This window comes from Acidobacteriota bacterium (assembly GCA_016196035.1).
Taxonomy (GTDB): domain Bacteria; phylum Acidobacteriota; class Blastocatellia; order RBC074; family RBC074; genus JACPYM01.
The window spans coordinates 57,672-173,014 of record JACPYM010000034.1; the positions used below are offsets into that span (position 1 = coordinate 57,672).

102 protein-coding genes and 1 pseudogene (2 of these 103 cut by a window edge) are annotated in these 115,343 nt (G+C 58.1%); 60 read left to right on the top strand and 43 right to left on the bottom strand.

The window, feature by feature from the left end; genetic code table 11:
• Positions 1-75: the 3' portion of a hypothetical protein gene (locus HY011_11935; protein ID MBI3423639.1), read on the top strand. 93 nt of this gene lie to the left of the window's left edge; only the last 75 of its 168 coding nucleotides appear in the window; its start codon lies off the left edge, out of view; the stop codon is at positions 73-75.
• Between the two features lie 2 nt (positions 76-77).
• Here the strand turns inward: HY011_11935 and HY011_11940 are convergent, their stop codons facing one another.
• A complete protein-coding gene (locus tag HY011_11940) occupies positions 78-317 on the bottom strand; it encodes a hypothetical protein (GenBank protein MBI3423640.1) in 240 nt (79 codons plus the stop codon).
• A gap of 1,233 nt (positions 318-1,550) precedes the next feature.
• On the opposite strand from HY011_11940, the gene HY011_11945 reads away from it, so the two are divergent.
• Positions 1,551-2,375, top strand: a complete 825-nt coding sequence (locus tag HY011_11945; protein MBI3423641.1) for a hypothetical protein — start codon at positions 1,551-1,553, stop codon at positions 2,373-2,375.
• A complete protein-coding gene (locus HY011_11950; GenBank protein MBI3423642.1) occupies positions 2,359-3,489 on the top strand; it encodes a type III PLP-dependent enzyme in 1,131 nt (376 codons plus the stop codon). The genes HY011_11945 and HY011_11950 overlap by 17 nt, the downstream gene beginning before the upstream one ends.
• Here the strand turns inward: HY011_11950 and HY011_11955 are convergent, their stop codons facing one another.
• Positions 3,490-3,780, bottom strand: a complete 291-nt coding sequence (locus HY011_11955; GenBank protein ID MBI3423643.1) for a hypothetical protein — start codon at positions 3,778-3,780, stop codon at positions 3,490-3,492.
• Between the two features lie 34 nt (positions 3,781-3,814).
• Here HY011_11955 and HY011_11960 point away from each other — a divergent pair, with 34 nt between their 5' ends.
• From HY011_11960 to HY011_11985, 6 genes are read left to right on the top strand one after another with little or no spacing between them, the layout of a single operon-like run.
• Complete coding sequence (locus HY011_11960) at positions 3,815-4,609, top strand: GNAT family N-acetyltransferase (protein MBI3423644.1); 795 nt, start codon at positions 3,815-3,817, stop codon at positions 4,607-4,609.
• Complete coding sequence (locus HY011_11965) at positions 4,606-5,670, top strand: inosamine-phosphate amidinotransferase 1 (GenBank protein MBI3423645.1); 1,065 nt, start codon at positions 4,606-4,608, stop codon at positions 5,668-5,670. The genes HY011_11960 and HY011_11965 overlap by 4 nt, the downstream gene beginning before the upstream one ends.
• A 59-nt stretch (positions 5,671-5,729) precedes the next feature.
• Entirely contained in the window at positions 5,730-6,092 is a 363-nt protein-coding gene (locus HY011_11970; GenBank protein MBI3423646.1) for a hypothetical protein, read from the top strand.
• Positions 6,070-6,669 carry a hypothetical protein gene (locus HY011_11975; GenBank protein ID MBI3423647.1) on the top strand — a complete coding sequence of 200 codons (600 nt, stop codon included), beginning with the start codon at positions 6,070-6,072 and terminating at the stop codon, positions 6,667-6,669. The genes HY011_11970 and HY011_11975 overlap by 23 nt, the downstream gene beginning before the upstream one ends.
• 12 nt (positions 6,670-6,681) lie before the next feature.
• Positions 6,682-9,420 (top strand): glucosidase, encoded by a 2,739-nt coding sequence (locus HY011_11980; GenBank protein MBI3423648.1) that lies wholly within the window; start codon positions 6,682-6,684, stop codon positions 9,418-9,420.
• A 5-nt stretch (positions 9,421-9,425) separates the two neighbouring features.
• On the top strand, positions 9,426-9,887 hold the full coding sequence (locus HY011_11985) for a hypothetical protein (protein MBI3423649.1): 462 nt from the start codon (positions 9,426-9,428) through the stop codon (positions 9,885-9,887).
• Between the two features lie 16 nt (positions 9,888-9,903).
• On the opposite strand, the gene ytxJ is transcribed toward HY011_11985, so the two are convergent.
• Positions 9,904-10,257, bottom strand: coding sequence for a bacillithiol system redox-active protein YtxJ (ytxJ, locus tag HY011_11990; GenBank protein MBI3423650.1), 354 nt, complete (start codon positions 10,255-10,257; stop codon positions 9,904-9,906).
• Between the two features lie 118 nt (positions 10,258-10,375).
• Between ytxJ and HY011_11995 the strand changes: the two genes are divergently transcribed.
• The 10 genes from HY011_11995 to HY011_12040 all read left to right on the top strand — a co-directional run bounded on the left by HY011_11995 (position 10,376) and on the right by HY011_12040 (position 18,797).
• The gene (locus tag HY011_11995; protein MBI3423651.1) at positions 10,376-10,555 is read left to right on the top strand and encodes a hypothetical protein; all 180 of its coding nucleotides are present in this window, start codon (positions 10,376-10,378) and stop codon (positions 10,553-10,555) included.
• A 109-nt stretch (positions 10,556-10,664) separates the two neighbouring features.
• The gene (locus HY011_12000) at positions 10,665-11,090 is read left to right on the top strand and encodes a hypothetical protein (protein MBI3423652.1); all 426 of its coding nucleotides are present in this window, start codon (positions 10,665-10,667) and stop codon (positions 11,088-11,090) included.
• 152 nt (positions 11,091-11,242) lie between these two features.
• Entirely contained in the window at positions 11,243-11,815 is a 573-nt protein-coding gene (locus HY011_12005) for a sigma-70 family RNA polymerase sigma factor (protein MBI3423653.1), read from the top strand.
• Positions 11,812-12,237 carry a hypothetical protein gene (locus tag HY011_12010; GenBank protein MBI3423654.1) on the top strand — a complete coding sequence of 142 codons (426 nt, stop codon included), beginning with the start codon at positions 11,812-11,814 and terminating at the stop codon, positions 12,235-12,237. The genes HY011_12005 and HY011_12010 overlap by 4 nt, the downstream gene beginning before the upstream one ends.
• 97 nt (positions 12,238-12,334) lie before the next feature.
• Positions 12,335-13,996 (top strand): thiol-disulfide isomerase, encoded by a 1,662-nt coding sequence (locus HY011_12015; GenBank protein MBI3423655.1) that lies wholly within the window; start codon positions 12,335-12,337, stop codon positions 13,994-13,996.
• 123 nt (positions 13,997-14,119) lie between these two features.
• Positions 14,120-14,701 (top strand): DUF4252 domain-containing protein, encoded by a 582-nt coding sequence (locus tag HY011_12020; protein MBI3423656.1) that lies wholly within the window; start codon positions 14,120-14,122, stop codon positions 14,699-14,701.
• A 68-nt stretch (positions 14,702-14,769) separates the two neighbouring features.
• The gene (locus HY011_12025) at positions 14,770-16,485 is read left to right on the top strand and encodes a VWA domain-containing protein (protein ID MBI3423657.1); all 1,716 of its coding nucleotides are present in this window, start codon (positions 14,770-14,772) and stop codon (positions 16,483-16,485) included.
• Positions 16,475-17,047, top strand: a complete 573-nt coding sequence (locus HY011_12030; GenBank protein MBI3423658.1) for a DUF4252 domain-containing protein — start codon at positions 16,475-16,477, stop codon at positions 17,045-17,047. The genes HY011_12025 and HY011_12030 overlap by 11 nt, the downstream gene beginning before the upstream one ends.
• A 28-nt stretch (positions 17,048-17,075) precedes the next feature.
• Positions 17,076-17,639 (top strand): DUF4252 domain-containing protein, encoded by a 564-nt coding sequence (locus tag HY011_12035; protein MBI3423659.1) that lies wholly within the window; start codon positions 17,076-17,078, stop codon positions 17,637-17,639.
• A gap of 345 nt (positions 17,640-17,984) precedes the next feature.
• Entirely contained in the window at positions 17,985-18,797 is an 813-nt protein-coding gene (locus HY011_12040; protein ID MBI3423660.1) for an RDD family protein, read from the top strand.
• A gap of 18 nt (positions 18,798-18,815) precedes the next feature.
• Here HY011_12040 and HY011_12045 read toward each other — a convergent pair whose 3' ends face one another.
• Positions 18,816-19,151, bottom strand: coding sequence for a DUF971 domain-containing protein (locus HY011_12045; protein ID MBI3423661.1), 336 nt, complete (start codon positions 19,149-19,151; stop codon positions 18,816-18,818).
• A 107-nt stretch (positions 19,152-19,258) separates the two neighbouring features.
• Here HY011_12045 and HY011_12050 point away from each other — a divergent pair, with 107 nt between their 5' ends.
• A complete protein-coding gene (locus HY011_12050; protein MBI3423662.1) occupies positions 19,259-19,765 on the top strand; it encodes a DUF1232 domain-containing protein in 507 nt (168 codons plus the stop codon).
• 81 nt (positions 19,766-19,846) lie between these two features.
• On the opposite strand, the gene HY011_12055 is transcribed toward HY011_12050, so the two are convergent.
• Positions 19,847-20,263, bottom strand: coding sequence for an SET domain-containing protein-lysine N-methyltransferase (locus HY011_12055; GenBank protein MBI3423663.1), 417 nt, complete (start codon positions 20,261-20,263; stop codon positions 19,847-19,849).
• A 212-nt stretch (positions 20,264-20,475) separates the two neighbouring features.
• Between HY011_12055 and HY011_12060 the strand changes: the two genes are divergently transcribed.
• Positions 20,476-21,390: a proline dehydrogenase family protein gene (locus tag HY011_12060; protein ID MBI3423664.1), complete on the top strand. Its 915-nt coding sequence runs from the start codon at positions 20,476-20,478 to the stop codon at positions 21,388-21,390.
• Here HY011_12060 and HY011_12065 read toward each other — a convergent pair.
• Complete coding sequence (locus tag HY011_12065) at positions 21,380-21,556, bottom strand: hypothetical protein (protein ID MBI3423665.1); 177 nt, start codon at positions 21,554-21,556, stop codon at positions 21,380-21,382. The genes HY011_12060 and HY011_12065 overlap by 11 nt on opposite strands.
• Positions 21,557-21,748: 192 nt before the next feature.
• Here HY011_12065 and HY011_12070 point away from each other — a divergent pair, with 192 nt between their 5' ends.
• Genes HY011_12070 through HY011_12080 form a run of 3 tightly spaced genes read left to right on the top strand, consistent with a single transcriptional unit; the run spans position 21,749 to position 24,631 of the window.
• Entirely contained in the window at positions 21,749-22,429 is a 681-nt protein-coding gene (locus HY011_12070) for a DUF4197 domain-containing protein (GenBank protein ID MBI3423666.1), read from the top strand.
• Between the two features lie 27 nt (positions 22,430-22,456).
• Complete coding sequence (locus HY011_12075; protein ID MBI3423667.1) at positions 22,457-24,214, top strand: neutral/alkaline non-lysosomal ceramidase N-terminal domain-containing protein; 1,758 nt, start codon at positions 22,457-22,459, stop codon at positions 24,212-24,214.
• A 36-nt stretch (positions 24,215-24,250) separates the two neighbouring features.
• On the top strand, positions 24,251-24,631 hold the full coding sequence (locus HY011_12080; protein MBI3423668.1) for a hypothetical protein: 381 nt from the start codon (positions 24,251-24,253) through the stop codon (positions 24,629-24,631).
• Between the two features lie 212 nt (positions 24,632-24,843).
• Here the strand turns inward: HY011_12080 and HY011_12085 are convergent, their stop codons facing one another.
• From HY011_12085 to HY011_12095, 3 genes are all read right to left on the bottom strand, one after another.
• Positions 24,844-25,497: a type II secretion system protein GspG gene (locus tag HY011_12085; protein ID MBI3423669.1), complete on the bottom strand. Its 654-nt coding sequence runs from the start codon at positions 25,495-25,497 to the stop codon at positions 24,844-24,846.
• A gap of 13 nt (positions 25,498-25,510) precedes the next feature.
• Positions 25,511-25,648: a hypothetical protein gene (locus HY011_12090; protein MBI3423670.1), complete on the bottom strand. Its 138-nt coding sequence runs from the start codon at positions 25,646-25,648 to the stop codon at positions 25,511-25,513.
• A gap of 245 nt (positions 25,649-25,893) precedes the next feature.
• Positions 25,894-26,418: a hypothetical protein gene (locus HY011_12095; protein ID MBI3423671.1), complete on the bottom strand. Its 525-nt coding sequence runs from the start codon at positions 26,416-26,418 to the stop codon at positions 25,894-25,896.
• A 146-nt stretch (positions 26,419-26,564) separates the two neighbouring features.
• Here HY011_12095 and HY011_12100 point away from each other — a divergent pair, with 146 nt between their 5' ends.
• The 19 genes from HY011_12100 to HY011_12190 all read left to right on the top strand — a co-directional run bounded on the left by HY011_12100 (position 26,565) and on the right by HY011_12190 (position 46,475).
• Positions 26,565-29,120 carry an AMP-binding protein gene (locus HY011_12100; GenBank protein ID MBI3423672.1) on the top strand — a complete coding sequence of 852 codons (2,556 nt, stop codon included), beginning with the start codon at positions 26,565-26,567 and terminating at the stop codon, positions 29,118-29,120.
• A 1,037-nt stretch (positions 29,121-30,157) separates the two neighbouring features.
• A complete protein-coding gene (locus tag HY011_12105; protein MBI3423673.1) occupies positions 30,158-30,340 on the top strand; it encodes a hypothetical protein in 183 nt (60 codons plus the stop codon).
• A gap of 61 nt (positions 30,341-30,401) precedes the next feature.
• Positions 30,402-30,569, top strand: a complete 168-nt coding sequence (locus tag HY011_12110; protein ID MBI3423674.1) for a Flp family type IVb pilin — start codon at positions 30,402-30,404, stop codon at positions 30,567-30,569.
• 57 nt (positions 30,570-30,626) lie between these two features.
• Positions 30,627-30,794 carry a Flp family type IVb pilin gene (locus tag HY011_12115; GenBank protein MBI3423675.1) on the top strand — a complete coding sequence of 56 codons (168 nt, stop codon included), beginning with the start codon at positions 30,627-30,629 and terminating at the stop codon, positions 30,792-30,794.
• Between the two features lie 165 nt (positions 30,795-30,959).
• Positions 30,960-31,136 carry a Flp family type IVb pilin gene (locus HY011_12120; protein ID MBI3423676.1) on the top strand — a complete coding sequence of 59 codons (177 nt, stop codon included), beginning with the start codon at positions 30,960-30,962 and terminating at the stop codon, positions 31,134-31,136.
• 68 nt (positions 31,137-31,204) lie between these two features.
• The gene (locus HY011_12125) at positions 31,205-31,372 is read left to right on the top strand and encodes a Flp family type IVb pilin (GenBank protein MBI3423677.1); all 168 of its coding nucleotides are present in this window, start codon (positions 31,205-31,207) and stop codon (positions 31,370-31,372) included.
• Positions 31,373-31,465: 93 nt separating this feature from the next.
• Entirely contained in the window at positions 31,466-31,633 is a 168-nt protein-coding gene (locus tag HY011_12130; GenBank protein ID MBI3423678.1) for a hypothetical protein, read from the top strand.
• 336 nt (positions 31,634-31,969) lie between these two features.
• Positions 31,970-32,449 (top strand): prepilin peptidase, encoded by a 480-nt coding sequence (locus HY011_12135; protein ID MBI3423679.1) that lies wholly within the window; start codon positions 31,970-31,972, stop codon positions 32,447-32,449.
• Between the two features lie 79 nt (positions 32,450-32,528).
• Complete coding sequence (cpaB, locus tag HY011_12140) at positions 32,529-33,467, top strand: Flp pilus assembly protein CpaB (GenBank protein MBI3423680.1); 939 nt, start codon at positions 32,529-32,531, stop codon at positions 33,465-33,467.
• Between the two features lie 292 nt (positions 33,468-33,759).
• Positions 33,760-35,649: a pilus assembly protein N-terminal domain-containing protein gene (locus tag HY011_12145; protein MBI3423681.1), complete on the top strand. Its 1,890-nt coding sequence runs from the start codon at positions 33,760-33,762 to the stop codon at positions 35,647-35,649.
• A 175-nt stretch (positions 35,650-35,824) separates the two neighbouring features.
• Positions 35,825-37,045, top strand: a complete 1,221-nt coding sequence (locus HY011_12150; protein MBI3423682.1) for a hypothetical protein — start codon at positions 35,825-35,827, stop codon at positions 37,043-37,045.
• Between the two features lie 173 nt (positions 37,046-37,218).
• Positions 37,219-38,397, top strand: a complete 1,179-nt coding sequence (locus HY011_12155; GenBank protein ID MBI3423683.1) for a hypothetical protein — start codon at positions 37,219-37,221, stop codon at positions 38,395-38,397.
• A gap of 305 nt (positions 38,398-38,702) precedes the next feature.
• Complete coding sequence (locus tag HY011_12160; protein MBI3423684.1) at positions 38,703-39,998, top strand: hypothetical protein; 1,296 nt, start codon at positions 38,703-38,705, stop codon at positions 39,996-39,998.
• 8 nt (positions 39,999-40,006) lie between these two features.
• Positions 40,007-40,498 (top strand): pilus assembly protein, encoded by a 492-nt coding sequence (locus tag HY011_12165; GenBank protein MBI3423685.1) that lies wholly within the window; start codon positions 40,007-40,009, stop codon positions 40,496-40,498.
• Positions 40,499-40,508: 10 nt separating this feature from the next.
• Positions 40,509-40,973, top strand: a complete 465-nt coding sequence (locus tag HY011_12170) for a pilus assembly protein (GenBank protein MBI3423686.1) — start codon at positions 40,509-40,511, stop codon at positions 40,971-40,973.
• A 283-nt stretch (positions 40,974-41,256) separates the two neighbouring features.
• Entirely contained in the window at positions 41,257-42,573 is a 1,317-nt protein-coding gene (locus HY011_12175) for an AAA family ATPase (protein MBI3423687.1), read from the top strand.
• Between the two features lie 340 nt (positions 42,574-42,913).
• Positions 42,914-44,284, top strand: a complete 1,371-nt coding sequence (locus tag HY011_12180; GenBank protein MBI3423688.1) for a CpaF family protein — start codon at positions 42,914-42,916, stop codon at positions 44,282-44,284.
• A 94-nt stretch (positions 44,285-44,378) separates the two neighbouring features.
• Complete coding sequence (locus tag HY011_12185) at positions 44,379-45,368, top strand: type II secretion system F family protein (GenBank protein ID MBI3423689.1); 990 nt, start codon at positions 44,379-44,381, stop codon at positions 45,366-45,368.
• A gap of 174 nt (positions 45,369-45,542) precedes the next feature.
• Positions 45,543-46,475 carry a type II secretion system F family protein gene (locus tag HY011_12190; GenBank protein MBI3423690.1) on the top strand — a complete coding sequence of 311 codons (933 nt, stop codon included), beginning with the start codon at positions 45,543-45,545 and terminating at the stop codon, positions 46,473-46,475.
• Between the two features lie 106 nt (positions 46,476-46,581).
• Here the strand turns inward: HY011_12190 and HY011_12195 are convergent, their stop codons facing one another.
• The 9 genes from HY011_12195 to HY011_12235 form a co-directional block, all read right to left on the bottom strand.
• Positions 46,582-47,364, bottom strand: coding sequence for a 1-acyl-sn-glycerol-3-phosphate acyltransferase (locus HY011_12195; protein ID MBI3423691.1), 783 nt, complete (start codon positions 47,362-47,364; stop codon positions 46,582-46,584).
• A 198-nt stretch (positions 47,365-47,562) separates the two neighbouring features.
• Positions 47,563-49,377 (bottom strand): hypothetical protein, encoded by a 1,815-nt coding sequence (locus HY011_12200; GenBank protein ID MBI3423692.1) that lies wholly within the window; start codon positions 49,375-49,377, stop codon positions 47,563-47,565.
• A gap of 98 nt (positions 49,378-49,475) precedes the next feature.
• A complete protein-coding gene (locus tag HY011_12205; GenBank protein MBI3423693.1) occupies positions 49,476-50,018 on the bottom strand; it encodes a DinB family protein in 543 nt (180 codons plus the stop codon).
• Between the two features lie 81 nt (positions 50,019-50,099).
• Positions 50,100-50,804: a tetratricopeptide repeat protein gene (locus tag HY011_12210; protein MBI3423694.1), complete on the bottom strand. Its 705-nt coding sequence runs from the start codon at positions 50,802-50,804 to the stop codon at positions 50,100-50,102.
• Positions 50,805-51,302: 498 nt separating this feature from the next.
• The gene (locus HY011_12215; GenBank protein MBI3423695.1) at positions 51,303-52,199 is read right to left on the bottom strand and encodes a helix-turn-helix transcriptional regulator; all 897 of its coding nucleotides are present in this window, start codon (positions 52,197-52,199) and stop codon (positions 51,303-51,305) included.
• A gap of 47 nt (positions 52,200-52,246) precedes the next feature.
• Complete coding sequence (locus tag HY011_12220; GenBank protein MBI3423696.1) at positions 52,247-53,125, bottom strand: ThuA domain-containing protein; 879 nt, start codon at positions 53,123-53,125, stop codon at positions 52,247-52,249.
• Positions 53,126-53,225: 100 nt separating this feature from the next.
• A complete protein-coding gene (locus HY011_12225) occupies positions 53,226-53,693 on the bottom strand; it encodes a hypothetical protein (protein ID MBI3423697.1) in 468 nt (155 codons plus the stop codon).
• Between the two features lie 56 nt (positions 53,694-53,749).
• Positions 53,750-55,192: a PQQ-binding-like beta-propeller repeat protein gene (locus tag HY011_12230; GenBank protein MBI3423698.1), complete on the bottom strand. Its 1,443-nt coding sequence runs from the start codon at positions 55,190-55,192 to the stop codon at positions 53,750-53,752.
• Positions 55,193-55,375: 183 nt separating this feature from the next.
• On the bottom strand, positions 55,376-56,854 hold the full coding sequence (locus tag HY011_12235) for a PQQ-binding-like beta-propeller repeat protein (GenBank protein ID MBI3423699.1): 1,479 nt from the start codon (positions 56,852-56,854) through the stop codon (positions 55,376-55,378).
• 82 nt (positions 56,855-56,936) lie between these two features.
• Here HY011_12235 and HY011_12240 point away from each other — a divergent pair, with 82 nt between their 5' ends.
• Positions 56,937-57,698: an aldolase gene (locus HY011_12240; protein ID MBI3423700.1), complete on the top strand. Its 762-nt coding sequence runs from the start codon at positions 56,937-56,939 to the stop codon at positions 57,696-57,698.
• A gap of 220 nt (positions 57,699-57,918) precedes the next feature.
• On the opposite strand, the gene HY011_12245 is transcribed toward HY011_12240, so the two are convergent.
• The 12 genes from HY011_12245 to HY011_12300 form a co-directional block, all read right to left on the bottom strand.
• Positions 57,919-59,388, bottom strand: coding sequence for an amidohydrolase family protein (locus HY011_12245; GenBank protein MBI3423701.1), 1,470 nt, complete (start codon positions 59,386-59,388; stop codon positions 57,919-57,921).
• 323 nt (positions 59,389-59,711) lie between these two features.
• Positions 59,712-61,355: a gamma-glutamyltransferase gene (ggt, locus tag HY011_12250; protein ID MBI3423702.1), complete on the bottom strand. Its 1,644-nt coding sequence runs from the start codon at positions 61,353-61,355 to the stop codon at positions 59,712-59,714.
• Positions 61,356-61,644: 289 nt separating this feature from the next.
• Positions 61,645-61,890 (bottom strand): hypothetical protein, encoded by a 246-nt coding sequence (locus HY011_12255; protein MBI3423703.1) that lies wholly within the window; start codon positions 61,888-61,890, stop codon positions 61,645-61,647.
• A gap of 15 nt (positions 61,891-61,905) precedes the next feature.
• Positions 61,906-63,321 carry a PQQ-binding-like beta-propeller repeat protein gene (locus HY011_12260; GenBank protein MBI3423704.1) on the bottom strand — a complete coding sequence of 472 codons (1,416 nt, stop codon included), beginning with the start codon at positions 63,319-63,321 and terminating at the stop codon, positions 61,906-61,908.
• Positions 63,322-63,375: 54 nt separating this feature from the next.
• Positions 63,376-63,618: a hypothetical protein gene (locus tag HY011_12265; GenBank protein MBI3423705.1), complete on the bottom strand. Its 243-nt coding sequence runs from the start codon at positions 63,616-63,618 to the stop codon at positions 63,376-63,378.
• An 18-nt stretch (positions 63,619-63,636) separates the two neighbouring features.
• Positions 63,637-64,476 carry a subclass B3 metallo-beta-lactamase gene (gene bla, locus HY011_12270; protein MBI3423706.1) on the bottom strand — a complete coding sequence of 280 codons (840 nt, stop codon included), beginning with the start codon at positions 64,474-64,476 and terminating at the stop codon, positions 63,637-63,639.
• A gap of 207 nt (positions 64,477-64,683) precedes the next feature.
• Positions 64,684-67,821, bottom strand: a complete 3,138-nt coding sequence (locus HY011_12275) for a TonB-dependent receptor (protein MBI3423707.1) — start codon at positions 67,819-67,821, stop codon at positions 64,684-64,686.
• Between the two features lie 238 nt (positions 67,822-68,059).
• Positions 68,060-69,298 (bottom strand): cation:proton antiporter, encoded by a 1,239-nt coding sequence (locus HY011_12280; protein MBI3423708.1) that lies wholly within the window; start codon positions 69,296-69,298, stop codon positions 68,060-68,062.
• A gap of 118 nt (positions 69,299-69,416) precedes the next feature.
• Positions 69,417-70,778, bottom strand: a complete 1,362-nt coding sequence (locus HY011_12285; protein ID MBI3423709.1) for a tryptophan 7-halogenase — start codon at positions 70,776-70,778, stop codon at positions 69,417-69,419.
• A gap of 38 nt (positions 70,779-70,816) precedes the next feature.
• On the bottom strand, positions 70,817-71,203 hold the full coding sequence (locus HY011_12290) for a nuclear transport factor 2 family protein (GenBank protein MBI3423710.1): 387 nt from the start codon (positions 71,201-71,203) through the stop codon (positions 70,817-70,819).
• Between the two features lie 137 nt (positions 71,204-71,340).
• Entirely contained in the window at positions 71,341-72,663 is a 1,323-nt protein-coding gene (locus HY011_12295; protein MBI3423711.1) for a coproporphyrinogen III oxidase family protein, read from the bottom strand.
• Positions 72,664-72,800: 137 nt separating this feature from the next.
• Positions 72,801-74,102: a phenylacetate--CoA ligase family protein gene (locus HY011_12300; protein MBI3423712.1), complete on the bottom strand. Its 1,302-nt coding sequence runs from the start codon at positions 74,100-74,102 to the stop codon at positions 72,801-72,803.
• Between the two features lie 209 nt (positions 74,103-74,311).
• On the opposite strand from HY011_12300, the gene HY011_12305 reads away from it, so the two are divergent.
• From HY011_12305 to HY011_12330, 6 genes are all read left to right on the top strand, one after another.
• Positions 74,312-74,521, top strand: a complete 210-nt coding sequence (locus HY011_12305) for a hypothetical protein (GenBank protein MBI3423713.1) — start codon at positions 74,312-74,314, stop codon at positions 74,519-74,521.
• Between the two features lie 75 nt (positions 74,522-74,596).
• Positions 74,597-76,201 (top strand): sodium:solute symporter family protein, encoded by a 1,605-nt coding sequence (locus HY011_12310; GenBank protein ID MBI3423714.1) that lies wholly within the window; start codon positions 74,597-74,599, stop codon positions 76,199-76,201.
• 399 nt (positions 76,202-76,600) lie between these two features.
• Complete coding sequence (locus HY011_12315; GenBank protein ID MBI3423715.1) at positions 76,601-77,179, top strand: sigma-70 family RNA polymerase sigma factor; 579 nt, start codon at positions 76,601-76,603, stop codon at positions 77,177-77,179.
• Positions 77,169-79,928, top strand: coding sequence for a protein kinase (locus HY011_12320; protein ID MBI3423716.1), 2,760 nt, complete (start codon positions 77,169-77,171; stop codon positions 79,926-79,928). The genes HY011_12315 and HY011_12320 overlap by 11 nt, the downstream gene beginning before the upstream one ends.
• 162 nt (positions 79,929-80,090) lie before the next feature.
• Positions 80,091-82,850, top strand: coding sequence for a protein kinase (locus tag HY011_12325; GenBank protein MBI3423717.1), 2,760 nt, complete (start codon positions 80,091-80,093; stop codon positions 82,848-82,850).
• Positions 82,851-83,035: 185 nt separating this feature from the next.
• Positions 83,036-85,651 carry a protein kinase gene (locus tag HY011_12330; protein ID MBI3423718.1) on the top strand — a complete coding sequence of 872 codons (2,616 nt, stop codon included), beginning with the start codon at positions 83,036-83,038 and terminating at the stop codon, positions 85,649-85,651.
• Between the two features lie 19 nt (positions 85,652-85,670).
• On the opposite strand, the gene HY011_12335 is transcribed toward HY011_12330, so the two are convergent.
• Both HY011_12335 and HY011_12340 read right to left on the bottom strand, forming a co-directional pair.
• Positions 85,671-86,159 (bottom strand): shikimate kinase, encoded by a 489-nt coding sequence (locus HY011_12335; GenBank protein MBI3423719.1) that lies wholly within the window; start codon positions 86,157-86,159, stop codon positions 85,671-85,673.
• 153 nt (positions 86,160-86,312) lie between these two features.
• Positions 86,313-88,001, bottom strand: coding sequence for a hypothetical protein (locus HY011_12340; GenBank protein MBI3423720.1), 1,689 nt, complete (start codon positions 87,999-88,001; stop codon positions 86,313-86,315).
• A 542-nt stretch (positions 88,002-88,543) separates the two neighbouring features.
• Here HY011_12340 and HY011_12345 point away from each other — a divergent pair.
• Positions 88,544-89,905 (top strand): MFS transporter, encoded by a 1,362-nt coding sequence (locus HY011_12345; GenBank protein MBI3423721.1) that lies wholly within the window; start codon positions 88,544-88,546, stop codon positions 89,903-89,905.
• Positions 89,906-90,174: 269 nt separating this feature from the next.
• Positions 90,175-90,537, top strand: coding sequence for a c-type cytochrome (locus HY011_12350; protein ID MBI3423722.1), 363 nt, complete (start codon positions 90,175-90,177; stop codon positions 90,535-90,537).
• Between the two features lie 90 nt (positions 90,538-90,627).
• Here HY011_12350 and HY011_12355 read toward each other — a convergent pair whose 3' ends face one another.
• Together HY011_12355 and HY011_12360 are read right to left on the bottom strand one after the other, a co-directional pair.
• Entirely contained in the window at positions 90,628-91,119 is a 492-nt protein-coding gene (locus HY011_12355; GenBank protein MBI3423723.1) for a hypothetical protein, read from the bottom strand.
• A 196-nt stretch (positions 91,120-91,315) separates the two neighbouring features.
• Entirely contained in the window at positions 91,316-92,740 is a 1,425-nt protein-coding gene (locus HY011_12360; GenBank protein ID MBI3423724.1) for an MFS transporter, read from the bottom strand.
• 448 nt (positions 92,741-93,188) lie between these two features.
• Between HY011_12360 and HY011_12365 the strand changes: the two genes are divergently transcribed.
• From HY011_12365 to HY011_12400, 8 genes and pseudogenes are all read left to right on the top strand, one after another.
• Positions 93,189-94,976, top strand: a complete 1,788-nt coding sequence (locus HY011_12365) for a pre-peptidase C-terminal domain-containing protein (GenBank protein ID MBI3423725.1) — start codon at positions 93,189-93,191, stop codon at positions 94,974-94,976.
• 226 nt (positions 94,977-95,202) lie between these two features.
• Complete coding sequence (locus HY011_12370) at positions 95,203-96,729, top strand: HAMP domain-containing protein (GenBank protein MBI3423726.1); 1,527 nt, start codon at positions 95,203-95,205, stop codon at positions 96,727-96,729.
• Entirely contained in the window at positions 96,720-98,099 is a 1,380-nt protein-coding gene (locus HY011_12375; protein MBI3423727.1) for a sigma-54-dependent Fis family transcriptional regulator, read from the top strand. Before HY011_12370 ends, HY011_12375 begins: the two co-directional genes overlap by 10 nt.
• 353 nt (positions 98,100-98,452) lie before the next feature.
• A complete protein-coding gene (locus tag HY011_12380; protein ID MBI3423728.1) occupies positions 98,453-99,145 on the top strand; it encodes a carbonic anhydrase in 693 nt (230 codons plus the stop codon).
• 32 nt (positions 99,146-99,177) lie between these two features.
• Positions 99,178-100,747, top strand: a pseudogene (locus tag HY011_12385) (SulP family inorganic anion transporter).
• A gap of 62 nt (positions 100,748-100,809) precedes the next feature.
• A complete protein-coding gene (locus tag HY011_12390; GenBank protein ID MBI3423729.1) occupies positions 100,810-101,280 on the top strand; it encodes a universal stress protein in 471 nt (156 codons plus the stop codon).
• 28 nt (positions 101,281-101,308) lie between these two features.
• On the top strand, positions 101,309-102,316 hold the full coding sequence (locus tag HY011_12395; protein ID MBI3423730.1) for a VWA domain-containing protein: 1,008 nt from the start codon (positions 101,309-101,311) through the stop codon (positions 102,314-102,316).
• 179 nt (positions 102,317-102,495) lie between these two features.
• The gene (locus HY011_12400; GenBank protein MBI3423731.1) at positions 102,496-103,530 is read left to right on the top strand and encodes a TerC family protein; all 1,035 of its coding nucleotides are present in this window, start codon (positions 102,496-102,498) and stop codon (positions 103,528-103,530) included.
• Positions 103,531-103,719: 189 nt separating this feature from the next.
• On the opposite strand, the gene HY011_12405 is transcribed toward HY011_12400, so the two are convergent.
• From HY011_12405 to HY011_12445, 9 genes are all read right to left on the bottom strand, one after another.
• Positions 103,720-104,508 carry a ThuA domain-containing protein gene (locus tag HY011_12405; protein MBI3423732.1) on the bottom strand — a complete coding sequence of 263 codons (789 nt, stop codon included), beginning with the start codon at positions 104,506-104,508 and terminating at the stop codon, positions 103,720-103,722.
• Between the two features lie 269 nt (positions 104,509-104,777).
• Positions 104,778-105,938, bottom strand: a complete 1,161-nt coding sequence (locus HY011_12410; protein ID MBI3423733.1) for an ABC transporter permease — start codon at positions 105,936-105,938, stop codon at positions 104,778-104,780.
• Between the two features lie 134 nt (positions 105,939-106,072).
• A complete protein-coding gene (locus HY011_12415) occupies positions 106,073-107,176 on the bottom strand; it encodes an ABC transporter permease (GenBank protein MBI3423734.1) in 1,104 nt (367 codons plus the stop codon).
• A gap of 219 nt (positions 107,177-107,395) precedes the next feature.
• The gene (locus HY011_12420) at positions 107,396-109,384 is read right to left on the bottom strand and encodes an ABC transporter ATP-binding protein (protein ID MBI3423735.1); all 1,989 of its coding nucleotides are present in this window, start codon (positions 109,382-109,384) and stop codon (positions 107,396-107,398) included.
• A gap of 238 nt (positions 109,385-109,622) precedes the next feature.
• Positions 109,623-110,831, bottom strand: coding sequence for an HlyD family secretion protein (locus HY011_12425; GenBank protein MBI3423736.1), 1,209 nt, complete (start codon positions 110,829-110,831; stop codon positions 109,623-109,625).
• A 135-nt stretch (positions 110,832-110,966) separates the two neighbouring features.
• On the bottom strand, positions 110,967-112,688 hold the full coding sequence (locus HY011_12430; protein ID MBI3423737.1) for a TolC family protein: 1,722 nt from the start codon (positions 112,686-112,688) through the stop codon (positions 110,967-110,969).
• Positions 112,689-112,814: 126 nt separating this feature from the next.
• Entirely contained in the window at positions 112,815-113,123 is a 309-nt protein-coding gene (locus HY011_12435) for a hypothetical protein (protein ID MBI3423738.1), read from the bottom strand.
• 72 nt (positions 113,124-113,195) lie between these two features.
• Entirely contained in the window at positions 113,196-113,579 is a 384-nt protein-coding gene (locus HY011_12440) for a hypothetical protein (protein MBI3423739.1), read from the bottom strand.
• Between the two features lie 347 nt (positions 113,580-113,926).
• On the bottom strand, positions 113,927-115,343 hold the final stretch of the coding sequence (locus HY011_12445; GenBank protein MBI3423740.1) for a GAF domain-containing protein. Its footprint extends 3,326 nt past the window's final position; 1,417 of the gene's 4,743 nt are visible here — the last part of the coding sequence; its start codon lies off the right edge, out of view; its stop codon occupies positions 113,927-113,929.

Sequence of the window (115,343 nt, forward strand, 5' to 3'; positions counted from 1 at the left end):
CAGCAGCACCACACGCGCCCCGATCTCACGCCGCTGCGGCAACTCATCCAACAATTCAACACGCCGAATCCATAATGCTAATGCTGCCCAGCCCTGGGTTGCAGATATTCCAACAGCCAACTCTTCGCAAACGCCCAGTCCCGCCGCACCGTGCGCGCCGTGACGCCCAGCGCCTGCGCCGTCTCGGCTTCATCCAGCCCGACAAAATACCGCTTCCTGTAAAAAATCCGGTGATGACAATGTAGGGGCAGACCTGGGTGTTTGCCCCGGTCGCTTTTGCGGCCTTCGATGCCGTCTGTTGCCACCGGGGCAAACACCCAGGTCTGCCCCTATATTGTCACCGAAAAATTTACAGGAAGAAATACCGTAGCTCGACGACGTTCACACTTCAGCGCGTCTACGGATCGCCACGTACACGCCGCAGCGTGAACTCTGAACGGCCAGCACCGAAAACTTTACAGAAGGAATAATTTCTCGCAACTGCTCAGCCCCAAGGGGGCGAAGTAAAGAAGCCCAGGGCAACGCCCTGGGAGCAGGACATCAGATCAGGTGAGCCCCAACGGGGGCGAAATAGTTATTGCGCCCCGTCGGGGCTTGGAAACCATCCATCTGCTGACCCGGTGCGTTGCACCGGGCTATCATATTGCGCCCCCTTGGGGCTGAGTAGCTACAATTTCTCAAAAAAGTCAGTCGTTGCTGTCCGTTTCCGCCCGCCAAACCCGTTTCCTTTCATGCCCGGCGATTTTTTGCGCACAAGGCAGCGGTGACTTGATCTACATCAAGAAGTGACTTGCGCTAGATCAATGACAGCCTTTGCCGCGCCGTTGAAAATGCCGTTGCGCAAATTGTATGGCAAGCGAATACGCGCGCCGCGCAGCTTCACCCCCACGCTGCTGGGCGTTGGCCTGAGTGATTACCAGGGGAGTGTCCGCAAGCAGTCAAGGGAAAAAACGCAGGCTTTAGATCAGTTTGCAATTGAATGTACGGGCGGCGCGGTGGGGCCAGTACCGCGCGCGTGAGCAAGCGCTGCGTCAACGCTGGCGGCTTATGGCATACCCAGAGTCTCCGCTTGCTGACGCGCGCGGTACCGACCGGGAGCGCGCCTTTTCCCGTACACCGCTCTGCCATCCGATCTAGAGGGTTGGCGCCAGCCGGGTAACCGCAGTTTTGGGCGCCGCAAAATTTTCTTGCAACACTCGCGGCGAGTTCCGCACTTCGAAATGTACCGGGGACTTCCACACAGGCCTGCCTGCAACTCCGACCAAGTCTTGGAGGCGGTGTCTTGCTACCTGGAGCGACCAGGGCTGGATTGAACTCAATTTTTCTGATCACTGCGGATTTTGTGGTGACAGCCCCAGCGGGGCGAAATGTTTATAGTTGGAATGCGAAAGAGCACGCGAGCCCCAGCGGGGCGGTATCTGCCGGCTCAGATGTCGCTCCTAACGGAGCTAAGCGCATAGATTTGACTGGTTGCTATAAACATTGCGCGCCGCTGGCGCTGGAAAACACTCAAACCACAAAATCCGGTAGGACTAGCAATTTTTAGCACGATGAATAAACAACCCAACATTTACGACCAACACTGGGACGCGCGCGCTTACCTGCGCCATTACTACAGCCAGGCGTTCATCCCGGATGACGAAGAGGCGATCTATCAGCGCCTCATTCCTTACTTTCAACAACGTGGGCAGCAGCGCGCGCAACACGGCGGGCGGCGCTTTGCCCGCGCGTTGGATTTCGGCTGTGGGCCAACGCTTCATCACCTGAATTTGTTAGCGCCGTGGGCAGATGAATTGCACGCCGCCGATTACCTGCCCGGCAATTTGCAGGAAATACAACGCTGGTTGCGCGCGGAACCGGAAGCGCACGATTGGGACCTGAAAATCCGGCGCGTGATTGAAGTGGAAACGCAGGCCGCAGTCACCGACGCCATGCTGGCGGCGCGCAAGGCCTTGTTGCGGCAGCGGCTGACAACGCTTAAACCTTGCGACGTGCGGCAGGCCGATCCGTTGGGCGACGGCAGTCAGTACGATCTTTTATTCTCGGCTTATTGCGTAGATGCGGCTTCGGACTCGGCGGCGGAATGGCGGCTGTGGATGCAAAACCTCTTAACGCTGTGCCGCGACGATGGCGTCGTCTTGCTGGTGTCATCCAGCAAAGCGCGGCAATACCGCATCGGCAACCAGCTTTTCCCCGAAGCCAACATTGACGCGAACGACATGTCAGCGGCGTTGCTGGCAGCAGGCTTTTCGCCGCAACGCATCCGGCTTGAAACCGTAGCGATCAAGGATTGGGCGGAAGACGCTTTCAACGCCATCACCATCGCCATTGCCGAAAAGGGCGCGGCCAGGGAGGGGGATGCCACAGCCGTCTGACCTTTTTCACCTCACCCGCCATTTGCCAACGCCCTTGCTGGTCATTGACCAAGCGCAGGTGTGCGCGAACATCGGGCAGTTGCGGCAGGCTTTGCCAGCAGTCGAATTGTTTTACGCCGTGAAATGCAACGCTCACCCGCACGTACTGGCAGCCGTGCAACAGATGGAAGCCGGTTTCGAGATCGCGTCCCTCAGCGAAGCCGCGACCGTGCGGCGTATGGGCGTAGCGCCGGAACGCATCATCTGCTTGCATCCGATCAAAGCGCCGGAATTTTTGCGCTACTTGCATCGTCATCAGATTGGCGTGCTGGCGGCGGATAGCCGCGCCGAACTCGACAAGCTGGCCGCACACGCACCGCACAGCCGCATCGTCTTACGCCTCAACGTCGCCAACACCGGCAGCGTTTTCCCTCTGAGCAACAAGTTCGGCAGCGCGCCGGAGGAAGCGTTGGGTCTGTTGAGTTATGCCCGCGAACGTGGGCTGCAACCGCATGGGTTGACGATTCACGTCGGCTCGCAATGTGAACGCGCGGCGACGTGGACAGAAGCGTTGCACGTTTGCCGCCAAGTCTGGCGCGACGCGCATCGAGCTGGATTTGCGCTGAAATTATTAAGCCTGGGTGGTGGCTTGCCTGCGCCCTACGCGCCGGAGGGGCTGACGGCGGCACAAGTGGCGTTGACGATACGCACCGCGCTGGAAAACTTCGCTTTGCCCACCGGCTGCGCCCTCAGTATCGAACCGGGCCGCGCCCTGGTCGCCAATGCCGGGACGCTCATCGCCTCGGTCGTAGGCTTAGCCGAACGTCAGAACGGCAGTTGGGCCTATCTCGATGCCGGTGTTTATCACGGCCTGTTTGAAGCTTGCGCGGCGGGCGGCGGCTTGCCTTTTCAACTGAGCACGAATCAACCCGGTCGTCCGCCCATGCTTTACAACCTCGGCGGCCCGACCTGCGACGGCTTCGATATGCCGTTCGAACGCCGCGCCTTGCCGGAACTGCGCCTCGGCGACCGGGTCGCGATTCACACTGCCGGTGCGTATTCGACAGAGCTTTCTTCTACGTTTAACGGCTTTCCGGCGCCGACGGTGTATGGGTTGGAGGAGTTACAGCAGTAACTATTGCCCCATGCGCATCAGGCGGTTTTGAAATGAGTCAGGCTGGATGTCTTGTTTGATCTGACGGAGTTCATTTTCCAGAAGAGCGAACCTGCCGCGCAAATCAACATACATGTCCCGCTGCATCTTGAGCATCTCACGTTGCAATTGGGTAAGCACATCTAATTTAGCATTGATTTCGTTGACCGTTGTCTGCAACACGGCTTGTCCCGTTTCGAGTGAGGCCAGGCGCGCTTCAAGCGAAGGTGGTGGATGTTGTTGGGTTGTTTCGTTCTCAAGTGGATCGGTCATAGCGATTACCTCATCGGCATCATACGGAGAATTTATGAGCCTCGTCAATGTTCACAAACAGACACGCTCCAATTTGGTAAGCGTGACGGTTGCCGAAGACCCAAGCTTGGCTGACAAGATCGAAGAACTGGATCGCCAATCCTGGCCGCCATATTTACTGCAAGCGCACAAACCGTTTGAGTCAGCTTTTAATGTTACTTGGCTTGCCATTTACGACTATTGGCCTGAGTGCCAGTTTGGATTATTTGATAAGACGACCGGCGAGTTAGTAGCTTGGGGTAACTCAGCGCCGCTTGCCTGGACACAACGCACAGATGACCTGCCTAACACCGGATGGGATTGGGCGATGCACCAGGCTTTTCTCGGTAACATAAACAAGGTAACACCTAATGCCTTGGCCGCTCTTGGAATTTCAGTCAGACAAGCCGCTCGCAATCAAGGCATAAGCGCAGCGGCAATAGCGACGATGAAACAAATAGCCAGAAGGCTGGGTTGTGATTCCTTGATTGCGCCTGTACGCCCGAGCCTAAAGAGTCTTTACCCTTTAACTCCGATAACTGAATACCTAACTTGGCAAGACGACACAGGTCTTCCGTTTGATCCGTGGTTGCGCACACATCTGCGATTGGGCGCAACGATCATCAAAGCTTGCCCGCAATCTATGAGACTTACAGGCAAGGTTGCAGATTGGGAAAAATGGACTGGCCTGAAGTTTCCGGCCAGCCAGCATTACGTCGTTCCACAAATGCTAAGTACCTTAAAAATAGATCGTGAGAAGGACGAAGGAATTTATGTTGAGCCAAACGTTTGGATGGAGCACAAGTTATGAGCCTAGTTAATGTTCACAACGAATGGGATCCGCTCGAAGAAGTCATCGTCGGGCGCGCCGCCAACGCCCGTATCGCACGGCCCGACAAAGGCCTTTTCGCGGTCGAATACCGCGAGTATGGGCAAGCCGAAAACATCCCGTCCGGCCCCTACCCGCAGCGCGTCATCGAAGAAACCGAAGAAGACCTCGCCGTCTTGATCGAGACGTTTCAAAGGCTCGGCGTAACGGTGCGCCGCCCCGAAATCCGGGAGCACGCGCAACCATTCAGCACGCCCGATTGGGCGAGCGATGGGCAATACAACTATTGCCCGCGCGATCTGTTTGTGGCGGTTGGGCAAACGCTGATCGAAGCGCCGATGACCTTGCGCGCGCGGCAATTGGAAACACTCTCGTTCAAACCCATCCTGCTCGATTACCTGCGTTCGGGCAGCCGCTGGATCAGCGCGCCCAAGCCGCGTTTGGCGGATGAAATGTACAACGCGACCGGTCAGGGCTTGGCAATTCGTGAACACGAGCCGGTGTTTGACGCGGCGAATGTGCTGCGCGTGGGGCGCGACTTGCTCTATCTGGTTTCCGACAGCGGCAATCGTTGCGGCGCGCATTGGTTGCAAACCTGCGTTGGCACGGATTATCGCGTGCGCGCTTATGACAACGTATACACCGGCACGCACGTAGACACGACCATCACACTGGTGCGGCCCGGCTTGGTCGTGGTCAATGCCGCGCGCGTCGGGCCACGCAATTTGCCAGAGCTGTTCCGCGACTGGGAAGTGATTTACCTGGAGGCGGTGACGGACATCGGCTACACGGGGACGGCGTATGCGTCGGTCTGGATCGGCCTGAATTTCATGATGGTCAACCCGGAGACGGCCATTGTTGACGCGCGGCAAACGGCGTTGCGGCGGGAACTGGAAAAACGCGGCGTGGCGATCATCCCCTTGCAATTGCGGCACGCGCGCACGCTGGGTGGCGGCTTTCATTGCGTGACATTGGATGTGCGCAGGCGCGGCGGATTGGAAACGTATTGTCAGCAGCGCGGAAACGAACCCCTTCTTGTTTAGTGGACAAGCAAATCAGCGCGGTCTTTCCCTCTGCGCGTCAAGCCTATATCATGCGCGCGATGACAAGCACCTCCGCACAACTGGCCCCAATCGGCTCGCAACGTTTTATTGATTTGGTGGCGTTGGACTATCACCGTCTCGTGGCGGAACGTTTGCGAACCGACCCCGACAAAGTCTTGCGTGAGGCCCGCGAGAACTTGTGGCGTTGGCTGCCGGTTCACGCAGGCAGTGGTTCAGAATTGGCGCTGTTGGAATGGCAGCAACTGCTTGACACCAAAACCGTACCGGAACTCATTGCCATCATTCTGGAAGATTCTGATGAAGGGCAGCGGTTACGCTCTTCGACGCCTTTTGCCGGCTTGCTTTCGTTGGAAGAAAGTCGCGCACTCTGGAAACGCCATGCGGAAGCCAGCCTTTATTGAACTGATTCAGCAAGTCAGAGCTATCACCGGCACAGTTGAGTTGGTCATTGTCGGCTCGCATTGTTTGTATGCCGTAACAGAACAAGTGCCGGAGGTGGTAGCACGATCAGTCGAAGCGGATTTTTTGCTCGGTCCGTACAGCTTGGAATTGATGATACAGGTCAATGCCGACCTTGGTGTTGCCAGTCCTTATTTCAAGGAATACGGCAATTATGCCGATGCTTTAGGTCTGGCAAGTGTGACCTTGCTGCCGGGCTGGGAAACACGATTGCAACCGTTGGCGGATGGCGACGGCCAAATCATCGCCCGTTGCCTTGAGCTTTACGATGTCGCCGTCAGCAAGCTGATGGCAGGACGTGATAAAGACTGGGCTTTCCTGTCGTACTTGCTCGATGCGCAATTGATCGCTTTGCCTGATTTGGTTGGCCGTGCCGCCTTGATTCAACAAACCGCTGCTGAGGGAGCTTTGCTGCCACGGCTGGAAAAGTTGCTTGCCAATTTGCAAAAGCACCACACCCGTTATGACCTTGCGACGTTGCGCCAACTCATTCACCAACTCAAATTCCCCAATCCTTAACCCCACCACGTTATGCCTGACACCACTACCATCATCGAAGAAGAAATTCGCCTGAAAGAAGCACGCGCCCGGCGCGGCCATTGGAAACGCTGGGGCCCTTATTTGAGCGAACGCGCCTGGGGTACGGTGCGCGAGGATTATTCGCCCGATGGCGCGGCGTGGGATTACCTGCCGCACGATCAGGCACGGTCAAAGGCGTATCGCTGGGGCGAGGATGGGTTGGGCGGCATCTGTGATCGGCGGCAGCAGATTTGTTTTGCCTTGGCGCTGTGGAATGGGCACGACCCGTTTTTGAAGGAACGGCTGTTTGGCCTGACCGGCCAGCAGGGAAATCACGGCGAAGACGTGAAGGAGTATTACTACTACCTGGATTCGACGCCGACGCATTCGTACATGAAGTTTTTGTACAAGTATCCGCAACGCACGTTTCCCTACGAACAACTGGTTGAAATGAACCGGCGGTGGAGCAAGCACGACCCTGAATTTGAATTGCTCGATACGGGCGTTTTTGCAGAGGATCGCTACTTCGATGTGTTTGTCGAATACGCCAAGGCCACGGTCGAAGACATGTTGATCCGCGTGACAGTGGTGAATCGCGGGCCTGAAGTCGCTGAGTTGCACGTGTTGCCGACCGTGTGGTTTCGCAACACCTGGTCGTGGGGCGGCAACGCGCCGCAGCCGCGCATGGAAGAGGTCGAGAGTTTGCCGGACACCCAGGCGATTCACCTGGAGCATCCCGCGCGCAGCAAACGCTGGCTGGTATGCGAAGGCGCACCGGAATTGTTGTTCACCGAAAACGAAACCAACGCGCAACGGCTTTACGGCGTGCCGAATCACACGCCCTTCGTCAAAGACGGCATCAATGATTGCGTGGTCAACGGGCGGCGCGAAGCCGTCAATCCGAATCAATTCGGCACCAAGGCGGCGGCGCGTTATCACTTGAATATTGGCGCGGGCGAGAGCGTGACGCTCAAGTTGCGTCTGTCGAATGACGAGCCGGCGGAGGCGGGCTTCGGTCATTTGTTCGACGAGATGTTTGCCAAACGTTTGGCCGAGGCAGATGAGTTCTATGAATTGCGTGCGCCCGAAGGTGTGCCGCCCGGCCCCTTGCTGGACGATTTGAAAAACGTGCAGCGCCAGGCTTTCGCCGGGTTGTTGTGGTCGAAACAGTTTTATTACTACCACGTGCGGGACTGGCTGCGCGGCGATCCGGGCCAGCCTGTGCCACCGGCGGCGCGGTTGGACGGGCGCAACTGCAATTGGCAACACCTCTATTGCGAGAACATCATCTCGATGCCGGATAAGTGGGAGTACCCCTGGTTCGCCGCGTGGGACTTGGCCTTTCACTGCATCCCGCTCGCGCTGATTGACGCCGACTTTGCCAAAGAGCAACTGTTGTTGATGCTGCGCGAATGGTACATGCATCCGAACGGGCAGATACCGGCCTATGAATGGGCCTTTGGCGACGTCAATCCGCCGGTGCACGCCTGGGCGGCCTGGCGCGTTTATCGCATCGAACAAAAAAACACGGGCATTGCCGATCACACCTTTCTCGAAAAAGTCTTCCACAAGTTGCTCATCAACTTCACCTGGTGGGTCAATCGCAAAGACCGCGAAGGCAACAACGTTTTTGAAGGCGGTTTTCTGGGCTTGGATAACATCGGCGTGTTTGACCGCAGCGCCGCGCTACCCACGGGCGGACACATCGAACAGTCCGATGCGACGAGTTGGATGGGCATGTATTGCCTGAACATGATGGTCATCGCGCTGGAACTCGCCAAAACCAATCCGGCTTATGAGGACGTAGCGTCGAAATTCCTCGAACACTTTGTCTACATTTCCGCCGCGATGAACAACGTGGGCGGCGAAGAGTTGTGGGATGAGACGGACGGCTTTTATTACGACGTGCTGCAATTGCCCAACGGCCAGCGCTTCCCGATGCGCGTGCGTTCGATGGTCAGTTTGATTCCGCTCTTTGCGGTCGAAAGCCTGGAACCGGAACTGCTGGATCAACACGAAGGCTTCCACGAGCGCATGCAATGGTTCATTGACACCGTGCCCGAACTCGGCCAGTTCATCGCCTCGCAGCGCAAACGCACGGGCTTGCGCCGCTTCTTTTCACTGGTCAGCGCCGAGCGGCTGAAACGCGTCTTGCAAGTGATGCTGGACGAGACGGAATTTCTCTCACCCTACGGCATTCGCTCGCTGTCGAAATACCACGAACAGCGGCCCTATTTGCTGACGGTAGACGGGCAGCAGCATCGGGTGGACTACGAGCCGGCGGAATCGCGGTCGGGGCTGTTCGGCGGCAACTCGAACTGGCGCGGGCCGGTGTGGTTCCCGGTCAACTTCCTGATCATCGAATCGTTGCAGAAATTCCACTTCTATCTCGGCAACGATTTCCTGGTTGAATACCCGACCGGGTCTGGGCACATGCTGAACCTGTGGGACGTGAGCATCGAATTGTCGCGGCGGCTGACACATCTGTTTTTGCGCGATGGAGAAGGGCAACGCCCCACCTTTGGCCCCAACCCGAAGTTTCAAAACGATCCGCATTGGCGCGATCATTTGTTGTTTTATGAATACTTCCACGGCGATACCGGCGCGGGGCTGGGCGCGAGTCATCAGACGGGCTGGACGGGGCTGGTGGCGAAGCTCATTCAGCAGGTCTATTCGCAGAAACGCACGAAGGCGACAGGATTGCTTGATCCGAAGTTTATGGCGGGCGTGAAGGGTGATGAGAAGGGATAGGGATTATGAGGGTTGAGAAGCTCCGTTACTACTTTGCAAAAGCAGATGATTCGCCTTTTCTCTCACGACTTGTAGTTGTTTTGTTATTGCCGGTGGTGGCGTTGCTGCTTTGTGGAGTCGTTGAAATTTTCGAGTATCTTCACTATCCCACTGCCGATAATGTCGAAGCGGCAATCCGCCAGCAACTACCAAGCGGTACGGATAAAGCAGTGGTTGTCCAGTTTCTCCACCAATACAAATTCAGCTTCAGTGATGGCTCAGCCGATGAATGGGCAAAGTCGTTTTCAGATTTTCATAAACCCAGGATTGAAGCGAAAATCGGCCTCATTAAGAGTTACATTAAAGGCAACACAACTGTAGCAGAGCCGTTCAGCCTAGGTGGCTGCTGGTCTGAGGTGACCTTCTTCTTTGACGTTGATGGAAAGCTGATTGATTCAGTGGTAAGCGAACACTGCGATTCACTTTGACGATGGTGGCAAGAACTCACCACCAATCTTTGCTCACAGCCTTGAGTAACCTATCACTTTTGATGGCGAGGTGCGATTCGTCCCAAACTGCCCGGCCATTCCTTACTAAAATCGCTTGCGGTGATTCGTGTTGAATACCTGTGACACGCTCTAGTTGGTCGCTCACCTCGCGCGCCGTTTGCACGACGATCAAGGCGTGCTGAACAGAGGCGCTAGCCTCAGATGCCAGATACTTTTCAAATTCGCCAAGGGCGCGCGAACTGATGGGACAGGCGTTGCTGTGTTTGAAAAAGAGCACCGGTTGTTGATGCGAGGCCTGCAACAGATCGGTAAGCCCCGCGAGCGAAGTAAGTTCTTGATATTCAGGCATGGAAATTAATTCAGATTACCTCCACGACATGGATAGCATCCACGCGCGGGGCGCGGCAAGCGCCCAGTTTGGTTGGCCTGCCGGGGAGTTCGGTTTATCATCCGCGTGGAGGTCAAAGATGCATTCACAAGTTGTTATCGAAGAGCACGAAATGCCGCCGGAATTGGGACGGCTGTTCGAGCAGGCGCGGCGCAACCTGCTTTGGTTCAGCGAGAATGCCGAGCGGCTGGAGGTGTTTAATCGCTATCTCGGACGCTGTGTGGCGGCGACGGGCGGGGGAGCTGTTTGTCGGCGATAGCCGCGAAGAAGTCGAACGCCTGGCGCGCTCGAAATACCCTGACGACACGCCACATATCCGCCGCATTCCTTCAGCAAAGCGAGCTTGGATTTATGCAAATCAAGGGTGAATGGCTGCGCCTTGTGACGATGGTGTGGTCAGACCGCTCGTGCAGGGCGCGGTGTTGCTGGCAAACGGCCAATGGTATGAAGTCACGTTTCTACTGGACGGCGGCGCTGACCGCACAGTTTTCAGCGATGACTTTTTAGCTGTGTTGCGCCCGCTGGTGGTGGCTGAGGCCGAGCCGCTAGGTCTGACCGGCATTGGCGGCGCGGCGGATTCGCTGACGATTGAAACCTCGCTGCAATTCACCCGCGACGATGGCAGCGTGGTTACGGTACGCGGCGCATATTCTGTCTTTGCCGTAAACAGCGGAACCGACTTGGCTGTACTGGGCCGTGATGTAACCAATAATTTCGGTGTCATATACGACTATCCCAACTGGACAGTCGCGCTGCTCGCGCCGCCGCATTACTACGAAATCAAGCGACACTGAGCCCGGCCAATTTCCCCCGCAAACCGCCCGCCCGATTTTTTTCAGCCAGCTTGCATCTTTTTGCATTCTCCCGTCACTCACGCCTCGTAATGACCAGTGCAAGACAAAGCGAACGCAACGACCAAAACGAGTTGGCCCAATTGGGATCAGGCATGCAGCGAGAAGGTTCATCCGCGCCCACTGTCACCAGTGACACGTTGACGCGAGCCAGGCAGGGAGATCAAGCGGCCTTTGCCGCCCTGGTGCGCGAACATCAGGCGATGGTGTTTAGTGTGGCGCGGAACTTTCTGCGCGACCGCCACATTGCCGAAGAAGTCGCGCAGGATGTCTTCCTGCACCTGTACCGCCATCTGGCCGTGATCGAATCGCCGGAGCATTTGAAATACTGGTTGCGCAAGGTGGCGGGGCATCGCTGTATTGATTATGCCCGGCGCAACAAGTTGCAAACCGTCGAATGGGAGGGAGTCAGCGAACCCGCCGCGCCCGTCAAAAGCGCCGACCTGCTGTTGCAACAGACGCTGCGCCGGTTCGTCGCGACGCTGCCCGAAATGCCCCGGCTGATCGTGACGTTGCGTTACCAGGAAGATATGGACCCGACCGAAATCGCACAGGCGCTGGCAATGCCGCTCAATACAGTCAAGAGCCACCTGCGCCGCTCACTGGCCCTCTTGCGAGAGAAGCTGCGGGAAAAGGTCGGGCGCAGTTTAGGAGAGAAAGCACTATGAGTTTCGAGTTGGAAAAGGCTTTGCGCGCGGCGTTAGAGCGCGAAGAGCCGAGTCCTGATTTCACTGCGCGTGTGATGGCGCGGCTCGCTGAACAGCCGGAACCCGAGCCCGTTGTGCAGCCCAGTGAACGTGTGCATTGGTGGCAGCGGCTGACTGGCCCATTTGCGAATTGGTTCCAGTTGCCACAACTGCATTGGGTGACGGCGGGCGCGCTGGCTTGCGTATTGCTGGCTTGTGTAGTGGGCGCGTTCAGTGTGCGCCAGTACCGCCTTCGGCAACGCGAAATTGCCGAAGGCGAACACGCCAAAGAGCAAGTGATGCTGGCCCTGCAAATCGCCAGCACCAAGCTCAACGCCGCGCAACGCAAAGTGCGGCAGGCGGGCGAAGGCAGCACTGCTGCGAATACAGCGGAGCGACCATAAACGTTCGTAGTCCCGCCTTCAGGCGGAAATGGCTGAAAGGGTAACCATTCTGCCTGAAGGCGGGACTATGAACGTTACTCAAGAGCTAGGAGCAACGATGAATCAGACACGAATTGCCACACTTTTATGTTTAGGACTACTGGTCGGCGCAGCCTCTTTGTTGTCCGTCAGTGCGGCGAGCGGCAGCAAGGTCGCCAAACCCGTCACGTTTAACAAAGACATCGCCCCGATCTTTCACGCCAAATGCGCCGAGTGCCATCACCCCGGCGAGGCTGCACCATTCTCTACGCTGACATACAAGGACGTGCGTCCGTGGGCCAAATCCATCAAGGAGAAAGTCGCCAGCCGCACGATGCCGCCCTGGCACGCTGATCCGCATTTTGGCGAATGGGCTAATGACCGGCGGCTGACGCAGGCACAGATTGATGCGATCACGGCTTGGGTAGACGCCGGTGCGCCCGAAGGCAATGCGAAAGATTTGCCGCCCGCGCCACAATTCGCCGAGGGTTGGACAATCAGCAAACCGGATGTCGTGATTCAAATGCCGGATGAATTCACGCTCGACGCCAGCGGGCCGGATGAGTATCAGTATTTCGACATCCCAACCAATTTCACCGAAGACAAGTATGTGACGATGGCCGAAGCGCGGCCCGGCAATCGCAAGATCGTGCATCACATCATCGCCTTCGTCGTGCCGCCCGGCGAGCCGAATATATCGAAGCTGCCGAAAGAAATGCGCGACAAGGCGTTGGAGGCTTCGCTCAAGAATTCGCCAATGTACCGCGATGGCTTTCTGATTCGGCTGAAACCGGATCAACCCGTGCACGATGATCTGTGCAGCGCGCCCGACAACTTTCGCGGGCGCGGCTTTGACGCCGATTCCTTCCTGGTCGGTTATGCGCCGGGCCGCAACGTAGACCGTTGGGAGCCGGGCACGGCGAAAAAGATTCCCGCCGGTTCGATCATCCGGTTTCAGATGCACTACTCAAAAGTGGCGGGCAGCGTGCAGAAAGACCGTTCGATGGTCGGGCTGGTCTTTGCCAAAGAGCCGCCCAAGCGGTTGATTCAAACCGGTTCGGTGCAAAACATTTACTTCAAGATTCCGCCCGGCGCTGAACGGCACAGGGTCGCCGCCTGCTGGATGCCGAAGGACGATGTGACGATCTATTCGTTCGGCCCGCACATGCACTATCGCGGCGCGGCGATGGAATATAAGGTCACTTATCCCGACGGACGCGAACAGGTGCTGCTGAACGTGCCGAATTACAATTTTGGCTGGCAGACAAATTACGCGCTCAAACAACCGCTGACCTTGCCGCGCAACAGCAAGCTGATGGTGACGGCCTATTTCGACAACTCGGCGAAGAACAAGTACAACCCCGACCCAGCGAAGCCAGTGCGCCACGGCGAACCGACTTACGACGAAATGATGATGGGCTTTCTGGATTTCACAGTGCTGAAACCAGCGGTGGCGAAGATTGATCCGAAACAGTTTGATGGGTTGCTGGGCCGCTATGACATCGGCGACAAACGCATCATGACCATCACGCGCGAAGGCGACCGGCTCTTTACCCACGTCACCGCCAAGCGCGAGTTATTACCGGAAAGCGAGAACAGTTTTTTCTGGAACGAATTTCCGGGACGGCTGAGCTTCGTCAAAAACGAACAGGGCGAAGTGCTTGAAGCCGTCTTCGATCAAGGCTGGAAGCCCTTTCATGCGAAACGAATCAAGGATGCTCCGGCAGGTAGCGGGCAGTAAGGTTGTACAGCAGGCTGCCAGCCTGCTGTGGGCTGAAGCTGTGCGGCATTCGTTGTTCAAGGTAGGAGTCGTGTATGCGGCAGCAGGCTGGCAGCCTGCTGTACATTTCCCCAAGGAGAAAATATGAAACCCTTCGTTCTCAGGTTGATGGTATTCGCGCTGCTCGTTTGTGTGAACGTGGCAGTCAAGGCGCAAGACCCGGCGCGCGTGCAGATGGATCACCTCGACCGGCTCTTTCCCAAAGCCGTCGAAACGATTGACGTGACGGTGGACAGCGGCTTGCTGCGGCTGGCCTCCAAATTCCTGCAAGGCAGTCAAGCCGATCAGGCGGCGGTCAAAGAGATTCTGAACATGATCAAAGGCGTTTATGTCAAAGGCGTCGAATTCGAGCACGAGAATGAATTCACCACACAGGATGTCGAAACCTTGCGCCAGCAATTGCAAGCGCCCGGCTGGTCGCGCATCGTCGGCGTGCGCAGCAAACGCGCTGGCGAAAACGTCGAAGTTTTCATGATGCACAACGGCGACATCATTCAGGGCATCGGCGTGTTGCTCAACGACCCCAAGAAACTGATGATCGTCAACGTCGTCGGCCCGCTCGATCCCGAAAAGATCAGCCAGTTGGTGGGCCGCTTCGGCATTCCCAACATTGATTTCGATTGGAGCGGCGTGGCTGTCAAAACCAAGCGCCGCGATGCGAATTAAGTGGTCAGTGGTTGGCGGTCAGTGGTCAGTCAGATTGCCAACTGCCAACTTTACCGAGGAGGAGTGCAATGTTTACTCGTCGTCTTGCTAGTTTCGCACTGACCAGCGCCTTATTGCTGGCGTTGACGCCTGCGACTTGGGCCAATGGCAAAGGTTTCAAGGATGTCGTCAATCATCTGCAAACCAATTACCGCGCCAAGAAAACCAAGATTCCGCTGTTGGGCCTGGCGAACTTTGCGGTGAAAGTCGTTCGCCCGGCAGGCGTGAAAGGCTTCAAGGTGGCGGTGTTTGAAGGGCAGGACTTCTCGCCGCGCGCGGGCGAACTGCCGTTCATGAGTGTGATGCGTCAGGCTTACTTGCCGGAAAAAGGTTGGAAGCCGTTGGTGCAAACCAACTCCAAACGCGATGGAGCGTTGCAACGCGCCTTCATCTTTTTCAAAGAAAACAAAAAAGATGTCGAAGTCGCGGTGACCACGCTCAGTGAAAACGAAGCGGCGGTGATCGAAGTCAAATTCAGCCCGGACAAGATGGTGCAGTTTCTCGACAACCCGCGTTTGATGGGTATCTCGCTGGGCGGGTCGTTGCGCGGGCAGACAAACAACACCATCGCGGGCACCCTCAGCGGCAATCTCAATACAGCGCGTCCAGCTGCCGCGCCGCGCACGCCCTCTGAGCCAACCGGCAACTCGATCACGGTGGTGGATCGCACGGGCGCACCCGTCATGGGCAACACTGTTGCTCCAACGGTGACTGTGAACACGAATCAACGACTGGCGTTGAAAGCGGCAGCGGAACCCCGCGCCAATGACCAGAACAATCCGCCCAGCGCGGCGACCGACGCGGCGATGACTGACGCGGCCAGCGCCAAAATCGCGCCTGCTGTCGTCGAGCCGAAAGACCCGAACGCGATTCGCATCGAAACGCGGCTGGTCAATCTGAACGTGCGTGCCCTGAACAAAACCGGCTTGCCGATCACCGATCTGAAGCCGGAAGACTTTCAGGTTTTTGAGGACGAAGCGAAGCAAGAGGTCGCCCATTTCAAGCCGGTCAACGCGCCCGTCAATTTGCTTGTCCTGCTGGATATGAGCGGCAGCACGCAAGGGAAGCACAAGACGATGATTGAATCAGTGCGCAAATTCATTGATCTGCTGCCCGCTAACGACCGCATGTCCATCGTCGCGTTCACGCGCCGCTATTACCGCTTGAGCACCTTCACCAGCGACAAAGCGGTGCTCAAAACAGCAGTCGAAAAGATCAGCAAGATTTCGGGCGGCACGGCCTATTACGACGCGATGGTCGAGGCGCTGAATGATCTGAATCACCTGGGCGACGCGCGCAAAGCCATCGTCGTGCTCACCGATGGCGAAGACGAATCCATGTTCGGCAATGAGCCGACCGGCTTCAACTTCCAGCAAATGCTGGATCGCGCGGCGGAAGCGGATGTCACGGTCTATCCGATTTACTTTTCCGGCGCGGATACGGGGCGCGCGTTGAATCTGGTGTTTAGCGGCCCGTCACTCGACCGGCAAAATGACCGCCGCACACAGGCGCGCAAACAAATGCAAGCCGTCGCCGATCAAACCGGCGGCGAAGTCATCAACGCACAAGCCGAAGGCGATCTGGCTGCGGCGTATGCGCGCGTGGCGACCGAATTGCACACGCTTTACAGCCTGGCTTATTCGCCCGACAAGCCGAAACACGATGGCGCGTTCCGCAAGATCAGCGTCAACGTCAGCCGCGAAGGCGCGCTGGCGAAGACGCGGAAGGGTTACTATGACAAATAAAGCTTCACTCGCGGTGTTGTGCGCGTTGTGTTGTGCGCTGGCCGTTTCGGTCAAGGCGCAGGAAGCGCGCTTGCAGATAGATCAACTCAACCATCTGGCGAACCGCGCGAAAGAATCGGTGGATGTCACGATGGATCGCCCGGCGGTGCAGTTGGTGGCGAAGCTGACCACGCTGGACGCCAAAGACCAGAGCCGCTTTCGTGAACTGGCCCAGCGGATTCAAGGCATTTACGTGCGCGCCTTTGAGTTTGAGAACGAAGGCGAATACAACCAGAGTGATGTCGAATCGGTACGCGCGCAACTGCGTTCGCCCGCCTGGCAACGGCTGGTGCAAGTGCGCGACCGCAATGGCGAAAGCAACGAGGTCTATTACGTCACGCGCGTCCAAAATTCGGAATGGCAGATGGAAGGGATGGCGGTGATCACGGCGGAGCCACGCCGCTTGTGCGTCGCCAACATTGTCGGCCAGATGAACCTGGATGATCTCGGCTTGCTGGATCGGGAATTCGGCGTGAGCAGTTGCGGGAAGGGTAAGAATCGGCGTGAGCGGGTGCGCCGCTAAATTTGAAATTGGAGATTTGAGATTCGGAATGAAGAAGTTTCTTTTACAGACAAGCGCGGCGGTGTTGGTGTTGTGCCTTAGCGCCCTCGCAACGTGCGCGCAGGACGCGAAGATTCCGCTCGAACGGTTCGATCATCTGGCGGACAAGGCTGCTGAGACCGTCGAGGTGACGTTGGATGAGCGGCTGTTGCGGCTGGCGTCGAAATTTCTGAGCAGCAGCGACCCCATGCAGGCGAAGGTCAAGGAGATGATCGCCAGCCTCAAAGGCATTTACGTGCGTGTGTTCAGCTTCGATAAGGTGGGCGAATACGACGCGAAGGAATTGGATGGGCTGCGCACACAATTGCGCGGCCCCAACTGGCAAAAGATCGTCGGCGTGCGCAGCAAGCGCGGCGGCGACAACGTGGATGTGCATCTGCTCACGCAAAACGACGTGATCGGCGGCTTGGCGATCATCGCCGCCGAGCCGCGCCAACTCACGCTGGTCAATATCATCGGCCCCATTGATCTGGAAAAGCTCAGCCAATTGCAGGGCCAACTCGGCATCCCCAAACTCGACATTGATTTCGGCAGCAGCAAGAACAAGAAATAGACTTCAGACTTCAGACTTCAGACCTCAGACCTCAGGGCTTTTGCAAAGTCGCCAGCGCGAGCGCTCGAACGGTTTGACTGACTCCTGATTCCCGGTTCCTGATTCCTGACAAACTGAGAATACTGGCTGATTTTCAATTTGCCAGGAGTCAGGAGTCAGGAATCAGGAGTCAGTCAAAGGTCTTTGGCGGATGTTTTGAGGACTTTGCAAAAGCCCTGCCTCAGACCTCGAACCTGTAGTTGCAGGTGTTGATTTCAGACTTCAAAGTTCCAACACCTGATTGCATTCCGGCCTGATGCGTGAAAGGTCTGAAGTCTGAGGCCTGAAGTCTGTTAAAATGCCCGCATGACCGAAGAGACGCTCATCATCGAAACACCTGAACACGTCGAGTTGCAATTCGCGCTCGCCTCGGTGGGCAACCGCTTTCTCGCCTGTGTGGTTGACCATACGTTGCAGTTGCTCGCCATTGCGATTGTTTCTACGCTCACCTACAACCTGAGTGCGGGCGCGCGCCGGTTGGGCAGCCGCATGGCGAGTGGCGTTGAAGAAGGGAATTTGTGGATGATGGCGGCGCTGGTCTTGGTTATGTTCGTCATCTTCTTTGGTTATTTCACGTTTTTCGAGACGGTCTGGAATGGGCAAACACCGGGGAAGCGCTGGTTGAAGCTGCGTGTGATTCAGGAAGACGGCAGACCGATTGGGTTTTTCGCGGCCTTCACGCGCAATATGCTGCGACTGGCGGATATGACGCCGCCGCCGTTTTATTCGTTGGGCGTGCTTTCGATCTTTGCCAGCAGTCGTTCAAAGCGCTTGGGCGATTTCGTGGCCAACACCGTCGTCATCAAAGAGCGTTCCGCCGAAGCGCCCAAATTTGAGGAAGTCTTTACCAGCGAGATCATTGATACAGCCATGCGCCGCGTCGCCGAACCCGTCGCTTTTCGCGGCGAAATACGCGCTGTCACTGAGAGCGAGATGCAAGTCGTCGAGAGTTTTTTGCGCCGCCGTTACGACATTCCCGAACAACCGCGCGCTTGGCTGGCATGGCGCGTCGCTGCTCCTATTTTGAATAAGCTTCGGCCTGAATACGATCCAGAAGGATTCAGCTATGAGGGGTTTTTGGAAGAATTGATCGCGCGGTATCGCGTGCAAAAGCGCTAGCACCTGCCAGTCACAGCCTCACGCGCTGTTGGGAATCTCATACAACATCTTCAACGTGTAAATGCCCGTATCGTGGTGATCGCTGAAAACCAGATGGTAGGCATAACGACCCACGGCGGCCATGTCCGTCAGCTTGACGCCGGGGAATTGCGCAGACTCCAGCTTCAAACTTTGCTCAGGCGCATGGCCCTTGCAATGGGCGCAGGGGCAGGCGGCGCGCAATACGTCCAAACGGTGGCGGCTGACGTGTCCGTCATCCCAGTTGATTTGCAGAACAGTGTCGCTGTCGGTTAGTTCCAGCCCGGCGGGAAAAACGGAAATGCGGCTGTGTTCGGGCGCGGTAGGTTGGGTCATTGGTCGGTTCCTGTGCTATAAATTTTTTGCGCGGGAGCCGGGATTTAAGCATCCAAAGCGCCGTGCAAGCAAACCCCTTGTATCACCACAACCAAGAGGAGGAGCCGTTGACCGAGAACCTGAACCAAGCACCGAGACACGAACGCCACAAAGCGCGGGGCTTTTTACACGATGCCCTGATGCTTATTCCGAACTTTCTGAAGCTGCTTTACCGCCTATTCAAAGATTCACGGGTGCCGACAACAGAGAAAGCCTTCCTGGTCGGCGCGATTATCTATGTCATCTCGCCGCTCGATTTGATTCCCGATGTGATCCCGTTCATCGGCGAAGTTGATGATTTATATCTGGTCGCTTTGACGGTGCTGCGCCTGCTCAACCGGGCGCCGGACTTGGCCATCCGCGAACATTGGGAGGGCCGTGGCGACGTCGTAGGCGTGGTGGACAAGATCGTGCGGGCCGCGCAATACGTGCTGCCCAAACGTGTGCAACGCATCTTGCTGGGCCAGGTCGAGATTGCCCCGAAAGTGTTAAAAGGTGGGATGCTGGCCTCGCCCGCCGCGCCGGAACAAATCGAGCCGCACATACAGGAACGTGAACGGCGCGCCGAGCGCTAAGCCAAGCAACAACGAACTGCGTCTGGTGAAGAGGGAACGCCGCAACTCTTCACCAGGCGCGGTTCGTCGTTGGTGAGCGGGTTATTTGTTCATCTTGCCGCGGCAGGTCGGCGCGCCGCACGAACAGCCATAATCATCGGGATGCCAAGACCATTCGTAATCCAGCAAAATCTCTTCACCCGGTTCGATGTCGCGCAAGGCAAAGAAAAGGATGTGGTCTTTGATGATGCGGACGGTGCAGTTCGGCGCGCAGGAATGATTGATGAACTGTGTGCCGTTGCCGCCGACGCTGCCGTCAATGGCCCAATAATAGTTAATAGCGCAAATCTGAATCCGTTGCAGGTCTTTCAGACGCCGCTTGATTTCGCGCCGCGAAATCTTTTCGCCCGCATACTCGGCGATCTTCTTGCCCTTGGGAAAGCGTGCGGTCGCAAAGCAGCCTTGGCCGTCAATTTTCGATTTTTTTACGGTGATACCGTGTGCGTAGGTAGTTTTCATAACGCGCGCGATCATAGCATTACGAGAGTGGGCCCGTCATTGATTCCCCTGGGCTGATGTTCTATTCTCGCCGCCGCTTTGACACCTATTCATACCTAGATCGGTTTTCACTTCGGTGTATGGCAAAAAGCCGCGCCGCGGGACTGTCCCGGCGCAGCGCGCCTACCGTACACGCAAATGAAAACCGATCTAAGGCCCGCGAGGAACTGCTTATGCTCACGCGCACCGCGCTGCTTTACTTATCCCGTCAACACAGTTTCAAAAATTACTTTTCGTATTTGCCCGGCTTCAAACAGGTCACGCGCCGCTTCATCGCGGGCGAAAACATTGATGACGCCATCGTGGCGATCAGGGAACTGAACGCACTGGGCATTTCGGCCACCTTCGATCACTTGGGCGAGAGCACGACTTCGGCGGCAGAGGCCGAAGCCGACGTGCGCGAATATTTCAAAGTCTTGCGCCGCATTGACGAAACCGGCGTGAATTCCAACGTCTCGGTCAAACCCACGCAACTCGGTTTGGACATCAGCGAAGACCTTTGCCACAACAACATCCGCCGCATCGTCGAAGAGGCGCGCCGTTACGGCAACTTCGTGCGGATGGATATGGAAGGCTCCGACAAGACCGATGCGGCCTTGCGCATCTTCTATGCTTTGCGCGCCGAATTCGACAACGTCGGCATCGTGTTGCAGGCCTATCTCTACCGCACGGAAAAGGATTTGGACAAAGTCATGGCGATGAATGCGCGTGTGCGCTTGTGCAAGGGCGCGTATGACGAACCGGCGGAAGTCGCCTTTCCTGAAAAGAAGGATGTGGATGACAATTACGTCAAGCTGATGCGGAAGCTGCTCAAGAGCGGCGTCTATCACGGCATGGCGACGCACCACGAACGCATGATTCAAGAGACGAATGACTTTGCCACGCGCGAGGGCATCGGCAAGGATCAGTATGAGTTCCAAATGCTGTATGGCGTGCGTCGCGATTTGCAACTCAAGCTGGCGGCAGAAGGTTACCGCGTGCGCACCTATGTGCCGTATGGTGAATACTGGTATCCATACTTTATGCGGCGGTTGGCTGAACGCCCCGCCAACGTGTGGTTTCTTTTGAAGAACTCGTTTAAGGGCTGACGTTTTCCTGTGCTTGCCGATACTCAGCCAGCAACTCTTGCATGATGTCCGAGAACGTCCAGTTTGGATCGAGCGTCGGATCCGCCGCCAAGCGCCGCTCAAATTCCGCATAAGCCCGCGCGCGCGCCCAGGCGAAAAACTTGGCTAAATCAACGTCTGTTTGCATTCGTGCTGCCTTTGTTTGAAGAGGTTTGAAGTACGCGCCGGATTCTCAGTTTCCGGCTGCGGGCCTGTCAAGCTTGGCCTGTCAAGCTTGGTAGGCTGCTGTCGACTGTGATAGCTTGCGCGCACCCCACTTACATCAAAACGCTGATCCAAAATAAGGAGTGGATGCTTTATGCAAAGGCGCAGCTTCATCTTGAATTTGTGCAGTTCTGCCGTGGTTCCGGTTTGCTTGCCGTGCGCCGCCAACGCCACACAGTTTGGCGGCTTGAGCGACAGCAAGATCATCGCCGGCTTGAAAGAAGCCTTGGAAATCGGCACCGGCAATGCCGTCAATTTGACCGGGCGTGTGGATGGATTTTTCAAAAACGCTGCGATCAAAATCTTGATGCCGAAACAGTTGAACACAGTCGAAAAGACCCTGCGCACTGTGGGGCAGAGCGCACTGGTGGATGAATTCGTGATGAGCATGAACCGCGCCGCCGAAAAGGCCGCGCCCGAAGCCCGCAAGCTGTTCGTCGGTGCGCTCAAAGAGATGAGCTTTGACGATGCGCGCAAGATTTTGACTGGCAACGACACCGCCGCGACCGAGTATTTCAAAGGCAAGACCACGCTCAAACTCACCACCGCCTTCCGCCCGATTGTCAGCAAGGCGATGGACGAGGTCGGCGCGACGCGGCAGTACAAAGATTTGATCGGGCGCTTGCAGCAGATTCCTTTCGTCAAAACGCAAGCGTTGGACATTGACGAATACGTCGTCGTCAAGGCGCTCGATGGCCTGTTCTATATGGTGGGCGAGGAAGAGAAGAAGATTCGCAAAGACCCGGTGGCGCGGGTGACCAGCATTTTGAAAGACGTGTTTGGCAAGAAACGTTGAGTTTGTTTTTCATTCGGAGGTTCAGCTATGGCGCGTTGGATGATCGCTATTGTGTGTTTGTTCGTATTGCTCTGTTTAGTTTTGAACGCTGAAAGGACAGCGGCAAAGGATGAACTCAAAGTTGGCGTTGCCGCTGTTGCCGTAACTCCCTTCGGCCAAAATCAGGCCTGGGATGGCACGGTCACGGCATCCGGCGTCTGGGGCGAGACCTTCACCGACCAGAACGGCAACGGCGTCTGGGACAGCGGCGAGCCGTTTGTGGACGACCCCGGCAACACTGAACTCGACGCCAGTTCCAAGAACAAATACGACGGCATCTATCTGGCGGGCTTCGGGAATAAACGCTTGGCGACCGGCAAGCACGACGATCTGTGGGCGCGCACGATTGTGCTGGAATACGGCACGACCAAACTCGCCATCGTAGCGGTGGATTTCATCGGCTACTATTCCGAAGCGAAGTATTACGGCCTGAATCACGTGCGCAAATACCTCGACCCCAAGCTCGGCATCCACACTATTGGGGACATCCTGATCGCCAGCACGCACAGCCACGAAGGCCCTGACACCATCGGCGCGTGGGGTCACGGTGCGCTTAACGATGGCAAGTATCCAAAATATCTGCGGTTCGTGGATCAACAGATTGCGCGCAGCATTCAACTGGCCGCCGCTAAACTGGAACCGGCGCGCGTGAAGCTGGGCCAGACCGATGCGCAAAAATCGCCGGGTGTGGCTGGGATGCAAACGCGCACGGGTGGCCGCCCACCGCATTTCTTTGACGAAGAGTTGCGTGTGTTGCAATTCGTCGGGACGCGCGGCGCGCGCAAAGACAAGGCCATCGCCACGTTGGTCAATTGGAATACGCACCCCGAATCTATGGAAGACAAGAACACGGTGCTGACATCCGACTTTTGCCATTCGATTCGCGAAGAGGTTGAAAAGCGCTTCGGCGGCACGGCGCTCTATGTCAACGGCGCGATTGGCGCGGCGGAGATCATCGGCGACACCAATCGCAAGACGAATGACCGCAGCACCTTTGACGGTAAGCAGTACGATTTGCCCGCGATCTTCGGCAAAACCGATTTGATGTTCGAGCGCACGATGGCGATTGGGCGCGAGGTCGCCAAAGCCACCATTGCCGCGTTGGAAAACGGCGAATGGAGCAAGACGAATGCGCTCGAAGTAAGACAGGCCGACCTGCAAGTGCCGATGGATAACCCGGCCTACTTGATGGCTTCGAAAATCGGCGTGCTTGATACGATGGAGATTCCGTCGGATGAGCAACTCAAGGCGGGCGCCTTGCCGCAAGCCAAAACGACGCTCTATGCGATTCGGCTGGGCGATGCGCAACTGGTGACCACGCCCGGCGAACTCTTTCCCGAAGTGTTTTACGGCGTTGCCAAATACCGCCGCAGCGATTGCCCGGCAGCCGATAACGGCGCGCCGCCTGAACCGTCCATCCGCGAGGCGATGACGGCCAAGTATCGTTTCATGCTGGGTCTGTGCCCGGATGAGTTCGGCTACATCGTGCCGCGTTACGATTGGCAGCGCGAACCGCTGGATATGCAGAAGCTCGATTTCAAACGAGCCATTGACCCGTGCAAAGCCAAAGGTGTGCCGAATCACTACCACGAGACCAATTCGGCGAGTTCGGTACTCGCGCCTGCTTCGGCGTGCGTGACGGTGGCGTTGCTGACGGGCAAAGTGCCCAACGTTGCCGCTTGTCAGGGCGTTGCGCAGTATTCGGCCTATGTGCGCGAGTTGGGAGACACTTCGTCGAAGCGCTGATCTGAAGGGCGCTGCGTTTGAAGAGAGGTCGCGCTTATGGAAATGACAAATGAACGGCCGACATCAACCGCCAAACCGATGGCCGTCACGTGGGCGGTGCGGCTTATGCTCATCAGTCTTGGGCTGAGTTGGATCAAAGCTGCATTTATGGTCACCAGGTTTCCGACTGGTTCAAAGACGGTTTTAGTTCTCGTTTTGATTGGCGGTGTTGCGGTGACGCTCTTCTTGCTTGCGCAATTGGCGAAGGGGCAGAGCTTTGTACGGTGGTTATTTCTAGTTGCGTTCTTGATTGGGCTTCCAGCGATGTTGCCTCTCTATCGGTCGGAGTTGCAACAGGCTCCCTGGCTGTTTTGTTTAGAGCGGTTTGCAATTGCGTTTACGGGAGCGCGTTGTGCCGCGACAGTACCGCGCGCGTAAGCAAGCGGTGCCTAGGCGACTCAGCCAATGGCGTAAGCTTGACGCGCCGCTTGCTCACGCGCGCGGTACTGTCCCGCTGCGCGACTTTTCCCATACACCGATGTGAAAACCGCTCTAAGCTCGCTGGCCTTTAGCGCTCAATTGATCGCCTTGTGCTTGTTGTTCACGACAAAGGCGAATGCCTGGTTTAAGGCGATGAAAGGGCAGGGAACTTAAGGTTTCGCTCCGTCGTTGGTGCGCACGCCACCGGAATTGACTTGCAGAAACGGCTTGCCCGCCGCCTCGCCTTCCGGCCCATTCGTGAAAAGCTCGTAAGCCGCCCCGTCGTTGTAAACGCGATAGACATATTCGTTGCCCCAGGGATCGAGCGAATAATCGCCTTCGATATAGGGCCCGCGCCAGTTGGCGATAGTGGAGGGTTGTTTGAGCAGTGCGTTCAAGCCTTCCAGTTTGCTGGGGTAACGGTTGGCGTCGGCGCGGAAGGTTTCGAGCGCCTTGGCATAGCGGTCGAGTTCGTTGCGCGCCAGCGTCTCGCGCCGTTGCAGCCGAACCTGCACTTGCTTGCGTTGCTGGGCGCGCCAATAAACAAAGGACAGCAGTACCAGCACAACACAGCTCAGCGCCGCCGCGATCAAGACACGCCGATTGCGTTTCTCACGTTGCAGCCGCGCCTCTTTTAACTCCGGCACAAACACGATGGTCTTGTCGGGCCGCTGCGTCGAGGCGATCTGGCTGACGAATTCCAGGCGTTTCTCTGCTTGGCGCGTGGCGCCCGCGACCGGCGCTTGGCAGGCCAGGCAGTAGCGCCGATTGGGTGCCAGCGGCGCGCCGCATTCCACACATTGTTGTTTGATACTTTCCGCCATCAGCCGTTTGCGATCAGAGCTTGAACAGATACGAGAACTTCACGAACAATTGCTTGCCATCGTTGATAAACTGATTTGGGAAGCGCGTCAACTCTGCGCCCGTGTTGGCGGGGATCAAAGCGCGATTTTGCAGGTTGCTGTGGTGGCTCACATACAGCGCCCTCCAGGCAATGACCCGATAGGCTGCCAGCAGATCAGTGTTGAAATTCTTGCGCGTTTCCAGCGAGGGGTGGGGTTGATTGGGCGGTGCTGCGACTGTTGCGGCTACGGATTGCAGGCGAAACCTGAGTACGCACCGCTGCCAGTGTGCAGTCTCGGCGACAGACGAATTCCTACCGGAAGGGAAATGTTTACTGCCACGACTGCACGCTGGGAAGCGTGCGTACCCAGGTTTGCTCAATTCGTCAGCACGGCATCGCATTTCGCGCGGGTGAAAGGGAAGTCAACGCCGCGCTCCTGGCCGTTCATCTTGCCTTCGATGCGTGCTTGCATTGCATCTCCGGTGCGGCGGTAAATGATGCGTTGCGGAAAATCGTGCGCCGGGTTTTCAAAGATGGCTTCGCTCTCTTTCCACGAAACCAGCTTGAACGAAGCCTCGGGCTGACCCGAGGGCTTGGAGGTGTAATAGATGTTGCCTTGGTCTGCGCCCTGGCCTTCGTGAATGCGCAGAAACTCGAACTCGCGGATGTTGCCATCATTGAGCGTGCGGCTCATGCCCAGCATCGTGTTGCCCGCCGCTTTCATCCAGTGCTCTTCGTTGTAGCGTTTGCCACGGGTGTTTTCCCAGCAGCCACTGATCCAGCCAAGCGCCTGCACAGTTGGTTTGGCGGATTGCCGGGCTTGTGGAGGGGCGGCCACAGGCAAGAGGCAAAGCAATAAATAAAGACTGCCCAGGCAAGTTTGCAAGCGTGTCGTTTTCATAGGTGATGTTCCTTTCTGTGTTGCGTTAAAGGTCTTGGAACGAGCCGGCGTTAGCTTAGCCGAATCCGGACTCGATGCAACCGGGATTGACGGCGTGAGGCCGTGGCCTGCACAGTATTTTTGTCAGACTCAGGCCGGAGGGATTTATGCGTGGAAATCTTGTCAGCTTCTTGGAGGATGCGTTGACGCGCGCCAGCGAGACCGCGCTGGTGCATTGCCGTGGTTTGCGCACCGAACGTTGGACGTATGGCCAGTTGGCGCAGACGGCCTTTCAATTCGCGCGTGAACTGGAAGCGCGCGGCGTTGGCAAAGGCGAGCGCGTGTTGTTCTGGTCGGAGAGTTGCGCCGAATGGGTGGCGGCGTTTTTCGGCTGCCTGCTGCGCGGCGTGATCGTCGTGCCGTTGGATGAGCAGAGCGCGCCTGATTTTGCGGCGCGCGTGCAGCAGCAGGTTTCAGCACGGTTGCTGTTGTGTGGCGAAGCGCAGCGGCAATTTTTCAAAGTGGATGTACCTGCACTGCTTTTCGCTGATTTGAGCGAGTTACTCAGCCGCCATTCAACCGCCAAATATGAGGCGGTCACGCTGAGCGCGGATGATCTGGCCGAGATCATTTTTACTTCGGGCACGACGGCAGAACCCAAAGGCGTCTGCCTGTCGCAGCGCAACCTGCTGGCCAACCTGGCGCCGCTCGAAACCGAAATCGCCAAATACCGGCGCTGGGAGCGGCTGTTTCGTCCTTTGGGGTTTTTGAACCTGCTGCCATTGAGCCATGTCTTCGGCCAATTCCTGGGCATCTTTGTCCCGCAAATTCTGGGCGGCGAAGTCTTTCTGCCCAGCACGCTCAACCCGGCTGAAATCATCTCGACGGTCAAGCGCGAGCGCATCTCGGTGATCGCCGCCGTGCCACGCCAGCTTGAAACCCTGCGCGACAAACTCGAACGCGATTACGCGGCGCAGGGGAAGCTGGCTGAGTTTCAGGCGCGTTTTGCCGCCGCCGCCGGAGAGCATTATTTCAAACGCTGGTGGCGCTTTCGCGCTGTGCACAATCGTTTCGGTTGGAAGTTCTGGGCCTTCGTGGCAGGTGGCGCGACGTTGGAAGAAGAGACCGAAGGTTTTTGGCAGCGGCTGGGCTTTGCCGTGGTACAAGGTTATGGGATGACCGAAACGGCTTCGCTCGTGAGCGTCAATCATCCGTTCAAACTCCGCCACGGTTCGATTGGCAAAACGTTGCCGGGCCAGGAAATCAAACTAGGCGAGAACGGCGAAATTCTGGTGCGTGGCGCGAATGTGGCAGCGGGGTATTGGCCCACTGCTTCTTATGAGGACGGGGTGCAAGCGATGTCTGGCGACGAAGGCTGGTTACACACGGGCGATGTGGGCGAACTGGATGCGGCAGGCAATCTCTATTTCAAGGGCCGCCAGAAAGACGTGATCGTGACGGCGGCGGGGTTGAACATCTATCCCGAAGATTTGGAAGCGGCGCTGAACAAGCAGCCAGCCGTGCGCGCCAGTTGCGTGCTCGGCGTCGCAGGCGCACGCGGCCCGGAGGCCGTAGCCGTCCTGATCTTGCGCGATCAAAACGCTGACCCCGCCGCCATCGTCGAACAGGCGAACAAAGCATTGAGCACGGCCCAGCAATTGCGCCACTGGTTCGTCTGGCCCGAACCGGATTTCCCGCGCACGCCGACGCAGAAGGTACGCAAGAATCTGGTTAAACAAGTTGTCGCTGCGGATGGGCAGTCAACGGTGAATGTGCCAAGCCAGGCGCAACCCTTGCACGCGCTCATTGCCAGTTTGAGCGGGCAAGCGGCGGAACCGCACACCAGTCTGAAGCTGGATTCGCTGGGCCGCGTCGAATTGGCGAGCGCGCTGGAAGATCGCTTCCAGATCGAAGTGGACGAGGCCGCCATCACTGCCGACACCACGCTGGCCGACTTGGAAAAGCTGCTTCAATCCGGCGCGGCAGATGTCGCTGGCACCACGACTACACCGCAGCCTTATCCTTATCCGGGTTGGGCGTTGCGCGAACCGGTACGTTTATGGCGCTTGCTCTGGTATTACGTTTTGCTGTTGCCGCTCACGCGGTTGTTGTGTTGGGTGCAAGTGCGCCAACGCGAACGGCTGGCTGATTTGCACGAGCCGGTCTTGTTTATCGCCAATCACATTTCGATGGTGGATCACGGATTGATTCTATCAGCGCTGCCGTGGCGCTTTCGGCACCGGCTGGCGATTGCGATGGGCGGCGAGCGTTTGCGCGGCTTGCGGCATCCGGCGGCGAGTGTGAATTGGTGGGGTCGTGCTTGGTTGCGGTTGCAGTACCTGCTGGTGGTGACGTTGTTCAACGTCTTTCCGCTGCCGCAAAAAAGCGGCTTCCGGCGCAGCTTTGCGCACGCCGGCGCGGCGGTGGATCGCGGCTACAGCGTGCTGGTCTTTCCCGAAGGCCGCACCACCCAAGACGGCGCAATGCTACCGTTTCTGCCCGGCATTGGTTTGCTGGCAGCGCAATTAAACGTGGCCGTCGTGCCCATCAAGATCGAAGGGCTATTTGAATTGAAGCAGCGCCAGCGCCCTTGGGCTTGGCCGGGCGCGGTGAAACTCACGTTCGGCAAGCCGCTGCGGTTTGCGCGGGACGCGGAACCCGCAGCCATTACGCACGCGTTGGCGGAGCAGGTGAAGGCCTTGGGCACGGTTGAAGAGCACTGAGATTTTGCAGTTAGTCATGGCGAGCTGGCTCAATCAGTCTGGCCCCTAAAGATCAGGACGCCTTGCCGCAACGTCGAAGCTGGGACTCGCATTGAACAAATAGCGGAGCGCTACGCGAAAGAGCAGATGGCCAGGTTGACCTATTGTCGTATGCCTTAGCACCTCCCTGGCGTACAGCGACCGGCCAAACAGCTTGCTGAAGGACAAAACGGCTTGGAAAAATCCGTCTTGGCCTGCAACGCGTCATTGATCAGTCCCAGATGTTGCGGCTAGTACAGCCCGCCCCCGCGCTTAGGGTGTAGGCCCTAGGGAAATAGGCCGATGCCTCTGCGCTAGGCACTCTTTTTTTGGGCTATGAGTGTAATACATCAGAATGCTCCCCACTAAGAGGTGACAGCGAGAATCAGAAACAAGCTGGAAGAAAGATGTCGGTGCCGAGTTGAGATTGAAACAGGCGCTCGCGCGAAAAAAGTGCGAGCACCTTCGCTCCTCCCCCATTTATTCAACCGAACCTGCACAGCCTGCTTGCGACAGATTGTTTGTTGAAGTGCCAACCAAAAATACCCACTTTGAATGCGCAATGCTCTGCGCGCGCCGAAAGACAGTGCCGCCATCGGCGTTTGACAAATCGTAAGTCTGCCACGCGTGAAACTGCTTTACCTCCCACTTAGGTTACCGCCGACACCGCGCTGGCAACGAAATCTAAAACAGTTCAAGTTAAGACGATAAACCGTGTGACGCCGTAGTTGGTTTCTCGTTACCCAAAGACTAAAGAGTCCTCAGATCAGCTCGGTACCGGGCGCATGCACGCGCGGTATGCAGTAGCTAAGACAACTGGTAACACACGGCTTAGACAAGACCTTGAGAAACGCCAGACCATGGTTCGCGAGAATCGTGGTGGGGCGAAGTGTTGTTCAAAGCCTGTCTGTGGTTGTCTCCTGCGCGCGGCCAATTCGTGGCCAATTACTGATTGAAGCGGCGGAAGACGTATAGACAGATACGCTCATCCCCCAATCGGTAATAAAGGAGACACCCCCATGTTTGAAATGCTGCGCCAAGCCAAACTGTTCTTACAGGATGAGACCGGGTTGGAATTGGCTGAATACGCCTTGGGCGCGGGCTTTATGGCCATTGCCATTGCCACTGCGTTCGGAGAATTAGGCGTGGAAGTTTCGAAGGCGCTTGCCGGCTTGATTGGCAAGATGGATGACGGCAACTAAACGCCAATCGCAATTGGCTATTTAACAACCCCCCCCCAATGTTCAAAAGGAGCATTACCACATGAACGCACTGAAGAATTTTTGGAATGACGAGACCGGTTTGGAATTGTCCGAATACGCCGTGGGCGCGGGCCTGATCGCCATCGCGGTGGCGGCGGCATTCACCAACCTCGGTTCGCAAATCACCGCAGGCATTGATGGCCTGACCGGCAAAATTCAATCGAGCTAAGCGCCCCCCAGCGTTTAGTCATCATCACAACACAACCATTACAAAGGAGCATTGCACATGAATACGATCAAGAATTTCTGGAACGACGAAACCGGTTTGGAATTGTCCGAGTACGCCGTGGGCGCGGGCCTGATTGCTATCGCGGTGGCGACGGCGTTCACGAACCTCGGTTCGCAAATCACCTCGGGCATCAACGGCCTGACGGGCAAGATCAAATCCAGCTAAGGCTGACCGGCTAAGGCTGAGAGGTCTGGGGAGGTCTGGTGGTCAAGGGCCGCCAGACTCCTTCAGACTTCTCAACAACCGCTGGGTTGTTGACAGTCTACTTTCCGGCTAAGGCAAGCGCTTTTTTCCCGGATTCCCCCAACATCAACCTTTGCATTAAGGAGCATGGCAACCATGAACGCAGTGAAAAATTTCTGGAACGACGAAACTGGTTTGGAATTGTCCGAATACGCCGTGGGCGCGGGCCTGATCGCTATCGCGGTGGCGACGGCGTTCACGAACCTCGGTTCGCAAATCACCTCGGGCATCAACGGCCTGACGGGCAAGATCAAATCCAGCTAGTGTTGGGTGCGCACAATGCGTGACCAGCAAACCTAATTATCAACTTCAACTTTTAGGAGCATTGCACAATGAACACGATCAAGAATTTCTGGAACGATGAAACCGGTTTGGAATTGTCCGAGTACGCCGTGGGCGCGGGCCTGATTGCTATCGCGGTGGCGACGGCGTTCACGAACCTCGGTTCGCAAATCACCTCGGGCATCAACGGCCTGACCGGCAAGATCAAATCCAGCTAATCGGAAATGGCGCTTGCGAGTCGCGCGCTGTGCGCATGGCACGGCGCGCGGCTTAAGCCAAGCTGAGCCCACTCGGCGAGAAGGGAGTCACTTATGAATCGTCTAAAACTTCTCTTGCAGGAAGATGCTGGACTCGAGCTTTCCGAGTACGCGATTGCCGCGGGTTTGGTGGTGATACCGCTGACTGTTGCGATCACCGATTTGGGCAGCCAGATAGCCGCCGCAGTTGACGGCCTGACTGGCTGGATCCAGTCCAGTTAGCTGCAAGCCAGTTAGCTGCAAGCCAGTTAGCTGCAAGCCAGTTAGCTGCAAGCCAGTTAGCTGCAAGCCAGTTAGCTGCAAGTTGGTTGGCAAAGGCTGCCACGTCAAAAGATTCCCATCGGTCTTTGAGGTTTGTTGCCACAGGTTTGGCGCGTTTTTGGGGCACAACTTCAAAGACGCGCCAATTCGTTACCGGTGCCGCACTCTCCCGCCCAGCACTCAGGTAGTCAACGCTTCTGCATCCCACCTAACGTTACGTTCGCTTGCGGAGCCTTCATCATGTCGCTACCGATTCTTTCCAGCATTGTGCTGATCTTTATCTTGAGCATTTTTATTATGTATTACGACGTGCGCTACCGTCGGATTCCCAATGTGTTTGTGCTGCTGGGATTGGTTGGCGGCTTGTGTCTGAACATTTGGCAAGCGGGCTGGTTGGGCCTGCGCGAGAGCCTCTTGGGCTGCACCCTGGCATTTTTTCTGATGTTCGTCGTGCGCATGTATTCGGGCGCCCTGGGGCCAGGCGACATCAAATGGTTTGCCGCCATTGGGGCCATCATCGGTTGGCAAGTGGTGCTCCCCGCGTTTTTGATCGTGCTGATGACGGGCATGGTGCTGGCCTTTATCAATGTGATGCGGCTGGGCACGTTCCGCCTCACGATGGAACGCGTGTGGATGATTTTGTACGGCATGCTGCCGGGCCAACAGATTCCCCGGTTCCCCATTCCGGAGGACCGCCAAAAAGCTTTGCCTTACGGGGTTGCCATATGCATGGGCAGCCTAATTGCTTTGGTACGACAGCTTCCCCAATTCAGTTGACCCAATTCAGTTGACCCAATTCAGTTGACCCAATTCAGTTGACCCAATTCGGGTGACCCAATTCAGGTGAGAGGTATTTATGAAGAATAAAGCGTTAGTGCTAGTGCTGGCCGGTGCAGTGGTGTTCGGCCTGCTGGCTGCGATGTCCGTCAGCAAATACACCTCCAGCAACGCGCAGGTAGGTGATATGACCAATATGGTAGTGGCGCGCGTCGAAGTCCCGCTGGGCACGCAACTCAACCAAGATCAACTGACGGTGGTGCAGGTGCCAAAAACGGCGGCGCCCGAACAGTCTTTTACCAAGACCGAAGACCTGATCGGCCGCGTGGCCATTAACGCCATCGGCCCGAAAGAGCCGCTGACCGAATTTCGCTTGGCGCCGAAAGGCTCGCTCTCCGGTTTGGCGGCGCTGGTGCCCGAAGGTTACCGCGCCATCACCGTGCGCGTAGACGATGAAGCGGGCGTGGCCGGTCTCTTGGCGCCGGGCATGTTGGTGGATTTGATTTCGGTGGTGACGCCGCCCGACGGCGCGCAAATGGGGCCGATCTCGAAGATCGTGCTGCAAAACGTCAAGGTCCTGGCGACGGGACAGAACATGGCCTTGCCCAAAGAGCAGGTCGAAGCCACGCGCGTCAATTCGGTGACGCTGCTCGTCACGCCGCAAGAAGCCGAGAAAGTGATGTTGGCTTCGTATGACGCCCGCCTGCGCATGATCGTGCGCAACTACATTGACAATAAGAGCGTTGACACGACCGGCATTACCAAGCGCAGCGTGCTCAGCGGCGATTTTGTCCAACCGATTCCGAGCGCAGCGGCCGCCGACACGCAAGCCGCGCGTCCGCAGGCTGACTATGCGCCGCGCCGCCCGCGTGCTTATACGGGTGGGGCGAACTGGTATGAGAGTTTGCCGAAGGAGAAACCGGCGGTTCCGGCCGCGACGCCGAAGCCGGTCAATCAGATCGAGGTGTTTGACGGGAAGAAAAAGAGCACCGTCGAATTTCCGCAAGATCAGCAATAGAGCCATCCCCAGTGCGTGATGCAAGCGGGGGTTCGGAGCCGGGGACAACCGGCGCGGCCTAACCGGTGCCAGATAGGATGTGCATCCTGGCAACGTGGGTTGAATCCGCTTCCGAACCTCTGCCACGCCTTATGCGCTGGCAGCTCGACAGTCATCAGAGTAGCCGTCGGTCCGCATCCCGCGGATGGCTGGGGAATGGCTGGAAGATTAACCCACGCTTCCGCTCACCCAATTGACGCATTTTGGTTCACGGGGTTTGTCGCGCGTCACGAGCGGTTCAGTAGGAGAACAAATGATGACTACCTTTCCCTCCAATACGCGAAAATTTTGCCGCAGTGCGCTGTCTGTGTCGCTGCTGTTCTTGGTGCTGCTGGCGTCAAGTGTGCCCACTCGGGCACAAGCCTTTGCTCAGGAAAACAGCCTGAATGTTTCTTTCAGCGCGCCGCCCAAAGAAGCTGTGCCGGTCTATGTGCTGGCCGGGCAATCGGTGTTGATCGTGTTCGATCAGTCCATTGGCCGTCTGGCCGTTTCCAACAGCGATGTGGCGGAAGCCGTGCTGGTCGCGCCGAATCAAATGATGATCAACGGCAAGGTCAGCGGGCGCGCCACCTTTACCGCCTGGTCGAAAGATACTTCGACCTTCGTGTTTTTCAGTGTGGATGTGCGCGTGAACCTGGCGCAGCTCGATTCGCAGGTGCGGGTGCTCTTTCCGAATATGGACATTCGCCTGAGCCAGGCTAACGGTGCGGTCGTGATTTCCGGCTCGATTCCGCCGGCGATGATGAAACAGGTCGAGACGGTGGTGAATGCCGCCGGTTACAAGACGGTCAATCTGATCGGCCAGTCGGTCGAACACATTGCGCAGGTGCAATTGAGCGTTAAAGTCGCCGAGGTCACGCGCAACAAACTCAGCGAGTTTTCTTATGCGCCCGTGTACCAGCCGAACGTGGGCCAAGGTGGTTATACGAACACCGGCGCCGCGCCCTGGTCGCTCTCGAATGTGACCAACGGCAATATGTTCGGCACGGTGGCCAGTTCGCTCAATGTCTTTTTCATGAGCAACAACGTGTTCAACTTCATCCGCGCGTTGCAAAACAATGGCGCGTTGCGGGCATTGGCCGAGCCGAATCTGGTGGCGATGGACGGGCAGGAAGCGAGCTTCCTGGCGGGTGGCGAAATTCCGGTACCGGTGGTGCTGGGCACGGGTGGCGCGACGGTGCTGTGGAAAGAGTATGGCATCCGGTTGCGGTTTAAGCCGACGATTCTCGATGAGCAGCACATTCGGTTGGACATTGAACCGGAAGTGTCTTCGCTCGACTTTGCCAATGCGGTGCGCTTCGAGGGCTTTTTGATTCCGGCCTTGCGCACACGCAAAGCCAAGACCGGCATCGAACTGCAAAACGGCCAGACTTTCGGGATCGCCGGTTTGATGGATAACAATGAAACGAAATCGCTGGGCAAAATTCCGGTGCTGGCCGATGTGCCCATTCTGGGACAGCTTTTCAAATCGCGCTCTTTCCAGCGCAATGAATCGGAGTTGGTCTTCATCGTGACCACGAAGATCGTCAAGCCCTGGAATCCTGATGAAGTCCCGCAATTGAAAGGCGTGGATAATTTGCAGAACGGTTCTCCGCTCGGCATCACGCTGCCCAGCGGCTCCATGCCGAAAGACGACAAGACCGGCGCGAATAGCGAAGCCAGCAAAGAAGCTGGAAAAGATTCCCCCGCAGAGCAGCCGAAGGACAAAGAAAAACCTGGTGAGGTCAAAGAAGAGGGCGCCGCCCCGGCGGCAACGCCAGTGGCGCCGGTGGAAGGCGTGAAACCGACGGTCATTGAAGCCGTGCCCGCGCCTGCCCCGGCAGCGAATCCGGCTGCCACAACTCCCGAAGGTGAGAAGCCAGGCGAGAAACCCGCGCCGCCGGGAACACCCGCGGCAACGCCCGAAGCGAGCGGTGGCACCACGGTGCCAGCCGATTCGAGTGCGCCGAGTAATACTTCGCCCCAAACCCCCACTTCCAAGGAGACTCCCACGAATCCTGACAAAGAGAAACCGCCCGCGCCAGTTACCAAGCCCGGTGCCGAACGCGTGGCCAAGACTGGACAGGCATTGCAGGCCATGCAGTGGAAATTGATGGTCCCGGCAACGCCTGCGGCAGCCGTGACGGCCCAAACCAGGCCGTAATTGAAAACCGGACGCTGTTGCATCTGCGCGGTTGCGGTTGCAACAGCGTCCTTAGCCGGACTTGAGAAAATGGTTCTTCATCAAGCCGGGCTTGGTGCTCACACTCGAATGTTCAATTCAGGCGAGCTACTGAAATTTACTAAACACACCCTTAGGACCCATTCGGAGGTAGGCAATGAATTTGGCACAATGGATTCGACAGAGACGAGAGCAAGGTAAAAAAGAACGTGGCACCGTGGCCGTGACCGCGATCTTAGGTTTCACCTCGTTTATTTTGGCCGCTGGGTTGGCCATTGATGTAAGCCACATGTATCTGACCGGCAGCGAATTGCAAAACGCAGCGGATGCGTCGGCAGTTGCAGGGGCATCGGTTTTGAACGGCGACGAATCAGGGGTTACGTTAGCGGTCAACACCGCCCTCGCCACGCAGAACAAATTTGAGTTCGCGAAAGACCTGGCAACATTTACGCGCGCCGACGTGACGTTTGCGAAAAATGTCGGCGGCACCTATTACAGCGAAGCCTCGGCGCGTTCCATCGCCGACCAGATTCGCTTCGTTAAGGTCTCGATTCCGAATAAGTCTATCGGCGTGCCCTTTGCGCAGGTCGCGCTGGGAGAAAATACGGTGGCCATCTCGCGCTCTTCGGTCGCTGGGTTTTCGTCGGGCTTACAGGTGTTGTGTGATTCGATTGTGCCGCTATCGGCAGTGCAGGACGACATCACCAAAGCCCCGCTCGACGTGGACTCGCAATGCCCGAACAAATGGGCCTTTACGCCGGGTTGCAAATACGTCATTCGGCGCGGTTCCAATGGCAATAATACCGGCTGGGTTTCGCCGGGCAATTATTTGATCCTTGCGCTCGGCGCCAGCCGGGGCGGCAACGATGCGCGCGCCGGTGTCGCGGGCAGCGCGGCTGGTTGTTTCAAAGCCGGTGATTGTGTCGGCACACAAACCGGTATCGAGACCGGCCCGATCAAACAGGGACTGGATACCCGGTTTGGCAATTACGGATCAGGGCTGACTTCTGACATCTTTCCGCCCGATGTCAATATCAAGGAAAGCATCAGTTACCAGGATTACCTGGATGAATTGGACAAGGTTCAAACGGGCGGGAATCACACCGGGGCACGCTGGCAAGCGCCCGGCAATGGCCTAACGGGCCGCGTGGGCCGCCGCGTCATCGTGATTCCGATCATCAATGTGCGCCAATTCAATAATGGCAACGACACGGTTTGCATTGATCATTTCGCGGCGTTCTTCCTGAACAAGTCCATTCAAGGCAATGGCGATATTTATGCCGAATACATCACGACCAAGGTGCAGGTCTCGGATGGTTATTTTTCCGGAGGCACCGACCAGAATAATCAGTTTTCGATCCCCGTGCTTTACAAATAGCTTTGTGAGGCTCGAGGCGATTGGCTTCTTTAGGGATAAAGGTAGGCAATTGGCTTATAACCTTGAGGTCGGTCCAAGCGAGTCTTGAGCGACCATGCAAAGACCTATAAAACGCCATGAAAATAGGACTATCAAAACGATTGGTTTGGCAGCGAAACTGCAGAGAACGTGGGATGGCGGCGGTGTCGGGTGCGCTGGGCATGGTTTCGTTTGTCCTGGCTGCGGGCTTGGCCATTGATATTAGCCATCTGTATCTGGCCGGCAGCGAATTGCAAAACGCCGCCGATGCTTCGGCTATCGCGGGTGCCTCGGTAATTAACGGCGCGGCATCCGGGATCACTTCGGCTGTCAATGTTGCCTTGGCCACGCAAAATAAGTTTGAGTTTGCCAAGGACACGGCGACGTTTAGCCGGGCCGATGTGCAGTTCTCCAAAAATGTGGGCGGCCCTTTTTATAGTGAGGAAACGGCGCGGGGCATGGCCGACCAGATTCGCTTTATCAAGGTGACGATTCCCAACAAAGCGATCCCGGTGTCCTTTGCGCAAGTCGCCCTAGGGGCCAATTCGGTCAACGTATCGCGCTCTTCGGTAGCCGGTTTTTCCAAAGGCTTGCAGGTGCTCTGTGACTCCATCGTACCGCTCTCGGTGGTGCAAGACCCCGTTACCCAAGCGCCGTTGGATATTGTCGGCAGTTGTCCGAACACTTATGAATTTACGCCTGGTTGCCGTTATGTCGTGCGACGCGGTGCGGGCGGCAATGGGAACGGGAATAATGGATCGGGTTTTATTTCGCCGGGTAACTACCTGATTCTCGCCTTGGGTGCGAGCCGCGGCGGCGCTGATGCCCGCGCGGGTGTCGCGGGGAGCGCCGCCGGTTGCTTCAAGGTCGGCGATGAGGTCGGCACCGAACCCGGCGTCACGGCCGGGCCGATCAAACAGGGGTTGGGCACGCGCTTTGGCGATTACCAGGCCGGGTTGAGTTCAACCACTTTTCCGCCTGACCTCAACGTGAAAGAAGGGATCACCTATGCGCAGTACCTGTCGGCGCTGGACGATTACTATCGCGGCCTGACACCGAGCGCGAGCATTTGGACTGCGCCGGACGATCCCGGCCGTGTCGGGCGGCGTATCATCGTCATTCCGGTGATCAACAAGAACGAGTACGACAACGGGCGCGGAACTGTCAGGATCGCCAAATTCGCGGCGATGTTCCTGCAAACGCGCGTCGCCAACGGCAACGGCGGTGATATTTCCGCCGAATTCATCACGCATAAAGTGCAAATCACGGATGGTTATTTTTCGGGCGGTACCGATGCGGATAACCAGTTTTCGATTCCGGTTCTGTATAAATAAAAAACCGGAGACCAACCAGCGCTTCAATTGCGCAGCTTGGTCTTCAACAAATGAGCGGCCACACGAGCCGCACGATGAAGGCGCCGGGACAGGCGCCAAAGTTCACCCTAATGAGCGGCAAACGCTTCAACGTTTGACCGCCGAATGGCCGACCGTGCAACAGACGAGCGACTCACAAAGGCACGGACTGCCGGAGCGGAGAAAACCCGACCAAGTATGCTTGGGCAGGGGGTAAGGAAGACGCAGGCGGGAATTCCCGTTTGCAGGTGAGGGTGCTAATCGGGCAAGTATTAGGAGTAGGTTTTATGAGGAAGCAAAGTTTCAAAATCTTCGGAGCGCGAGTTTTAGAAAAACAAACTGGGGCACCCGGCACACGCCAGCAACGCGAGCGCGGGATCACGGTCGCCATTGCGGCCTTCAGTTTTGTGACGTTTTTGCTGGCGGCGGGCCTGGCGATGGACGTCAGTCATTTCTATCTGGCAGGCTCAGAGTTGCAGAACGCGGCGGACGCCGCCGCTCTGGCAGCCGCCCAGTCGCTGGATAGCACGACGCCAGGCATCACCAAGGCGACCGACAATGCCGTCGCCGCGATGAACAAATACGACTTCAACAACGTGTCGGTGTCTATCGCGCGCAGCAACGTGCTCTTCGCCACGAACATCGGTCAATTCGACAATAACACCGCCGAAGACGAGGCGACGGCGAAAGCCAGTCCGGGCAATATCCGCTTCGTCAAGGTGACGGTGCCGCCCAAAGATGTGGGCGTTTACCTGGCTAAAATCGCCCTCAACGTGGACACGGTGGCGCTGACGCGGACGGCCGTGGCGGGCCAATCGGAAAGCGGCGCGACCGGCGATATTACGCCGAACGAGTTGTGCAACGTCTATCGCGTGACGCTGGTCGAAGGCGATTCCGCCGGCGATGGCAGCCTGGATCGCACTGATCCGAATTGCGGCAGCAGTTTTCAATACACCCAGGGCTGTACTTACAACGTGCATTTGACGCCGCCTTGCGATGCGCAGTTGAGCTATTACGAGATTCTGCAGGATGACGGCGGTGTAACTTACACCGACTGGGACGACCGCCTTGCTTCGCGCACGCTGCAACAATGTTTTTGGAACGGCAAAGTCGTTTCGGCTTACACCCACCCGGTGGCGGCGAACATCAAGAATGGTCTGAACACGGCGTTTAATGCCTACGGCGGCGGCCTGACCAATGCCCAGTTCCCCTCCGACTCAAATATCAAGACGGGGATCACGTTTGCCCAATACAAGACCGCCATTCCTGGCAGCACCTATCATTCAGCGCCGGGCAATGCGCTCAATAACACCGGTGAGCGGATTCTGGTGCTGCCGATCATCAAGAAGAGTTCTTTTGTGGTGCTGGATGCGGCGGGCGAGCAGGCCAATATGACGATTGATCGCTTCGGCGCGTTTTTCATGGTGAACAAAGTTTCGGTCAATACCAAGAACAACACTGCCGATTTCAAACTGGAATACATTGGCGACCGCGTCGTGCTGGGCGATGCCAGAGTCAATCCGACGCGTACAACGAACAGTACAGTTGCGAAAGGCGTGGCCGTGCCCGTCCTTTATCGCTGAGGTGCAAGATGTTGAAAAGAATTTTCAGACGTAAGCGCCGTGGCGAACACGGCATGCAATTAATCGAGATGGCCTTCGTCATGCCCGTCCTGATGTTAGTGATGGGTGGGCTGGTCGAACTGTCTTATTACTTTTACACCTACTCCACCCTGGCCCGGGCGACCCGCGCCGGGGCGGGCTACATCTCTAGCAAGTCCATGGTTTCCACCGAGACTGACAAAGCCAAAAACCTGGTGGTTTGCGGCGAACTCAATTCCTGTAGTGGCTTTTCTCCGTTGGTGCCAGGGCTGACAGCGGCGAATGTGAGTGTCACCGTCGCCACGGTGGGGACGGATAAACAGGTGACCGTGAAGATCATCAATTACAGCTATACGCCGCTCTTTAAGCTGAATGAGATGAGTTCACTGTTCACCAGTGATACTTCAAAGCAAATTGCCTGGAATACCAGCGTCACACAAGTGAACGCCGGGACCACGATGCGCTATGTCGGTGACAGATAGGAGGAACTTCATGTTTAGGCGAAAAAATCGGAGTGGCTCAAGCAATACCGAACGCGGGGCGTCTTTCCCTGAATTTGCCATCGGCGGCATGGTCTTTCTCACCGCCGTGTTCGGAATCATTGAATTTAGCCGTTTGCTCTGGACGCACAATGCCTTGACCGATGCCGTGCGCAAAGGGGCGCGCTATGCCGCGACCACTTCTTCTGCCAATAGCACGGCGGTGAAGAATATGGTTGTCTATGGCACCACTGCGGCGGGGGCGGCTGGTAGCGAAGTGGTATTTGGCATCACGACGGCGAACGTCAACGTCGCCTATTCGGCTGGTTACGACACCAAAAACGGCAGCGTCACGGTGAAAGTGACCGGCTTTGCGTTCAGCTTTAATATCCCTTTGGTCGGCGCCACGATCACCCTGCCTGATTATAAGGCGACCGTGACCGCCGAAAGCGCTGGCCGTGTGCCAGCCGATATATAAGGAAGTGAGGAGTGAGACAGCCCCGTCTGTCCTACGTACCGCTCAAGATCGTTGCGAGCCTGTTTGAGCACGGGGGGCCCGCAGACGGAATAAAAAAGTCCCTTGGGACGCGCGCGATGAAGTTGCACTATTAGTTGCACTATTAATTGTCGGCAGAAAACCCGCGCTTGGGCCTTCATCGGCCCGGGCGCTGCGCAAAGGTTTTCTTGACAATCGCGTGATAATAGCCGACAAAACGAACTGATTGACCCATAACTGCCCGTTCTGATTGATTGAGAGACCCATGAACCACTCACTCACCTTTGTCATTTTTGCCACCGGGCAAGAGACCGCGCAAAATTTGCGGGTCGCTTTGGCGGCAGACCGCCGCGCCCGCGTGCTGGCAGTCAGCGATGACCCGGAACAGGTCTATGCCGACGTAGTGCGTTGGCGTCCTTCCTCTGTCATCGTGACGCTGGGCGCGACGCCGGGCCAAGCCTGGTCGTTGTGCGAACGTATCACCGCCGTTTGTCCTGAAACCATCATCGTTTGCGCCTCGCGTAACCCTTCGCCCGAACTGATCCTGGCATCCTTACGCGCCGGTGCGCGCGAATTTCTGCGTCTGCCGATTATTGCCGAGGAATTCAAAACCGTCCTTGACCGGACGGCGGAATTCAGCGCCGGGCGCGCCCAAGGCGCCAAGAAACGGGGGCGGGTGATCAGCATCTTTGCCAGCAAAGGCGGTTGCGGCACCTCTTTCGTCGCGGCGAATCTGGCGATTGCTCTGCAGGCGCCGACCGTCGTCGTGGATTTGAATCTGCAAGCGGGCGACCTCGACATCTTTTTTGGGATCAAACCCAAATTCTCGATTGCCGACCTGGTGGTCAATCGCGCGCGTTTGGACGAAGGTCTGTTGGCCAGTTATCTGGCGCCGCACTCCGCCGAATTGGCGGTCTTACCCGCGCCGCGCAATGCCGATGCGGCGGAAGACATCCGGCCTGAACCATTGATGGAAGTGTTGCAGGTGTTGCGCGAACATCACGATTACGTGGTGCTCGACCTGCCGCACACCTTCGACGCCAATACGCTGGCCGCGCTGGACAATGCCGACGATATTTTGCTGCTGCTGACCTTGGATATTTTGGCCGTGCGCAGCGCCCAGCGTGCCCTGACGATTTTTGACCGGCTGGGTTACCAGCGCTCAAAAGTGAAGCTGGTCATCAACAAGTGGAGTAAGCAGAGCAATCTGGAGTTGCGCCACGTTGAACGCTATCTCGGCGAAAAGATCGCGGGTTTCATCACCAACGATTACGCGGCGGCGATTAACTCGATCAATCTGGGGCAGCCGCTGGCGGGCGGCAGTTACGCTTCGCCCATTGTGGCTGAGGTCAAACGGCTGGCCACGGTTTATGGCGCGGCGGCGCCGGAACCTGAGGTCGAGAAGAGCAAAGGCTTCCTGGGTACAATTCTGGGCAAACTCAGATTGCCTGGGGCGACCGCTGACAAACCGGCCACGCCACAACCAGCGCGCGGCGGTGTTACGGTGTTACGACCCGCCAACCGTGCTCTGCCTGGGGCGCCGCCTGAGGTCGCGCAAGAGATGCAGTATCACGTGAAATGATGGGAGGCCGGGTGGCTTGACCGCTGGTCAAGAACTCGGCTGGATGGCTCTTTTTGTAGGTGTGGATTTAGGTGTGAGGTGTCGTCGGAAAAGAGCAGGAGTAGGCAAAATTCAACACTCCCGGTAAGCGGTGACGCCCGTTCTGGGCGGCGTCGCTACCAGCCTTCCGCCACGACCCCATAACAAATAAACACGCGGCATTGCTTGGTTGCCCCTTACGTTCGGTAAGGTGGCTGGCCAGGGCTGGCTGTAGTGTTGTCAAACAACGGCCAAAAGCTCGCTCTCCCAAATGGAGCTTGATGGTCGGGGTTCAATCACGGGAATTGAGAGTAGGTGCGTTATGTCGTTACGCGATAGACTCAACAACAATACCAGTGCTGCCGTGCCCGGCGCGCAAAATCAGAATGGCGGGCCACACGCCACGCAGTTGAACAGCTCCTTTGCCGATCTGAAATCCAAACTGCACCGTGAGCTGATCAATCGCATGGATCTGACCAAGATCAATCTCTTGACACCGCAGCAGGTGCATTCGGAAGTTTCACGGCTGGCCAAAGATTTACTGGATAACCGCGACATCGCCATTTCGGGTTCCGAGCGCGAGAAATTAATCGAAGAAATTCGCTATGAACTCTTCGGCCTGGGGCCGCTGGAATTGCTGCTCAGCGATAACACGATTTCTGACATCCTGGTCAATTCGCCGTACAAGATTTATGTCGAACGCGGCGGCAAGCTCGAACGCACAGGCATTACCTTCAACGACAATTCCCATGTGATGCGCGTGATCGAACGCATTGTTTCTTCGATTGGCCGCCGCATTGACGAATCGTCGCCGATGGTGGATGCGCGTCTGGCCGACGGCTCGCGCGTCAATGCCGTGATCCCGCCGATTGCGCTGGACGGCCCTTGCCTCTCGATTCGACGCTTCAGCAAGAACCCGCTCAAGATGGATGCACTGGTCGAAAAAGGCGCGCTCAGTTTCGAGATGGCCGAAGTCTTGAAGATGTGCGTCAAGGCCAAGATGAACATCATCATCTCCGGCGGTACTGGCGCTGGTAAAACGACCCTGCTCAACGCGCTCTCTTCTTACATCCCCGATGATGAGCGCGTTGTCACCATCGAGGACGCCGCCGAATTGGTGCTGCAACAGCCGCACGTCGTGCGCCTGGAAACACGCCCGAAAAATATCGAAGGCAAAGGCGAAGTCACCTCGCGCGATTGCGTGAAAAACGCCTTGCGTATGCGGCCTGACCGCGTAGTCATCGGCGAAACGCGCGGCGAAGAGGCGATTGATATGTTGCAGGCCATGAACACCGGCCACGATGGCAGCTTGACCACGATTCACGCAAACAACCCGCGCGATGCCATGTTGCGTATCGAAACCATGATTCAAATGGCCGGGATGAAACTCACCGAACGCGCCATGCGCCAACAGATCGCCTCGGCGATCAACATCGTGGTGCAGGCTTCACGGTTAAGCGATGGTTCGCGCCGTGTGACTTATGTTTCTGAAATCAATGGCTTGAATGAGAATGAAGTCATCGTCAATGACATCTTTCGGTACGAACGCTCCGGCGTGGACGACAAAGGCAAGGTCATCGGCAAACATATCGCCGCAGGTACAAATCCAATCTTGCTGGAAAAGCTGCGCATCGCCGGTTGCAAGTACAACGAAGAGTGGTTTGTGCGACCGGACGATGATAAAGAGAAATAAGCGGGGGCTGGTAAGGGTTAAAGCAAAGTCTGGTGCGAGCCAGTCTCATTGAACTTCGCTTTGAGCGGATGACATTAACCAGAAGGGAACCATAATGCTGCCATTTTTTGTGTTTATCTTTTGCCTGTGCGCCACCTATGGCACGTATCTGCTGGTGACGCGGAAGACTGCCGAAGACCAAGAGCGCATGGAAAAACGCATGCGCGAAGTTTTACTGGGCTTGGATTCCAGCAGTGGCGGCCCTGGCGGCGCGGGGCTGGACGTCAATCAAATCCGCCTGGCGCGCGATGAAATCCTGAGCGAAATCCCCAAATTTGACGAAATCTTGCGCAAGATCGAATTCGTCAAGTGGGTCAAGCAGATGATTGATCAGTCCGATTTGCAACTGACGGTCATGCGTTTGTTTATGTTCTGCGGCCTGGCCGGGCTGTTGGGCATGATGGCGGTTTCCATGCTGGCGAATTCGTTCCTAGCGGCCATTCTGGCGGGTGTGGTGGCCGCTTGTTTGCCGATGGTGCACGTCTTGTGGAAGCGTAAAAAACGCCTCGATAAATTCCTGACCGATTTGCCCGACACGCTGGAATTGATGAGCCGCGCGCTCGCCAGCGGTCATGCCTTTACCGAAGCGTTGCACATGATCTCGAAAGAGATGCCCGACCCCATTGCCACCGAATTTCGCCGCACGTATGAGGAACAAAACCTCGGTCTGTCGGTCAAGATCGCGCTGGAAAATCTGGTTGAACGCGTGCCCGTGCTCGACCTGAAAATTTGCGTGACGGCCATCATGATTCAGCGTGAAACCGGCGGTAATCTGGCCGAAGTGTTGGAGAAAGTGGCCAGCACCATCCGCGACCGCTTCAAGATTCTCGAAGACCTCAACACCCTGACGACTTCGTCGCGCATGTCGGCGAATGTGTTGTGCGCCATGCCGGCGTTCATTGCGTTGATGGTTTCTTACATCAACCCGACCTATATGCGCGTGCTTTGGACTGAGCCGCTGGGACACAAATTATTGATGGCCGCGGCGGCTTTGCAGCTAACAGGTATGATCGTCATTCGCCGCATCATGCAGATCAAGATTTGAGGCGGGCGGCTTCTGTCTGGCGCCTGGCCCCGCCTGGCCGTGCCCGCTTGGCAGTTGCAGCTTGGTTAGGGTAGAGGGCTGTGTCAGCGCAGCCGGCGCTACGTCCACGTGTAGTAACCGATTGTTTCGCGCGGTCTTTGTTGCGACCTGCCGGAAACAAGCCAAGGAGAAGTTATGTTGTTACCGATCTCAATCTTTGGGTTCGTCATCTTGGGCGCGATGGCTGCCTATTTGGTGTTGCATAAACCGGAACAGTCCGTGGTTGACCGCTTACAGGATTTAGGCGACCTGGGCGGACGGCTGGTAGACGGCGAAGAGGTGGAGCGGCGCGAAAAAGAATCGCAAGCCGCCGAAGTCGCCAAGAAATTTGCGCGCGACCTCAATAAAGTCGCGCCGATTTCCGCCGTCGAAGCCAAGAAACTTCAGGTCAAGCTGATGCACGCCGGTTACCGCACGGCCAGTGCCACGACGACGTTTCGCGCGCTGCAAATGCTCAGCCTGGTTTTGTTTCCCGCGCTCACCGCCGTGGGGATAATGATCGCTGGCAAGACGATGAGCGATTCGTTGATGTACCTCGGCGGTGGTTTATTGATCGGTTTTATGCTGCCGGACAAAATTCTCAGTATGAAGGTCAATGGGCGGCAAGACCGGTTGCGCTGTGGTGTGGCGGACGCGCTCGACTTGTTGGTCGTCTCCGTCGAAGCCGGTTTAGGCTTGAACGCCGCGCTCACCCGCGTGGCCGAAGAAATGAAGTCGGTGCATCCCGACATCGCCGAGGAATTCGGCTTGGTGAATACTGAAATCCGCATGGGACGTAATCGTGAGGAAGCCTTGCGCAACTTGGCCGAGCGTTCCGGTGTGGAAGATTTGCGTAGCCTCTGTGCCATGTTGATTCAAACCGACCGCTTCGGGACTTCGATTGCGCGCGCCATCCGCGTGTATTCGGACGCCCTGCGCACAAAGCGGCGGCAACGCGCAGAACAGGCCGCTCAGAAGGCTGCGGTGAAGATGCTCTTCCCGCTGGCCGTATTCTTGTTTCCGACGCTCTTCATCATCCTGCTTGGCCCTTCGGCCATTCAATTGATGCGGACGTTTGGGAACAAGTGACGACAGGTCAACTCAATCAGTTGATCAATCAGTTCAACCCCGTGGAACCGCTCGCTGAGGCCTCCAATTTCAGCGGGCGGTATTTTTTTGCTCAGCCTGGGGTTGTTCAGCCAATCCTCGACTCAGCCACCGGCGCGCTGGCCGGTGGCGCCTCCGCTTTGAAGCCATAGTGTTCATTCACCGGCGCACTGACAATCGCCTGCACCTGTTGCCGCAACGCTTCGACATCATTCTTGCCCAACCCTTTCGTCTCAATCGTGTCGTGCATGTAGACGGTGATTTTTGAAGGATAGAGGCGCCAATCGCCCTTCTTGCTGAATTCGTAAGCGCCCACGATGCTCATCGGCGCGATGGGATAGCCGAACTGAATCGCCATCCGAAAAACGCCGGGATTGAAGGGCAAGACGCTGCCGTCGCGGGTGCGCGAGCCTTCCGCGAACACGATCAAACTCACGCCGCTCTCCAGCGACTCACGGGTCAGCTTCATCATCTGTTTGTACTTGCCCAAATCGCCTTCGGGCGGCACAGGCACGTTGCCGAAGCGGCGCATCATCCAGCCATAGGCCGGCACCTTGAAATGCGATTCGTGCTCCAGCCCGCGCACAAATTGCGGGATGGCCGAATAGATGATGAAGGCGTCCCAAATATCCACGTGATTGCTGACAAAAAAGCTCGTGCGCGTGCGGTCAAAGCCGGGCGCGTATTTGACCTCGAAATCTATCCCGGCCAAGCGCAGCACATTGCGAAAGAGCCAGCGTTGCGGCCCATCGTTTTTGCGTGGGTCAATGAAATAGCCCAGCAGCACCAAGGCGCTGCAAACCGGGAAGAAGTGCAGAATGCTGATCGTCCAGATGAAGATGCTGCGGACGGCGATCCAAAGTTGTTTCATGCGTTGCCGCTCACTTGCGCAGGGAAGTTGTACCGGGAAGCTTTGATTTAATGCTTGGAAGAGGTCAGGTCAAGCGGGCGCGTGAGTTGCAGGGCTTTTGCAAAGTCGTCAGCGCGGCGTCCTTTTCGTGGGTTCGAGGGCTTTGCAAAAAAATCTGGCGCTGGTTGAACGCGAGCAGGCCGGACGTGGCACGGCAGTTCAATGAATCCGAATGGCTCGGATAGAGCGTCTGAGCGTGATTTCGTTGCCGCTGTTTTCTGCCAGCATTTGCACCGCCAGCGTGAGTTTGAGTTGCAGCCGTACTTCCGGCGCTTCGCACTGATTCAGCAGGTTGCGGACGCGGTCGAAATGCTGGCTCGCCAGCAGCGCGAGCACCGCTCCGAGATTGTGCGGCAAGCCCTGGCCGATACCGTTTACCAGCAATGATTCGCCGTCTCTGTACAAGCCGTTCTGATCGTAGGGGCCCAGCGTGGCATAAGCGGCGAGGACTTGATTGCCGCGCGCCATGACTGGTTCCAGCAGTTCAAAGGCGCGCTCGGCCTCGAGGCGCGCGTAGACTTGGGCGATGGCCGCTTGTGCTTCCATCTGAGCGCGCGTTTCCAGACGGTCGCCCAACAAGGCGCGCGCTTCAGCCAATAATTTTTGCGCAGCGGGCTGGGCATTTTTCTCGACGGCCTGCGCGGCCCATTGCGTCAGATAAGAAATGCGTTCGCTGATGGGTAGCCGTTGCAGCAAGGTTTGGGCTTCGGCGAATTTCTCTTGCGTGGTCAGTTGTGCAATGAGTTGCCGGTTCAGGTTCGTCAACGCTTCGTGGCGTTGCTGCGGATCGCTGATATTGTCGTTGATGATTTGGCGGGCCCGCTCAAGCTCGCCTTTCGCCAGCGACTTATTCGCCGCCTCGGTGTAAAGCCAGGTGCGCTCTTGCGGCGGCGCTTTGGCGGCCAGCGCCGTCAGTTCCGCAGCGGTTTGCTTTTCGGGCTGATAGGTTTGGTAAGGATCGCGATAGCGCGGCACAGCCTGTTCGAATTGCGCGAGCTTGGCGCGGGCGGCGGCCAGACGGGCGGGCAAATGCTTTTCAAAGAGCGGCAACATCTGCCGCAGTTGTCCCAATAGATAGCGCGCCGAACCATTCTGTTGTTCGTCGTAGAGGTTGCCGTTGTTCAGCTTGAGCGCCTGTGTCAGCAGCAGTTCCAGCAACTGCCGGAGTTGCTGGCGGGCAGTTTCGACGCCGGCTTGGTTGGCGCTGGGCGCGGAGTTTGGCTGTGCCGCAGCATTTTGTACCTCGCTGTTCAGCGTGTTGAGCAGGTTGTTGAGCAGATTGATGGCGTTGCTGTTGGTCAGCCAGTTGGCGCGCTGAAGTTCTTCGAGCAATTTGTTCAGGAATTGCTCGGCCAGTTGTGGGTCTTTGCTGCGCAGCGCGTGCCAGACGGCCAGAAGCTGGTGGGAAAAGTTGCCATCCTTGAGGCCTTCCAGCGCGGTTTGCAGGGCCAGTTGCGGGTCTTGCGGGGCGAGGTGGGCCGCCAGTTGCAATTCATAGTCACGCCCTTGCGGATTATCCGGCGCGAGTGGTTGCGTCGCGCGCAGTGCGCGCAACAACTCTAACGCCAGCTTGACGTCGTGTTCCGCCAGAACTTGAAAAAGTTGCCCGCTCAGTTGATTGACCAGGTTGGCATGTTGCCAGCGCATGGGGTCATCCGGCGCGGGGGATTGCTGGGCGAATTCAAGCAACTGTGCGACCGCCTGACTGGCTAGGGCCTGTGCGCGTGTCGCAGCGCGCGGCCACAGCGCCTCCGTCAGGTTAATCTGCAACGCAATGCGGTTTTCGGTCAGCCGCAGCGCCGACAGTTCAGCCAGGCATTCTTCCAGCAGCACCAGCGCATGTTCAGTTTGTAGCTGGCGCGGTGGCTCTTTTTTGGGGTTTTCTGCGGGCGGTGTTTGCCCCAACAACGCGTGCGGCACAAGCCAAAGCCAGCCAGCGAAAAACAACCAGCGTGTGGGCCGGGCTAAAATCATTTTTGACCTCCGGGAAATAGGCGCGCGAGGAATGCGCGCCGTGCGGTTGAGGAACGCGCACAGTGTAGCGGGCTTGCACGCCGAGGCCGGACGCCAAATTAAAATGGGAAGTCAGCGGCGGCTTTGATGCGCTCGATCTGGCCGCGATGGCGCTCCATGTGCTCGCCGTAAACGAGCAGCCATTGATAGGGATTCAATTGTCCCACGGCTGGATGCGGGAAAGTTTGCTGCGAGCAATCGCTGGCCGCGAAGCGTGCGCGCGCGCCTTGAATGTCGGCGTGCGCCTGTTCGATTTTGGCGCCGGAGTCAGCGAGGCTTTGGCCGCCTTTAGGTGTAACACTGTCGGGCGCTTTGAACCTGGGCAGCGGTTGCCCATCGTCAGTGAGCAAGACGTGTTTCAAATCCAACCCGGCCAGCGGCGGCGCGCCCGCGGCTTCGGCTTGGTTGATGAGTTTGTAGCCGATGCGCACAAAACCGCTGTTGGTGATGGCGATGTGCTCGACGATTTCGGCAATCGTCCAGGCGTCCGCTGCCGGGCGAAACTGCGTTTGGGCCTCGTTGAGACCGGCGGTCGCGGCGGCGAAAGCCGTGTGCTCCCGCGCCAACAGGGCATAGATGTCATCCAGACTGTGATAGATCATTGCGAAGGCTCCTGATGCTTGATGGTGATAAAACGGATTGCCAACGCAGTTTCGCACAGACGGTTGAGCGACGCCAAACGCTCATTGCGCCAGTTGCACGGGGCGCTCGCGCGGTTCGAGCCGAGCCAGTTGCAGCCGCGTCGCCCTGTCGCGCCGGGTGCGGCAACGGTTCAGATTGTATTTGGCTTCGGGCAACTTGCCGCGCGACGTTTGCACCGCCAGCGCAAATTCCAGTTCGGCTTCGGCGTATTGCCCGGCGCTGGCAAAGAGCACGCCCAGGTTGTTGTGACAGACGGGCAGCCGGTCGCGCGACTGCCGCAGCGCTTGCCGGTAATGTTCGGCGGCTTGGGCGGCCTCGCCTTGTTGTTGCAGCGCGAGACCCAATTCGAAATGCGCCGCTGCGTGCTGGCCGTTCGTCGCCCTCAGCGCTTGTTCGAAAGCGGCTGGCGCGGCGTCGCCTTGCCCGCTGTCTTGCAACGCCACGCCGAGCGCATACGCAGCGTCGGCATCGCGTCCGTCACGTAAGTCGAGCGCTTTGCGGTATGCGCGCGCGGCTTCCGCCGGCCTGCCTAGCCGGTGCAAACAAACGCCCAGGTTGAAATGCGCGCGTGCGGCATGCGCCCCCGGCCAACTCAAGGCCGCGCGATATTCAAACGCGGCCAGTTGATAGCGTCCGAGTTGGAATGCCTCATAGCCACGCTCCAAGGCCGCCTCAACGTCGCTGGTTTGCGCGCGCGCGCTGAAGCTCAGCCCCAACAGCAAACAAATCGTCAGTAGTTTTTGCATAATCCCTCCTTCTGTGTGCCGAAGGGTAAAAGAAAAGCGGCAAGGCGTCTTTTCGCTGCTTGCCGCGTTTTTGCTGTGCTTGCTGAAATGTTGTCCGGCAAGCTGCCAGCTTGTCGAAACCTTGGTTGTCAGTCCATTGGCTTAACAGCCACGCTTCGACAAGCTGGCAGCCTTGTCATTACCCACATTTTTCCAGTTTCCTGGTCTTTGATTTCAGGGGCGGCTTCTGCTCTTCGCCCCAGCGGGGCGGGATGTTTATAGCATTCAGGCCAAGATCACCCCCAAGCTCCAGAGGAGCGACATCTGTCAGATGTCGCTCCTCTGGAGCTTGGGAAACAATGAACCGCCCAAGCTATAAATATCCGGCTCCTACGGAGCCAAGAGAGGCACCACTTTTCTCAAAGAAACCTCGAAAATTCTGGCTTCGAGCCAAATCAAAAAATGTGGGTAATGACAAGGCTGGCAGCTTGCCGGACAACCCAGCCGCTACGAACCAATCTATTGCTGCAACCCGTTGCGATACGCGCGCGGCGTCAATGACGTGAGCTTGCGGAAGAGCGTCGTGAAATGGCTTTGGTTTTTGAAGCCGGTGCGCAGCCCGATTTCGACGATGGGCAGTGCGCTGGCCGTGAGCAATTGTTTGGCGGCCTCGATGCGCCGTTGCATCAGGTATTGAATCGGCGTCTGGCCGGTTGTTTGTTTGAAGGCGCGGGCGAAGTGGTATTGGCTCAATTCGACGGCCTCGGCGATTTCGGTCAGCGATAAATCGCGGTCGAGATTGGCTTCGATGAATTCGAGCGCGCGGCGCTGTTTGAGCGGCGGCAAGCCGCCAAATTGCAGATCGGGCACGAGGCTGTTGGTCGAATAGTGGCGCAGCAAATGCACGGCCAGCGTGTTGACCAGCGATTCGGCATACAGCCGTCCGGTCGGCATGCCGCTATCCAATTCGGCGACCAGCACGTGCGCAATGGAGCGGATCAATTCATCGCGTTGGCTGCACGCCAGCACGATTTCAGAACGCTGTGCCACAGAAAAATCCGCCGCCGCTTGCCGTATGAAATCGGGAGCCAGGAAGATTGCCGCGTATTCCAACTCATCGTTCCAATCGGCTGAAAAGTCTAAGCCGTGCGGCGTGATGCTAACTTGCCCAACGGCGGGCGAGCGGCGTTGCACCACGCCATTTTCGTTGCGTCCTTCGATGGTGATCGAGCCTGCGAGCGGCACGAAGACTTCGCAAGCGTGCCGCAGTTGATAATCCAGATGGCCCGGACGCACGCGATAGTGGCCGATCTTCACGCCCGTCCATTCGGTGCTGTGTTTGAATAGCAGCAGGGAATCGGTCGCCGGGCGTTGTTTGGGTTGTGGATTGACGAGCAGTCGTTGCGGGGTAGCCATCGTTTTGCCTTCTCCCTCTGCCTGAGAGAGCTTGCCCTCAGGTCTGATTATTTGGTTGACCGTATGCCGTGATAGGCGACGTTGATGTCCAGCTTGCCCGCCCATTTTTTGGGCACGGGCGTATTTAACGCCCAGTGAATACCATTGATGACCAGTCTTTGAAAAGCCTCAACCTGAAAATCTCCCGGATGCCCCAGCGTCGTGACAAACACCCGCGCGCGTGATTTGTTGTGCCACGTCCAGGCGACCGGGTTGTCAACGGCAGGGCGCGTGTCCGCCCGCTCCGGATTAACCGTCCTCCCCATCAACAACACCGTCGCATCCTTGGGCGGATAATTCGGCAATATCTGATAGAGCCACGACGGCACGTGGAATTGCTGCTCAACGCCGGTCAGGATGGGATGTTGCGCTTGCGCTGTCACCACGCTGACGTCGGTGCTGGACGTGTGGCCGTAGTGGAAATGCTGGCCGCCCCAACCCGGCGGGCCGCCCAGATAATCGGGGGCAAACGTATTCCAAATTTCCGCCGGATGACCCTTGGGATAGTTGAAGGCATGCGTCGTCGTGCGGAACGCCACCAGCGGTTTGCCGGAGTTGAGATACTTTTGGATGTGCGCCAACTGCTCGGGCGGCAAGCGGCGCCAGCGCAAAAAGAAGACGGCGAGGTCGGCGTCTTGCAACGCTTCCAAGCCGGGAATGTTCTCTTCGGCGTTTTCATCCGGCGCGGATTTCAGCACCGTCGCGCGCATACCGTAGCGTTGTTCGAGCGCTTTGGCGAGCAGCGGAAACGTGTCTTCCGAACCGTATTCGTGATCGCCGCTGACAAAGACGACGAGTGGCGGCTTGCGCCATTTCGTCTGCGCGAGGTCGCTTGTTGTGAGCAACATTGCGGCGAACAAAAGGAGGAGGAGGAATTGGCGAGTCATAGCTGTTCGTGAGTGAGTGGGAGTTGGTTCGGATAGCAGACGCCTTACCTTGTGGTGGCGAATTGATTCGCAACTACAAGGTAAGGCGCGCTCTGCGCCGTTATGATTGCGGGCGGAAATAAAGCACTAAGCTGGCACCCGCCACGACGAGCAGGAAGCCCACATAAAGCAGCGGATTGATCGCGCTTTTCGGCGGATGCAGCGCCATCGAGACAAATACATTGATGACCGGCGCACCGCCAAACACCAGCGGCATCACATAGGTCGGCAGGCCGCCATTTTTGAACGCCCAGATAATGGCTGCCGCGCCAAGCGCGCCCAGTGCGCCTGCGGCTGTCGCCATAATCATGCCATTCGTGGTAAAGCCCTGCATCTTCAACTGCCCTTGCGACGCCAGCGCGATGACTGGGACGATCACGCCGATTAGAAAGTAAGCCAAGCCGACGCATAACAACGCGCGCAGCCCGCGAAACTGAGCGTCGCCTAGAGCCATCTGTCCTTGATGCAACATGGCGCCGTAAATGCCCCACGAGAGTGCGGCGGCGAGGGCGAAGACAATCCAAAGCATAGATTTACTTTTCTCCTTACTGGTCATTGATGATCCTGTCTGCTAGCTGACTTGGGTTATTTGTTTGGTGCTGCATTACTGCTTGCAGTGTGTTTCGAATTGGCAAAACAAAAGAGAGTCGCGTGCGTGCGCACATAAAGCTTATCATCGGCAAACGCGGGTGTCGCGTGACAGGGCTCGCCTAGATCATTGACGGCTAAAATCTCCCACGCGCTGCCCGCTTTCACAACGGTCAGCTTGCCTTCTTCGCTCAACGCGAACAGCTTGCCGTCTGCCGCAACGGGCGACGCATAATAATCACCCAGCGCGCCCGTCAGCCTTCCTTGCTTGAGTAATTTGCCCGTTGCTGGATCGAGTGCTGACAAAATGCCGCCTTCTTTCATCAGGTAAAACACGTCCTGATAGAGCAGCGGCGACGGCGCATTCGGTAGCGCCTTTTCATAACGCCAGAGCAAATTGCCGGTCAGGTCGCCGCGCAGGTCGGCTTGCGGATCGAGTTTGAACGCGAGCGCGCCGTTGACCACAGTTTTGCGCTCTTGATAAGCGCGCCAGTCACGTTCGCCCAATGCGCCATCGCGGTCAAGATCGTAATCCGCCCAGGCCCGCGCGATGCGTTGATCGGTCATTTCGGCGCGCGCAATCTTGCCGTCCTGATTGGCGTCGAATTTTTTCAGCGCTTCGGCAAACGGCGGAATCACTTCCTGTTCGCCGGGATCAGCGCCGCCCGCCCAGCCCAGCACGTATAGCCGATCTTTGCCCAGCACCGGCGTAGGTTTGAGTTGCCAAGTCAACCCGCGCACCCACCAAACCTCTTTACCGCTGGCTACGTCATAGGCCGTCAGTTTCAACGAACCGGCGACCAGCACTTGCAACGGCGCTTTGGCGGGCTTGAACAGAATGGGCGTCGCAAAACCGCGCGTCGCTTCGGGCCGTTCGACGCGCCATTTGAGTTTGCCGGTCAGTTTGTCCACGGCAATAAAAAACGAATCCGATTCGGAATCGCAATTCAGCAGCAAGGTGTCATCAGCCAGAATCGGCGACGCGCCCATGCCGAATGGATTGTTGAATGGCCCCAACGGCAAGCGCCATTTCTCTTCGCCATTGGTAGTGAACGCAATCAGGCCGAAGTCGGTGAAGAAGGCGTAAACATTGCGCCCATCGGTCACGACGCTGGGCGAAGCCGGCGAGTTGGATTTGTGCAGCGCCTGCTTGCGCGGTTTCGGCACTTCGCGTTGCCAGAGGATTTTGCCATCCGCACGGTTGAGCGCAATGACATAGAGTTTGCTGGCGTCATACGCCGTGACAAAGATGTGCTCTTTGGTCAACACGGGCGAAGAGTGCCCGGCGGGCAGCGGCGTTTTCCAAACGACGTTTTTTGTCGGGCTGAATTCAACCGGCAGGTCTTTGGCCTCGCCAACGCCTGCACCATTGGGGCCGCGGAATTGCGGCCAGTTTTGTGCTTGGAGCGGGGGCGCAAACAGGCAGACAACGAGTGCCATCTGGCAGATAATGATTGAAAGTGATTTCATCATTGGAGGATTGTCGAACTCTTTGGAGTGCTGCGGCCCGGCGCAGCTTTTCTTTCCCGATTGCAAGGGTTGGAAGGCAGCGCGCGGCCTCGACGAGAGACGCAAGCGTTCGTTAGCGAAAGAAAAGCTGCGCCGGGCCGCAGCACTCCAAACTTATTTGGCAAAACAATAAAGCGTGTCCTGCGTGCGGATGTACAGCTTGTTATCGTCAATCGCGGGCGTCGCAAACACCTCGCTGCCTAAGGCATTGACTGCCACCGTATCCCATTCGCCTTTCGCTGAAACAACCGAAACGGTGCCGTCCTGACTGACCAGCCAGACCTTGCCGTCCGCGCCGACGGGCGAGGCGAAGTATTTGTCAATCGCGCCTTTCAAGCGGCCTTGCTTGATGACATTACCCGTCGCCGGGTCGAACGAAATTAGGATGCCGCTGTCATTCACCATAAACAGCACGCCTTGATAGAGCAGCGTCGAAGGTACTTGCGGCACCGGGCGTTGATATTTCCAGCGAATCGCCGTGCTGGTCATATCGCCCTGGCCGCCCAGTTTGATGGCGAGCAAGCCGTTTTCTGCTGCCATCATCGCGCGGAAGACCTCCCAGTCTTTGGCGTCCAGTTTGGCGTCACGATTGAGATCGAACGCGTCGAAGCCGTAATTCGGGCTAAGCACTTTGCTTATTGGGTCGTCTCCGGCAGTCTCATCGCGTCCGACAAAGCCATCGCCATTCTTGTCGTACTTCTTCAGGCCTTCTTCAAACGAGATAGTCGCGATTTGTTTGCCCGGTTGATTGAGCGGGAAGCCCCAACCGTTGATGTAGGCGTATTCGTTGTCAAAACTCATCACCGATTTCATCTCGCAAGCCAGGCCGCGCACCCACCAGATGCGCTTGCCATCGGCGACCGAATAGGCCGAAAGCTGGAATGATTCGGGAATCAGCAATTGCTTCGGGCCGGTCTTGGGCTGCCACACGGTCGGCGTCGAATAGCCCGAAATGACTTCGGGGCGATCAATCTTCCATTTGGTCTTGCCCGTAGCTTTGTCCACGGCGAGCAAATACGAACCGCCATCCTGATCTACCGGCAAAATCACTTTGTCATCCACCAGCATCGGCGAGGCGCCGTAGCCGTAAAACATGTTGAACGGCCCCAACGGCACGCGCCATTTCTCTTTGCCATTGGCGTCGTAGGCAAGCAGCCCGAAGTCCTGAAAGAAGACATAAACATTTGTGCCGTCAGTGACGGGACTCGCCGAAGCCGGGCCGTTGACGTTTTCGAGCCGCGCTTTGTTGACGCGCGGCACCTCGTGTTGCCAGACGATCTTGCCGGTCGCGCGGTCGAGGGCGATGACCGAAAGCTGGTAATTCGCCTTGGCTTTTTCTTTGTCGCCAATCGGCGTGTGAGCCGTCACAAAGATGCGCGTCGCTGTCAGCACGGGCGACGAATGGCCCGGCGGCAGCGCCGTTTTCCACACGACGTTTTTCTCTTTGCCAAATTCGTTCGGCAGATTGGTCGAAGCCGACAGCCCCGAACCGTTAGGGCCGCGAAAGCGCGACCAGTCATCACTGGCGAACAGGCTGCTTACTGCGCAAGCCAACACAATTGCTGCCGCACAGCTTGTGATGCGATTGTTCATGAAGTTCCTCCGAAAAAAGGCCGGTCAGTTTGCCGCCGCAGACTTTACCTGAGCCGCTATGCGCTGGCAAACTCCGCGCACCATGACGAACTATCAACTTCCCCCGCTGACCAATGGACAATACTCGTTGGCGCAAGCGCGCGTTGATTTATCCGCCGCGCTGCGCTGGGCCGCGCGCTTGGGCTTGAACGAAGGCATCTGCAATCACTTCAGTCTGGTCGCGCCCGGCTGGCCCGATTGCTTTCTGGTCAATCCGCAAGGGCTGCACTGGTCAGAGATCACGCCGAACGATCTGGTGCTGGTGGATGTCGAAGGCGCGATCATCCAGGGCCGCTATAACGTCGAAGCCACCGCCTTTCACATTCACGGGCGCATTCATGCGGGCAAACTCGGGGCGGCCTGTGTGCTGCATACACACATGCCTTACGCGACGGCTTTGGCGATTGCGGATGGCGGGTGCCTGGAATGGGCCAGCCAAAACGCGCTGCGGTTTTATGGCCGCGTGGCGTATGACGAGTGTTACAACGGCTTGGTGCTCGATGGTGAAGAGGGCGACCGCATTTGCGCGCAGCTGGAAAAGGCCGACGTGCTGTTCATGGCGAATCACGGCGTCATCGTGGCGGGCGCCTCGGTCGCGCAGGCCTTCGATGATCTTTACTACCTCGAACGCGCCTGCCGGGTGCAAGTGCTGGCGCAAAGCACGGGCAAGCAACTGCGCCTTGTGCCGGACGACATAGCCGCGTTGACCGGCCAGCAGATCGTCAATGATAAAGTGCAGCCGCACCTGCACCTGGAAGCGTTGAAACGCTTGTTGGATCGGGATGAGCCGGGCTGGCGTGGATAGCTGAGATCGCCGAGTGTTTTGGTTGTTATACCTGTGGCGGTTGACGCAATGGCTTCACTGCATGCCAGCGCCTGCCTCATTCTCCATTCCACATTCTCAATTCTCGTGCAGAGGCGTTCTTTCAAAGGAAATCCGCTGTCAAAGAATTGAGAATGTGGAATGGAGAATGAAGTATTTTGATGTTCAACTTGGCTTGATCAACCGGGCTGGCTCAGGCATCTCAATGCTCCGCTGCAAACGCTTTGATCCTCTCCAACAACGCCTGCCGCGCTTGCGCCGATAACAATTTGCCACCTTGAATCACCGCGTAGATCTGCCGCGTATTCGTGATGTTTTGTAGCGGATCGGCCTCCAGCAAAACCAAATCCGCCTGGTTGCCAACTTCAATGGTGCCGCGTGTGGCGGCTTCGCCAAAGTATTGCGCGGCATTGCGCGTCGCCGTTTGCAAGGCTTCCATTGGCGTCAAACCCGACTGCGTCAGCAACTCCAATTCCTGATGCAAACTGAAACCGGGCAGCACCGCGCCGTCATACGCATCCGTCCCCGCCAGCAACGGCACACCCGCCAAACGCATTGCGCCGATTATCTTGCGCGTCTTGGCGGCAATCTGTTGCCGCAAGGCGAAGCTTTCTGGCGCAGTGATCTTGATGCCTTCGCTGCGACGCTGTTCAAAGCGTGTGCGCGTCTTGAGCGGCAGATAGATTTTGGCGATGGGATCAATGATGTCTTCGGCATTGAGCGGCAACAGACGTTGCGCCCAGATTTGCGTGGGCACGACCCAAACATTGTTTTGCCTCAGCAACGTGAACAGCCCGGCGCATTTGCGCGCGTCGTAAGTTTCCAGCAGTTCGGTTTGCAGCTTGCGTTGCCGCAGTCGCAGTTGCTGGCGGTCGGCGTTGGGCGCTTCGGACTCTTTCTTGATGGCGAGCAATTCGGCGCGCAAGGCGTCTTCCTTGCTTGAACAACTCAGCATAATGCCCGCATCGCCGGGTAAGATTGGTGAACTGTGTTCGATGCTGCGCTGGCCCGAACGCGCGACTTCAAAGGCGCTGACGGCTTCGGGCACGTGGCCCGCGACGGTCAGGCCCAGCGCTTTCGCCTCGGCCAGCACGGCGCGATAACACTCTGGCGAAAGATTGGCCTGCACCTTGATGAAATCCACGCCGAGCGTTTTCAACTCGCGCACTTGCTGGCGCGCTTTCTCAGGCGTGCGCACGGGTTTGTCCACGAAGCCTGGGCCGTCTACGAAAGGGCCGGGCGCGATGATGCGCGGGCCGATGCTCTGGCTGGCGCTGATGGCTTGGCGCAAGTTATGAATGTGCTGCCAATCGCCGCCCATCTCACGGATGCCGGTGACGCCGAAAGCCGTGAGCAAGGGCAGCATCCACTCGCGGCTCAGCGTTTGATCGGGCTGATTGGTCAAATGGATGTGCATGTCCCACAAGCCCGGAATTAGGAACTTGCCGCTGGCGTCAATGATTTCGGCGTTGGGCGGTAGCTTCGTCTTGCCGGTTTTGAAAAGCTTGCTGATGCGCTCGCCTTCGATCAGCACGGTCATGCCGCGTTGGGCGGGCTTGCCGGTAGCGTCAATGACGGTGACGTTGCTGAGCGCCAGCGGGCGCGGGGATTGCGCGGCACACAAAGAGGCAAGCAGGGCTAGGAACAAAACAACAAGGCATTTCTGTTTCATAATTTCAGCGCGAATTGGATAAAGGTGAGTGATGCTTGCAGTAGATCAATTGCATCTTGCCGGTTTGGGCGGGAGTTTGGCAATGAGACAACTGTCAGAAAAGATGAAATTCAGGGCAGTGAGTTTGTATGCGAACAGGCGCTATCCAAAACGCTGTAGCCAATGGCTGATCCTGTGAGGAAGCGTGTGCCGATAGGGCGCAATCAAGGAACAAAAGCATGGAGTTCAAGCTTTAGCTTGTTTGGCGCGTCTTGCGCGCCCAGACAGCCTAAAGGCTGAACTCCATACTTTTGCCATTCAGCGTTTGTCTGAGTTCGCTGGAATTACCAGCCAATCGCACAACCATCCTTGCGCGGATCAGAACCGCCTGCCAACGCGCCCGTCACCGGATCAATCATAATCGCTTGATACCCGCCAAATGCGCCGAAGGCGGTGGTCAGCTTGTGTCCGCGTTTTTCCAGTTCTTTGCGCACATCCGCGCCGATGGCCGATTCCAGCGCGAGGCCGTTCTCGAAGTGGCGGAAGCGCGGCTGTTCGCCCGCCTGCTGCACGTCCATGCCGAACTCGATCATGTTCAGCAGGACTTGCACGTGGCCTTGCGCCTGCATATCGCCGCCCATCACGCCGAAGGTCAGCCAGGGCGCGCTATTCTTAAACACCATACCGGGAATCAGCGTGTGGAAGGGGCGTTTGCCGCCTTCGAGGCGATTGTTCGATTGCGGATTGAACGAGAAGCCCGCGCCACGATTGTGCAACACGATGCCGGTGTCGCCCGCGACCAGGCCGGAACCGAAAGCCGAAAAGATGCTTTGGATGAAGGAGACAGCATTGCGGTCATTGTCCACCACGGTCAGGTAGACGGTGTCTTCACCACCACGCGGGCCGCCGTCGCTGTCGCTGGCGACGTGCGTCAGGTCAATGCGTTTGCGCAAATCGGCGGCGTAATCTTTCGAAAGCAACTGCGCGAGCGGCGCTTGGTAAAACGCCGGATCGGCGATGTGTTTGGCGCGGTCAAGGAAGGCGAGCTTCTTCGCTTCGACCAGGAGGTGCAGATATTCCGCTGTGTTGTGACCGAGCGCTTTCACATCGAAGCCTTCCAGGATGTTGAGCATCTGCAAGGCGGCGAGGCCTTGGTTGTTGGGCGGCAATTCGTAAACGGTGTGGCCGCGATAGGTCGTGCTGATCGGTTCGACCCAGTTGGAAGTGTGATTGGCGAAATCCGCCAGCGTGTGCAGGCCGCCCTGGGCTTGGGCGAACTTGACGATCTTTTCGGCCAGCGCGCCTTTGTACATCACATCGCGGCCTTCTTTGGCGATCAGCTTCAAGGTCGCGGCGAGGTTTTTGTTGGTGAAAAGCTCGCCCGCTTCGAGGGCTTTGCCGTTGGGCAGAAAGGTCGCGGCGAAATCGGCGTTGCCTTTATGTTGCACGCCTTCCTGCCAATCGGTGGCGATGATCTCAGTGACGGGGAAGCCGCGTTCGGCGTATTCAATCGCCGGTTGCAGCACCTGGGCCAGCGTCATCGTGCCGTGGCTTTTGAGCAGCGTCGCCCAGCCATCCACCGCGCCCGGCACGGTGACGGTGTGTATGCCGTGTTGCGGCATGCGTGTGAAGCCGCGTTGTTTCAGCGCGTCAATGCTCAAGGCTTTGGGCGCACGTCCGCTGGCATTGAGTGCCTTCAACTCTTTTTTCTTTGCATCCCAAACCAACGCAAACAGATCGCCGCCAGGACTGACCATCATCGGCTCGACAACACAGAGCACGGCGGCGGCGGCGATGGCGGCGTCAATCGCGTTGCCGCCTTGTTGCAAGATGCGCAAACCGGCGGCAGAGGCGAGCGGCTGGCTCGTTGCGACCATGCCATTGAGGGCGCGCACGACGCTACGAGTGCCGCCTTTGCGCGCGTTGATGCGGTCGCCGACGGCGTTTTGCGAGACGGCGCCAGTGAAGGATGAGGATACGATGAGCATAACAGCAAGAAAGAAACAAGCAGGCTTTTGATAGTTCACAGCACAACTCCTCTGGCGCGTCCGCGTCGCCACTCCGGCTGGTGAATTCACGTGCTGTTCCGGCAAGCGTGTGTTTAGAGTTCCGCCTTTAGGCGGTCGGCGCGCCGCAGGCGCGTCAATTCGGCGCTACGCGCCGCCGACCGCCTAAAGGCGGAACTCCAAACACTTGCGCCTGCAAAATTCTTCCTACCGGAAAACAGCAATCGTAAAAACACTGGCAGGAGCGCGGAGGCAAGCGCACCGGTTGAAATCACATTTGCCACTTCGGCGCATCGTCTTCTTCAAAGTCCGATTCGTGTTCGATGGGCAATTGCTCTTTCAGTTGTTTCAACTCGCCCATCAATTTGGTGATCATTTCCATCACGTCGCGTACATCGCTGCGCATGGCGGCGATGTCGTGGCGCAAGCCGGCGGTCTCGGTGCGCAGCAGGCGGGTTTCTTCGTGCAGCGAGAGCATCCAGCTGCGAATGGGTTTGAGCAAAAGGTTGGTCAGCATAATTCCTCCACAAGGCTATTTGGGTTTGGTTTCGCTGATACAGAAAAGCTGATTCTGGCTGCGCAGAAACAGTTCGCCGTCAACGATGATTGGGGAGGAAATGAAAACCTGATCGGCCAGCGTGTTGGTCGCCAGCACTTCGTACTTTTCGCCCAGTTTCAGGACGATCACATCGCCGTCTTCGCTGGCGAGATAGAGCTTGCCGTTCGCACCAACAGGCGAGGCCTTGAAATTGTAAGGCTTGGGCAAGCGTTGTTGATGATAATACGGCTCGCCTGTTTTGGCATTAAAGGCGCTGAACATACCGTTGTCGGTCAGCGTGTACAGCTTGCCCTCGTGCAACACGGGCGAAGCGGTGTAAGACAAGCCGCGCGTTTGATTCCACAACACCTCTTCGGTGCCGGTCAGGTCTCCGTCTTTGCCTAGCCGGATGGCGAGCAGTTTGGGATTGACGTAACCGCTCATCACATAAACGACACCGTCGTGATAGATCGGTTGTGGGATGACGTTGATGCCTAATCCGCCGCATTCCCAAATCAATTTGCCGTTGGCGAGGTCGTAGCTGCGCACTTTGCGGGTCGCGCTCACGGCGACTTGCTTGCGGCCCGCGTGTTCAAAAATCAACGGCGACGTCCAGTCAGAACCTTCTTCGCGGGCGGTGCGCCAGAGTTCCTTGCCGGTTGTTTTGTCGAGCGCCACCAGGAACGAACCGCCAGCGTCTTTGCCGTCGTGGTCGAACAGCAATACCAGTGTGTTGCCGTCCAGCGCGGGTGCGCCGCCTTCGCCGAATTGCAGGCGCATCTTCATCTGCACGCCGAAATCTTTTTCCCAAATCAGCTTGCCGTTCAGGTCATAGCAATACAGTCCGCGCGAACCGAAAAAGGCCCAGACATTCTTGCCGTCCGTGACCGGGGAGTTCGAGGCGAAGCTGCCATACATCGCGTGATAGCCTTCGTGCGGCGTGGCGGTTTTCGGGCTTTGCTGCCAGAGCACTTTGCCGGTTTTGCGGTCGAGCGCCATGACGATCAGCTTGTGCTCAACGCCCGCGCCAACACCACCGCCACCAGGTCGTCCACCACCGGGAGGCGGGCCGCTGGGGCCCGGATTGGGTGGCGTGGTTGTGGGTGTTGCCGCATTGGTGGGGATTGCCGTGGTCAAAAAGATTTTGTCGCCCCAGATGACCGGCGTCGAATGGCCGCGTCCCGGAATGGCGGCTTTCCATTTGATGTTCTGCTTGTCGCTCCATTGCGTAGGGGCGTCGGTCGCTGCCATGCCATTAAAGAAGGGGCCGCGCCATTGCGCCCAATGAGCCTGGGCGTTGTCGGCGGGCACGGTTTGGCGCGGCTTGTTTTGTTGAGCAAAAAGCGGGATAGCGACGAGCGCACTAAGCGCCAGTAAAGCCGCGAACGCGGGATGTCGTTTGCGAATCATCGAGTGGTCTCCGAAAAAAATGGGGTGAAATCAAAGTACGCTGCAAGCCGCGTTTTAGCCAGCGCGCCGTAAGGCTCGAAGGCAACGCCAGGCGCACCAGCCAAACGCCAGCGCCAGTATGGGGAAGGCGACGGCTCCAATAAACGCGCCTTGCCCGCCCGCCCGTGTCGCGGTCAGTCCGCGCGTCACATACAGCAAACGCGCCGTGTAAAAGATAAAGAAGGCGCTCACCAGCCCAAGCACGAATGCTCCCAGGCCAAAGATAGCCGCCCGCGCCGGATTTGAGTTTGTCGCCATAGATTCACCTTCAAACCTTCAGCGGCTGGCGCGCTCTTTTTCGAGTTGTTCGTGGTAACTCTTTTCATATCCGGCAATGTATTTCTGATAGCCCGCCGGATCAATGAATGGGTTGGTGGCAGGGTTGCCTTCCAACAGTTTGACCTTGGCTTCCAGATTGAAAAACGGCGCGTGCGGCCCCAGGAAGACCTCGCACGGCAAAGCTTTCAACGTCTGGAACGATTTGGCATACGCTTCGGCAATGTTCGGCCAGGCCGGGAAATTGACCAGATGCACGCCGTCGTTGATGGACATGCTGCCAACGAAGACCACGTTGTATTGCTTGCCGCCTTCTTCCACCGTCGTCGTCCAGGTCGTGTTACCTTCGGTATGGCCGGGTGTCAGATGTGCGGTCAACGCGAGCTTGCCCAGCCGCGCCACTTCGCCGTCTTTGAGCACCTTGTCCACTTTCACCGGCTTGTAATCACCAAGCGGGAAGAAGCCTTTCTTGCCGCCGCTTTCCAGCACCAGCGCATCGGCAGCGGTTGCGTATACCTGCGCGCCGGTCGCCGCTTTCATATCCGCATGCCCGGCGACGTGATCGAAATGGGCGTGGCTGGACAGGATGATCTTGATGTCTTTGAGCTTGAAGCCGAGCGCTTCGATGTTGGCGCGCACGATGGGCGCGGATTCTTGCAGCGCCGTGTCAATCAGGATGTGCCCCTGCGGCGTCGTCAACAGGTAACAGGCCAACTGGCTCGTGCCGACATAATGGATGTTGCCGATGATGCGAAACGGTTTGAAGGGTTTGTTCCAGGCTTCGATGGGGAAGCTTTGCTGCGCGGCAAGCCTGTGCTGCGCGCCCAGGCAAAGAAACATAAGGCAGAATGTTCTTAGCCAGTGGGTAGCTTTAGGGATAGTCATGGTTGATTCAAGTTATCTGTGTCAGTTGAGCCAAAGAGGCAGTACCGCGCGCGTCAGCAAGCGGAGCCTCCACGAGTCTGTCAGTGCGTCTGCTTAGACGCGCCGCTTGCTGGCGCGCGCGGTACCGTCCCGGCGATTGCACAACCACAATCGCAGTTCCGGCTAAAACGAAAGTCGCAACCCAAATTGAAGCTGTCGCGCCGACGTCACCGTCGAACGGATCAGCCCAAACGACGAAATTGTTGCGGGCTGTCCGGCGGAATCGGGGCGCGGGTCATTGTTCGCCAACGGTGTGCCGGCGAAAGCCTGCACGACCGGCGTGCCGAAATTGGCGCGGTTGAATAGATTGAATGCCTCGAAGCGGAATTGCAGCGACGTGCGTTCGCCCAGTTTGGGCAGCCGCGTCTTTTTGACCGTCGCTAAATCAAAGCTCCGCAGGTTCGGCCCGATGAAGGCATTGCGCCCGGTGTTGCCGAGCGTGCCCGACGCTTGCAACACGAACGCTTTCGGATCGAACCATTGATCGGGGCGGCCCAGCACGGCGCTCTCGTAGGTGTAACCCGCTGCCAGACTCGGACGGTCGCGGCCCAGCAGCGGCGAGTTCGACGGGTTCCACTTCGATTGCGAGCGGTTGTTTTGCACGAAGACCGTCAGCGGATTGCCGCTGCGCAAGTTGCCGATACCGATGATTGACCAGCCATCCAGCAACACACCCGCCGCGCCTTTCAAGCCTTTGGCAAAAGGCAATTCCCAACTGAAATTGCTGACCCAGTTGTGCGCCGCGTGGAAGTCCGAGAGACCCTTGTTGTAATTGGTGCCCGGCGGTTCGGGCAGCGCCGAGACCGTCGCGTTGGTCGCATCCGAAAAGAAGGTCGAAGCCTGCGTCGTGTCGAGCGAGTGCGCGAAGGTATAAGACGATTGAAAATCCACGCTCTTGCTGAAGCGCTTGCGCACCTCGAAGATCAGCGCGTTGTACCAGGAATTGCCATCGCTCTTTTTCAGTTCGATCACGCCGTTGTAATTGGGATTCACGCGCGGCGCATTGTTCGGATAGAACCACGTGCCATCGGCCTGCTTGACCGGCACGCCGATATTGAAATCGGTGTTGCGCAACAGGTGAATGCCGCGCGCGCCCGCATAGCCGACCGTGACCACCGTGTCGAAAGGCAGTTGCTGTTGCACGTTCAGATTGTAGACGTTCAGGTACGGGTTCTTGACATCGTATTCAATCGGGCGAATCGCGGGCACCACACCAGGGCGGTTGAACGGCGGATTCGGAAAGGTCGGATTGGGCAGCACCGGGCGCGGCGTCGCGGGCGGATTGGTCACGGTCACGATCAGGTTCTGGTGGTTGTTCGTGTTGAAATAGATGCCGTACCCGCCGCGCACCGCCGTCTTGCCGTTGCCGAATACGTCGTAGGCAAAGCCCAGGCGCGGCGAGAGATTTTTGTACGAAGGGTTTTGATAGAGCGGCCCGATGGTCAGCGCGCTGTCGGTGTAAAGATTGCGTATGAACACATCGCGGCGATCCTGCGGCACGGTCTCGAATTCGTAGCGCAAGCCCAGATTCAAGGCGAGCCGCCGCGTCACTTTGAAATTGTCCTGCGCGAACATGCCGACGGTCGTGATGCGCCAGTAACGGTCGAACTGCGCTTCAGGCGTTAAGCCAACAAAGTTGCTCGGCACGTTGCGCAGGAACGAACTGACATCGGGGAAGGTGTAAATGCCCAGCGAGAACGTAGGGTTGAGCATATTGATCTGAAAACGTTCGACCAGCGCGCCGAAGCTCAGGTTGTGTTTGCCACGCGTGTGCGCCAGCTTTTCGCTGAAGCTAAACACGTTTTGCGCCAGCCGGAAATTGGCAGTGCTTTGCGGGCCGAAGCGTTGCATGCCGCCGATGTCAATATCGCCGACCGTGGCGCGCCCCGTGATGAACGGCGGCAAGTTCACGTCGGCGCGCACATTCTGCCCGATGCGCGTGCGGCTGAAACCGAAGCGCGCCGTGTTCACCGTGTTCGCATTCGCCAGCCAGGTGTGTTCGATGGTCGTGAATTGGTTGCGCGACAAAAAGGTGCGCGGGAATTGCGGATAATCGGTTGGCAAAAAGTTGTCGCCGTCATCAAAGGTATGGCGCGCGAAAATCTGATGGTGCTCATTCAAGCTGTGATCTACGCGCGTCTGAAAGAAGTCTTCATCCAGCCGTTGATTGAAGCCGAAAAAGTATTGCGCCAGGCCGCCGCCGATGCTCGCGCCGTTGGGCAGCGGGATCGCATCAAGATAGGGTTTGATCACCGGGCTGACCGTGACATTGCCGCTGGGCAGGATGCCTTGCCGCGCGTTCAGGTCGGGCACGAACGAGAGAATCGAGCGGCCCAGCCGTTCGCGTAGGGCTTCGTAATTGCCAAAGAAGAAGGTGCGGTCTTTGACGATAGGGCCGCCGATGGCCCCACCGAACTGATTGCGTTTGAATTCGGGTTTGCCCAACGGTTGCCGGTCAAAGAAATTGCGCGCGTCCAGATTGTCGTTGCGCAGGTAATGATAGAGCGCGCCGTGCAATTCGTTCGCGCCAGACTTGCTCAAGGCATTGATCTGGCCGCCGAAGTTGCGCCCGAATTCGGCGGAATATGAATTCGATTCGACGCGGAATTCGCGGATGGATTCGGTGCCCAGGGCCGTACCCGCCGCGCTGCCCGCCGGGCCGCTGGTGGCGTCGTTGAGCAAGGTGCCGTCCAGCAAATACACGTTTGAGCGAATGTCCTGGCCGTTGATGGTAATGCCCGACCCGTGCGCTACGACCGAGCCGCCATCACGTTGCGGAAAGGACACCACGCCCGGTTGCAGCAAGGCCAGGTCGGTAAAGTTGCGGCCATTCAACGGCAACTCGCGGATGGCGCGTTCGCCGACCAGAAAGCTCAACTCTTGCGTTTGCGTGTTGACCAGCGGCGCGGCATCGGTGACTTCGACGGTGGTTGTACTAGCGGCGACTTGTAGGCTGAGATTGACCTCGGCAGTTTCGCCAATGGTCAGCCTGAGCTTTTTGGTTTCGGTTTTGAAGCCGGATTGTTCGACCAGAATTTCAAAACTGCCGACGCGCAGTTCCGGGAACGAATAGCGCCCGGCGCGGTCGGTCGTCGTTGTGCGCGTCAGATTGGTTTCCAAATTGCGCGCGCTGACTTTCGCGCCGACGATGACCGCGCCCGCTTGATCTTGAACGATGCCGGTGATCGTGCCAGCGGTTTGTGCGGCCAAACTAACTGAAAAACAACACATCAGACCGGCGACCAAAAATGCTTTCGACATAACTACTTTGTCCAACTCAGGGTTAATGCAAGATGTTGCGGAGATACGGCACCAGGTTGTCACGAGTCTAGGGTATGCACTGCAAAAATGAAAACGGATTGAAGGCATGCAATGTGGTTCGCTGCCACGGCACGCTACAAAGCGAAAGACGGGGCCAAGGGCTTGGCGGTTTCCTTTGTTTCAGCGGCTGGTGCAGGGTTTTTCGGGTCAGCGCGGGCAAGCTGCTGGCCGCCAGAGCTTAGGTTTGAGTGCGCTTTGCCAGCTTTTCGGGATACACCCAATGCAAAAGCGGCGCGGCCATCAGGGTTGTCACGAGCGCCATCAAGACCATGATGGAAAACAGCGTGGGCGAGATGATGCCCAAATCAAGCCCGATGTTGAGAATAACCAATTCGACCATGCCGCGTGTATTGAGCAAGACCCCGACAGCGGTGGCTTCGCGCCAGGACAAGCCGGTGAACCGCGCGGCGAGCGTCGAACCGCCTAATTTGCCCGCGATAGCTGTGCCGATAATGAGGGCACAGCTGAGCCAGCGTCCGCCTGTGATCAAAAAGATGCTCGAACGCAGACCGGTCAACGCGAAGTAAAGCGGCAACAGCAACACCACAATTAGCGCTTCAATGCGCAGCCACAACGCTTGCGACAAATCGCTTTGCCGAGGCATCACCAGGCCCGCCAGAAACGCGCCGAATAAAGCGTGGATGCCCAAGGCTTCAGTGATCCAGCCCGAAGCCAGCACCGTCAACAAGATCAGCGCCAGCATCTCGTGCGATAGCTCTTGCCGCCGCGCATAACGCGGAACGAGTTTTTGCAAGGCTGGTTTGACCACGACAAACATCAACACGACGTATCCGCCCAACACCAAGAACACAGGCCAAAGCGGCTGTGACTGGTCTGACGCGCGCACCAAGACCACGATGCCCGCCAACATGCCCCACGCGGTGGCATCGTTGATGGCCGCACAGGTAATGGCGAGCGCGCCGACCTTTGTGCGCAACAGGTCGCGCTCGGCCAGAATGCGGGCCAGCACGGGAAAGGCCGTAATGCTGATGGCCGTGCCGATGAAGAGCACAAAAGCGGTAAGATTGACGTGCGGATCAGCAAAGCGCGGGTACAGGTAACCGGCGAGCAGGCAACCCAAAACAAAGGGAACCACGATGCTGGCTTGGCTGGTGACGACTGCCACGCGTCCCAATTCACGCACCTGTTTCAAATCCAGCTCCAAACCGATCAGGAACATGAACAGTAACAGGCCTAGCTGGCTCAGTGCGCTCAAGGCAGGCAGACTGGCGGCGGGAAACAGCGCGGCGGATAGATTCGGCGCGGCCCAACCCAGCAGCGAAGGCCCCAGCAAAATGCCCGCCAACATTTCACCGATAACGCGCGGCTGATGTAGCTTGCGAAACAGCCAGCCGAGCAAGCGCGCCGCGCTGAGGATGATGGCAATCTGGGCGAGCAGCAGCTTGAAACTGAACATCGGGGCGTAGGCTTTTAAGGAGTGGGTTTGGATCAGTACCGCGACCGATAGGGAGCGTGGTCTGCATCGCTGCAAACCGGGCAATCGCGCTCCCTACCAGTCGCGATACTGACAAAGATCAATCTCCCGCTTGTTGATGCGCCTTGGCGCGGTCGTCGAAATACTGGTACTTGGCCGAAAGCACTTCAGCGGATTCCGCAGCACGTCCGTTATTGTCAGCTTGCTCAGCTTGCGCAAGCTGCTCCCACAGTGTGGGCGGAATCTCGGCGAAATCGGCCATCGGGCCATAAACGGCATCCACGCCTTCCTTGAAGACATCGCCAATCAGCAGGCTGATGACGTTGACGCGCTCGTTCGGATACTTCTTGAGAAATTGCGAGAAGCTGAAGCCTTCGTTGTAAAAGGCATAAACGAGTTTGCGCATGGACTCAATGCCTTTGTCCAACTTGGCTTGGAATTGACCCAAGCGCGCCGCCGAGAAATCATCGTGTTTGAAGGCGTCGTGAATCGCATCCGCCGCCAACTCCGCCATCTTCAGCGCGAGCAGCACGCCGGACGAATAGATTGGGTCGAGGAAGCCATAAGCATCGCCGATCAGGATGAAACCATCACCGGCGTTGTGTTTTGAGCGATAGGAGTAATCGAGGATCGAATAGATTTTGTCTACGCGCTCAGCCCCTGCGACGCGGCGGCGACAGGGTTCGCACTTCTCGACTTCCTCGTAAAAGATTTTCGCCAAATCCTGACCGCGCCCTTTCACCAGATATTCGGGGTCGGCGACAACGCCGACGCTGGTGATGTCGTTTTCGAGCGGGATATACCAGAACCAGCCGTTGCTGCCGAGTTCAGTGCGCAGTACCAGCGTCGCGCCGCCGTTGAGATCGGGTTCGCGGTGCGCGCCTTTGAAATATGAATAGAGCACAGCCTTTTTGAGTTTCGGGTCGCGTTGCCGCCAGCGGAATTTGTTCGAGAGCATAGCCTGCTGGCCCGTCGCGTCAATCACGACTTTGGCGTGGAATTGTTGCGGCTGGCCGTCGAGCAGCACTTCAACCCCGACGGCGCGCTCGCCATCGAAGAGCACTTGTTTGACGGGCGTTTGTTGATGTACGACCGCGCTCTGTTCCGCCGCGTGTTCGATCAGCATTTGATCGAAGACCGCACGCGTCACTTGCCAGGTCACGGCGCTTTCGTGGTGGTTGGCTTCAAAGAAATAGAACGGGCGCGATTCCTTGCCCGCCGGGTTGGCGAAGGCCACGCTGTATTTGTGCACGAACGGGCTGGCTTTGAGTTTGTCCAACAAGCCCATGCGCTGAAACGTCCAAAACGTGTCGGTCATCAGCGATTCACCGATGTGATGGCGTGGGAATTGTTCTTTCTCGAAAAGCACGACCGAGCGGCCTTCGCGGGCGAGAATGCTGGCGACGGTGCTGCCCGCCGGGCCGCCGCCCATTACGATTACGTCATAGGTTTTGGTGTTCATAGTTGGATTCGGTCTCGGTAGTAAAAAAAAACAGGCAATCAAAACATCGTATTGTCATTAGCGGACGTGGCGGGGATTACCTGCAACACGTCCCAGTGTTCGACAATCTTGCCGTTTGCGTCGAGGCGGAAAATATCAATGCCTGCCCAGTCCTGATCGCCCGGCCATTTCTGGAAACAATGTAAGACAACGTAGTCGCCTTCGGCCAGCACCCGCTTAAAATAGACGCGCTTGCCCGGATACTCTGCCGCCATCCGCGTAAAGTAAGCGATAAACGCTTCCTTCCCATCCGCTACTGCAGGGTTGTGCTGGAGGTAAACTTCTCCGGTGTATTGCTCGATGGCTTCAGCGGGCTTGCACTGATTGAACATCAAATCATAGAAAGCCATCACGGTTTGTTTGTTTTGTTCGAGCCGGTCGGACATTTGAAGTGCTCCTTCTGCCAAAAGTTTTTGCGTCTCGCGGTCGCTGCGTGCCCGGCGCGCTGGCGACTTACTCGCACGCAGCATTTCATACGGCCTTGCCATTACAGAAACCTTCCCGAACAACCCAATGAAGGTGCTTACGCGTACCGCACCGCCTTCAACTCCGGCTCAAAAAACTCCGGCAGCAAATGGTCAATCTGCTGCAAACCCACGCGGGTGAGTTCAATCCTCTCGTGTTGGCCGTTATGACGTTGCAACATATTCTGCCGGCTCAGTTGCTCATACACGGGTTGAAATTCCTGCCAGACATCCACATTGAATTTGCTACGGAAATAGCTTGTGTCGAGCGCCCCGGTTTTGAGCAGCAGGATCATCTCCCGAATCAGTTTCTGCTTCGGCGTCAGCCGCAAGGCGCGCCACAAAGGCAATTCGCCGTTTTCCAAGCCGCGCAAATAATCTTCATACCGCGGCGCGTTCTGAAAGTGCACGCCGTCGAAATGTGAGAACGACGAAACGCCCAGGCCGATCATATCGCCGCCGTGCCAGAGGTTGTCGGTGTAAATAAAGCGCGTCGGCTTTTTCGTGGTCGCCAATGTATACGCGCTCGCCGCGCGGTAGCCCCGCGCTTGAAATTGCTCGAAGGCATAATCAATCCAACGCCGTTTGGTCGGCCAATCGGCAATCGGTGAATCAAGACCCTTCTCGATCATGTCTTTTGAGATGACGGTGTTGTAGGGCAGTTCCATCTGATAGATCGTGACCGAATCGGGTTCCAGTTCCAGCGCGCGCCGCACGGTTTCGTGCCAGAGCGCCTCCGATTCGCCCATCATCCCGGCGATCAGGTCAATGTTGATTTGCGGGAAGTCCACTGTGCGCGCCCATTCATACGCTTGATAAACTTCGGCGGAAAGATGCGCGCGGCCATTGGCGGCCAGGATGTCGTCATTGAAATGCTCTACGCCGAGGCTCAAGCGCGTGACGCCGATTGCTTTCAGCGTTTCCAGCTTCGCTTTGCGCAAGGTGCCGGGTTCGCATTCAAACGTGACTTCTTCGGCTTGCGCCCAACTGACGTGGCGATTGAGGCCTTCGACCAAGTAGTGCAATTGACGTTCGCTCAGGTAAGACGGCGTGCCGCCGCCGAAATAGGCGAGGCGCAAGGGCCGCCCCTGCAACGCGGGCATGCGACTGTAAATCTCGTTCTCTTTGATGACGGCATTGAGATACGCCTCAATCTCAGTGGCGTTTTTATCGGTGTAGACTTTGAAGTAGCAAAACTTGCAACGCTTGCGGCAAAACGGAATGTGCAGGTACAGACCGAGCGGCTGATCGGGGCGCGCGGGTTGTTCCAGCGCCGCCAGCGCGTCGGGAATGTTTTCCGGTTTCCACTGCGAAAACGGCGGATAGTTGGAGACAAAGTAATTGCCGACTTCGGTTTTGTTCTGCGAGGTCTCTAGCTGCATGTACATCCTCGGCGCCACGCTAGGCGCGTGCCTGACTCCCGAATGTTCCGGGTAACGTGATTGAATTTGTGCTCGCGTGATGGAATGCGGCGGATTGTAGATGCTTGCGCGCGCATTGCCAACTCCCCCGCGCCGCCTCACTCGGCGATCCGCTTAAACCGCCGCGCTTTGAATTCATAACGCGGCAGGCTGAGCGCTGCGGCTTGCTCGACATTGACGCGGATGTTGAGTTGCGTCCGAAAGGCCGTGCGAATGGCGCGTTCGACTTCGGCAAAGGCCAACGCGCCAGTCGTCTCGACCTTCAGCAAAAGATCATCCATCTCTTCAACGCGGCGGATCTCGACTTCGTATTCGACGACGGACGGCAGCGCCTTGAGCAAGTTATCAATCGCCGCTGGATAAACATTGACGCCGCGCACGCTCAGCATGTCGTCCGCGCGCCCCAGCACGCCGCCTTTGATGCGCGCCAGTGTTCGTCCACACGCGCATGGTTCGGTCGTCAGTTCCACCAAATCGCCAGTGCGATAGCGCAGCACCGGCATGCCGGGCCGACTCAAGGTCGTGATCACCAATTCGCCGCGCACGCCTTCCGCCACCGGCTCGGCGGTTTGCGGATCAATCACCTCAAAGATGAATTCCAGTTCGTTGAGGTGCATCGCGCCATCTTCCGCCTGACAATCAAAGGCCCACGCGCCGACTTCGGTCGCGCCCGCGTGATCGAAGCAAGGCGCGCCCCAGGCCGCTTCAATACGCCGTTTGACGTTGGGCACGCTCGCGCCGGGTTCGCCCGCGTGGATCGTCAGGCGTATGTCGCTGGCGTGCAGGTCAATGCCCACACGCGCCGCGACTTCGGCCAGATGCAAAGCATAGGTTGGCGTGCAAACCAGCACGGTGCAGCGGTTCTCGATGATCGCGCGCAGCCGTTGTTCCGAACCCATCCCGCCGCCAGACAGCGCCAGCGCACCGACGTAACGCGCACCATCAATGCCCGTCCAGTGGCTGATGTAGGGGCCAAACGAAAAGGCGAAAAAGACCAGGTCGGATTCGTTGACGCCCGCACCGCGATAGACCTCGGCCCAGCAGCGCAGAAAGCTTTCCCAATCGGCTGCCGTATCGAGCCATTTCAACGAGCGCCCGGTGGTGCCAGAGGTTTGGTGCAGATAGCGATACTCACTCAACGGATAGGTGAGCAGGCGACCGTAAGGCGGATGGGCGAGTTGTTCTTCGGCTAATTCGTTTTTGGTGGTGAAGGGGAGACGGGCCAGCCCGGCGGCATTTGTCACGGTAGCCAGCGGCAAGCCGGCAGCTTGGAACTTGTGCGCGTAAAACTGATTGGTGACCAACTCGCGCAATAAAACACGCAGCCGCTCGTCTTGCCAGGCGCGCAAGCGTGTCCGACTGGCGGCTTGTAATGCGCGCGCCTCCGCAACTGATTGCATCATTTTCCTGCTTCTCCCGCTTCTGACTATGCAGTCTGATTTCGGTCTTTGGCTCTGTGCGGAACTGCCGCCCGTGGCAGTCTGTTTCCAGTTGATCCGCGCACCGCGAAACTTTAGCTCACATTGCAATTTTCGCAAGTGCTGTGGGATAGTACGCCGCATTTGCGGGGCTGGTTTCGCTTCAAATTACATCGCATTATCAATCGCCTATGAAACAACTGTTGCTGTCTGGCGCGGTTGCCGCGCTTTATCTATTGCATCAAGACACTTGGTTCTGGCGCACGGCGCAGCCTTTCGTGTTCGGTTTCCTGCCCATCGGCATCTTCTATCACGTCTGCTACACGCTGGCAGTGGCCGTTTTGATGGTGGTCTTGGTGCGTTATGCCTGGCCGGCGCAACTCGAACAAGATCACGATTGAACCGGTCTACAACGCCGGTCTGCAACGCCGGTCTGCAATGATTGATGCTACCAACGTAGAAGGAGTGAGCGCGTTTTGATTCCTGCGATCTTTGTTTTCGTCTATCTCGCCGTCGTCATCTATATCGGCATTTTCGCCTTTCGCCACGCGGGCAAAGAGGGAGCGGAAGGCTTCTTTTTGGCTAACCGCTCGCTGGGCGTTTTCGTGTTCTTGCTGTCGCTGTTCGGCACGAATATGACCGCGTTCTCAATCCTTGGCGCGTCGAGCCATGCCTTTAACAACGGCATTGTGACCTACGGGCTGATGGCTTCGTCGTCGGCATTGATTGTGCCGCTGTCTTTGTTTCTGATCGGCACGCGCGTCTGGGCGCTGGGCAAACGGCACGGCTTCATCACGCCGGTGCAAATGTTCCGCGACCGTTGGGAATGCGGCCACATCGGCACGGTGATTTTCGTCGTGCAAGCGGCGATGCTGGTGCCTTACATCATCATCGGCGTGATGGGCGGCGGCACTACGCTGAACGCCATCAGCGGCGGGCGCGTGCCGTTCTGGTTCGGCGGCGCGCTCGTGGCCCTGGTCGTGATGTCGTATGTTTTTTTTGGCGGCATGCGCGGCACGGCTTGGGTCAATACCTTTCAGACGCTGCTGTTTCTCTGCTTCGGTATCACGGCCCTGATCGTCATTGCCAAGGGCCTCGGCGGTTTTGGTGCGGCGATTGATGCGTTGAATGCGTCGCCAGCGACCGCCACGTTGCTGACGCGCGAAAAAGTCTCGCCGCTGTATTTTTTCAGCTACACGTTCATTCCGCTGTCTTCGATCAACTTTCCGCACATCATCATCTTTTGCCTGACGGCGCAGCGTGTGCAGCATTTCAAAAAGACGGTCATTCTGTACCCGCTCTGCATGCTCGCCATCTGGTTGCCGTCGGTCTATCTGGGCGTGCTGGCCAATCGCGCGGTCGAGGTGCCCGCCATTCAGGCCAAGCTGGCAGCGCGCCAAACGCTGGCGACGCAAGCGCAGACGTTGACGCCGGAACAGAAAACGCAGTTGCGCGCGCAAGCCGCCAGCGATGACGTGATCATCCGCTTGCTCGAATTTTATGCGCCGCTCTGGCTCGCCGGCTTGCTGGGCGCGGGGATTATGGCGGCGGTGATGGCGAGCGATTCGCAGATTCTGGCGCTCTCGACAATGTTTGCCGAAGACCTCTTCGCCTTTTACGGCGGGCGGCGGCGCTTCGGCGAGCAGGCCGAAGTGCTGACCGGACGCATTTTCGTCATTGTGCTGACGCTAATTGCGTATGCGATTGCGCTGACCTCGCCGCAATCCATTTTTGATCTGGCGGTGCAATACGCGTTTTCAGGCTATTCCGCCCTGATGCCGTTGATGATCGCGGCGCTGTTTTGGAAAGGCAGCACGAAGTGGGGCGCGCTCGCTTCGACGCTCTGGACGGCGGCGAGCGTGCTGGCCGTGGCGGCATTTCAATCAGTCGTGACGGCGCCGGGCGTGGTCTGGAAGCTGGGCAGCGTTGAAGTGTTGACGCGCACGCCCGCCGGCACAGCCGTTTTCGGCTTGCTGCCGGTCGTGCCGATGGTGCTGATCTCGGCGCTGTTGATGATCGTTGTGTCGTGGGCAACTAAGAAACCCGGCGCGACGACACTGGAGCGCTATTTCAGTGTTTGAACGACGAGCCTGCTTGGCTCGTAGCAACGGACGGTTGACAGGTTCGCGCGTCCGCCGTTTGCGATGGCTCAATCGAGCTACCTGAGCTTGGCACCCTCACTTGTTCATGGGCGCGTTCGGAGCAAGTGTTTAGAGTTCAAGCTTTAGCTTGTTTGTGCGCGTATCTGGGGCCAAGACAAGCTAAAGCTTGAACTCTAAACACCCGCTCGTCAGTATTCTTTTCTGCCTGTGCTCCAAACTTGGTTGCTCTGATTTAGCTTACTCCCTCTCTCCTCCGCAAAACGGGCAATCCTAATTTCTCCTGTAAAAAATCTGGCCGCAGTGATTGGCGTGGCTCGCTCTGGCGTGGGTGCTATAATCCGCGCCGTCCCTGGCTGCGCCGAATTAAAGGAATTATTGATGGCTACCGCACCGACTCAAGTAACTCAATTGCTGCGCGATTGGCGCAACGGCGATCAGGCCGCCTTTGAACGGCTGTTGCCGCTGGTCTATGACGAACTGCGCCGCCTGGCGGGCCATTACCTGCGGGGCGAGCGGCGCGGCCACACCTTGCAAAGCGCGGCGTTGGTGCACGAAGCCTATTTGCAATTGTTGGGGCAGGAAATTGACTGGCAGGGCCGGGCGCATTTTCTGGGTGTCGCCGCGCAGGCGATGCGCCGCGTCCTGGTGGATTACGCGCGTTCGCGCAACTATCAAAAACGCGGCGGGCAAGCGGTGCACGTCGAGATCGAAGCCGCCGCCACCGTCGCATTGACGCAAGCGGGCGAATTGGTCGCGCTGGATGATGCCTTGCAAGGGTTGGAAAAGCTCGACCCACGCAAAAGCCGCGTCGTCGAGTTGCGCTACTTTGGTGGGTTGAGCGTCGAAGAAACCGCCGAAGTGCTCGGCATCTCGGTGCCGACCGTGGTGCGTGATTGGAATACGGCCAAAGCCTGGTTGCGCCGCGAAATGAGTCGAGGGGCCAGTGATGACGCCTGAACGCCGCCAACAGTTAGACAGCTTGTGCGCGGCCGCGTTGGAAAAACCGGCGGCAGAGCGCATGGCTTTCTTACAAGCGGCTTGTGCGGGCGATCAGGTCTTGCTGGATGAGTTGAACCAGCGGCTCGCCGCGCAATTGCGCACGGCTGAATTGCCAGAAGCGCCGATGGTGCCACTCACGGCGGAGTTGCTGGAACAAGGCACCGGCGAATTATTGCGCGGGCGCAGGCTGGGCCGTTATGAATTGCAAAGCCTGCTCGGCCACGGCGGCATGGGCACGGTCTTTCAGGCGCAAGACACGCAATTGGGACGGGCTGTCGCGCTCAAGATTTTGCCGCGCCGCTTTACCAGCGACGCCGAACGCGTGCGCCGCTTTCGCCAGGAAGCCCGCGCCATCTCAGCATTGAATCATCCCAACATTCTGACCATTCACGAAATCGGCGCCGCGTCTCTGATCGAAAAGGGGGCCACAGGCGAGGTGCATTATCTGGCGACCGAGTTGGTCGAAGGACGCACGTTACGGGCACGGCTGCGTGACGGGGGCTTGACGTTGGGCGAGGCGCTGGACATCGCGATGCAAACGGCGGGGGCGCTGGCGGCGGCACATCAGGCGGGCATCATTCATCGCGACATCAAACCCGAAAACCTCATGGTGCGTCCGGATGGTCTGGTGAAAGTCCTCGATTTCGGTTTGGCCAAACTCACGGGCGAACAGCCCAAAACAGCCACGGCGGCGGCTTCTTATTCGACGGTGCACACCAATCCGGGCCAGGTGCTGGGCACGATCAGCTATATGTCGCCCGAGCAGGCGCGCGGGTTGGAAGTAGACGCGCGCAGCGATCTGTTCAGCCTGGGCGTCGTGCTTTATGAGATGCTCGCGGGCCGCGCGCCCTTTGCGGGCGCAACGACGGGCGATATGCTGGTTTCAATTCTCGACCGTGAACCGCCGCCGCTCACGCGCGTGTGGCCGTCCGTGCCCGCCGCTTTGCAAGACATCGTCAAGCGCGCCTTGGCCAAAGACCCGCGCGCGCGTTATGCGCACGCCGCCGCGCTGCAAGACGAGTTGAGAGAATTGAAACAGGAACTCGAACTGGCGGCGCGGCTAAAGCGGGAAGGCAAGACGCCCACGGGGGACGCGGTTTCGTTGAGCATGCGCGTGGGGCAGGCTACGGAAGGTGCGGAGGGGGAAGCTCGGCAAGCCGCGCCGTTGACCACGCAGGTCGCCGCGCATCCGACCGCCAAATCGCGCCGTCTGCTGACGCGCTTGTTCCAGCCCGGCCAACGGATGTTTGTCGCTGTGGCGCTGTTGGTTCTGGTAATTCTGGCCGCTGTCGCGCTCAGCCGCCGTTGGTGGGCGACGCCAGCCGAAGCGGGCACTGCCATTGCGGTGTTGCCTTTTGTGAATGAGAGCGGCGATGCGCAACTGGACTATCTTTCGGATGGCATCACCGAAAGTCTGATGCAGAGTTTGCAGCAAGTCCCCGGCTTGCGCGTGATGGCGCGCGGCACCGTCTTTACTTACAAAGGCCGCGAAGTTGACCCGCGCCAGGTTGGGCAGGCCTTGCCGGTGCGCTCCGTCATCACCGGGCGCATGAAGCGCTTGGGCGAACAACTCATCATCAACGTCGAACTCGCCGATGCCCGCGACGGCACACGATTGTGGAGCGTCCGTTACCAACGCCCGTTGACTGATTTGGTGGCGCTGCAAACCGAATTGGCGCGCACGCTTTCGCAGCGGCTCGCGCCGCCCCGCGCGGCTGAACAACCACAGGGCAGCCGTCATTACAGCTACACGGCCAACGCCGAAGCCTACCAACTCTATTTGCAGGGCCGCCATGCCTACAACAAATACACCTACGAAGAAGGGTTGAAGGCGCTGGAGTATTACCGGCAAGCCATTGCGCTCGATCCGGGCTACGCGCTGGCCTATGCCGCGATGGCGGACATCTACGCCGATTTTTCCAGCCGCTTTATGTTGCCGAGCGAAGCGATCCCACTGGCGCGGCAAGCGGCGTTAAAGGCGCTGTCTTTGGATAGCGAACTCGCCGAAGCCCATCAGGCGCTGGCCGCCGTCAAATGCTGGGGCGACTGGGACTGGCATGGCGCTGAGGTGGAATTCAGGCAGGCGTTAAAGCTCAATCCCAACCTGGCGAATACGCGCGCGATTTTTGCCAATCTGCTGGCGTTCCAGCGGCGCTCCGCCGAAGCTGAGCAAGAGTTGCAGCAAGCCCAGCAACTCGACCCCTTATCCGCGCTGGTTTCTGAAATGACGGCCTGGAACTATTATTTTGAACGTCGTTATGATGAGGCGCTGGCGGAAAGTTACAAGCTGCTCAAACTCGATCCGACCTATGTGCGGGCTTATGAACACCTCTGTTACATTTATGAACGAAAAGGGCAATTACAGGAGGCGATTTCCGCGGGGCAAAAGGGCTTGAGCCTACAGCGGAGTACGAGCGTGCTAGGCGCATTGGCTTATTTGTATGGGCGTGCCGGGCAACGTGCCGAGTCGCAGAAGCTGCTGGAAGAATTAAAAGCCGGGACGCTTCAGCATTGGGTCTCGCCGGTTGTCTTTGCCAAGATTCATCTGGGCCGGGGCGAAACTGAGTTGGCCTTCCGCCGCCTGCAAGAAGCATACGACGCGCATTCGGAGTTTCTGGCCCCCCTGACCGTTGACCCGGTTTTTGATTCGATCCGGACTGATCCGCGTTTTATCACGTTGATGCACAAGGTCGGTTTGCAGCCCTGAGTTGTAGACAAACTGCCTTGGTGCGCCCGCGTCTCGCGGGCAGGCTCGTGGCGGCAGACGGCTTGCTGCTGAAAGGTAATCCTCCGGCAGGCTCCCGCCCGCTGCCACGTTGCCCGCGAGGACGCGGGCGCACCGGGGCGACTGAGTAGTTGCAAAACTTCGATGACACCCGAACGCTGGCAACAAGTGGACAATTTGATGCAGGCCGCGTTGGAGCAACCCGCTGCGGCGCGCGCGGCATTTTTGCAACAAGCCTGCGCCGGCGATGCCGAATTGCTGCGCGAGGTCGAATCACTGCTGGCCTTCCAATCCGAAGACGAATTTCTCGAAGCGCCCCCGGCGGCGGTCGCGGCGGAAATGCTGGAGCAGGGAACCGCGCAATTGTTGCTGGGCCGCAAGCTGGGCCGCTACGAATTGCAGCGCGCCTTGGGACGTGGCGGCATGGGGGCCGTCTATCTGGCGCTCGACACGCAACTGGGCCGGCAGGTCGCGTTGAAATTGTTGCCGCGCCGGTTCACCAGCGACGCCGAGCGCGTGCGCCGTTTCAGGCAGGAAGCCCGCGCCATCTCAGCCCTCAACCATCCCAACATTCTGACGATTCACGAAATTGGCGAAGCCTCCCTGACCGACGACGGGAGCGCGGGCGGCGTGCATTTTCTGGCGACGGAATTCGTCGCCGGGCAGACCTTGCGCGCGCGCTTGCAAAGTGGCGAATTGACGCTGGGCGAAGCGTTGGATACCGCGTTGCAAACGGCCAGCGCCTTGTCCGCCGCGCATCAGGCCGGAATTGTGCACCGCGACATCAAACCCGAAAACATCATGCTGCGGCCTGATGGGTTGGTAAAAGTGCTGGATTTCGGCCTCGCCAAGTTGACGGGAACGCAGGCCAAGACCGCAGTGGCGGCGACCTTCTCGACGATTCACACCAATCCGGGCATCGTGATGGGCACGGTCAGTTACATGTCGCCCGAACAGGCGCGCGGGCTGGACGTGGACGAACGCAGCGATGTTTTCAGTCTGGGTGTGGTGCTTTATGAAATGCTGACCGGACGCGCGCCCTTTGCCGGAGCCACCACGGGCGACGTGCTGGTTTCAATTCTGGACCGCGAGCCGAAGCCGCTCGCCAGCCTCGCGCCCGCCGTGCCCGCCGCGTTGCAACGCATCGTCAATCGCGCGCTCGCAAAAGACACCCAGGCGCGTTACCAGCACGCCCATGAGTTGCACGATGAACTGAAGGAGTTAAAACAGGAACTGGAATTGGCGGCGCGGCTGAAACGCAGTGGCGAAACACCTGCCGGTGAAGTGTCGCTGAGCCTGCGCGTCGGCCAGCCCTTAGCGCAGGAAACTGCGGCTGACGCCCTGGTGACGCGGGCTTCGCTGAAAACGGCGGCAGTCTCGCGTCCGGGTTGGCTGGATCGCAGGCGGCTTTTTGACCAGCGGCCAAAGCTGGTGACGGCTACGTTGCTGTGCCTGGCGGTGCTGGCGCTGGTGTTGGCTGGCGCGGGGTTATACCGCAATTGGCCCGCGCATGAAGTGCGCGGAACCAAAACCATTGCCGTGTTGCCCTTCAGCAACGCCAACGCCGATCCAAACCTGGATTACCTGCCCGATGGTGTGACGGAAAGTCTGATGCAAAGCCTGCAACAATTGCCCAACCTGCGGGTGATGGCGCGTGGCGCGGTCTTCGCCTACAAAGGCCGCGAAGTTGATCCGCGCCAAATCGGCAAGCTCTTGCAAGCGGATGTGGTGTTGACCGGGCGCGTGCAGCGGCAAGACGAGCGCTTGCAGATCGCGGTGGAATTGGTGGACGCGCGCGACGGCACGCTGTTGTGGAGCGAAACCTATCCGCGCCCGCTCGCCGAAGTGCAGAGTGTGCAGACTGAAATCGCGCGCGAAATCACCAGCAAGCTGCGGCTGCAATTAAGCGGCGCCCAGCAGCGGCAACTGGCCGCCCGCTACACGCAAAACGGCGAGGCTTATCAGCTTTACCTCTGGGGCCGTTATTACTGGAACAAACGCAGCCCCGACGGCATGCTCAAGAGTGTTGATTACTTCCGGCAGGCGAGCGAGAAAGACCCCGGCTTTGCGCTGGCTTATGTCGGTTTGGCCGATGCCTACAACACGCTCAGCGCCTATCGCGTGCGCCCGCCGCGTGAAGTCGCTCCGCTGGTCCGCGCCGCCATTGAGCGCGCCTTGCAAATTGACGAGCAATTGGCTGACGCGCACGCCTCGATGGGCAAGCTGCTGACCGATCATTCGTGGGAATGGGTGGCCGCCGAGCAACAGTTCAAACGCGCGCTGCAATTGAACCCCAATCTGGCGAACGCGCATCATTGGTATTCGAGCCTGTTAGGAGCGCTGGGCCGTTTTGACGAAGCCGTGCGCGAGGTGCGGCTGGCCGATGAACTCGACGCGCACGCGCCGCCCACGCATATTCAACTGGGCAGCATTCTCTATCGCGCGCGCCGCTATGACGAGGCGCTGGCCGTCTTGCGCGAGACGCTCGCACAGCAACCCGGCAATGCGACGGCGCTGATTTACAGCGGCTTTTGTTTCATGGCGCAACAGCGCTATCCCGAAGCGCTGGCCGAAGTTCGGAAGGCGTACACCCAGGTGCCGCATAACCCGGATGTAATCTCGACACTGGGGCTGGTCAGCGGGCTGGCCGGGCAACGCGCCGAGGCGTTGCGCTGTCAGGCCGAATTGAAGGCGCTCGCGCGTGACACTTATGTTTCGCCCAGTCACTGGTCGGGCATTGCCGCCGGGCTGGGGGATTGGGATGCTTACTTTGCTTATATGGATCAATGCGTGGATGAAGGCTTGCCCACCATTCGCGGGCTGAAGACCGATCCGATCTTTGATGTGGTGCGAGGCGATCCGCGTTTCGCGGCGTTGTTGCGGCGCACGGGGTTGACGCCTTGAACGGGATGGGGGATAACAAAATTGCTGAAAGACCATCACCCCCGCAACCAAGCCCCTTGATACAATGACGCCACAATGACGCCACAATGACGCCACAATGACGCCACAATGACGCCACAATGACGCCACAATGACGCCACAATGATGCCACAATGACGCCACAATGACGCCACAATGACGCCACAATGACGATGCCGGAACGCCAAGCAGAATCCGCCGCTGGTTCATGCGCCACTACGCCGGGCGCGCCAGCCGCATTGCCCGATGCGCCGACCCGTTCGCTGGTTGGCCAGCGGCTAGGCCAATACGAATTGCGGCGCGAATTGGGGCGCGGCGGCATGGGGGCCGTTTATCTGGCACTGGATACGCGCCTGAATCGGCAAGTCGCACTCAAACTCTTGTCGCGCCGTTCGACCAGCGATGCCGAGCGGGTGCGGCGCTTTCGCCAGGAAGCGCGCGCCATCTCCACCCTGAACCATCCCAACATTCTGACCATTCATGAAATTGGCGAAGCCCAAACCGACGCGGGCAGCGTGCATTTCATCGCCACCGAATTTGTTGAAGGCAGCACCTTGCGCGCGTTCCTGACAGGTGTTGGGTTGACGCTGGGCGAGTTGCTGGACATCGGCATTCAAGCGGCAGAGGCTTTGGCCGCCGCGCATCAGGTTGGGATTATTCATCGCGACATCAAGCCCGAAAACATCATGCGGCGGCCGGACGGGTTGGTGAAGGTGCTCGATTTCGGTTTGGCCAAGCTGACCGAGGCGCGTGCCACGCCAGCCACGCCTGCCACGTTTTCGACTGTGGACACCAATCCTGGGCAACTGCTGGGCACGATCAGCTATATGTCGCCCGAACAGGCGCGCGGTTTGGAAGTGGATGGGCGTAGCGATCTTTTCAGCCTGGGCGTCGTGCTCTATGAATTGTTGACCGGCCGCGCACCGTTTGCGGGCGCGACAACGGGCGATGTGCTGGTTTCGATTCTCGAACGCGAACCGCCCTCCTTGCAGACCTATGTGCCACAGGTTCCCGCCGCCTTACAGCGCATCGTCAATCGCACCCTGGCCAAAGAAAGCAGCGCGCGTTATCAGCAAGCCGTGGAGTTGGCCAGCGCGCTGAAAGAATTGAAGCAGGAGCTTGAATTGGCCACCAAGCTGGAACAATTCGGCAAAGCGCCCGCTGACCAGGTTTCACTCAACTTGCGTGTTGGGCAGGCCGTGTCCGGCGCGGCGTCGCAGGTGGCGGCGGCTGCCTATACGACCAATGCGGCAGGACGTCCGACCAATAAATCCCGGCGGTTATTGTCGCGGCTGATGCCGCGCGGAAGCGCGTTGGCGTTGGCGTTGACGACGCTGTTGCTATGGCTGGTCAGCGCGGCTGTCACGCAATTCTGGCGGCTGCCGGGCAAGGAGCAAACCTTCGGCAGGCTGGCCGTGCTGCCATTTGTGAACGTGGCGGCTGACCCTGAACTCGAATATCTGGCTGACGGCATAACGGAAAGCCTGCTGCAAAACCTGCAACAGCAACTGCCCAACTTGCGCGTGATGGCGCGCGGCACGGTCTTTACCTACAAAGGCCGTGAGGTTGATCCGCGCCAGGTGGGGAAAGACTTGAATGTAGACGCGGTCATCACGGGGCGTGTGCAACGGCAGGGCGAGCGTTGGTTGATTAGCGCTGAATTGGCGGACACCAAAGACGGCACGCAATTATGGAGCGAGCGTTATCAGAAAACGGCGGCTGATTTGCAAGCCGTGCAAGCCGAGATCGTGCGCGAGGTCACGCTCAAGCTACGGCCCCAATTGCCTGACGCCACAGAACGGTTGGCCGGGCAACCCCCTGCCGTCAATAGCGAGGCGTATCAGCTTTATTTGAAAGGGCGCTATTTTCAACGCCAACTCACCAAAGAGGGCGGCGAAAAGGCGCTGGTGTTCTTTAACCAGGCACTGGCGCTGGAACCGCGCTTTGCGCTCCCGCACAGCGGCATCGCGCTGGTGTATCAGGATTTTTCCAGCCAATACCTGCGTCCACGCGAGGCTATTCCCAAAGCGAAACAGGCGGCGTTGACGGCGTTGGCGTTGGACGATCAATTGGCCGAAGCGCATTTCGCACTGGCGCAGGCCAAGATCTACGATTGGGATTGGGCCGGGGCTGAGCTGGAATTCAAACGCACCCTGGTGCTCAATCCCAACTTCGTGGATGCGCGTTATTACTACGCAGGCGCGCTCGGACGGTTGAAACGCTTTGCCGAAGCCGAGGCGGTGCTCAGCAAAGCGTTAGAGTTAGACCCGCTTTCGCCACAGGTCTGCCAGGGTTTGGCCAATATCTTTTATCTTAGCCGTCAATACGAGCGCGCGCGCAGCCAAGCCAACAAGACGCTCGAACTCACTGCGACGGGTCTCTGGGCCAGCACCGCGCATCGCATGCTCGGGAACATCCAGTTACAGCAGCAGCATTTTCAAGCCGGGCTGGCCGAATTTCGCCAGGCCTTCGCGCTGAGCCGCACGGATACGATGAAAGCCTGGCTGGCCTATGCCTGTGCGGTGGCCAGGCAACCACGCGAAGCGCGCACCTTGTTGCTGGAATTGGAAGCCGAAGCCAAAAAGAAATGGGTCTCGCCCGTGTATCTCGCGCGCATTCATATCGGGCTGGGCGAGCATGAACCAGCACTGGCCCTGCTGCAAAAAGCCTTTGCCGAACAGTCCGATCATCTGGTTCATTTGAGTGTTGACCCGGTTTACGACCCTTTACGCAACGATGTGCGGTTTCAGCAGTTGTTGAGCGGCATCGGATTTGTGCCTTGATTGAGGCAGAGTAGGCCACTCACTGTTCAAGTTCGCTTAAAGACGTGACCTCGCGTTTGACTCCGCTGAATCCATCAAACACCCGCCGATGCGCATTGTAAGACCATTCGTCGGTACGTGCGTAATAGCCTTCCACCCAGGCCAGCAAATTCACCAGCCTCTCATTTTGGGCTTCAGGCGAAGCGTATTTCTCAGGCTCCCACGGGCGGCGGCGATTGTTGGCGAGGCAGACTGCTAGACCTGGATTCATAAAAATCAGTTCCGTGCAAAAGGGTAACGCCGTTGTCGCCAGTTCGCCATAGCAGCCTTCGATGACCCAGCTTGCCGAACTGTCCATGAAACTTTGAAGCTCGAGTTTGACGAGGTCGAGCGAACGCGGCACGGCGATTTGATTGGGTTCCCAGACAATCGCGTCGAGTTCGAGCAGCGGGATCGTGTGTCTGGTGGTTAGGCGGCGCGCCAGCGTTGTTTTGCCTGAACCGGAGTTGCCAATGATGATGATGCGCATGGGTTTCCTCCGCGAAACTGTGTGGCGGTGAGCATAGCGCAGCAGAAAGATTCGGGCCAAGCGTTTCAGTGATAAAAAACAGCGGGGAAAGCGCGCTGATTACAGCGCGCTTTCCCCGCCAATGAAGGGCAATAGGTTCGTTCCTGCGACTCGTTAATTACACGAGGGAGGGAAAACCGGAATCGTAAAGACGGCGGCACTGGTGAGCGTCAGTTTGTGCAAATTGTGCCCGCCTTTGAACACATTGGTGTTGACGCCGCCAGAACTGTCGGCGTTGAGCACGACTCCGACGATGCCCGCGCCGTCGTTTTGCGAAACCTTGAACCAGGCGCTGCGGCCCTGCGGCACAAAGGTCTCGAACCGTGGCGTGATGCGCGGGAAAGTGTTCGTGATCGAACTCCGGAACTGACAGGCATTGTGGTTGAAACTGAAACTTACGCCGCGCTCGGCATCGTCATAGAACGCCCCAAAAACCGGCCCTAGCGTAGGCAGACCAGTCGCCAGGCTGCCGCCCAAACGATCAATGACCAGCAAAGTGTCATTCCCATCCAGGCGGCTGGGAATGTTATCCATCGCCAGCGTGCGCGGGGCTAAATTGTAATTGACGCCATTAAACCGCAACTCCGCGATAAACGAATTGCCGTCGCAATCTGCCGGGTTGCGCGAAAGCGCCGCAAAGGATTCGGCGGGCAGATTGGCTTCATGCCCGGAGGAGAATTTGACGAAGGCGTCTCCTAGCAAGGCATTGAAAGCCACCGGGCAACCGATGTTATCAGTGGCTACTGCCACCAGATAGCCGGTCGTGCCGGGATCAAAATCGGCCGCATAGAAACTCGCCGTTTGGCTTTTTGAGAGGCAGATAAACGAGTCGGAGACGTTACAAGAAGAGCCGTCAATGAAGAACATATGCACGGTCACCGAGAGCCGATTGTCGGCATTGGTGAGCGCAATGCGCGTGTTCTGTGTGCCAGGCGAAGTCGGGCTGGAAGTGTAAATCGGATAAACCAAGACGGAACCGAGTTTCGTGGCACTGATTTCAGAGGTGACGGGAAATGGTATGCCGGCAGTTCCCATGGTTGGTGGATCAGGAGTCGGAATGACAGCCGGCAATGGTGTCGGCGTGGGTGTCTGAGTCGGCCCTCCTGTTTGAACCGGCGTGGGCGTCGGCGTTGGGGTGGCCACTGGTGTGGGCGTCGGTGTTGCGGTTGGCACTGGCGTGGGCGTCGGCGTCGCAACTGGTGTCGGTGTCGCCGTCGGTATGGGCGTGGGCGTCGGTGTTGACGCTTGCGAACCGATAATGATGCAGCTCGTAGACAGGAGCAGGCCCGTCGAAAATCTCGCTGTTGCCGAAACATAACCGCCAGGTTGCGTTAAGACGGGGAAGGTCAGTGTGAAACTCGCCGAGCCATTATTATTGGTAGAGATACTCGTGCGTCCGATGATTACTTGCTGATCATTGGCGGTATTAGGGTCGCAGGCCGGGCTGGTTACAAATTGCAGACTAACCGAAGCATTCGCCGGGCCATTCAGACTGCCGTTAAAGCGTGTGCCATTGGTCTCCGCTACCACCATGTTTAACCGTAGCGAATTGAATTCCACGGGGGCGACAGCCACGTGATTCACATTGGAGTTGAACCGCCGTAGCACCTGTCGTCCATATTGAACTGGCGCGGCAGTCGCCAGTTGCTTGGCCCAGCCGGGCCAGTTCGTTTCAGCCGCAAAGATTCGCGGCAAGGCGGTGCTGGAAAGTGAAATGAGGGAAATGAAAAGAACGGCAATGAATGCTGTGCAGCTTGTGGGTAGCTTGATCAATGAGGTAGTGCGTTGGTGCGAGGATCGCATTCCTTCTCTCCTTAATAAGTCGGTCTACAACCAGACGATAAATAAAAGCTTGCGGCGCAGGAGGGCTAGACTGCCAGACACACTCCAGGTAACAAGCAGAATGAACGCTATAAAAGCCGACTTCACTTAGGGGTATTGGGGGACAATCCGGCGGCTCGTACTTGTCAATGTTCTTAACCAGCAAGCTTTTCAGCTATCAAGGCGATTCAATGAGGCATCCTGACAATCAGGCAGCTGAAAAGCTTTGCGAAGAGTAATCGGTGGGTCGTAAGACACCGATAAGGTATGTCGAGTTGCTTATACCGTCAATCAATTTAATTATCTTGAGGTTACAGGCAAAGATTAAAGCACCGCGCTAATAATTGCGGGGTATGCGCCGCAATTGCGTGCCTGGACTCGTCTGCTATAATCCGCGCCAGTCTTTGCGGGTCGTTTTCTGCTACACAATTTTTCCAAACGCAATATGGACTCTTCTGAATGTTGCTGTTGCCAGTGACATGCGGGAAGAGGAATCAATAACCAGCACACGTACAGCGAAACCTATGACAAACACTGCTGCCCCTGATGGAAATTCGCCGCGTTTCACCACCATTCAATGGCTCATTTGCATCATCGCCGCCATTGGGTTTGCCTTTGACACGTATGAACTGCTGATGTTGCCATTGCTCATCCGACCTGCGTTGGAGCAACTGGGCGGCTTGCAATTCGGTTCGCCCGGCTACAGCCATTGGCGTGATTTGATGTTTTATGTGCCGGCGATTTGTGGCGGCATCTTTGGATTGTTGGGCGGCTATCTCACCGATCTGCTGGGCCGGCGGCGGGTGTTGACGTGGAGCATTTTACTATATGCCTTGTCGGCGTTTGCCGCCGGGTTTTCCACCTCTTTGCCGATGCTATTGGTTTTGCGCAGTACCAAATTTATCGGTGTTTGCGTCGAGTTCGTCGCCGCCGTCGCCTGGCTGGCCGAATTGTTTACTGAGCCGAAACGGCGCGAACAGATACTCGGCTGGACGCAGGCCTTCTCTTCGCTCGGCGGCTTTATGGTCAGCCTGATGGCGCTTTGGATTGCGAAAATCGCGCCTGCGCTGCCGGCGATTCACGGCGGGCATGACAATTGGCGCTACCTGCTGATTTCGGGAATCATTCCGGCGCTGCCGTTGATTATCATTCGGCCCTTCCTGCCCGAATCGCCGGTTTGGGCTGAAAAGAAAGCGGCGGGGACATTGCGGCGGCCTGCGTTGGGCGAAATCTTCAAACCGGCCTACAAGCTGACGACGCTGGTGGCGGCCTTGTTGTTCGCGTGCAGTCTGGGCGCGGCGTTCGGCGCGATTCAACAACTGCCGCAACTGGTGCCCGCGCTGGTGCCGCCGACGCCGGGCCTGCCGCCGCCGCAACGGGCGCAGCTTGTGCAATCCACCGTCGCGGGCGTGCAGACGTTGCAGGAACTGGGCGGTTTGGCGGGACGCATACTGCTGGCTTTTCTGGCGGTGCGCATCGCCTCGCGGCAAAAACTGTTGCGCTTGTTTTTGCTGCCGGGGTTGGTCATTGTACCGCTGGTATTTTTCTTCCCGGCGGTGAGCAACCTGGCGCTCTTGAAATGGGGCATCTTCTTCGCAGGTTTGTGCACGGTGGCGCAGTTGAGTTTTTGGGGCAATTACCTGCCTCGCGTTTATCCGGTACATTTACGCGGCACGGGCGAGAGCTTCGCCGCCAATATCGGCGGTCGTATGATCGGGACTTCGGCAGCATTGCTGACGACGCAATTGGCGCTACAAATGCCCGGTACCACACCGAATGTGAAATTGGCCTATGCGGCGGGCGGCGTGGCGTTGCTGGTTTATGCCGTGGCACTGCTGGCCAGTTTCTGGTTGCCGGAACCGCCGAAAGAAGAGTTGGCTGAGTAGCTCACTGCAAAGCCATCGCGCTTTGTTGTACGTTTAATGCGCCGCTTGCTTTCGCGTGGGCCAAACCCTAAATTATGCCGCGATGTTGCGGCTTAGCTGTATGCGCAAGATCGCTTGTTCGCAAATGATGGGGCTAAACCCCTGGCCCTTTTCCTAATCACCAAAAATTCCGCTACCAGCGCGCTCAAGCTGTAGCCGTGTGCATATTTCATGGTGTGACAGCTTGGCAGCGTGACTGAGAACAACTTGAAGGAGTTTGAACCAGACCTATGAAAAAGATGTTTGCTTTCTTGTTAATCGCGTTGGCGTTTGCCGTGGCTTTTATGGCCGCCGGACGTGAGACAGGCATGAATACGGTAGCGGCGGCGGATGCCAAGGCCATCTACGACACCAAGTGCGTCAAGTGTCACAGCGCGGATGGCAAAGGCCTCAAGAGCTTAGCGCCGCCCGATTTCACCGACGCCAAATGGCAGGCTTCGCGGACGGACGCGCAATTGAAAGCCACGATTTTGAATGGCAAGGAAACGATGCCGGCCTTCAAAGGCGCGCTTCCACCGGCTGATGTTGCGGCACTGGTCAAACTGGTGCGCGGCTTCGCGCCGAAAGCGACGGCGGCTCCGAAAAAGAAGTAACGCATTATTCAGGCTTCAGACCTCAGACTTCAGACCTTTAAGCCCGACGCCCAACGTTCGTGAGCAGGTCTGAAGTCTGAAGCCTGAAGCCTATTTGCTCAGCGATTTCAGCAGCGTTTGAAATTCCTTCTCAGCCGCGCCCATCGTTTTGACGGGGCCAGTCATTTTGAAAAAGACCTCGCTGCCGGGGCCATTCGGGCCTTCGACAATCGCGCCGAGCAAACGATAGCCCGTTTTCGGCGCACTGGCCTGGCCCCCCGGATTCATGGCCGCCCCGCCGCCTTTGTACGTGCCCAGCAAATCAATCGTCGTGACCGCTAAGCCGTTGATCGTCTGCTTGCTCGTTTTGGCTTTCTCGCTCGGATTGCCGCCGCCGGGCAATTCAAACTGCCCGACCCAACGATCCAGATTGGCTTGCACGCCGCCGCCGATGTTGGCGAAGACCGCGCATTCCGCGCCTTCGGCATCGCCTGCTGCCGCCGGAATCAAAAAGGTGGCCGCGCGCATGGGCTTTTCAGGGCCGCTCGTCCAGCGCGCGGGCGCAGTCCATTTCACCGGCGCCTGCGTTTGTGGCGCGGACATTGGCGCGGTGGCCGGCGCTCCGCCGCCGTGGGCGGATGCCACCGTCGAATCCACCGCAGTTGTGGCCGCCGTCAGCGGTGGCGTTTGGCTCGGCGGCACTTCTTTGGGCGGTGTTGTGCACGCCCCCAAAAGCAAGGACGCCGACAAAAGGGAAGTTGAAAGTAATGCGTTCATATCAGAATTCCTTCTCGTAAAGTTAATCGGCATACGCGCCAGCGGATGGCGCGCTACGTGGTTTGAAAAAGAAAAGAAAGATCAACAGGATCACGGCAGCAAAGAGCGCCGGTTTACCCCAGAGCGGTTGCCATTCGATGGCGCGCAATTCGTCGCGCCGCAACGTCGTCTGCTCATCTTCAAGCTGTTTGATCTGCGTTTGCAGCGCCGCGTTTTCAGTCATCGTGGCCGTCGCCAGTTTGCCGCGCAACTGTTCCAACTCAGCGCTCTTACTGACGATTTGTTGCGCCTTGGCTTTTGACGCGGGCGTCGTATGCATAGCCTCGATGCGTCCGGCGATGTTCGCGCCGATGGCCATGCCCAGGCCCAGCGTGAAGAGCACCAGCATGCCCTGCGCCTGCGCGCGAATCTCTTTGGGGGCGATCTGATCGGTGTAAATCTGGCCCGTCACAAAGAAGAAGTCATAGCAGATGCCGTGCAGCACAATGCCCGCGATAATCATCCAGCGTACTTGCGCGGGCGCGCCAAACGCGAAGAGTCCATAACGCACGACCCACGCCAGCATGCCCACCGCCAGCATCCATTTCACGCCCAGCCGCGCAAAAAAGAGCGGCATCACGACCATGAAAAAGATTTCGGAGATTTGCCCGAAGGCCATCACCAGCCCGATCACGTCCCCAAACCCCAGCGCCGTCGCGACCGAACCAAACCCCGCGAGATTTTGAAATTGCATCATCTCAACCACGCGGCTCGTGATCTGATAATAAAAGGCCAGCGGAATGCAGATCAGGAACGAACAAATCATGAACACCAGATAGCTCGGATTCTTCAGCAGCACGAGCGCATCCAAACCGAGAATCTGCCGCGCTGAGACCGGCCCGCTTTGCGTCGGTGGCGTATGCGGCAGCACAAAGCTGAATAAGCCGAGCACCAGCGCCGCGCCTGCCGTCAGATAAAACATATTGATTTTGGTGCCCCAGCCCAGCCAGCTCAACGCAAAGCCCGCCACAATCCAGCCGATGGTGCCAAAGACGCGAATCAGCGGAAACTCTTTTTCCGAGTCCGCCATGTTTTTCATCGCAATCGTATTGGTCAGCGCCAAGGTGGGAAAGTAAGTCAGCATGTAGCCGAACAGCGCCAGATTGATCGTATTCGGATTCGCGTGCGTGGCCGTCATCAGCGTCGTGGACAGGAACATCAGCACCGCGCCCAGCAAGTGCATGACTCCCAGCACGCGCTGCGCCGCAAAAAAACGATCCGCGATCATGCCGACAAAAAACGGCGAAATCATGCCTGCAATCGGCCCCACGGCGAAAGTCCAGCCGAAGTCTTCGGCGGTAAATCCAATCTTGCCCAGATAATTGGGCGCGGTCACATACCACGCGCCCCAGACAAAGAACTGCACAAACATCATCACCGACAGTTGCAGACGAATCTTGGTGCTCATAGTCCTCTTTGCTTGCCCTTTTTACGTGTGTTGTTAGATTGAAAAGTATTGCGGGAACTGCTGCAAACGGCTGGCATTCTAGCGGGCGCCGCCGCGAATGCCAACCTTGCTGACCTGCCTGGTCAGGGCTTTTGCAAAGTCGCCAACAAGAGCACTTGAGCGGCTTGACTGATTTCTGACTCCTGATAGCTCGAAAATCAGCCAGCATTTTCAAGCTATCAGGAGTCATGGGTCAGGAGTCAGGAATCAGCGGAGCGTCTTTGGCGGGTGTCTTGAGGACTTTGCCTAAGCCCTGGCTCTGTACAGGCTCGTGTGACGACAGAAAAGCGCGTGGCATTGAGCTTTGTGGCGCTTTTAGTAAACTACGGCCACACTTATCAATGACTGCCACGCGCGGTCATTGCGTTTATTAACCCTGTTACGGCCTGGCAATCAGAAGGAGAACCGTATGCAAATTCCTCGGCGTTTCACGCGACGACAAGTGCTGTGTTACAGCACGTTGGCATTATGCGCCAGCTTGAGCGTTTGGCTCATCACGCCTGGTTGGCCGGTCGTTGCGCAATCCCTGCAAGCGCAACGCCGCGCGCCCGTCGTCAGTGGCGGTAAATCCAAAACGCGCAACCTGGTGAATGCGCCTCAGCAAACAACCGTGCCGCTCACCCCCGGCACGCCGCAAACCGGCACGATCAACGGCGGCACCACGTCGTGTGTGCTCAGCCCAACGCAATACACCATCGCCACGACGGCAGACACCAAACGGCTGTTGTTGAGTTTAAGCGGGAATCAGGATGTGGATTTGTATGTGCGCTACAACAGCCCGCTGGTGATTCAAGGCGGGCAACTCGTCTTCGATTACAACTCCGACTCGGCGGAAACGCAGGAGGAAATTGCCGTGACGCCGAACGTTTTGCCGCCCTTGCAAACGGGCACGTATTACGTCGGCGTCGTCAATTGCAGCATCAGTGCCGCCAGCTTCACGCTGACCGGGACGGTTTCTAACGGCGGCGGGCAAATCACCGAAGAGTTAGCCACCGATGACAGTTCAGCGGACGATGCTTTCGTCGGCAGCGGGTTTTATTACCTCAATCGGCTGACGCCGCTGCAATACCCTGCGCAATTACAGAAAATTCGCCTACAGCTTGCGCCTTTGCAAGGCTTGCCCAATCCGACCGGCGCGTCCATTCGCTTGCTGGCGTTCAACCTGCCCACCGGCGCCGCGCTGCCCGCCACCTTACCCACATCCTTGTTGCTGGATCGTATGGTTATTCTGCCGGCCATCACGACGTTGCGCTTTTATGATTTCGACATCAACGAATTGCCCGTGATTCGCGAGGGCGATTGGTACATTGGTTATCAAGCGCCTAATCCCGCTGCGGGCGTGGGCATCATCCTCGATCAGTCCAGTGTGCCGCAGAGCCGTTTCTTATTTAGCAATTCGAGCGGCGGGCCGTTTCAGTTGGACACCGAAGAGAACGCCATGATTCGCGCCGTGGTCGTGTCGGGCAGCGCGCCGAATGCCGTGGCCAGCGTTTCAGCCGCCAGCTTCAGCGCCGACGCCCTCGCCGCCAGTTCCATCGTGGCCGCCTTTGGCGCGAAACTGGCTACTGGCAGCGCCAGTTCGACGGCGCAACCCTTGCCCACCACGTTGGCAGGCACGACGGTCAAGGTGCGTGACAGCGCGGGCGTCGAACGCCCGGCTGCGCTCTTTTTTGTCTCGCCCGGCCAAGTCAATTATCTGGTTCCGGCGGGCACGGCGAATGGTACCGCCACGGTCACCGTGACCAGCAGCGATGCCACGGTTTCGACCGGCACCCTCAACATTGTGAGCGTCGCGCCGGGCCTGCTGGCGGCCAACGCGAATGGTCAGGGCATTGCGGCGGGCGTGGTCTTGCGCGTCAAAGCCGATAATTCGCAAGTCATCGAACCGCTGGTCACGTTCGACGCAGCGCAGAATCGCTTTGTTGCCGTGCCGATTGATGTCAGCAATGCCGCCGAACAGGTCTTTGCTATCCTGTTTGGCACGGGCTTCCGCAATGTTGGGTCAATTGCAAATGTCACGGTGAAGCTGGGCGGCCAGGATGCCGCCGTGAATTTCGCCGGTGCACAGGGCGGGCTGGATGGGTTGGATCAACTCAACGTGCGCGTCGCCTCCAGCCTGGCTGGGCGTGGTGAACTGGAGGTTGCCTTTACAGCAGGCGGCCGCAACGCCAACGTCGTCAAGATCAATGTGAAGTAACACTGCGCCACGATGGAGTGCGGCGCGTTCGCGCCGCACTCCATCGGCCAGCGCCGCTTCATCTCATAGAATGCCGCCGGTTTCTCTTGGCATACGCTTCCAATAACCTCAGCGAACTCGCGGCACATTGTTTGCCAAGCCGCATTAGCATTTATGCAAATTGTGCGGCAGGTTGGTTACCCGTGTCATCTGCGGGTTGTGGTAAAAAGCTATGATTGGAAGTGAGATGAAGACAAGCACCCGGTTAATTCTGATGTTGACGCTGACCGTGAGCGCGGTCATGGCGGCGGCGACGTATTACTCGCTGCGCTTGCGGGCGCAGGCGTTGGAACGAGCAGCACTGGACGAAGTGCGCGCCCACGCCATCACTTTGCAACTGGCTCTCGAAGAAAACTATGCCGCCGGACGGCAAGACACCGCCCAACGTTTGATCAATCGCTTGGGCGAAAACACCGGCGTTACCGGCGTGATCCTGTTTGACCGCAATGGCGCGGTGCAACTGCTGTCAGCATCGCTGAAACAGGCCAACCTCACCGATTCTGATGAAGCCCGCCGCGTGATCGCGGGCCATGACGACATCCCCATTCGCCGCCGCCTCAATAACGTCGAAGTGCTTTCCTACATTCACCCGCTCATCGTGCAGGGCGAGCGCGTCGGCGCGATGGAGCTGACCTTGCCAGTGGCCTTCGTCGAAGCGGAAATCAGGCAGGCGGGCGGCGATTCGCTGCTGATTTTGGGATTGCTTTGCCTGGTGATCTTGTCAGTAGTGGGCGTGGCGACGCGTTACAACCTGACGCGTCCGATCAACCTGCTGCTGGCTGGCGCCGAAGAATTGGGGCGCGGCAATTTGTCGCACCGTGTGACCATTCCGCACCGCGGTGGCGAATTTGCGATGTTGGCCCGCGCCTTCAACCAAATGGCCGATTCGTTAGCCGAACAACGCCGTCGAGCCGAGCGCGAAGCCTACGAAAAACTCGAACTCGAACGCCGCTTGCGCCATCACGAAAGACTGGCGGCGGTGGGTCAACTGGCCGCCGGAGTCGCGCACGAACTGGGCGCGCCCTTGCAAGTCATTGATGGACGCGCCAAACAGTTGCAGGAGCAGACCGAGGTTTCGCGCGAAAAACAGCAGCGCAACTTGGGCATCATTCGCACGCAGGCCGACCGCATCACCCGGATGGTGCGCAACTTGCTGAACCTGGCGCGCCCTTATCATCCCCGGCCATGTGCGGTTGATTTGCGCAAAGTGACGACCCACACCTTGGAAACGCTCGAAACGCAAACAGCGCAAGCAGGTGTACAGGTCGAGCATCAGGCGAAATCGGCTGTGATGGTTTCCGCCGATGCCGAGTTATTGCAGCAGGTTTTCCTGAATATCTGTTTGAACGCCTTGCAGGCCATGCCCACGGGCGGCCTGTTGCGCGTGACTTATGACACCGAGGCTACGCCACGCGAAGGGCGTAATTTTATGGCAGTGCGGGTTTATGATACGGGTGTCGGCATCGCCACAGCTCATCTGGAGACAATCTTCAATCCATTTTTTACCACCAAAGAAGTCGGGCATAACACGGGGCTGGGGTTGGCGGTTTCGAGCCGCATCGTGGAAGAACACGGCGGTTGGATTGAAGCCGCCAATTGGCAGGATGGCAAAGCGCAGGGCGCAGTTTTCGCCGTCTATCTGCCGCAGCCAATTGAACAGGCACAAGGTGGCGACGCCCCGCGTCCGGCCTTATTGCAGGAGGCATTGCATTGAATCAGGTGCGTTTGTTGATCGCCGAAGATGATCCAGACTTGCGCGATCTGTTGCAGGATGATCTGGAAGACGCCGGATACGAAACCGTCCTGGCCGTGGATGGCCGCGCGGCGCTGGCGCAGGTCGAACGTGAGCGCGAGTTTTTTGATTTGCTGATCACCGATGTGAATATGCCCGGTCTGACCGGCACCGAATTGCTGGCGGCCATGCGCCAGCAGCGCGCCGAAGCCCCCGTCGTCATCATCACCGCTTTCGGTTCGGTCGAGCAAGCCGTCGAGATGGTCAAAGCGGGTGCGTTCCAATACTTGACTAAGCCCTTCGAGACCGTCGAATTGTTGCGCGTGGTGGATGAAGCCTTGCAGCAAAGCGCGACGCAACGGGCCCAGGCGCGGCTGCGGCGCGAACTGCCCGGCGCGCCGCCAAAGATCATTGGCGCGTCCCGACCCATGCAGGAGCTATTCAAGCTGATGGCCCGCGCCGCGCGCGGCACGAGCACCGTGCTCATCACCGGCGAATCGGGAACGGGCAAGGAACTGGTCGCGCGTTCGATGCACGACATGTCGGGCCGGCGCGGGCAATTCGTGCCCGTCAATTGCGCCGCCATCCCAGCCGATTTGATCGAGTCCGAGCTTTTCGGCCACACGGGCCAAGCCTTTACCGGCGCGAAACAGGTGCGCGCCGGATTGTTCGAATCCGCCGAGGGCGGCTCGCTCTTGCTGGACGAAATCGGCGAATTGCCGCTGTTGATGCAGCCCAAACTGCTGCGCGTCTTACAGGAGGGCCGGCTGCGCCGCGTCGGTTCTGATCAAGAGAAGGAATTCAACGTGCGCATCATCGCCGCCACCAACCGCGACCTCGAAAAAGAAGTGCAAGCAGGCCGTTTCCGCGAAGACCTGTTCTGGCGCCTGAACGTCATTCACCTGCACATTCCGCCGTTGCGCGAACGTCCTTTCGATATTCCGCTGCTGGTCGAGCACTTCCTCAACAAGCTCGCCAAGTCGGCTCAAACCGAACCGCTCAACGTCACGGCGGAAGCGCTCGCTGTGCTCACCGCCTATGCTTGGCCGGGCAATGCGCGCGAATTGGAAAACGCCATCGAACGCGCCGTCGCACTCGCCGAAGGCACAAATCTCGCGCCGCATGATTTGCCCGAACGCATTCGCAACAGTGGCCAGGCCGCGCAAATGCTCACTCAGGCGCGCCAGCAACGAATGACGCTGCGCGAGTTGGAAAGGGAATACATTCTCGAAACGCTGCGCCTGACTGACGGCAACAAATCACGCGCGGCGGAATTGCTCGGCTTTGACCGCCGCACGCTGCATCGCAAGCTCGATGAATATCGCGTCGAAGACCCGAATTTCGCCTTGTGAGGTTCGCGCCTCCGTACCTGAAGAAAGCCCCGGCGCCGCATTGCACCGGGGCTTTGCCATCAAGGGGCAGCGGTGTTTATCAACACGACGGCGTCTCGCGTCCGGGCAATGTGCATGTAGTGGGGACGTTGTTCAAAGTGTTCTTGTGAGTTACTACCGTCGTAGCTTGTCACAGTGGGGTGGCAATTTGTCCCGCCGCCTACCACACCGTTTTCGCCGGACGCCACAAAAGCTCAACAAAGCGGTCTTTTAAGCATTGGCACAGCCCTTGCCAACTCCTGCCACGTAACCGTGCGCAGCTTGTGCCGCGCGCAACCAGCACAAATTGTTCGCAACATTTCAGGAGAAAGAAAATGGAAAAGATCGTTCGCGGAATTCACCAATTTCAAACCACACACTTCAGCGAGCATCAGGAACTGTTCGCCCAGCTTTCGCATGGGCAGCAGCCCGAAACGCTGCTCATCACCTGTTCCGATTCGCGCATCGTGCCCGATCTGTTGACGCAGACGCAGCCGGGCGAACTCTTTGTCATTCGCAATGCGGGCAACATCATTCCGCCCTATGGCGCGGCCAACGGCGGCGAGGGCGCGACGATTGAATTCGCCGTCGGCGCGCTCCAGGTCAAACACATCGTCGTGATGGGCCATTCGCATTGCGGCGCCATGAAAGGTTTGTTGCAGCCCGACAGTCTGACCGCGTTGCCGTTGGTCGCCGCTTGGCTGAAACACGCCGAAGCGACCCGCCGCGTCGTGCTGGCAAGTTACGAAGGGTTGAGCGACATCGAATTGCTCAACGCCGCGATCAAGGAAAACGTGCTGGTGCAAGTGGACAACCTGCGCACCTACCCGGCCATCGCTGCGCGCCTGGCAAAAGGCGATCTAACGTTGCACGCCTGGATTTATGAGATCGAGAGCGGGCGCATTCTGGCTTACGACGCCGCCCACACACAGTACGTGCCGGTTAGTGTGGCGGGCGTCCAACCCCTCGCTACCAATCGGCTGAAGGCAGAGCCGAAACCGGCGGCGTTTAAGGCGGCGGCGCAGTAACGGCGCGCCGCTTCACAGGAGGGAGGAAAACCATGATCAAACAAATCACCAATGAAAACGGGATACGCCAGACTTTCGCCCAGGACTTGCTGGCCTCCATCGTAGTCTTTCTCGTAGCGTTGCCTTTGTGTATGGGCATCGCCATCGCGTCGGGCGTGCCGCCCGCGCTGGGCCTGATTACAGGCATCGTCGGCGGGCTGGTCGTCGGCTTCATCGCGGGCAGCCCGTTGCAAGTGAGCGGGCCGGCGGCGGGCTTGACGGTGCTGGTGTGGGAGATGGTTCAGCAACACGGTATTGCCATGCTCGGCGCGATTGTGCTGCTGGCGGGCGTGCTGCAAATGCTGATGGGCGTGGCGAAGCTGGGCCAATGGTTCCGCGCCATCTCGCCCGCTGTCATTCAAGGCATGCTCGCGGGCATCGGGGTGTTGATTATCGCTTCGCAGGTTCACGTGATGGTGGACGATGGGCCAAAGGGTAGCGGTTTGACGAACCTGCTCTCGATTCCCGCCGCGATTTACAAAGGCCTTTTCCCGCTCGATGGTTCGACGCATCACATCGCCGCCGCTGTCGGGCTGGCGACAATGGCGCTGATTTTCGCGTGGGGCTACGCGCCGAAGAAGTGGCAGATTATGCCCGCTCCGCTGGTCGCCATCGTCGCCGTCACGCTTAGCGCGGCGCTGCTGCAATTGCCGATCAAGTACGTCAACGTGCCCGGCAATCTGGCGAGTGTGACCAGCTTTCCGACGCTGGAATCCATGCAAGGTTTGCTGAATCTTTCCGTCATCGGTTCGGCGTTGGCGCTCTGTTTCATTGCGAGCGCCGAGACACTGCTTTCCGCGACGGCTGTTGACCGCATGCATCAGGGCGAGCGCACGCAATACAACAAAGAACTGTTCGCACAGGGCGTGGGCAACTCAATCTGCGGCCTCTTTGGCGCTTTGCCGATGACCGGCGTCATCGTGCGTAGCTCGGCGAATGTGAATGCAGGCGGCAAGACGCGGCTGTCGGCCATTTTGCACGGCGCGTGGATTCTGGGGTTGGTGGCGCTCGCGCCGTTCATTCTCAATCGGATTCCGACGACGGCGCTGGCGGGGATTCTGGTTTACACCGGCTTCAAGTTGCTCTCGCCGAAAGCGGTGCGCGAATTGAAACCGCACGGCTGGCAGGAAGTCGCCATTTACGCTGCGACCATCGTGGGCATCGTGGCGCTCAATCTGCTGGTCGGCGTTTTGATCGGGCTGGGGGCTGGCGTTGTTGAAATTGCTCTACACTTTCTCGCATCTCGAAGTGCGCGTGCATACCGATTACGCCACCGAAGAGACGACGGTGACGCTGGATGGCGCGGCAACCTTCGTGCGGCTGCCGAAACTGGCGGCGGCGCTCGAAGCGTTGCCGGCAGGCGCGAAGGTCGTCTTGAACACCGACAAGCTGAGCTACATGGATCATGCTTGTCTCGACCTGATTACGAACTGGCGCAAACAGCACGTCGCGCGCAACGGCCAGGCCGAGGTGCCGTGGGAAGATTTGCAGCAACGCAATCAAGCGCGCGAACGTGAGGTCGTACTGATCGCGGCACTACCGGCGAGCGCCGTGAACTCATAATTTCGAGCAAGCACCGGTTGAGGGAATCTGCTGGGTGGATCCCTCAACCATTGGGGGACAAGATGAAAATTTTGATCGGAGTGGATGATTCCAATTTCAGTCAGGCCGCTGTCGAGGCGGTGGCCCGGCGTTCCTGGGCGGCGGGCACGGAAGTCAAAGTGGTCTTCGCCATCGAGCCGCCTTTCACGCCCGAAGCGACTGTCATGGGACGCGCGGGCAATCATTACGAAATTGCGCGGCGGGCGCTTGACCGCGCCGTGTCAACGCTGCGCGGCAGTGACAACCATTTTGAACTGATTGGTGACATCATCGAAGGCGCGCCGAAACAAGTGCTGTTGGACGAGGCTGAAGCGTGGGGCGCGGATTTGCTCGTGGTCGGTTCACACGGGCGGCGTGGGCTGGATCGTTTCCTGCTTGGCTCGGTTTCGCAAGCTGTGGCGTTGCACGCGCCGTGTTCGGTGGAAATTGTGCGCGTCCCCCTGTCACAAGCCGCATTACAAACGAAAGCGGCAGGAGCAGAGCATTATGCGTAAGGCGGGTTTGACGACAATTGAACAGGTCATGAATCAACCGCGGAACCGTTTTTCAGGCAAATCGGCGGCGGTGGGGTTATGCCTGCTGTTATTGCCTGCGGGTTTCACTGCTCCGGCCGCACTGGCGCAAGCTTTGCCCGCCGCGCTGGCGACACCGCAAGGCGCGGCGGAGGCGGTTCGCATCAAGACGGAAATGGTCTCACTGACGGTAAGTGTCATTGATGAGGAGGGACGGCATTTCACCGGTCTGGACAGCAAAGCATTTACCGTCTTCGAGAATGGCGTCGCCCAGGAAGTGAGTTTTTTCAGCCTCGCCGACGGCCCGGCCTCGGTCGGCATCGTCTTTGATTTCTCGAATTCCATGACAGGCACGCGCCTCGCACACGCGCGAACGGCGCTCGCCCGTTTCGTCCAAACAAGTCACCCGGACGACGAGTATTGCTTGATCGGATTCAACAACAGGGCGCAATTGTTGTTAGAACGCACGCGCGACGCCGAAGCCTTGTTGCGCCGCGCTGACGGCCTGACGCCACGCGGCCATACCGCGCTTTACGATGCGATTGCGCTGGGACTAGCACAAGCTCGGCAAGGCCGCCACGCCAAACGGGCGCTCGTCATCATCAGCGATGGCGAAGACAATCATTCGCGGCTCGGCTTCAATGCATTGCGCCGCCTGGCGCTGGAAGCCGACGCCAGGATTTATGCCATCGTGATCAGCGATTTCTTTTCGCTGCGCAAACCCGGCGAACGACTGAGTGAACTGGCAACCGCGACGGGCGGCAGCGTTCACTATCCCGCCAATGCCGAACGAATGAACGAAGCCTTTGAGCAGATCGCGCTGCAACTGCGCCAGCACTATTCGCTCGGCTATCTGCCAATGAATTTCAGCGCCGACGGCAAATGGCGCAAGCTGAAAGTGAAAGTCGCGCCGCCGCCGGACACGCCCAAGCTGGTGGTACGCAGCCGCGCGGGCTATTACGCCAACGCTGACCGCGCAGCCCGTGAACGCGGTATGGCGGCGCTCGATAACGATTGAGCGAAAGCGCGAAAGGGGAGCGGCTTACTTGATTATTTCGGCGTCGCTGTCAGTGCGCTTGCCCTGCATGCGGGCACGCCGGCGCAGCCAACTTAGGCCAAAGGATCAAGACCCTCTGTGGCTAAAACTCAGCGGGTCTTTTCTGTTTGGCTGCCCTATTACCGTGGGAGATTTCGTTAATGGATTTTGCCTTGTTTCCCATCACCGATTACTGGTGGGCCTATGTCGCCTTTACGGCCTTCGTGCTGCTGTTGCTCGCGCTCGACTTGGGTGTCTTTCATCGGCAAGCGCACGAGGTTTCATTTCGTGAAGCGGCGGGCTGGACTGTGGTCTGGGTGGCGTTGGCGCTAGCCTTCAACTTTGGGCTTTATCAATATGCGCTCTGGAAATTTCCACAAGACCCGCGCTTGCTGGCGCTGCCAGGCTTTAACCCCGACGCGGCGGCCTGGCAGATGGCGCTGGAATTCCTGACCGGCTACGTGGTCGAAAAGTCACTGGCCATAGATAACATCTTTGTTTTTGTCGTGCTCTTCGGCTTCTTTGCGATTCCGGCGAAGTACCAGCATCGCGTGCTCTTTTACGGCATCCTCGGCGCGCTCGTGTTGCGGGCCGCATTCATCGCGCTGGGATCGGTGCTGATGCAATATCACGCGGTCATCATCGTCTTTGGGCTGTTCCTGATCTTCACTGGCGTGAAGATGATGTTTGCGCCCGAAAAGCAGTTAAACCCGGAGGCGAACATCGTCATTCGCCTGTTTCAGCGCTTCGTGCCGGTGACGGCGCAATTGCATGGCGAACGTTTCTTTGTGTGGCTGAACGGCGCGCTGCACGCGACGCCATTGTTTGTGGCGTTACTGTTTCTGGAACTAACCGACGTGATCTTTGCAGTGGATTCCGTCCCGGCGATCTTTGCCTTGACGAAGGAACCGCTGTTGGTTTTTACCTCAAATATGTTCGCGATCCTCGGATTGCGCGCGATGTACTTCATACTGGCGGGCGTGCTGGGTAAGTTCCACTTGCTGAAATATGGGTTAGCGGCAGTGCTGATTTTCGTTGGTTTGAAGATGGCTTGGTTGAACGAATGGTTCGGCGGCAAGTTCCCGATTACATGGTCGCTTGGCATCATTGGCGCGCTCATCGGCGGGGCGGTCGTGCTTTCGTTGCTCGTCGAAAAAGGCCGGCGGCCGGGTGGCGCACTGATTGAACGGAGCTAGGACGTAGCAAGTGACATAAGCCGACAGCTTGCAGGTTGGCTGAGCCTCAGTTGTAGTGGCGCGTGCTGCACGAGTCGCGTTGATTCCAGCCGAAGCCGCCAGTCACCTTGTCAAAAAGTCCCGGCGTGAGATAGCGCTGGGCAATGCTGATCCGCAGTTCATTTGAGCTGGGCGGACTGCCAAAACGGTTTATTTCATTTGTCCCGTGCCCCACTTCAGCGCATTGACGATCATCGTCTGATACCAGTCGGTCGTCCACACATCGGGGCGATGACCCATTGCGTTGTACATCACTTTGCCTTTGCCGTAGTCGTGCCACCAGACGAGCGGAAAATCTTTGGCTTCGACACCCTTGCGTGTCATGTCGGTTTTGCTTTGGTCGAGGCTCACCAGTACGTGCGTCTTGTCGCGTCCGATGAAATTCTTGATCTGATAAATCTCTTCTTTCATTGTCCAGCCGTCCGGCAGATGACGCGACACCGGATGCGACTTGTCTTCGGTCTTGAGCGTGACTTCGATGTTTTCCGTCCACGGATGCTGGTTGAAATAACCGCCGATCATCTGCCCGTACTCGGCCCATTTATAAAACGTGTCGGTCGCGCTATGAATCCCCAAAAAGAACTTGCCGGACTTGATCCAGTCAAGCAGCGCGGTCTTTTGCGCGTCTGACAGCGGCAATTCGCCCGTCGTGTAAAAGATGATGGCATCGTAATTTTTCAGGTTCAGCGGTGTGAGGTATTTCTCGGCCATCTGCGTGAGCGTGACCTCAAAGCCGTTCTTCGCGCCCAAGGTTTCCACCAACTCTTCAGCCAGATGCAATGAAGCGTGGCGGAAGCCTTTGGATTGCGTGACGAACAACACGCGTTTGTGGCCTTTGGTCTGGGCGTAGACATTTGTATAACAGCCGAAACTCAGCGTTGTCGCCAACGCCAGCAGCAACGTCACACGTGACAGCGTAGCGGTGCAATTGATCTGCATCTTGCATTCCTCGTCGTTGAAATTGGTTTGAAAGCAGTGATGGAAGAGCGGACGGAAGGCAGTGTAGCCGAGGGGGAAAAGTTTGGGAAGGATTGTGCGGATAGGCAAACGGGGCCACTAAGTCGCTTGTATGTTCGACAAGCTGCCAGCTTGTCGAAGTCCCGGCTGTTAACCCAATGGACTAACGGCCACGCTTCGACAAGCTGGCAGCTTGTCGAACAACCCGGTCGCTACCGCTCCTTGGACCGCCGCGACAGCTTGCCTGAACGCTAGCCAAGTTGCTTGCGAAAGCGCCACGCACTGATGCCCACCAGCACGATGGCGAAACCCACCAGCGCGCCGAAATGCGGCCAGAGCACGTCGAGGCCCGCGCTTTTGAGCAGAACCCCGCGCGCGATGCTGGCGAAGTGGCTGATCGGATTGAAGAGCGTGAACGGTTGCATCCATTCCGGCATCGCCTCGATGGGGGTCGTCGCGCCCGACAGCATCGAGAGCGGCGGATTGACGAAGAAGCTCATCAATTGCGCCTGCTGTTGCGACTTGCTGAACGTCGCCAGAAACGTCCCGATGCCAATGCCCGCCAGCACGCACAGCATTCCCGCCGTGAAGAGCAGCAGCAAGCTACCGCGCAACGGCAAGTCGAAGACCAGATACCCGGCTGTCAGACCGAGCACGATCTGGGTCGAGAGCAGCACGAAGAGCGGCGCAATCTTGGCGGTCACGATTTCGGCGGCTTGCGCCGGGGTCATCAGCAATTGCTCGATGGTGCCCGCTTCTTTCTCGCGCACCAACGCCGACGATCCGATAATCGAACCGTTGAGCACCAGCAAAATGCCGATCACGCCCGTCACGATGAACCACGCGCTTTGCAAGCCCGGATTGAAGAGCAAGGCGACGCGCGCGACGAATTGTCCGCGTGCGCTGCCCCCCGAAGTTTGTAACGAAACCGCCTGTGCCGGTTGCGCCAGCCGTTCATTGAGCGCGGCAATGATGCGCGCGGCGTAGCTGCCGGCAATGCCCGCCGTGTTGGAATTGACCGCGTCGAGCAGCAACTGAACCGGCGCGGTTTCCTGCCGCGCGCGCAGCTTGGCGAAATCGCTGGGCACGACCAAACCCGCATCCAGCTTGCCCGCGCTCAGCGCCTGGCTCAGCTCGGCAGTTGAGCCGTAAGCAGCCGCGAGTTGAAACGAATTGCTCTCGACAAAGGCCGATACCAACTCGCGGCTGGCCGTGCTGCGGCTCTCATCCACCACGCCCAGCCGCAAGCCCGTCACATTTGGATTGAGCGCAAACCCGAAGATGACCAGTTGCAGTGTCGGCGGCAGGATCAACGACACGACCAGCTTTTTGTCCGATTTGATCTGGCGCAATTCTTTCAAAAACAGCGGCCAGAGACGCATGGCGCGAATTCTATTGATGAAACTTTGCATGAATCCTCCAAACGAGATGCTAGATGCTGGATGCTAGATGCTAGATGCTGGATGCTAGCATCCAAATTCTTCGCTACTTGTTGAAGGTTAGAGGTTGGGAGCTAGCATCCAGCATCTAGCATCCAGCATCTTTCTTAAGCGTCAACCTGCATTAGGCGCATCTTTTTCCACGCCTTGAGAAAGTAAAGCGCGCCGAGCAGCGCCAGCATCAACGGCGCATACCACACGGCGGGCCAGCCGCCGCCGCGCACAAAGCCGTCGCGCACCAGTTCGATGAAATACCGCGCGGGCACAATCGCCGAAATCCAGCGGATGCCTGCCGGAATGTTCGAGACCGGGAAGATAAATCCCGACAGCAGGAATGACAGCAGAAACTGCACGCCCGCGACCGCCTGAATCGCCGCCGCCTGATTCGGAATCGAGACGCCGACCATCACGCCGAAACAGGCGTTGCAAAACAGATACAACACCGTGCCCACCAACAACGGCGTCGGATCGCCCGCGATCTTCAGATCAAAGAGCGGAAACGCCACCAACAACGCCAGCGCCCACTCGGCCACAGCGATAATGAAAAACCCGGCGATCTTGCCCAGCAGGAATTCGTGCGCCGAGATGCTCGACACATACACTTGCAGGATCGTTTTCTGCTCGCCTTCGCGCGACATCGCCAGCGCCGCCAACAGGGGCGGGAAGAGCGCCAGCACGACTGCGAATGCGCCGGGGCCGATGAACTTTCTCGCCGAACCGCCGGGGTTGTACCACATCCGCGTTTCAGCCTTGATGGCGGGCTTGACCGCAGATGCGCCGCTGCGTTGCGCCGCGAAAGCGTTGGTAATGGAAACCGCCTGTCCGCGCATCGTGTTGGCGGTGTTGGCGTCCACCGCGTCCATCAGCCATTGCACTTCGACCGTCTGGCCGCGCAAATAATCGCGCTCGAAATGTTGCGGGATCACGATCACCGCGCGCGCCTGCTCTGAAGCCAACGCGGCTTCGGCGGGCAATTGCGAGGGCACGACGTGAAAGGTAAGCGAGGCATTCAACGCCTCTGCGTACTGGCGCGACAGCGGCGTGCGGTCGTAATCCTGCACGACGACCGGGATGCCTTTGACCGACAGCGACAACGCCGTGCCCAGCAGCGCCAGCAAAATCAGCGGCAACACCAGGGCCAGCGCGACGGTCAGCCGGTCGCGAAAGGTTTGTGTCAGTTCTTTGCGCGCTTGCGCGATGATGCGTTTCATAATTCCTCTCCTTGCTTGCTTCGTTTTGCTTATTGAGCTTTTCAACCGGTCAGGAGGAGAGATTACGGAACAAACGGAAATAACCGAACAAACGGAAGAAGAGTGGCAAATCATTAGGACAGCTTTCTGTCTGTTCCGTTATTTCCGTTTGTTCCGTAATCTCGCTTTGCCTCCCCCAATTGGGAATCGCGTTTGTTGGGCCACCGGCGAGACTTCGCGTCAATCTTCGCTCGCCACCTTGCCAACCTTGCGCGCCTGCTCGACGACCGCGATGAAAACGTCCTCCAGCGAAAAGCGTTCTTCGTGCGCCTGTGTCACGGTGATGCCGTTGTTGCGCAGTTGCCGCTGCAACCTGCCGATGCCCAGCTCCGCCGCTTCATCCACGATCACGTGCAAGCGGTCGCCAAACAACGACACGCGCCAACGCTCCATTTCGCCTTTCAGCAAATCGGCGGCTTGCTGCGGTTGATCGGTGAGCAACTCGATCAGGTGGCCGGATTGCGCGGCCTTGATGCCGGTGGGCGTGCCTTCGGCGACCAGTTCGCCCGCGACCATGAAGCCGAGCCGGTTGCACTGCTCAGCCTCTTCCAGGTAATGCGTCGTGACCAGCACGGCGACGCCGCGATCCGCCAGTTGATTGATCATCCGCCAGAACGCGCGCCGCGCCAGCGGGTCAACGCCAGAGGTCGGTTCGTCCAAAAACAGCACGCTCGGCTCGTGCATCAGCGACGCGCCAAAGGCCACGCGCTGTTTCCAACCGCCGGGCAACTTGCCCGTCACCATGTCGCCGTGCCCGGCCAGGCCCGAAAATTCCAGCACCCAGCGTTTCTTTTCTTCGCGCTCTTCGGGTGGCACCTGATACACGCCCGCAAAGAAATCGAGGTTGTGGTTGATGGTCAGGTCGTCGTAGAGCGAAAACTTCTGCGACATATAACCGATGCGCTGGCGCACGAAGCTCGAACGCAAGCTGCCCCGTTCGCCCGCCAGTTCCATCTCTCCGCTTGACGGCGCGAGCAAGCCGCAGAGCATTTTGATCGTCGTCGTTTTGCCCGCGCCGTTCGCGCCCAGCAAGCCGTAAATCTCGCCGTACTTGACCTCGATGTTGACGCCCTTGACCGCGTGGAAATCACGAAAGCTCTTGCGCAAATCGCGCGCGCCGATGGCAATCGCGTCTGCCGCGCGCTGGCGGAATTGCCGCCGTTGCGGGAAGGGCGCGGCTTTCATCTCGCCATTCAATTCGCGCAAGACAGAGACGAAAGCATTTTCCAGCGTGGGCGCGCCCGAGCCGACTTCGAGCACTGCGATGTCTGCCGCACTCAGCGCCGTGCGCGCCAATTCCTCACCACGCGCGGCATCGCTGACCATCACGTCCAAGCGGTCGCCGAAACGCTGCACGTCCGTGATGCCTGCGACTTCGCCCAACACTTCTTCGGCTTGGCTCAGCTTGGCGGCGCGCACTTCCAGCCGTTGCAGCCCCAGATTGTTGCGAATCTCGGCGGGCGTGCCGGTTTGGTGAATCACGCCATCGTGCATCAACGCCACGCGCGTGCAGCGTTCGGCTTCGTCTAGATACGGCGTCGCCACGACGATGGTCATGCCGTTGATCGAAAGGCTCGCCAACGTGTCCCAAAACTCGCGGCGCGAAACCGGATCAACGCCTGTGGTCGGTTCGTCCAGCAGCAAGACTTTCGGCTCGGTGATCAGCGCGCAGGCCAGCGCCAGCTTCTGTTTCATCCCGCCGCTCAGCTTGCCCGCCAGCCGGTCGGTGAAGCGATCCATGTCAAACAGCTTCAGGTAATGCAGCCCGCGCTCTTTGATTTCGCGGTTGGACAGCTTGCGCAGTTGGCCGACGTAGCGCAGGTTCTCGGCCACGCTCAAATCCTGATAGAGACTGAACGCCTGCGTCAGATAGCCGATTTGCGCACGGGCCGCGCGCGCCGTCTGCCCGAAGAGCGTGACTTCACCCGCCGTCGCTTTCATCACGCCGCCCAGAATCTGAAAGATCGAAGTCTTGCCCGCGCCGTCCGGCCCGATTAGCCCGAAGATTTCGCCGCGTTGGATGGCGAGTTCGACACCGCGCACGGCTGCAAAGTCGCCGTAGCTTTTGTGTAGGTTGCGAATGTGGATGGCGGTTTCTGTTGCAGGCCAATTCACCGGTAGCAAGTTTTGCTCGGCGTAATCTGATTTAATTGCGAGAAATGCACTCATAATTGCTTGCCCTTAAAACTCTGACTGCTCTTGAAGCCCCAACGGGGCGCGATATAACAGCCCAGGGCAACGCCCTGGGTTCATTGGCGAATACATTGAAAGCCCTGAAGGGGCGCAATAAACACCTACTATTTCGCCCTTTCAGGGCTTTTCTGTGTGGGGCTACGTCTTCCCAGGGCGATGCCCTGGGCTTTCCGATTACGCCCCGTTGGGGCTTTCGACCCTGCCGCTTTCAACCCTACCGATTCGTCGCCACCCACTGATTGCCTTCGACCAACACTTCGCCATCGGCGGGCATGCCCGGTTTGGCGAAACCTTGCGGGTTGGCGAGTTGCAACTTCACGCCGACGACTTGCTTGATGCGGTCGTCGCGGAAGTAAGTGTTCTCCGGCGTGAACGACGCTTGCGGGTCAATGCGCGCGACGATGGCGTCCAGCGGTTGTTTGGCGTTCGAGTCCAAATAAACACGCGCGGCTTGCCCGGTGCGCACGCGGCCAATTTCGCCTTCGGGAATGAAGGCGCGCAGGTAAATCTGATCGGGATTGAGAATCGTCAGGATCGCAGAACCAGGCGCGACGATTTCGCCAGGTTCCGCCGAGCGCGTCGCCACGATGCCCGCGAAGGGGGCGACGATTTGCAGGTCGCTGCGATTGGCTTCGGCTTCCTGCAACTCGGCGCGATAGCGGGCGGCTTCGGCGGCGGCGGACTGAATATCGGATTGCGCCTGGCGAATCTGCTGTTCGACGGCGGTGGTTTGGGCCGTGCGAATCGCGGGGTTATCCAGGTTCGCTTTGGCCGCCAGCAACGCGCCGCGCGCGGCTTCGACCTGTTTGCGCGCGGCTTGCACCACGGCGGTATGCGCGTCGAAGGTGTTGCGCGCCTGTTCGCCGTCGCGCGCGGGCACGTCGCCTTGCGCCGCCAGCGTGCCATAGCGTTCGGCATCCGCTGCCGCCTGTTTGTGATCGGCTTCGGCGCGGGCCAGCGAAGCTTCGGCGGCGGCGACGTGTGCTTGCGCCTGACTGACGCGACCTTCGGCATCCACGCGGGATTGGTTGATGCCGAGACGGCTTTGTTCCAATTGCGCCTGCAAAACAGGGACCTGTTGACGCGCGGCTTGCAGCTTGGCGTCGGCCTGCGTCACGTTCGATTGCGCCTGGGTGACGCGGGCGTTGAGTTGGTCATCGGTGAGCGTCGCGATAACTTGCCCGGCTTTGACGTGATCGCCTTCGCGCACGGTGATTTCGCGGATGCGCCCAGAGGTCTTGGCCGCGATGACGGCATCATCGCTCTCGATGCGTCCGGTCACGGCAACGATTTCGCGCGGGCCGGATGGTTTGCGGAAGTAGTACCAGGCCGCTGCCACGCCCGTGAGTAAGGTCAACGCGAGAATGGCGCGGGCGGCTTTCGCCTTGTGTGATTTGCCTGCGGTGTTGTTGCTGTCGGTCATAATTTTGCTCCTTCTGCTGTCTTGATTCTGTTGTTTTGCCACAGAGGCACAGAGGCACAGAGCAAGAAAATAGTCTTGCCCCGTCTCGCCTTCCTCTGTGTCTCTGTGCCTCTGTGGCGCATCTCTTTGTGATTGTTACCGGCGGCTGACCAATGCGACGTTGTTGTTGGTCAGCGTGGTTGAAAGCGCGCGCTGCATCTCGGCGACGGCTTTCGTGTAATCGGTGAGCGCCTTCAACTCGCGTCCGCGTGCCGACGACAAAGCGTTTTGCCGATCCAGCACGAAGAAGTTGGTGGATTGCCCGGCGTCGAATTTGCGCTGCTCGCTTTGCGCTTGCAGTTCGGCGTTGACGCGCGAATTTTTGGCGGCTTCGACACGGCGCTTGGCGGTTTCGATTCCTTGCACGGCGTTGCGCACTTCGCCTTCGATCTGCTGTTCCGTGCGTTGGCGTTGGGCGTCGAGTTGCTTGCCTTCGACCAGCGCGCGTCCGTAATTCGCTTTGGCCGTGCGGTTGCGCAGCGAAAGGTTGAAAGTCACGCCGGCGCGGAAAGCGCGGTACTCGTTGCGAAAGAGATTCGCCGCGTTCTGGCCGTAACCGCCGATGAATTTCTCAGGCGTTGCGCCAAACGAAAACGGCGGCAGCGGCGCGAGGCCAGCAACTTGCGACAGTTGATTGACGCGGTCGAAAAGCAGTTGATTGCCCGCAACAATCGGGTTGGTTTCGGTGCGTTCTTTGCCCGCCAAGCCATACGTGCCGTAGCTGGCGAAGAAATCAATCTGCGGCTTCGTTTGGTTCTTGAAATACGCCACATCCACTTTGTTCAGCTCGCCGCGCAAGCGGTACTGCTCCATCTCCGGGCGATTGGCGAAGGCCAGGCGCAAGGCGTCTTCAACCGGCAGCGCGGCGTCGTGGTTGATCTGCGGTTGTTCGGCAGGAACCAGGGCGGCGCTCCATTGTTCGGTCGCACCCGCAGGCAGCAGCAACAGCTTCAGCGCGTTTTCGGCGCGTTGGATGGCCTCGATGGCGGCTTCGGCTTCGTCGGTGCGGCGTTCGACTTCGACGCGGGCGGAGACGACATCCGCCGGGGCCAGCGTGCCTTGCTTGGCCAGGCGTTCGTTGTGTTCGAGTTGCGTCTGCGCCAGTGCGACCGATTCGCGTTTGATGTCGGCATCGCGGCGCGCAAAGACCAAATCCCAGTAGGCGCGTTCGGCCTGCGCGATGATCTCGATGGCGCGTTGGCGGAACTGACTGTCGGACAGGTCTAGGCGTTTGCTGGCAATGCGCAGTTGACGGCGCGCCGCGTCAATCTTGCGGTTGCGCAAGAGCGGCTGGGTGAATTCAACCGTCAACTGCGAAGTGAATTGCGGGTTGAGCGCATTGAACAGGTTTTGGCTCGTCGTGCGGCTTTGGTCGTAACTGAGATTGACGTTGCCGCCTTGCCAGGGCAGTTGTTGCGCGAGCTTGGCCGCGCCGCTGAAATCGGTCGTGCGTAACTTGCCGTTCTCGCCGCCCGCCAGGATCGAAGCGACGGGCGTGGTTTGCCGGTCGTAAAAATAGCTGCTCGACAGCGTCGGGTCGTAGAAGCCTTTGGCCGCGCGCAAATCCTGTTCAGAGAGTTGCGTGTTGAGTCGTTCGATCTCGATCTCGCGGTTGTTTTCGAGCGCCATCGTCACGGCTTCGCGTAGCGTCAACAGCGTTTGTTTGTCGGCCTGGACGCCCGCGCGTTGAATGGGCGCGGGTGTTGTTGCCTGAACCGTCGGCAACGGAAGCTGCGCCCAGGTGGATTGGGTGGACATTACGGCGAGTAACGCGGCCAGCACGCCGTGATGCAATTGTTTCAGCTTGGTGTTGAACATAAATTCTCCCTCCTCAATGAATCCAACTTCGTTGCTTATAGACAGAGCTAACGCCAAGAGCGGCAACTTTCGCCGCTGCCCGCTGCCTTCGTTTGTTTGTTTCGGTAGCCTTATTTTCGGTAAGCCCTACTCGGTAAGTTCGACTGTGTCCGTGTGGCCGGACAAGCGCCGCATGATCTGTTCAACCAGGGCGCGCATCTGGACATCGGCGGCGATGAGTTTGACTTGGGCTTTTGCCATCGCCAGCAATAACTGTTTGCCCGCGTCGTCTACAAAGGTGACTTCGGATAAATCCAAGTTGACGGCCAGCGGTTGCGGCGTCGCCATGGTGTAATGCCAGCAGCGTTCCAACTCCGGCGTCCATTCGCCCGCCAGCCGGCCCGCCAATTTGAAGGTCAGTGCCTCCTCGTCTCGTTGTTCCGTAATCTTCAACATCGTTTTCTCCCACGTTCGTCTTATGATTCCTTCTCCTGCTTGATTCTCTTTGTTTATCTCCCGCTTGCTTCATCAACGCACGTAACCCGCCGCCGTCCGGGCCGCCGCATAAGCGTCCAGGGGCGAAAGCAGCACGATCAACATCCAGAGCGGCAGGGTGATCAACGTGCAAAGCAAACGCTGAAAGCTGCGGCTGGAATTCGGCGCGGCGGTTTTAGCCGCCAGGCTTTCGGTGACAACCTTGAGCAATTGGCCCGAATAAGTTTGAAACGCGCCGGTTTGCACGTCCAGCGGCTTGGTTTCGCTCTCCGCCAAATGGATCAGTTCGGTGACGGTGGCGTAGCGGTTGAGTTGTTGTGCGCCGCAATGGCGGCAGTATTTGTCGCGTTTGCGCACGCCGGTCGCGCAAGCGTGACATTGGTGATCTATCGGTTCTGTTACTGGTCTCGCTGTCATAACGTTGTCTCTTCCCGTCTAGCGTTCTTTCGTTGCGATCTCGGTGCGACGGCCAGCCCTAGTGCAAACGCATTGCCAGAGCCGGGGAAAAAGTTTCAGCAACGCAGTAAGCGCCCGCAAGGAATAAGGTTGTTTCGATTTTGGAGAAGGCTTATGGCTGCGTGCCGAGGGTGAGTGCCGATGGTGACGAAGCCGACATTTCGGCAAGTGCCGAAATGTCGGCACGAAACAGTACCGCGCGCGTGAGCAAGCGGAGTCGTTACGTTGAGTCCATTGGATATGAGTTGCGAAAGCCGCTTGCTCACGCGCGCGGTACCGCACCAGAGTTGAGCGGCAGCGATGTCGTTCTAACGCATAATGCCGAGCTTTTGCATGCGGGATTGCAAGGTCGTGCGTTTGAGGCCGAGCCGGGCCGCCGCGCCGTTGGGGCCGCCGATGACCCAGTTGGTTTCATTCAACGCGCGCAGGATGTGTTCGCGTTCGGCAGATTCCAACGTCGGCAGCGCCGCCGCGCTGACCGGTTCGTCGGTTTTCAATTCCGCCAGCGAGACTTCCAGATCAGAGCCATGCGTCAGAATCACGGCGCGTTCGATGAAATGTTCCAACTCGCGCACGTTGCCGGGCCAGTGATAGGCGGTCAGCGCGGCCATCGCTTCGGACGGAATCGCGGTGATCGGCTTTTTCAACCGGCGCGCGTACTTTTGCGTGAAGAAGCGCGTCAGCGCCGGGATGTCTTCGCGGCGTTGGCGGAGCGGCGGAATGGTGATGGGGAAGACGTTGAGCCGGTAATACAGATCGCTGCGGTATTTTCGCTCGGCCACCATTTGTTCCAAATCGCAGTTGGTGGCGGCGATCAGGCGCACGTCTACGCGCTGGGTGCGCGTGCTGCCCAGGCGTTCGAATTCCTGCTCCTGCAATACGCGCAGCAGTTTGGATTGCAGTTCGAGCGGGATGTCGCCGACTTCATCCAGCAGGAGCGTGCCGTGGTTGGCCAATTCAAAACGCCCGATGCGTTGCGCGATGGCGCCGGTGAACGCGCCTTTCTCGTGGCCGAAGAGTTCGCTTTCGAGCAAGCCGGTCGGAATCGCAGCGCAATTGATTTTGACCAGCGTGCGTTCGCGCCGCGTGCTGAGATGGTGAATCGCGCGGGCGATGAGCTCTTTGCCGGTGCCGGTTTCGCCGCGAATCAAGACGGTGGAATCGGTGGGCGCGACGGTTTCGACCTGTTTGAGGATGCGCCGGAACATCTGACTATCGCCGACCAACTCTTCAAAGTTGTTTTGCGTGCGGATTTCATCTTCCAGGTAAAGCTTCTCGCTGGTCAGTTTGTTCTTGAGCGCTTCGATTTCACGAAAAGCCAGCGCGTTTTCGACCGCCAGCGCGACTTGATTGGCGACCTGGCAAAGCAGTTCTTTTTCATCTTCGTTGAGATTGGCTTCAGGATAACTGGCAACCGCGAGTGTGCCGAGCTTACGGCCGTGCGCGATCAATGGGACGACGCCGCCAGACTTGAGACCGGCGGCGCGGAAGCGTTTGCTGAAATCCGACTGAAAGCGTCCCTCGTCAATCCGGTCGTGGAAGATCGGTTGCCCCGTGGTGAAGGCCGATCCGCTGAGCGAGCTTTCGAGCGGAATCAGCGTCCCCTCTTCAATCGCAAACTGCTGGTCGAGCGAATCGTAGGCGTAGGCCCGCAACTGCTTGGTGTCGGGATCGTAAAGCGCCAACCCCACCACGTCGTGTCGCGAGAGGCGGCGCAGCGAGGCC

Excerpts from the sequence above, each read along its gene's own strand:
- HY011_12355 (MBI3423723.1), bottom strand. The coding sequence starts at position 91,119 with ATGTCCGCGCCACAAACGCAGGCGCCGGTGAAATGGACTGCGCCCGCG.
- HY011_12315 (MBI3423715.1), top strand. The coding sequence starts at position 76,601 with ATGGCTACCGCACCGACTCAAGTAACTCAATTGCTGCGCGATTGGCGC.
- HY011_12325 (MBI3423717.1), top strand. The coding sequence starts at position 80,091 with ATGACACCCGAACGCTGGCAACAAGTGGACAATTTGATGCAGGCCGCG.
- HY011_12185 (MBI3423689.1), top strand. The coding sequence starts at position 44,379 with ATGCTGCCATTTTTTGTGTTTATCTTTTGCCTGTGCGCCACCTATGGC.
- HY011_12290 (MBI3423710.1), bottom strand. The coding sequence starts at position 71,203 with ATGTCCGACCGGCTCGAACAAAACAAACAAACCGTGATGGCTTTCTAT.
- HY011_12220 (MBI3423696.1), bottom strand. The coding sequence starts at position 53,125 with ATGACTCGCCAATTCCTCCTCCTCCTTTTGTTCGCCGCAATGTTGCTC.
- HY011_11970 (MBI3423646.1), top strand. The coding sequence starts at position 5,730 with ATGACAAGCACCTCCGCACAACTGGCCCCAATCGGCTCGCAACGTTTT.
- HY011_12365 (MBI3423725.1), top strand. The coding sequence starts at position 93,189 with ATGCAAATTCCTCGGCGTTTCACGCGACGACAAGTGCTGTGTTACAGC.
- HY011_12350 (MBI3423722.1), top strand. The coding sequence starts at position 90,175 with ATGAAAAAGATGTTTGCTTTCTTGTTAATCGCGTTGGCGTTTGCCGTG.
- HY011_12255 (MBI3423703.1), bottom strand. The coding sequence starts at position 61,890 with ATGCTGACCAACCTTTTGCTCAAACCCATTCGCAGCTGGATGCTCTCG.
- HY011_12240 (MBI3423700.1), top strand. The coding sequence starts at position 56,937 with ATGACGAACTATCAACTTCCCCCGCTGACCAATGGACAATACTCGTTG.
- HY011_11955 (MBI3423643.1), bottom strand. The coding sequence starts at position 3,780 with ATGACCGATCCACTTGAGAACGAAACAACCCAACAACATCCACCACCT.
- HY011_12130 (MBI3423678.1), top strand. The coding sequence starts at position 31,466 with ATGAATCGTCTAAAACTTCTCTTGCAGGAAGATGCTGGACTCGAGCTT.
- HY011_12030 (MBI3423658.1), top strand. The coding sequence starts at position 16,475 with ATGACAAATAAAGCTTCACTCGCGGTGTTGTGCGCGTTGTGTTGTGCG.
- HY011_12020 (MBI3423656.1), top strand. The coding sequence starts at position 14,120 with ATGAAACCCTTCGTTCTCAGGTTGATGGTATTCGCGCTGCTCGTTTGT.
- HY011_12225 (MBI3423697.1), bottom strand. The coding sequence starts at position 53,693 with ATGCTTTGGATTGTCTTCGCCCTCGCCGCCGCACTCTCGTGGGGCATT.
- HY011_11945 (MBI3423641.1), top strand. The coding sequence starts at position 1,551 with ATGAATAAACAACCCAACATTTACGACCAACACTGGGACGCGCGCGCT.
- ggt (MBI3423702.1), bottom strand. The coding sequence starts at position 61,355 with ATGCTCATCGTATCCTCATCCTTCACTGGCGCCGTCTCGCAAAACGCC.
- HY011_12145 (MBI3423681.1), top strand. The coding sequence starts at position 33,760 with ATGATGACTACCTTTCCCTCCAATACGCGAAAATTTTGCCGCAGTGCG.
- HY011_12400 (MBI3423731.1), top strand. The coding sequence starts at position 102,496 with ATGGATTTTGCCTTGTTTCCCATCACCGATTACTGGTGGGCCTATGTC.
- HY011_12065 (MBI3423665.1), bottom strand. The coding sequence starts at position 21,556 with ATGCAAACAGACGTTGATTTAGCCAAGTTTTTCGCCTGGGCGCGCGCG.
- HY011_12295 (MBI3423711.1), bottom strand. The coding sequence starts at position 72,663 with ATGCAGCTAGAGACCTCGCAGAACAAAACCGAAGTCGGCAATTACTTT.
- HY011_12135 (MBI3423679.1), top strand. The coding sequence starts at position 31,970 with ATGTATTACGACGTGCGCTACCGTCGGATTCCCAATGTGTTTGTGCTG.
- HY011_11980 (MBI3423648.1), top strand. The coding sequence starts at position 6,682 with ATGCCTGACACCACTACCATCATCGAAGAAGAAATTCGCCTGAAAGAA.
- HY011_12210 (MBI3423694.1), bottom strand. The coding sequence starts at position 50,804 with ATGCAAAAACTACTGACGATTTGTTTGCTGTTGGGGCTGAGCTTCAGC.
- HY011_12370 (MBI3423726.1), top strand. The coding sequence starts at position 95,203 with ATGAAGACAAGCACCCGGTTAATTCTGATGTTGACGCTGACCGTGAGC.
- HY011_12360 (MBI3423724.1), bottom strand. The coding sequence starts at position 92,740 with ATGAGCACCAAGATTCGTCTGCAACTGTCGGTGATGATGTTTGTGCAG.
- HY011_12120 (MBI3423676.1), top strand. The coding sequence starts at position 30,960 with ATGGCAACCATGAACGCAGTGAAAAATTTCTGGAACGACGAAACTGGT.
- HY011_12010 (MBI3423654.1), top strand. The coding sequence starts at position 11,812 with ATGAGTTTCGAGTTGGAAAAGGCTTTGCGCGCGGCGTTAGAGCGCGAA.
- HY011_12115 (MBI3423675.1), top strand. The coding sequence starts at position 30,627 with ATGAATACGATCAAGAATTTCTGGAACGACGAAACCGGTTTGGAATTG.
- bla (MBI3423706.1), bottom strand. The coding sequence starts at position 64,476 with ATGTTTCTTTGCCTGGGCGCGCAGCACAGGCTTGCCGCGCAGCAAAGC.
- HY011_12200 (MBI3423692.1), bottom strand. The coding sequence starts at position 49,377 with ATGATTTTAGCCCGGCCCACACGCTGGTTGTTTTTCGCTGGCTGGCTT.
- HY011_12180 (MBI3423688.1), top strand. The coding sequence starts at position 42,914 with ATGTCGTTACGCGATAGACTCAACAACAATACCAGTGCTGCCGTGCCC.
- HY011_12055 (MBI3423663.1), bottom strand. The coding sequence starts at position 20,263 with ATGAAAACTACCTACGCACACGGTATCACCGTAAAAAAATCGAAAATT.
- HY011_12275 (MBI3423707.1), bottom strand. The coding sequence starts at position 67,821 with ATGTCGAAAGCATTTTTGGTCGCCGGTCTGATGTGTTGTTTTTCAGTT.
- HY011_12390 (MBI3423729.1), top strand. The coding sequence starts at position 100,810 with ATGAAAATTTTGATCGGAGTGGATGATTCCAATTTCAGTCAGGCCGCT.
- HY011_12405 (MBI3423732.1), bottom strand. The coding sequence starts at position 104,508 with ATGCAGATCAATTGCACCGCTACGCTGTCACGTGTGACGTTGCTGCTG.
- HY011_12110 (MBI3423674.1), top strand. The coding sequence starts at position 30,402 with ATGAACGCACTGAAGAATTTTTGGAATGACGAGACCGGTTTGGAATTG.
- HY011_12395 (MBI3423730.1), top strand. The coding sequence starts at position 101,309 with ATGAATCAACCGCGGAACCGTTTTTCAGGCAAATCGGCGGCGGTGGGG.
- HY011_11975 (MBI3423647.1), top strand. The coding sequence starts at position 6,070 with ATGCGGAAGCCAGCCTTTATTGAACTGATTCAGCAAGTCAGAGCTATC.
- HY011_11995 (MBI3423651.1), top strand. The coding sequence starts at position 10,376 with ATGCATTCACAAGTTGTTATCGAAGAGCACGAAATGCCGCCGGAATTG.
- HY011_12335 (MBI3423719.1), bottom strand. The coding sequence starts at position 86,159 with ATGCGCATCATCATCATTGGCAACTCCGGTTCAGGCAAAACAACGCTG.
- HY011_12025 (MBI3423657.1), top strand. The coding sequence starts at position 14,770 with ATGTTTACTCGTCGTCTTGCTAGTTTCGCACTGACCAGCGCCTTATTG.
- HY011_12340 (MBI3423720.1), bottom strand. The coding sequence starts at position 88,001 with ATGCGATCCTCGCACCAACGCACTACCTCATTGATCAAGCTACCCACA.
- HY011_12330 (MBI3423718.1), top strand. The coding sequence starts at position 83,036 with ATGACGATGCCGGAACGCCAAGCAGAATCCGCCGCTGGTTCATGCGCC.
- HY011_12205 (MBI3423693.1), bottom strand. The coding sequence starts at position 50,018 with ATGATCTATCACAGTCTGGATGACATCTATGCCCTGTTGGCGCGGGAG.
- HY011_12230 (MBI3423698.1), bottom strand. The coding sequence starts at position 55,192 with ATGGCACTCGTTGTCTGCCTGTTTGCGCCCCCGCTCCAAGCACAAAAC.
- HY011_12075 (MBI3423667.1), top strand. The coding sequence starts at position 22,457 with ATGGCGCGTTGGATGATCGCTATTGTGTGTTTGTTCGTATTGCTCTGT.
- HY011_12415 (MBI3423734.1), bottom strand. The coding sequence starts at position 107,176 with ATGAAACGCATCATCGCGCAAGCGCGCAAAGAACTGACACAAACCTTT.
- HY011_12080 (MBI3423668.1), top strand. The coding sequence starts at position 24,251 with ATGGAAATGACAAATGAACGGCCGACATCAACCGCCAAACCGATGGCC.
- HY011_12410 (MBI3423733.1), bottom strand. The coding sequence starts at position 105,938 with ATGCAAAGTTTCATCAATAGAATTCGCGCCATGCGTCTCTGGCCGCTG.
- HY011_12190 (MBI3423690.1), top strand. The coding sequence starts at position 45,543 with ATGTTGTTACCGATCTCAATCTTTGGGTTCGTCATCTTGGGCGCGATG.
- HY011_12035 (MBI3423659.1), top strand. The coding sequence starts at position 17,076 with ATGAAGAAGTTTCTTTTACAGACAAGCGCGGCGGTGTTGGTGTTGTGC.
- HY011_12320 (MBI3423716.1), top strand. The coding sequence starts at position 77,169 with ATGACGCCTGAACGCCGCCAACAGTTAGACAGCTTGTGCGCGGCCGCG.
- HY011_12235 (MBI3423699.1), bottom strand. The coding sequence starts at position 56,854 with ATGAACAATCGCATCACAAGCTGTGCGGCAGCAATTGTGTTGGCTTGC.
- HY011_12045 (MBI3423661.1), bottom strand. The coding sequence starts at position 19,151 with ATGACCCAACCTACCGCGCCCGAACACAGCCGCATTTCCGTTTTTCCC.
- HY011_12195 (MBI3423691.1), bottom strand. The coding sequence starts at position 47,364 with ATGAAACAACTTTGGATCGCCGTCCGCAGCATCTTCATCTGGACGATC.
- HY011_12005 (MBI3423653.1), top strand. The coding sequence starts at position 11,243 with ATGCAGCGAGAAGGTTCATCCGCGCCCACTGTCACCAGTGACACGTTG.
- HY011_12095 (MBI3423671.1), bottom strand. The coding sequence starts at position 26,418 with ATGAAAACGACACGCTTGCAAACTTGCCTGGGCAGTCTTTATTTATTG.
- HY011_12305 (MBI3423713.1), top strand. The coding sequence starts at position 74,312 with ATGAAACAACTGTTGCTGTCTGGCGCGGTTGCCGCGCTTTATCTATTG.
- HY011_12245 (MBI3423701.1), bottom strand. The coding sequence starts at position 59,388 with ATGAAACAGAAATGCCTTGTTGTTTTGTTCCTAGCCCTGCTTGCCTCT.
- HY011_12420 (MBI3423735.1), bottom strand. The coding sequence starts at position 109,384 with ATGAGTGCATTTCTCGCAATTAAATCAGATTACGCCGAGCAAAACTTG.
- HY011_12150 (MBI3423682.1), top strand. The coding sequence starts at position 35,825 with ATGAATTTGGCACAATGGATTCGACAGAGACGAGAGCAAGGTAAAAAA.
- HY011_11985 (MBI3423649.1), top strand. The coding sequence starts at position 9,426 with ATGAGGGTTGAGAAGCTCCGTTACTACTTTGCAAAAGCAGATGATTCG.
- HY011_12265 (MBI3423705.1), bottom strand. The coding sequence starts at position 63,618 with ATGGCGACAAACTCAAATCCGGCGCGGGCGGCTATCTTTGGCCTGGGA.
- HY011_11950 (MBI3423642.1), top strand. The coding sequence starts at position 2,359 with ATGCCACAGCCGTCTGACCTTTTTCACCTCACCCGCCATTTGCCAACG.
- HY011_12440 (MBI3423739.1), bottom strand. The coding sequence starts at position 113,579 with ATGACAGCGAGACCAGTAACAGAACCGATAGATCACCAATGTCACGCT.
- HY011_12100 (MBI3423672.1), top strand. The coding sequence starts at position 26,565 with ATGCGTGGAAATCTTGTCAGCTTCTTGGAGGATGCGTTGACGCGCGCC.
- HY011_12060 (MBI3423664.1), top strand. The coding sequence starts at position 20,476 with ATGCTCACGCGCACCGCGCTGCTTTACTTATCCCGTCAACACAGTTTC.
- HY011_12435 (MBI3423738.1), bottom strand. The coding sequence starts at position 113,123 with ATGTTGAAGATTACGGAACAACGAGACGAGGAGGCACTGACCTTCAAA.
- HY011_12125 (MBI3423677.1), top strand. The coding sequence starts at position 31,205 with ATGAACACGATCAAGAATTTCTGGAACGATGAAACCGGTTTGGAATTG.
- HY011_12170 (MBI3423686.1), top strand. The coding sequence starts at position 40,509 with ATGTTTAGGCGAAAAAATCGGAGTGGCTCAAGCAATACCGAACGCGGG.
- HY011_12300 (MBI3423712.1), bottom strand. The coding sequence starts at position 74,102 with ATGCAATCAGTTGCGGAGGCGCGCGCATTACAAGCCGCCAGTCGGACA.
- HY011_12380 (MBI3423728.1), top strand. The coding sequence starts at position 98,453 with ATGGAAAAGATCGTTCGCGGAATTCACCAATTTCAAACCACACACTTC.
- HY011_12085 (MBI3423669.1), bottom strand. The coding sequence starts at position 25,497 with ATGGCGGAAAGTATCAAACAACAATGTGTGGAATGCGGCGCGCCGCTG.
- HY011_12105 (MBI3423673.1), top strand. The coding sequence starts at position 30,158 with ATGTTTGAAATGCTGCGCCAAGCCAAACTGTTCTTACAGGATGAGACC.
- ytxJ (MBI3423650.1), bottom strand. The coding sequence starts at position 10,257 with ATGCCTGAATATCAAGAACTTACTTCGCTCGCGGGGCTTACCGATCTG.
- HY011_12175 (MBI3423687.1), top strand. The coding sequence starts at position 41,257 with ATGAACCACTCACTCACCTTTGTCATTTTTGCCACCGGGCAAGAGACC.
- HY011_12015 (MBI3423655.1), top strand. The coding sequence starts at position 12,335 with ATGAATCAGACACGAATTGCCACACTTTTATGTTTAGGACTACTGGTC.
- HY011_12260 (MBI3423704.1), bottom strand. The coding sequence starts at position 63,321 with ATGATTCGCAAACGACATCCCGCGTTCGCGGCTTTACTGGCGCTTAGT.
- cpaB (MBI3423680.1), top strand. The coding sequence starts at position 32,529 with ATGAAGAATAAAGCGTTAGTGCTAGTGCTGGCCGGTGCAGTGGTGTTC.
- HY011_12430 (MBI3423737.1), bottom strand. The coding sequence starts at position 112,688 with ATGTTCAACACCAAGCTGAAACAATTGCATCACGGCGTGCTGGCCGCG.
- HY011_12285 (MBI3423709.1), bottom strand. The coding sequence starts at position 70,778 with ATGAACACCAAAACCTATGACGTAATCGTAATGGGCGGCGGCCCGGCG.
- HY011_12040 (MBI3423660.1), top strand. The coding sequence starts at position 17,985 with ATGACCGAAGAGACGCTCATCATCGAAACACCTGAACACGTCGAGTTG.
- HY011_11960 (MBI3423644.1), top strand. The coding sequence starts at position 3,815 with ATGAGCCTCGTCAATGTTCACAAACAGACACGCTCCAATTTGGTAAGC.
- HY011_11965 (MBI3423645.1), top strand. The coding sequence starts at position 4,606 with ATGAGCCTAGTTAATGTTCACAACGAATGGGATCCGCTCGAAGAAGTC.
- HY011_12425 (MBI3423736.1), bottom strand. The coding sequence starts at position 110,831 with ATGACCGACAGCAACAACACCGCAGGCAAATCACACAAGGCGAAAGCC.
- HY011_12155 (MBI3423683.1), top strand. The coding sequence starts at position 37,219 with ATGGCGGCGGTGTCGGGTGCGCTGGGCATGGTTTCGTTTGTCCTGGCT.
- HY011_12215 (MBI3423695.1), bottom strand. The coding sequence starts at position 52,199 with ATGGCTACCCCGCAACGACTGCTCGTCAATCCACAACCCAAACAACGC.
- HY011_12160 (MBI3423684.1), top strand. The coding sequence starts at position 38,703 with ATGAGGAAGCAAAGTTTCAAAATCTTCGGAGCGCGAGTTTTAGAAAAA.
- HY011_12000 (MBI3423652.1), top strand. The coding sequence starts at position 10,665 with ATGGCTGCGCCTTGTGACGATGGTGTGGTCAGACCGCTCGTGCAGGGC.
- HY011_12165 (MBI3423685.1), top strand. The coding sequence starts at position 40,007 with ATGTTGAAAAGAATTTTCAGACGTAAGCGCCGTGGCGAACACGGCATG.
- HY011_12345 (MBI3423721.1), top strand. The coding sequence starts at position 88,544 with ATGACAAACACTGCTGCCCCTGATGGAAATTCGCCGCGTTTCACCACC.
- HY011_12280 (MBI3423708.1), bottom strand. The coding sequence starts at position 69,298 with ATGTTCAGTTTCAAGCTGCTGCTCGCCCAGATTGCCATCATCCTCAGC.